The organism is Paenibacillus sp. ClWae2A, assembly GCF_032452295.1.
Taxonomy (GTDB): Bacteria; Bacillota; Bacilli; order Paenibacillales; family Paenibacillaceae; genus Paenibacillus.
Genome location: NZ_JAULSQ010000003.1, coordinates 634,386 through 749,728 on the forward strand (window position 1 = coordinate 634,386; position 115,343 = coordinate 749,728).

The following is a 115,343-nucleotide window of genomic DNA, read 5'->3' on the forward strand; positions in this document are numbered from 1 at the left end:
ATATCTCGAAGGATTCAAGACAATCCGGCAGGTTATGAGCAACTCCACCCTGCGGGCCAAGGTACGCCATGTTATGGAGGAGACCGGTGAGATGCTCATCCAGAAGCACGGATTCAACGCACAGAAGCATAATAAATATATCGATACCATACTGGAACGCTTCGCCAATCCCAACCTGACGGATCAGATCACCCGGGTTGGACGTTCCCCCCTTCGCAAGCTCTCGCCTCATGATCGGCTTGTTCGCCCAGCGATGCAGGCCAGTGAATTCGGAATTGAAATTCCTCATTTAACTTCTGCTATGGCGGCCGCAATGCTGTTCAATGACAAACGCGACGAGGAAGCCATGAAGCTGCAACACATGATTCACGAAGATGGCGTCTCCGCCTTTATCCGTGAATGCATGGGAATTCCCGACGAACATCCCGTTCATCAGGATGTAATCGCCCGTTATCAAGAACTCAGAGGGCGCAAGGAATCGACTATACTAACCTAAGTAACACTGATCAAGGTATTGGTTCGATCCTGCAAACTGAATAGAAGCACGGCCAAGAAGCCGGGAGGATCCTATGCAGCAGCATCGCTCCTTCCGGCTATTTGTCTATGCACGGCGTGGCACGGCACGGTACATTCTATCTATATTGTAGTAACGTTAACAAAACAGCGTATCTCCTCTCTCAAGGAAACACGCTGTTTAGGGAATCTTTTTAACTTACTACATCGTTTGGCTTAACCGAGTGGCTCATCCATTTTCTACTCATTCATGATGGAATTAAGGGATGCATATGCCATGGGCAGGAAACCTTCCGAAGGTTCACCAATAGGTGCTTGGATGTGGAAAATGAAACCATTGCCGTCCAGTTCTTTGACAATAAAGTATTCTGTTTTCTTATCATTCTGGGACATCATGTACAATTTTGCATCCTTCATCGGACCGTTGCTTAGTTGTTCAGCCGTTAACTGCTTCACTTCTCCGGTCTCGGACAACTCTTCCTTGGCATCCATCTTCAGCGCATCCAGATTGTAATTCGCCGGCAGCTTCTCAATCTCTACCTCATAATCCGGATCAATCTTCATTGTTAATTCATGGTCTTCCGCATCAAAAGCCATCGGTTCAAACACATAAAGTGAATAACCTTTCGCTTGTGCCAGTGTCACTGGGCGTTTTTCGGTCATTCCTTCTACCGTCACTTCAAGCTCTGATGTCTTCGGACGATCGGACGTTCCTGTACCGCCTGCATTGGAACCGTTATTGTCATCACTCGATTCAATCTTTGCAATCTCTGTAAGTACCAACTGTTTCGTTGTTGCATCAATCGTTTTCTCTACATATTTGAAACGAACAGAATCTTCGTCATCGATATCATCCAGAGACTTCTGCAGATCTTCGCTCACCTGGAATGACATCGGCTTCTCATTCACTCGAATCTCAACGGTATGCGGATCAGCCCATCCAGTCAGAATACCTTCTGCTTCTATTGCAGCACTTTCATTCGGTTGTTGCTCCGGTGTTGGTGACTGTTCTTCCGTATTATTCACCGGTGTCTGTGCAGCAGGATTACTGTTCCCACAGGCCACAAGCGAGAATCCCATAAGTAAAACCAGGAGTGATGCACTGACTTTCACTGTATTTCCTTTTCGCATATGAACACCTCCGTTAGCTTATACGCAATGATGCTTGTCCATGTTGCTTCTCATCCATTGGCTTGGCTGTATACTAGTACTTACACGGGAGACAGGCGGCTCAATCATGCAAAATGTCTGAACGATTATTGCAGTCCTCTACCTAACTGGCTTGATCCATCTGTACCAGTTTGGCATTGGCTCCGTTAAATGCTTTGGTCTGGAGGTTAAATTGCTTTCGGAATTCAGCAAGCTTCGCATATTCGCTATTCCGTACCCGAATGGCTCGTTTAATCTTAACCAGATTAGGTTCTGCACTTCCTCTCATCAGATCATACAACTGCTCATCGGCACTCAGACTCAGCTGATACGAGGCAACAAAATTTTCCAATGCACGTGCTCTTGCTTCATATTGATCCAGTACCTTCTCAGCCTGTGCCAACGTTTCTTCTTTTTCAAATGATAGTTCCTTAAGGGAGCTGCGCAGGGCCACCGTCTTCTCGTTGGTCTGTTTCATGGTCTCTTCCGCCTGTTTCAACAACGTTCTTCGTTCATGAATATGACCTGCTGCCTGATCCAGCAGTGCTTCGAGATCACTGTTTTTGTTCTTGCCTTTGTCTAAAATAGACTTGTATAACTTCATATCTTCCTGCTCGTGACTGGTCAGTTTGTTCAAATTCTGATCGATCTCCTGACCGCTGAGCACCAATTGGTTCACCTGATTTGCCGCAGGCTCCTGCGGATCACCACAACCACTCGCCAGCAGAATTAGCAAAACACTAACTGCCGCAAGCGCCACTTTTTTACTCGTTAGCACCCAAGTCCTTCCTCTCTTGCATCATCTTGTTGTTATACTACAAGCGGGTATCTCCGCTAAAATTCGCTATCCAATGTGCATCCGGATCGTATACTTCGAACTCGTAACCTCGATCTTCGAGCAGCTTCAGAATACGTGGCAAAGCCTGAACCGTCTGCTCTCGCTCATGCATCAGAATCACTTCCTTATCCCGATGTACACTTTTGCTCACGCGGGCCACAATCTTATCCGGCTGACCGGGAAGATTCCAATCCAGTGAATCTGTCGTCCAGTCCCACATTTTGAACCCGGCCGCCGCAATGTCACCTCTGAACTTTTCACCGATCTGTGGACTGCTGCCATAAGGTGCACGAATAAGATGAGGTGTAAAACCAATCAGGTCTTGCACCATCTTCTGCTCTTTCTTGAACTCTTTCACAAAGTTCGCAGAGCCTCCACTCTTATACAGCTTTTTATAGTTATGCGTTATGCTGTGGAGTCCAGGGTAACTGCCTTCTTTCAACAACCGTTTCACTGCCTCTGGATGCTGGTTCAACTGACGTCCGATCATGAAAAAGGTAGCCTTCGCCTCATGCTGCTTCAAAATATCCAGCAGTTGTTCCGTATACTCCGTTGGGCCATCATCAAACGTTATGTATGCCAATTTGCGAACCTGACCCTGGAACCGTACCGGCTCCTCCTTCGCATCCGGAGTAACTTGTATCATGCCGAGCTTGGCGGGCTGTTCAATTACAGTCATCGGAGGCGGCGCCACAACGCTTTTGATCCAATGCGTCATGCCAAGGAATAAATATGTTATACCGGTAACGAACAATACCAGAAGCATTAGAGCTATGCTAATCCTTCCATACCGGATTTTTCTTCGTTTATGTGTTTTCGTGCGACTTGTGTTGGGCGGAATAATGCCACGTTCTCCCGCTCTCTCTTGTTGGACTCTCACTGTCATGCCACTTCCTTACTTTCATTTTTTCCCGATTATTGGTATATTATCTCGTTTCATGTCTCTATATAGAAGATTAATAGAAAAATGGATCGGGAGAATGACAGAATAGTTACAAGCCCGGTTACAATCTACTTATCTCTTTGTTCTCTTTATCTTTCCTGCGGTTACCTTCTCCTGTATAATGAAGTGATTTACGCCATCAGAATCAAGAAGGAGCTACACCCATGACAAGCTTGAACCGTGCCGGCAGATCCATCTATCTGTTATTCTTTGTCGGCATTATCGCCATTTCTTTTTCTTCGATCTTTGTACGCTGGTCTACCGCAGATGTTGCGGTCATTGCCATGTACCGTCTATTTTTGACCAATCTGCTGATGCTGCCTTTTGTCTGGAAATACAGACACGAGATGATGCGTCTGAGCTTACGCCAGTGGGGCTTGCTGCTTGCATCCGGTGTGATGCTGGCCCTTCATTTCCTGCTCTGGATGGGTTCGCTGCGGCTCACCAGTGTTGCCAGTTCCACAGTTATTCTCGCGCTGGAACCTATACTGATTCTGGCAGGTTCGGTATGGCTGTTCAAAGCCAAAATTAACCGCATGATGATCATCGGCATGGGCATCGCCCTGTTTGGATCAATCGTCATTGGCGCAGGAGATTTCCAGTTGGCAGGTACTGCCCTGCAAGGTGATATCTTGTCTTTACTTGGCACAATTGCAGTCGCTGTCCATATGCTGCTGGGTCAATTTTTGCGAGCGGGACTTAGTGCATTTTCATATAACTTCTGGGTATTCTTCGTGGCTGCTTGCACGCTGGCGGTATATAATCTGATCATGGGCCATCCGTTCGGGGGTTACGCTGCATCAGAGTGGGGAATCTTCCTGCTGCTCGCCATTGTGCCAACAATCTTCGGACATTATCTCTTCAACTGGTTGCTTCAATATATGAATGCCACGACGGTATCCATGGGCGTACTTGGGGAACCCGTATTCTCTTCCTTACTGGCCTGGATGCTGCTCGGCGAATCCCTCAGTGCATTACAGATGTCTGCCGGGGTTGTCATTATATTCGGGGTATGGATCTTCATTCGATATGGCAAAACCAAACCTCAGATTGCTTCAGCAGAAGCCTCTGTTGCGGGAAAAGGGACTATTGAACCTACAACGGTATAACGTATTTTTTCGTAAATCATAGTTATAAACGACTCTACCACTCTCATAAGGCGGTGTATTTTGATGAAAAATATTGTATCCATGCGCTGGCTGCTCGCCAGAATGTATGAACCGGATGTAGTTATTGCAGATTGCCGATTCTTGCTCGGTCAGCCGGAGGCTGGAAGACAAGCTTATGAAGCTGGACATATTCCAGGAGCTGTCTATCTCGATTTGGAAAAAGACCTGTCTTCTCCAGTTTCTGCGCACGGAGGACGTCACCCGCTTCCTGATCCGGCTGTGCTCGCAAGTCGTCTCTCCAAAGCTGGCATCGGCTCCAATAGTCGTATTGTTGCTTATGACGATCAAGGCGGGATGAATGCATCTCGTCTTTGGTGGCTGCTGCGCTACATCGGTCATGAACAGGTATATATCATGGACGAAGGTTTCTCCGCTTGGAAAAACGCCAAGTTCCCAGTGACTACGGATGTGCCGGTTCAGATCCCGGCTTCCTTTGATGTGAATGTGCAGCCAGCCATGCTGGCAAGTGTTGAAGATGTTCAACAAGCCTCTGCAAATGGCAGTGCCATGCTCGTCGACTCTCGCGATGCTCGCCGCTATGCGGGTCTGGAGGAACCGATTGATGCCAAGGCCGGACATATTCCGGGTGCGGTGAATTATTTTTGGAAAGATGTGTTGGATTGGGATGGACGTTGGACAGATACTGGGGTGTTAGAAGAGCGTTTCAGTAAGCTGGACAAGGATGGTGCGATTATCGTGTACTGCGGATCAGGCGTGTCAGCTTGCCCGAACGTGATTGCACTGGAAGAAGCGGGATATACAAATGTGAAATTATATTCTGGGAGCTGGAGCGACTGGATTAGTTATGGGGAGAATGCGGTGGCTACCGGGGAAGAGGACTAATTTTTATTCAGAATACGGAGCTACTTGAATCGTCGAGCCTTGTTTGGCTTGCTGAGGAATATCGCTTTATACTTCAATATCGCCACAATTGCTCTGGCTGCACTCATACTGCAATTTAATCTTCAGCAAAAGGTACCAAGATGTTAATATCTTTTGTAGTTATGTTAGTTGCAATTTGAGGAAGAAGCGAAGAACCTGTCTGATTTCCGTGAGCTGGCTGAATTGACTTCGGCTTGTCAAGCCCATTTTCATAACGGGCTTGACAAGCCGAATATACGAATTTAAAGCTGTATATCATTAGCTAGTGTTTGAGCCATCGTAACATGTCCACTTTTTAATGTTTATCCAGAGGGACAGTTAAATTCGACTAAATCAAAGGCCATTATGCGAAATCAGGATACGCAGCTTCAAAAAGCTTGCTCATTTGTATTATAAGCGATTACTTCTCATTTCTAATGATGGCTCTTAATACTTCGCGGTTTGGGAGAAAATCAATCTACATCAGAAATAGTTTTATTCAATAACTTGGTCATTTTGAGACGTACCAGGAAAAATTAATGAGCTTTCAATGAGATTTTTAATTTTTTTTCGCTGTTCTTCAATTACTATGACCTCTTTTGAAAGTCCATTGAAAAAAGAATAATGACTTTTGACTCCCAACATTATTAAGTATGAAGCTCCTTCAGATCTGCTGTTTACATGTCCACTTGTCATTAAATCATCGATAATATTCATAACATTATCTGAAATAGGAACTGAAACGACATTTTTTCTAATTTCTTTATTTAGATCATTTTTTTGAGCTAATAAACGCTGAGCAGCCTCTTCGGTAAGTAATTTTTTTTGTATCAGAACTTCAAGCATAGTTTCATCAATCGGAACTCCCATTTGCATTTTACGTTCAAGCTTTTCTTCCGTAGCTTTTTGAATATCCATTTTTTCACACTCCCTCATATCGACATTACATTATTACACGTAATTTATAAAGTCATTAGGTCGCGTTTCTCCCCCCAAAAATCGAGTGAAATTCTTCGCAAGTTGATTCCTGTGATGTTTGTTCCTATAGCACGAAAAGAAAACATTTTATTGCTATCGGACCGTAATCCCAATTCAGCATTTCATAGTTGCACACCACACTTACCTCATGTAGGACATATGTCTCCTTTTCTACGAAAACGATTAAAAAATCTTTATAATCCACACAAAATGTTCGATATACAACAAATGAACATCCGCATATCCCATGTATGCATCCTGAAATCTACCTCAGAAATGTGGCACGGGAGAACAGAACAATACATATAACAGGTTTTTAGGAAACAGAGAAAGTTCTGTCTGGTTGAAAGGCAGGAACTAACAAAGGAGAAGAAGATATGAAGGGACGAACGAGTCACACACGAAACACACGCAGCATTTGCGTGAACTTGCTGTTATCCATGCTATTGTTGGTTAGCAGCTTGCCGCTATGGCCTAGCAAGGCAGCAAACGCTGCTGCAGAAGAGTCATATCTCTTATCCCTGAACAGACCGGTGTATAGCTCCTCATCCCTTGGTGGGAATACAGCCGATCATGCCGTGGATGGCAACAAAAATACCCGATGGGAAAGTGTGTGGCAACAGGACCCTCAGTGGATCTATGTTGATCTGGGTGCAGTTGCTTCCATCTCCAACATCTCGATCGAATGGGAAAATGCCTATGCTTCCGCCTTCGACCTTGAAGTGTCGGATGACGAAGTCAACTGGAAGCAAGTGTACTCCACAACGAAGGGTCTAGGCGGTCTGACAGAAGTGGAGGTTTCCGTCAATGCACGATATGTGCGTTTGTTCAGTCATGAACGGGCGCAGCAAGCCTATGGTATTTCTCTGTACGCGTTCGATGTGTATGGAACGGGTGGAGCAAACCCACCTCCAAAACCGACTGCCACCAACCTTGCTCTTGGTAAATCGGTTATAGCGTCGTCGGAAGAGATTGACGAACCTAGCCGCTCCGCCGAAGATAAGGCCAAGATGGAGAAGCGCGATTATGAAGCGCGCAATGTGACAGATGGTGATCCAGGTACACGCTGGTCTTCCATATACAAGGATCAGGAATGGATTGTTGTGGACCTTGGTCAACGTCAGGAAATCGGAGAAATTTCTCTGCAATGGGAAAATGCGTTTGGACGTGCTTACGACATTCAGGTATCCGACGACGCAAAGCAATGGACTACGCTGTATCGGGAGTTACACAGCAATGGAGGACGGGATGACATTCCTGTATATTCAGAAGCCAGGTATGTCAAACTCGCAGGTCTTGGCCGAGGTACAACCAACGGTTATTCACTCTATGCCTTTGATGTGTATGAGTATATTCAAGGGGATGAAAAGCCGATCTACACCATTCCGTCTATCCCGGAGATGAGTTCGGTACAAGTCGGCGCTGGCAGTTATGCCATTAATGACATCACGATGCTGCAGCCGAAAAACCCAAAAAATCGCACAGCTGACATCACCGCCCCGATTCCATCCAATGACTGGTGGCAATCGATTCTCGTTTCGGATTTAGGAGATGGAAACAGTCTGGTCACGCTCCCATTCAAAAATCGATACACCAAACAGGGGCTTCATATTTTGAATCCTGGTGCTGGATACGTTTCTGCTGATGGCAACTCGATGGATGCAGATGGTGAAGCAGACCTCATCCTGACAACAAGCGATATGAACCCAGCCAAGGTCAATACCAAGATCGCAGGATACGGGGATTACTCCGCTAACATCATCATGAGTGATGATGACACGGCAAAGGTCAATACAACCTTTGTAAAAGGCTCCCCTTTCCTGTACAACACGTTTGAGAACCCGGACACCATCCTGATTCGTTCACCGAACATTACACGTCTCTTTGATGATCAAAACCGTGAGATTGTGTTGCAGGATGGGGAATCATGGACAGGAGATCATATCGGTGTAGAAGTCACCAATCAGGACAGAGCGCCTTCGCCGCAAACTTTTACAAGAAACTATGGTCTTTATGCACCTGAAGGAACCACATTTATAAAGCTGGGCAATACACTTAAGATTAAGCTGGGATCAAGCGAAAATTATTTGTCGCTCGCTACCCTGCCATCTGCATCAGAATTAGCATACTATTACCAGCATGCCTATGCTTTTGTAATGGATACGAAGGTCGATTACGACTATAACGAGAGCACTTCACAAGTTAAAACGACCTTTAACACCGTTACACAAACGAAGCGTGCCAACTTTTCCGCCGACACATTAATGGCTTTGTTCCCGCACCAGTGGAAACTTGCAACAACTCCACTCACGGAGCTCGCTTATCCTTCTATTCGTGGAATGATGAAAGTGAGCGAAGGCAACAGCTTTACGACACAGGATCGTTTCTACGGCATTATTCCGCAATTTGTGGAGCCGGATGATCCGACATACTCACGCGCGCAATTAATCAGTTATCTGGATCAGCTTGATGCAGATACGTCAGGCAATTTAATGAGTGAAGATCCCTACTGGCAGGGGAAAAAGCTTCATCCGCTTGCGCTCGGTGTGCTCATTAGCGATCAGCTTGGTGATCACGAACGTCGGGACCACTACCTGTCCCTGTTAAGAAGCATTTTGACCGACTGGTACACCTATTCACCGGATGAACGTCTGCACTCCTATTATTTTTATTACTCGGAGCAATGGGGAACGATCTTCCCTTATGGAAGCGGGTTCGGGGTCAATACCGGGCTGACGGATCATCATTTTACGTATGGCTATTACGTCTTTGCATCTGCAGTGCTGGCAACGTATGATCCAACTTTTGTACAGGATTATGGCGATATGGTTGAACTGCTGATCCGGGATTATGCCAATCCTTCACACACAGACGATCAATTCCCATGGATGCGTAATTTTGATCCTTATTCTGGTCATTCCTGGGCGGGCGGTTATGCCGACAATCGCAGCGGAAACAATCAGGAAGCTGCAGGCGAAGCTCTGTTCAGTTGGGTCGGACAATATATGTGGGGCGAAGTAACGGGGAACAAAGCCTATCGCGATGCGGGCATCTGGGGCTTCGTCACCGAGGAAAAAGCGGCCGAGCAATATTGGTTCAACTACGATGGGGACAACTGGCTGGAAGGATACAAACACGCTACCGTAGGGCATGTATACGGCAGTGCTTACCTGTATGGCACGTACTTCTCCAACGAGGCCGAGCATATTTATGGCATTCACTGGTTGCCGCCCGCAGAGTGGATGACCTATTATGGTCGTGATCCAAAGAATACCGCGGCACTATACAACGGTCTGATCAAGGATCTTGGTGGTCAGCAGGAGCACACATGGCAGCACATCATCTGGCCCTTCCAATCCATCGGGGACCCGGAGACTGCTCTTGCAAAGTGGGATACAAAAGAGATGCAGCAAAACGAAGTCTTTAACGCCTACTGGTTCATGCATAGCATGGCATCCACAGGAACACGTACCATGAATATTTGGGCAGATTCTCCCGCAGCAACCGTATACGAAAAGGACGGTGTCTACACGGCGCAAATCTGGAATCCGTCAGACACCGCCAAAACGGTTCGTTTTTATAATGCAAGCGGAGCTTTGGGTTCAGCTACCGTCTATGCGAAAGCTCAAGTGAAAGTAAATCCATTGGAGCATACAGTAGTCAAGCAGCCAGATGCTTCACAAGGCGTCACCTATCTGGGTCGCAGCGAATGGACGATTACCGCCTCTTCCAGTTCGGAAGCAGTCGAACGCATGATTGACGGAGATTTGACTACCCGCTGGTCATCTGGACAAACGCAACAGCCTGGAGACTGGCTCCATATTGATCTGGGCAACGAGCAGATGATGGACACACTTTTTATGAACTCCGGCAACAGCGGAGGTGATTATGCCCACGGGTATGAAGTTTACGTTTCGAAGGACGATGAAAACTGGAGCAAGCCAATTGCACAGGGAACAGGCTCATCTCCAAGCCTGTCCGTCGATTTGGGTATGCAGACGGCGCGTTATATCAAAATTGTATTGACTGCTCCCGCAGACAGTTGGTGGTCCATCTCGGAGCTCAAGCTCGCCCGATTTGGAAAGTTGCCTCAGACCCCAGAGTATCCAAATCCAGCTCCGTTGTCTGATCGCTCAAACTGGATCGTGACCGCTTCCTCCACGCAAGGAACGGATGTCACAGCTCACATGCTGGATGGCAAACAAGACACATTATGGACGAATGGACGAAAGCAAACGAGCGGACAGTGGATTACGATTGATCTTGGGAAAACGAGTGCTTTTGACGCAGTAGAGCTGGACCCGGGGAACGCGAAGGATGACTATCCGCGGCAATATCGCATTTTCGTTTCCGATGACGGGCAAAATTGGGGAACATCTATTGCTGGAGGCGAAGGCGTGTCAGGACGTCTCTCCATCACCTTCCCTGAGCAGCAGGCTCGTTATGTGAAGATCGTGCAGATGGGTGAATCCGATCAATGGTGGTCGGTCTCCGAGCTATTTGTTAATCACTATGGAACAGGAAAACAACAACGTCTGCTTTCAGATGCATGGTCCGTCACAGCGTCTTCCGATGAGGAGGAAGCTGCAACGGCGATACTGGATGGCTCGAACCAAACACGCTGGACTTCCGGTCAGGCACAAACAGGCGGTGAGTGGCTTCAGCTGGATCTGGGCAATTCAGAGACAGTGAACCGGATTGTACTGGATAGTGCACACAACAGTGAGGATTATGCTCGCGGTTATGAAGTATACACCTCTCTCGATGGCATGGATTGGGGTAAAGCTGTGGCTACGGGTGAAGGAAAAAATGCCTTGCTCTTCATTGCATTCCCTGCTCATGAGGCCCGCTATATCAAAATCGTTCAGACCGGAACGGATTCTCACTGGTGGTCTGTAGCTGAAATCGCAGTTTATACTGCCGATCAGACACCATGGACACCCGGGGAACAGGATGATCTGCTGCCTACCGAACTGGATCGGACATCTTGGACAGCTACAGCTTCCACGTCTGAAGACGTTGGTGCACTACTGGATGATGATCTGAACTCACGCTGGACCTCTGCATCCGGACAACAAGCAGACCAGTGGATTCAGATCGATCTGGGAAGCATTCAGAATTTTAGCAGATTAACTATGGACTCAGGCAGCAGTACCAATGACTATGCCCGCAGTTTTACAATCGTCACTTCAACGGATGGCGAGCATTGGAATTCGGTTTCAGAAGCTGTGGGAACAGATTCTTTAATCTCTGCGACATTCACCAACCAGAAGGCACGATATGTCAAAATTGCTTTGACTACGGACAATGCTGAGTGGTGGTGGTCTATTGCTGAATTGAAGCTGTACCGATGATACGCTGAATTAAAAAACCATCAATCTTACGCAGCATTAAAAAATCATTAATCTAAGGATTTAAATATCGTTCCTGCAGCCACCTCTCTCCCTCAATTTTGCGGGACAGGGGTGGTTTTTTGGTAATCACCCGCTTCTAAATGCAATAAGCAGTTATCTCGAATTAAATACGTATTTTCAAATCACGAATACGAACGCCGGTAAAACACACTGAATATCCGCCTAAGCAACGTTAGAGACCAGCATATGCTTCTTTGCGCTGTTCCCGAGATCAAAATATTGGGAAATTGAGGATTGACAGCGCAAGTTATCCAATCTAATATAATCATAGTGGAAAACTATGAATAAAATCAGTATCAATAAACCCTAAAGGAGACTACAAAATGGCTGCCCTCCAAACGTTTAAAGCATCTGCTCATCTGCAAAACGGAGTTCAAGTGAAAGTAGCATCTCGAAACTTCGAGTTTATTATCGACGAGCCCAAAAACTTGGGTGGAACCGATACCGGCATGAATCCGGTGGAAGCTTTACTCGCCTCGCTGGGAGCATGTCAGTCGATCGTAGCTAGGGTATATGCACCTAAATTTGGGGTGAATCTCAAGGATTTCTTTGTGGATGTAGAAGGCGATATTGACCTGGATGGCTTTTTCGACAAATCAGAGGTGCGTCCGGGCTATTCCGATATTCGGTATACATTCCGTATCAAAACAGATTCTCCCCAAGAGCAGGTTGAAGCATTTGTACAATTCCTGGAGAGCAAGTGCCCTGTTGGAGATACGTTGGCACATCCGGTTAATCTCAAGTTGGACAGAATTATCATCGAAAACTAAGCAGCCTATAAATACCGTGAAACCGGACTCATATTGAATTGCTAACCGTACAACATATTTAGTTATAACAAAAGCCCGCGTTTTTCCCGGGCTTCTGGTCATAACCTAATAAACTCGGCTATAAACTTCGTTTGGTCCTTTGAGAAAATATCCTGTTCGAATTAAAGACACTCTCCATTGAAAGCAACCATAGATACACAAGAACAGCTGTTAGTCTGGCATCGGACAGCGTTAAGCATTATGGATATACAACACATTATTATAGAAGCTGGCGATCGACACTCTCCTTATTTGTTTCCAGCAAGCGCCTTTCTACGAAGTAGATATAAAGTGGTAGCTTTTTGGGATTCATGATAACAAAAAAACCGTGATGGACATCTGTCCACCACGGTTGAATAATGAAATCTATTATTATTGCTTTTTACTTAACGATACACTTGCTGTTAACGTCTTGTCGATCGTCGTCCAGTTTACATAAGCACCTAGTATTTCATTAATAACAGAAACCGGAACTACGGTTTCCCCATTCAGAAGCTTTGGTGCGTTACTATTGAACACTAGTTTATCGTTAATTGAATACACATCTGAACCAATTTGAGCACTTATATTTTTCGTACCTAATTTGATTTGCGTTGTTCGCGTCTTATTATCCCACACTACTGTACCGCCCAATAGCTCGGAAATGGATCGAATCGGTACGTAGAACTCATTGTTATGAACAACCGGTTTGATTAACGTACCCCCTACGTTCATTGCAACGTCAACATATTCAAGGAAATCGGTCTTTCGAATGAGTCCATGAACCCCTTTCGTTCGGTCCACGACCTGAGATACCTCGTAATCCGTTGCCGCCGATAGGTATGCATAAGCTACACTTCTATCCATATCAAGCTTATCGGATAAGAATTGAATCGATTCACGTACGGATTCTTTCATTGCTTCATCCAAATCAGGGTCCAGTCCTATTGGAATCCAATAATCCTCGGTTTCAGCAAAGGGTTGCGTGAATTCTCCGCTGTGTGGTAGTGATGGATCACCTTTCTTCAACACCGTTAATCGCACTGTCCCCCTCAAGGAAGCTTCCAATGCAGTTAACGCTACTTCTCCATCTCCTTGAGCAAAGTGTGGATCTCCAGTATAGAATAGCCCGCCTTTAACTTGAATCGGATAATAAATAGTTGCACCAACACCCAGCTCATTAATATCCATATTCCCTCCTGTTTCAATAGGCGGGATAGAACTCACAACTTCGCTGGTATTTGGTGCAACCCCCATAACACCTAGAAACGGGTTAATTGGGAAACGTACCTTCTTGCCAGCTTTTGTTGGTAACAAACCATACCAATTGCCGTTGATTTCTTCAATAGGCGTAAATATAGATACATTATTATATAATTCCGGTTTTGTTGCGCTAGCTCCCTCTTGTGGGCCTGTATTTTCTGGAAATTCGTTAGGAAGGGCACCTTTACCATGGCGGTTAGAAATGACACCATATGGAACTCGCGTTTGCAACGAAAGGACTTCTACTTTAAGAACATCACCCGGCTCTGCTCCCTCAACCGCTACTGGCCCAGTGATAATATGAGGTCCGTCTTTTACAAAATCATGCTTAATCTCAGAAGCTGCAATTGCCTTCGCATCATCCAACACGCCATCGGATGAGATACCAAATTTGCCGAAGTACTCTCCTGGATTTCTCCCTTGATCCTCCATCAGTCCCTCATGCGATACCGTATCAAATGTTACAGCACTTCCTGATGGTACAGTAAGAATCGGAGAGCTGTCTCGATTAGGCAGTGATCCCCAGCGAATGTTCTCAATCGCAGACGTTACATAATAATCACCTTCTACCTTATCGATGGTTGTTGGTTGCAGCGGCATACTAAAGCCCACTGAAGGTAGAGCAAATGTAAACATACCTACAATCCCTACTGAAACCCCAAATTTCCTAATGGTTCGGTTAATAAACATTCCGCTCCCCCTCTATAATATGTAATATTTCCTAACACAAATAAACACTAACATATAAATACATTTACAACAATATTTTTTTGTTAACAAACATAACATTATAGATCTATATATAACCACACATCTTATAATAACAAACAAAATGTTAATATACTTACCATAAATACGTCATGTAAAATTCAAATACAGAAGCGACTGGATTAGTTATGAGGGGAATCCGGTGGCAACGGGGGAAAATAAAGACTAAAGAGCCCACGTTTTGCGTGGGCTTCTTTGTGCTCTCATTATATTCATGTAACATTTTAGATGCTTACATTTCCGACTTCTGTAACGTTCAGATTCAGCTTATGTTTTCGGCATACTTCGTAAAAATCTTTTGAAAAAATGGGTTTGAAGATATTTATATAATCCAGCATAAAAAATTCATGCTCGCCAATTCGCTCTTCATGAAGACAGATTTGAGATACAACTTTGACGATCTTACGTGGAGGCTGTTGTACAGATGCAGCAATGACCGCTTTGCGCCCATATTCCGAACGTTCATAATCGAAAACATCCAAACGATCAGGCTGATGTGCAGTCCAATAGGTTTTTTCAACCGAACGACCGTCGTGGTAACACACCGTTGTCTGAATAAACTGTGTATTTGTTTTAGTTTCCTCCAACAGCGTTTTAAAACGATCTGATACATGTCTCGTTCCTGTGATCGTCTCAAAGTAATCTACGTTCAGGTTACGTACTGTAGACAGTAACTCAACCTCTGCCGTTGTCCCCTCTGGCAACGGATTCTCTATCGCCAAATAATTCATATCTAATTGGGGAGTGAAGATTGTTCCGCCACTAATAAACCCTCTACGTGGATATTGAGATTCCAGAAAATAATAGTTCAAAAGAATGAGGTCTCCTTTCCAAATAAAGTGCCCTTCAATCGATTATACGGGCAAATAGCCCCTCCAACTACTCCGCGGTTTTAAGCAAGTTATCCACAATAAAATCAAGCTGTTTGTCTAACGAATAAATATCATTGTAGAAAAATAAACCAAAGCTCATATCAATCAGACGTCCTTCTTTGACTGCGGGGATGTTATTCCATATTGAATTGTCTGACAGATCAACCATTCCTTCAAAGGAAGAACGGAATATATAATCACCCACATATTCAGGTAATACTTCATAAGAAACGTCCTTGCTTGTCGCATCGTTTCTTGCATTTTCAATTTCACGTTGCAAGACTTCAGGTGCTTTCATGCCTAAATACTGGTAAATAATCTGCGACCCCCGGCCATAACCCAAGCCTGTCATTACAGCCATGGAACCTTTGTTACTTTCCATTATTGTGACGGTTTTATCCAAAATACCTGCTTGTTCAAGTTTTTCCTTGCTTTGCTCAACCTTTTTGTGAAGGTTATCTAACATTTCCTGAGCTTGTCCCTCTTTACCCAGAATTTCTCCAAGCAAATTCATACGTTCTTCTACTGGCAGGTCATAAGGAATATATACTGTAGGGGCAATCATTTTAAGTCCTTCATATATTTCTTCATTGGTAACAATAATGAGATCGGGATTAAGCGCAGTTACTGCTTCCGGGTCCGGCTTAAATGCTCCTAATGAGGTGGCACCTTCCAGTTCGCTCGCAAAAGCCGCTCCTTCTTCTATAGAAGAAATCCCCACAGGATTTACGCCTAAAGCAAGCAAATCACCCATTAGATACAGGACAACCACTCGTTGTGGATTAACCGGTACTTCAATATCCCCTTTTATGGTGGTTACGGTCTTCATTTGAGATTGTGTATCTGTATTGTTAGAGCTGTTGGCCGCTACCTGGTTCGTTGGCTTCCCAAAACCTTCATTTGCCGAAGGACTTCCTGCCCCACCAGTTGAACAAGCGCTAAGCAATAGGGTTAAACAAAGTAATAATGTGATAGCCAAGGGTGTCTTTCTACTTCTGTACATCAATAATTCCTCCTCAAATATATGCTGATTATGATAATCATTATCAATATCAATATATAAGGAAGTTAGATCCTGTACAATGCCTAATCGTGCCACAGTCGATGGTACATTAGGACTTTCATGCTGCTTACGATAACGAATAGGTGCAATCCCCATATATTTTTTAAATATTTTAGCAAGATAATAACCATCCGGATAACCAACAGCCTTGGCAATTTCCTGTAAAGTAGCATCTGTAGCAAGCAGCAGTTCCTTCGCTTTGTTCATCCGGATTTGAATGACAAAATCAATCGGACTATAACCAGTCTGGCGTTTGAATAGCCTTGATAAATGACGTGGACTACTGTCCATAAGCTCTGCTAACAAGTCCATTGTAATGGGGTCAGCGTAATGTTCCTGCATATAATATTTCATTTGTGCAACCAGGTCTGGCTTTATTGTAGGCACGCGCCCATTGTGGATTTGCCATAACAACTCGTATACAAATTGATAAAATAATGACTTTACATGGAACTGTTCCAGTGCCTCTTGCTCTTCCCAAGCTGTCATCATGTACTGTACTTTACCCAACAAGGAAACAGGATGATCAGGTGCAAAGCCGTATTGAAGCTTGAAGGGATTACGGTGCTCCATCAAAGCCAGGATATCCTGACGTTCAGGCAGCGGGATGATGGCTTTGTAATAAATCATATAATATTCAAGGACCTCTTCAACAGGCAAAATGTTCAGGCAACAGCCCTTCCCACCATGCAAAACATGGAATCGCGAGACCTGATGATCTTTTCCATCCAACTGTATAACAGCATTGCCACGCACCGTGTATAAGAAACAGCTCGCAGGGAATCGGTAGGCGTGAAGTCCCTCCTTCATTTGCATAGTTATATTGCGAATATCCATTATTTTAATAGATGCCTTGTTCCATAATAAAAGATGTTCATTGAAATGTAAGATGGCTTCCCAGCTCCTTAAAATCATTGGTCATATAATCTAGTGAAATCAGTATGCAATATGTGCAATAGGATCAGCTCGGATTCGTACGTCTTTCATACCAGCCCGTTTTCTTCTATTTGCGCTTCGCCCAATTATCATAACTATAACCCTCAACTTTCACAGCAGAAGCGATTGACAGAAATGCCGCTTGAAATAACTTCAGGCGGCATTTTGCTTTCAATTTTTACGGTTGACTACTCGTGAAGTAATGCTCTAAACGGGATTTTGTTGCTGGATGAGGCATATAAATCATGATTCGCTGATCTGGTTCATTTGGAAATTGAAGGGTGACATGCTCAAATTCAATAACTCCAAAAGTGGGGTGCAAAAGCCTCTTGTAACCGTCAAGGGAGCTTGGCACTTCATGATACTGCCACATCCTTGTAAAATCAGCACTTGTCCTCTTCAGATCTTCGATTAACTTGTCGAACGAATCATCGTTCAGATAGCGTGCTCTTGACGTTCTAAACTCGGCAATCATTCTCCGTGAAACACTTTCCCAATCCTCCGATCCCTCTTTCCACACAGGATCGGTAAATTGGCGCCACATCAAATTATAATCATGCGGAGGTGATACCCTATTAATCGTAAATACAGCATCTGCCGCTTTATTCCAAGCTAGAAAATCCCACTTTTTCCCGATGACATAGGCCGGATTAGGATTCAATTCATTCAGCATGTCCTGAATGGACGAGCTGATACTCTCTTCAATAATAGTTGATTGAGGAGGCAGTGATTCTCCAGCAAGCAGAAAGAGATGTCTTCGCTCATTGGGTGTCAGATTGAGCGCCGAAGCCAAGCTTTCCAGTACACCTACCGACGGACGGATATCACGACCTTGCTCAAGGCGCGTATACCATGAGAGTCCTATGTTGGCGATCCCAGCGACTTCTTCTCGCCGCAAACCTCGTGTGCGACGACGATTGCCAGGCAAAAGGCCGAAATCAAGGGGAGAAAGAGAGGAGCGTAAATCTCTTAAGAAATTACCTAGCGCTAAACGGCGCTCACTGTCGTTCAAGTAAAACCTCCCCTTATCCTATCACTTGCAAACCCACCATCAAGCAGGTTCTCGTGACCATTTAATAGTCAAAGTATACTTAAGCCAGTTGATGAGATCAACAATTCCAGGCAAGGAGAATGAATATGACAACCATTGCAGGACAAATGTTGGCGAGCAAGGTAGTAATGATTACAGGTGCAGGGCGAGGTATTGGAGCTGAGGCAGCAAGGCTGTTTGTACAACAAGGAGCTTCGGTAATGCTCGTCGCAAGAACAGAATCTGAGTTGCGTAAAGTCAGGGATGAAATTGTGACGTCGGGCGGAGATGCAGCATATTTTACAGCCGATCTGTCAGATATAAGCAACGTTGAAGAAGCTGTTAAAGCTACAGTGGAACGATATGGCCGTCTGGATGCTGCTTTTAATAACGCAGGCGTCGGAGTTACTGTATCATCTCTGGTGGATGAAAGAGAAGAAGACTTCGATCTGATTCAGTCAGTAAATTATAAAGGCGTCTGGCTGTGCATGAAAGCCCAGATTAAAGCTATGATGGAGACTTCGGGGTCAGGCTCTATTGTTAATACCAGCAGCGTAGGTAGTCTGAAGGGGAATCCGGGATTGGGAGCGTACGGGGCATCTAAACGAGCGGTAAACAGTCTGACTCAAACGGCTGCGGTCGAGTATGGGCCAGCGGGTATCCGTGTTAATGCAATTGCTCCGGGGACAACGATGACTGATATGATTCAGCAGTGGGTTTCTATTAACCCCGACATCATTGAACAAATTAGTGCTAAGACACCTCTCAGGCGTCCGGCTGAACCTATTGAGATTGCTAACGCAGCCGCTTGGTTGCTTAGTGATTATTCCTCTTTTGTTACCGGAGTAGTTTTGCCTGTAGACGGTGGACTTAGTGTATAGAATTCGATGGTGACGGGGAGAGTGCACAAGGCTTATACGGTGTAAACCGTAAGTCAGATCTGACTAGGTATAAACGAAAAATGATACCTTGCAACATAATATACTTGTCTTACTTGATGTCAATAGAGAGTCAACTTGCATACAAAATAGGGGCCAGTCACTCACTAACGTGAGTACCTAGCCCCTTGCTTTAATATACATATGAATATACAGACCTTAATCAACACTTTAACAGATCGAAAAGAAACAGTCTATATTTTTGGGAAAATATTCTATATATTTAGGTTGCTGGCCGGCAAAATACAGTTGAAACGGAGCATAAATCGATGACTTTCAACAACCATCTTAGTCGTGATGAATTACAGGATTATGTGTACAATGTATTTGGTTCCAGTTACCTCATAACGCAGTGCGCAAGAATTCATGGCGGCGCACAAAAAGTCATTTACAAAATTGACTGCACGAATGGTTTCAGTTGTATGCTGTACGTTTGGGATATTTCCAGCAACTATTTTCAGGAAGAGATCTTGAATGACCCCACTTTCCACATTTCCTATGGCAGCGAACTTTTCTCTTTGAATACTCGTTTTCTCGCTCAACATGGAATTCGAACACCAACTTTGTATGATCTGAATAACGATAGAGACCGGCACGCTTATGATTTTGCTCTTGTTGAGTATGTGGATGGACAGAAAGCCGAAGCCTATTTTCAGCATAAAAATCACAAAGCTCGGGATGAGTTGTTTCACCGGATCGGTGATATGTTGTCTAATATGCATAACATCCAAAGAAACGTTTATGGAAACGCCAATGATAACAGAAAAAAGGCTGGGCCTTGCTACCAAGTTCAGCGGTTGGATGCCCAAACAGCCTTATCCTATGCATCCAAACACATGACAGATATAAGGGGAAATTACGAAAGTCTGCTTGAGAAACTTTACGAATTGGAAGCAGCAATTCAACCCAGAGATCTCTATAGTTTCATTCATGGAGAGCTAGGTCCGGATCATATATGGATAGATCAAGCTATGCAACCATGCCTTATTGATATTGAGGGCGCAGGATTTTTCGATCTCGAACATGAGCATAGTTTTCTGGAGTTTCGATTTGGAGACTTTTATCACTACTTAAAAAATAACGATCTTGACCCGGAGCGGATGACATTTTATCGATTTTGCCATCATTTGTCCTTGATATCAGGAGGATTGAAACTGCTTCACAGACATTTCCCCGATCAGCAATTCGCCAGGGGGCTCGCGGAGTATCATGCCAGATGTGCAGTTCAGATGCTTAGCCAAAAAGTTTAATTATCCCGCTCAATCAAACTGTGATAAGACTATAAACATGAATATGGATATAAGCATGGAAGGAGATTTGAGCATGGAATTTATTTACGAAGATGAAAAACTTGCAGTGAGCTTTATTCAAGCCATTCAAACTGGAGATATTCCATCGTTACAGCAACTGCTGGCAGAGAATCCGGGGTTGGCAAAGATAAGAATATTAGAAAGAAAGCCTGACAACGTAAATTCAGACTCTAGTATCTCTCGAACACTACTGCACGTGGTGACGGATTGGCCGGGGCACTTCCCTAATGGAGCGGATACCGTGCGAGTATTGACCAAGTTCGGTGCGGAAGTAAACGCTCCTTTTGTCGGTCCAAATATTGAGACACCTTTACATTGGGCCGCAAGCTCCAATGACGTTCAAGTGCTCGATGCCCTTCTTGATGCTGGCGCAGACATTGAAGCGCTTGGCGCGGTGATCGCCGGTGGCACGCCGCTGGACGATGCTATTGCTTTCGCACAATGGGATGCAGCACGACGCTTGGTAGAGCGCGGTGCGATCTTTGCCCTTTGGCATGCGGCCGCCCTTGGAAATATTGACGCCATACAAGAACATTTCCAAGGAGCCCAACTCCCGGAATGTTATCCTTGGGGAACAAGCACCTCCCCTTCTCCTCCCGATGCAGTAACCGTTGCCTTCTGGTGTGCTTGCCATGGAGGTCAAAGAGAAACAGCCGAGTACCTGCTTGAGCGAGGCGCCGAACTGAACTGGATAGCCAGCTGGGATGGAATGACTCCACTGGACACAGCAAAACGCAATTTTTCAGCCGAACTGATCCCGTGGCTTGAAAGTCAAGGTGCCAAATCCGCTAGCGAGATTCACAGGTAGATGAATGGCTAGCAAGGAAAAGCCCGCGATCTTTGCGGGCTTTTTTAGCATTCGCTTCATACCGAAACGTTTACTGGATTGAATCGATTTTTCGAAGGTCGGATGCGTTGGCTTCGATTAGCCATTCTCCACTAACTTGCTCATCTCGTCCAATTGGCCATCAACCGCTAGCGGTGTGTACATCCACCATTTGTCGTAGGATACCTTATGTACGTTTTTATTACGTACAGCATTCAAGCTCTTCCATACTTCCGAACGACACAGCTTGCGAAAGGCGGCTTCGGCACGCGGGTTTTGACCATTGACCATGATGAACAATCGATCTGCGTCATAATAGCGGAGGTCTTCGAATGGAAGCTTTTCCGAGAAGGCGTTATGACCATTATAGTCATTAATGAATTGCTGCACGAGCGGATGAGGCTTCATATGAAGGGAGCGGTACAGCACATGCCCCAAGTTCCGGTCGCCAGCCACCCGAAAGCCTGTATCATCGATCACTAGTGCCGCATACGTATCTTGCAATCCGATAATGGAACAGAGGTGCTCCTTTGTCTGGGCAACTTTAAGCTGATGTTGTTCCATCCACTCTCTGCTTCTCTTACGTTTGTTAACAACGGCTGATACGCTGTCTAACTGTTGGTATACGTCCTGAGATTGCCAGGGAATGCGTACCACTTCGGCGATCGTGGATAATTGTTCGTATTCCCCAGTTGTCATATGTTCATATCCTAAAATGAGATCAGGTTCCATTTGACGAATTGCCTCAAGATCGTATGGCTCCCACACAAATGGTTTCATCTCAGGCAAATACGGGCGAACGTACTCGTTGCGGAACAAATGATAATCCGGTGCTCCGATCGGCGTCATGCCAAGTGCAAGCAAATGGGAGGTGAACAGCAGACCGATAACACGCGGCTCATGTTTCTTGATATAGACGCTGGGAGACACGCCTTCTTGCTGTTTGAACCTGCGGCTGAAATAATACTCGTCCTTGAATCCAACCTGTGTAGCAATAGAGTGCATGTCCCGGCTTGATGAGCGTAGCAAACGTTTGGCATGGTCGACTCGCACGCGATGCAAATAATCCATGGGGCTTGTTCCTGTTACCTGCCTGAAAAGATGGCTATACTGTCTCGTCCCAACGCAGGCGATGGCAGCCAACTCCCCCACCTTCCAATTGTACTGGTAATTTTCCTCCATATGAGTAATAGTCCGCAGCACAGCCTCCTTGGTATTCGCTGGACGATTCGCACAAGCCTTAACTGCAAATTGAAAGATCACATCTTGCAGCAAAATTCCCCGCCTAAAGCGGCTCATCCCCATATCGGTCGTCCTTAGCTCGACAATTTGATCCAGTAGTTCCATCAGATTGGCCAAAGGCTGAATTGATACCACTCGGTTCCCAATCATTTCCAATGGATGTTCCTCTGGTTCTCCTTCCCAGTCTGCATCAAACTCCAGCTTATGCGCATGCACGATATGTCCAGGCTGAAGTCCCCACTCCAAGATCGTTCCAGGGAGAACCAGAATACTGCTGCTTGGAACAATTGTAAGGCGTTGTCCATCCACAACGGCAACACCTTCTCCCTCATCAATGACCCATAATGCATAATTGTCGGGTGTGAACATCGTATGTTTTATACCCGAATGAAACGTATATACTTCAAGCCCCATCCAACGCAAACGCACGTTATCCATGGGCAAATCGAAGGTCTGCCAATCCACCGTATGTTCACCTTTTCCCAAATGAAAACAATTCTCATCTACAACTTATTGTACGACAATTCAGATATACAGAAAAGCCCCCTAAGTACAGGGAGCTTTTACAGTTCATTATTGATTATGTTGTTTGAACAATTCCACCGCTTCATCCAGCAGAGCATCCGTGGAGAATAATGTGTAAGACCACCATTTATCATGTGGCACAATGAAGACGTTGCCGTTTTTGACCGCAGGGAGGTTTTTCCACAGGCTCGACTCCTGCATTTTCTCATAAAATTCCGTTGAACCCGGTTGGGTATCATTGACCTTAATGATCAAATAATCCGCGGTAAGCTCAGGTAATTTCTCCAGTGACTGCGGCTCCGTGTACACGACGAATCCATCGCTTTTGTCAACCTCTTCCTGGACCCATGGCATACGCTTTAATCCAAGCAGATCGTGTAATACAAACCCCATGTTTCGGGTACCTGCGACTTGGAATGAATCCTTGTAAATTTCGACAGCAGCCACCGTCTGGTCTGCTCCAACAAGGGTACTCATCTCGGCTTTGCGTTCTGCTGCTTTGGCCTCATGTTGCGTTATCCATTTTTCCGCTTCCGCTTTTTTGCCCACGATATCACCAATATATCTCAGTTGATCGTATAGATTATCTTCCCATGGATAGATCACCGTTGGAGCGATTTTCTCCAATTGTTCGATCACATCCGATTCAACAAAGGAAGATGTGATAATCAGATCTGGCTGAAGTGCTGTCACTGCTTCCATATTAGGTGGGTAGTCCCCGGCGATTTCAACTTCGCTGGCAGCATCTTTCAAATAATAATCCTGATCGATTTCATATTGAAGTCCACCTACTGGCGTAATGCCCAGAGCCAACAGTTGCGTTGTTGCACTGATAGAAAAAATGCGCTGCGGTGTCACCGGAATCTCTTTTGTTCCGGTAGGATCTGTGAAAGATTTCGTTTGTGAAGCGTTGGCGGATGCCGCCTCTTCCTGACTCGCAGTTCCTGCGTCCGTTGATGATGAAGCTGTCTGGCTTCCGGTGGACGAACCGCTATCGGCCTGTGTGCCACATCCTGCCATAATAAAGACCAACAGCAATATCATTGCCGCTGACATCATGCTATACGTACCTCTTCGTTTCATTGAATGAATCTCCTCGCTTTGCAGTATTCAGTAATGAGAATCAATATCACTTAGATAAGAATACCGGACAGCACTCTTCTTTGCACATGGAGAATTCGGCGATTTTATTTAGATCATTGAGAGGTCCTGACCGAATACACACCTGTGTGCCGACGAAGCCTGCGATCTCATCCAATAGCGCTATGCTCTACTAGTTGCGCTCACAAATAAACAGGGACCTCTCACCATGATGGTAAGTGGTCCCTGTCTAGTAACTTGATATATAGCTCATTTTCCGTTAAGTGATGGTAAGGCCGCCGCTTGCATATCCGGCTATGGTTGTAGCCACATCAATTCCGGCTGTTACTGATGCTGAGAACACCATAAGCAGGCGGTCACCTGCGGCTACCGGAATACTCAGTCCTGTGGTCAATCCGCTGGATATTGTGCCCAGTGCCAAAATGCCGGTCAGTGGAGGAGCCAAGGTTACCAATGCACCCGGTACAGCTGTAAAGGAGTTATTAGGTGTAGTGGAACGGAATAATTGTGCAGTTATGGTTACTGTAGATCCAACCAAGCTAAGTCCGGCTGTTGTGCTGAAATAAGCGGCCAGTGAAGTAATCGTTCCTGCACGCGATGCCGAGAAAGCAAAGTTAAGCAAAGTGCCTGCAGCGCCTGTGAGATCAATAATTCCTCCGTTAACACTTACTCCGGTAGCACTATTGCCAAAACCAACTAAACTGGAAGTATTCAAAAGTCCACCTAAAACTGTAGTCAACGCAGCTGGAAGTCCTGATGCATAAGGAATAATTGTTCCAGAACCTGTCGCACCCGTAGCCCCGGTTGTACCTGATACACCTGTTGCTCCTGTTACTCCTGTTACTCCGGTTGTCCCTGCTGTGCCTGTTGCTCCTGTTACTCCTGTTGTGCCTGTTGCTCCTGTTACACCCGTTGTACCTGCTGTGCCTGTTGCTCCTGTTACTCCTGTTACTCCTGTTGTACCTGCTGTGCCTGTTGCTCCTGTTACTCCTGTTGTGCCTGCTGTACCTGTCGCTCCTGTTACTCCTGTTGTGCCTGCTGTACCTGTCGCTCCTGTTACTCCTGTTGTGCCTGTCGCTCCTGTTACTCCTGTTGTACCTGCTGTGCCTGTTGCTCCTGTTACTCCTGTTGAACCTGCTGCGCCTGTCGCTCCTGTTACTCCCGTAGTCCCTGCTGTGCCTGTTGCTCCTGTTGCTCCTGTTGCTCCCGTTGTGCCTGCTGCGCCTGTTGCGCCTGTTGCTCCTGTTGCTCCTGTTGCTCCCGTTGTGCCTGCTGTACCTGTCGCTCCTGTAGCCCCGGTTGTACCTGTGACTCCCGTGATGCTTGGGATTTCACCCAGCAATTCGGAAGAAACCAAACGATGGGCTGTTACCAAAGCGCCTGTGCTGCTCTTACCCCATACGGATACTTGAACAGGATCATTAATCGTCGCTGTTGTTGTAAAAGTAAACTCGAAGGCATCCAGATTGGCAAAGTAGTTGTTGGTTATTACCTGATTGGGTGCAAGGTCGAAAGTCTCACTGACATACAAAACTCTCATTCCACCACTCATGTAATACCCTTGTATTTGTATGGTTGAGGTAGTCACATCACTGCGGTTATCCATTCTGACAGTAACTGTCTGAGTCGGCCTTACACCGCTAACAGCATTATTTTCAATCGGCCCTGTTGATAAAAAGCTCATCGCTACATCTCCTCTTTTAGGAATTTCTGATCTGCTAGATGTTATTAACTGTTTGTTCGTGCTCCACCACCCGGTGTGCATCAACCAATTGTCCAGAGGCTTGTTTGCCCCACACTGAAATCTCTACTTCCTCCACGCCTTCCACATCTGTTCCAAAAACAAACTCAAAAGCATCTAAATCTGCAAAATAATTTCTGGTCACTGCTTCATTAGGGGCAATACCGATTACTTCACTGACATACAGCGTTCTTGTTGTGCTTAGCACATAACCCTGAATGGATACTGTTACAGAATCCACATCAGCCCGACTTGCCAATCTAATCGTTACCTGTTGTGTCGGTCTAACCCCTGAAACCGGATTGTTTTCTATCGGCCCAGTTGATAAAATAGACATTTTTCCCATCCCACCTTTTATGAACCTCTGACTCTAGCAGTATTTGGCATAAGCTCACTCGATAGTAATATTCAAACACTCAATCAACGGTGTGGACAAAACACAGGGGGCAATCCCCCATTATCGATAAACAACAAGCTCCTACGCTTTTTAGCTATACAAAAACAGGGATATGTACAACAAAGAAAAGAAACTATGCAAGCTCAAAGTTTGTCGGCAAGTAAGCGAGTATTTTGTTATATAACCCGGATCGATTCCAGAAAAAAACGAAATGACCGTTTCTCTGGTAGATTCCAGGGAAACGGTCACAGCTTAAGACGTCTTTTTCTCGTATCTAATTATTGGCCGGGTAAAGCTATGCTTGAAAGTGTAGTTATATAGAATACGAGATCGTATTTTACCATCAAGCCCAATGTGAACACATAGAATAATGATCCTCTAGTAATAAAATAGAAAAAGATTGTATTATCTTAAAATTGTGATATGATATCGTCAAGTTAATAAACATTTAAAAGAAAATATGAAAAATAATTACATTTAAATGTGGCCAAACCTCTTTCTTCGGCAAATTTCAGTGTTCTAACCCATTTTATTGAAAGCGATTACAAAAAGAAACCTGACAGATTATAGCTTTTGTAATCGTACACACAGATGCAGGCTTACTTCGGGTTATAGCCACTCCCTTGCCGCCGTGACCACGTACACGGTGCACAGGTCGTCTGGCTTAAACCATATATAACAGCATGAAGATTTAACCCAACAGCCAATCTAACAACTATTTCAAAAAGGGGGTGACATGAGGGACAACTCTTCATTTTTTCGGCATTTCAACATCTCTGCTATTCTGAATTTCAGTTCACCAACTAATCCAATCTCATGGAGGCGAAACGTATGATTCGTAAACCGCTAGTTTTGTTGTTGTCTTGTCTGCTAATCTTTGTCACCCTGCCCGTTGAATCGAGCCATGCAGCCAATGCAGCCGTTGCCAAACTTCCTGGAAATTCCAATCCCCTCATCGATCATAAACTTGGGGCCGATCCTTATGTGCTCGTCCATAACAATCGGGTCTATGTCTACATGACAGGTGATGCATATCTGTACAACAGCGACGGCTCTGTCAGAGAGAACCAGTACAGCACGATCGGGAAAATTAACGTCATCTCTTCAGCTGACATGGTGAACTGGACAGACCATGGTTCCATCCCGGTAGCAGGTGCGAATAATGCCAATAATGGACAAGGGATTGCCAAATGGGCTACCCAGTCCTGGGCTCCTGCCATGGCTAAGAAAACCATTGCTGGCAAAGAAAAGTTTTTCCTGTATTTTGCCAACTCCGGTGGAGGTATTGGCGTGCTCACGGCGGATTCCCCCATTGGACCGTGGTCCGACCCGCTCGGACGTGCCCTCCTGACACACGGAACGCCGGGTATGTCCGGCGTAACTTGGCTCTTTGATCCGGCTGTACTTGTCGATGATGATGGTTCTGCTTACTTGTATGCTGGAGGCGGCATTCCGAACGATACCAACGCTGCTTCCATTGCCAATCCCAAAACAGCTCGGGTCATTCGTCTCGGTGCCGACATGACCAGTGTAGTGGGCAGTGCTGTGACTATAGATTCTCCTTATATGTTTGAAGATTCCGGCATTCACAAGTATAACGGCAAATATTATTACTCCTACTGTATCAACTTCGCGGGAACACATCCCACTGCATATCCAAAAGGTGAGATTGGATACATGGTCAGTGACAGCCCGATGGGGCCTTTCACGTATAAAGGACACTTCCTGAAAAATCCCGGCACGTTCTTCGGCGTAGGCGGCAATAACCACCATGCCGTGTTCCAGTTCAACAACGAATGGTATGTGGCGTACCATGCACAAACGGTAAGCAAAGCATTCCTCGGTGATGGTAAAGGGTACCGTTCCACACATATCAACAAACTGACACATAATGCAGATGGAACAATCCAGGAGGTTCAAGGGAATATGACAGGTGTACCTCAGATTACTAACCTCAACCCGTATGTCCGGGTTGAAGCCGAAACCATTGGCTGGCAAGCAGGAATTAACACTGAACCAAGTCAAGCGAGCGGTGGACCTGTAGCCAATCAGAATGTCACTAATATTCATAACGGGGATTGGATCGCGGTCGGCAATGTTGATTTTGGCTCGGCTGGAGCCTCCAAATTCAAGGCTAATGTCGCTTCTACCGGAAATGGCAACATCGAGGTTCGACTGGACAGTCCGACAGGCCCACTAGTTGGAACACTTAATGTAAGTTCAACTGGCGGTTCGCAAACTTGGCGCGAGATGGAGACCAATGTTACCAACGCTACAGGGGTACATCGTTTGTATCTGGTGTTTACAGGCTTGGGCAATGGAAATCTGTTCAAACTGGACTACTGGCAATTCACATCCGGTTCGGGCGGCAACCCCAATCCTAATCCGTCCGTTACTCGAATCGAAACAGAAAACATGACGCTTGGCGGCCAATACGCTGGCGTGATCAGTTCCCCTTTTAATGGAGTAGCTCTTTACGCGAACAATGATTATGCGGCCTATAATCAATATTATGCTTTCCCGACCCATCATTTTTCTGTCCGCGGTGCTTCCAACAACAATAATACTGCACGCGTCGATCTTGTCATCGGGGGTGTAACTGCAGGTTCTTTCTACTTCACGGGAACGGAGCCGACCGTACAGACCCTCTCGAACATCACACATGCTACAGGCAATCAGGAAGTTAAACTGGTCGTAACAACGGATAATGGCACATGGGATGCCTATATTGATTACCTTGAACATTCGCAATGATTCTAGAGACATGATCGATTGGGGGATAGAATATGTGGAAAAAAATGAGTACTCTTCTACTCGCTCTTCCTTTGCTTATAGCATCACTCCCTCTGACAAGTCCATCTGCTTCCGCAGCAACGTTCAGCAATCCCGTAATTTACGCGGATGTTCCTGACAGTGACGTCATTCGGGTGGGCAATGCCTTTTATATGACAAGCACAACGATGCATATGAATCCGGGAGTACCCGTCATGAAGTCTTATGATCTGGTCAACTGGAGCATCGTAAACTATGTATATGATACGCTTGGAAACGGGGATATACAGAATCTGAACAATGGACAAAACGAGTATGGACGCGGTTCCTGGGCGAGCAGCTTGCGGTACAACAACGGTATATATTACGTGGCCTTTGGCTCGCTTTCCACGGGCAAAACGTATATTTACCAAACCAGCAATATTGAAACAGGGCCATGGACACCTTACACATTGAACAGCTATTACCATGACCCCTCCCTTTTGTTTGACGGGAATCGGACCTTTCTTGTTCACGGCAGTGATAACATCAGTATCGTTGAGTTGACACCTGATGCCAAGGCCGTCAAGTCCGGCGGGCTCAATCAGGTCCTGATTCCAAACGCGAGCAGTGTAGCTGGCTCCAACATGATTGTAAAGGCAGAAGGAGCACACATTCAGAAGATCAATGGCATGTACTATGTATTCCTGATTGCCTGGCCTTCGGGTGACGGCCGCATTCAGCTTGCCTATCGTGCAAACACATTGACAGGTCCATACACAGGTAAAGTTGTACTAAGAGACTCGGGAATCGCCCAAGGAGGCATCGTGGATACCGCATCCGGCGCTTGGTACGGCTTGCTGTTTCGTGATAGCGGGGCCATTGGGCGCATCCCCTACCTCGTTCCGGTGACGTGGTCGGATAACTGGCCTGTGTTTGGGGTGAACGGCAAGGTTCCCCTTAACATGAATATGCCCGTTGAAGGTCAGCCTGCTGCCAAAATCTACGGGTCCGATGAGTTCAACGCAACCACATCAGGCACACCCTCAGTAACGCAACTGTTAGTGAACGGCGGCTTTGAGGACAGTAACATTCAGCCGTGGACCAGCAACAATACGGCAACCATCAACTCAACGAATGCCGAAGCTGTTAGCGGTACAAAAAGCATGCTCGTCAGCGGCAGACAGCAGACAGCAGGCGGAGCCAAACAGATGGTTACAGGCAAGCTGGTACCAGGAGGAACATACTCTTTTTCGGCTAAGATCAAATACACTACTGGTCCTGCAACCAAAACGTTCAATCTTAGCATCCAGAACGGTGCAAGTTATACCGGAATTACCATTATGGGCAGTGCGACGTTAACCCGCGGACAGTGGGGCACCATTCAAGGTACGTATACCGTTCCATCGAATGCAGACCTGTCCCAAAGCTTTATTTTTGTGGAAACACCGTATAACTCGAATCCGGACCCGACCAATGATTTGATGGCATTTTATGTGGATGACGTCTCCCTGACGAGCAATTCATCTTCCGGTACATCCAGTCTCGCTACTTTCTGGCAGTGGAATCATAACCCTGATGCTGCCAACTGGTCCCTGCTCCAGCGGCCCGGTTTCATGCGGTTAACTGCAGGCAAAATCAGCAAAAACCTGTTAGAAGCCCGCAACACGCTGACACAACGAACCTTTGGTCCAAAAAGCACGGGGATGACCGCTTTGGATACAGCAGGCATGAAGGATGGTGATTATGCTGGACTCGCTGCTTTTCAGGCCAGATATGGTTTTGTCGGCGTTAAAATGACGGGCAGCACCAAATCTATTATTATGGCTAATGCCAGTTCCGGCACCATGACCGAAGTAGCAACTGTGCCATTAAACCAGAACAGAATCTATCTCCGCGTCATCTGTGATTTTACGAACCAGACCGACAAAGCCTACTTTGCTTATAGTCTGGATGGCAGCAACTGGACAACCATTGGCAATACACTTCAAATGTCTTACACACTGCCACACTTTATGGGATACCGGTTTGCACTATTCAATTATGCAACGAAGTCTACTGGAGGATATGCAGATTTCGATTATTTCCGCGTAGACTAAATGTTGTTTTATTCGCTTATTAATCAGGACCTGGAACTTCACCATGTGTGGAGCCAGGTCCTTTTCAGTACATTACTTATGAAGATCTTCGCCTTTTATCCTCAAAAATCCCGAATCTTGACAAGGATGAAACATACCTCATGTAAACTTCATGTTCCATATATCACCTCTATAGTAAGATATAGATCAATGTAAGTATTATTAAATTCTAATCGATAAGGAGGGTTTTATTTGAAAAATATAATTGTCTTCGGTGCAAGCAAGGGATTAGGTGATGCATTCGTTCGAGGCGTGCCACAATCCGGTGATAAAGTTTGGGTGGTCTCCCGCAGCAAGCCGGAAAGTCTGTCCGTGGAGGATGGCGTGAAGCGAATATGGATTCAGGCTGATCTTTCCGAGCTTCAGGCCGCGGAGCAAGTTGCCAGCCAACTTCAAGGCGAGAAGTTGGATGTGCTTATTTATAACGTGGGGATCTGGGAAAAGGAGGGATTTGAAGAGCACTATACGTTTGATCGAGATGAACCCGCAGATATCAGTCAACTGATCCATGTGAATGTGACTTCTACAATTGTATGTATACAAGCTTTACTGCCTCAGCTCCGCCAGTCTGAAGCAGGCAAGATCATCCTGATCGGTTCAACAGCCGGTTTGAGCAATGCAGGCAGCAGCCAGGTTTCTTTTGTCGCCTCCAAATTTGCCATACGGGGTATTACGGAAGCTCTAAGAGAGCATACGAGAAATGACCGCATCGCGGTGACATGCATCAACCCGGGAGAACTGGCGGCAGAAATTCCTTATGAAGACGGGATGGAACGTGCACTGGCCGAGTATGATGGGACCCGCATTCCCCTGCAGGATATGGTCGCCATCGTTCGATGTATCATCAGCTTGTCCAAAGCGGCCTGCGTGAAAGAGATCAACATACCCGCCTTAACGGATATGAACACCTAGATAGAAATGGTATCTGCCCGCCTCAATCGGTCCGTTCACCGGAGTTCGCTCTGTATACACATGCTGGACAGAAGCCCGTTTACATTAATATATGCGACAAGTGCGCAATACCTATGGAATTCAGACGTTCATGCTCAGGGATATTTTCATATAACAAATGGGATTTTCCGGCCTTGGCCAGGTGATCACGCATAGCTGCAATCCGTCCTTTGTTAACATCGATAAAACGAAAATCGATTTGGAGCAAGTTCTCCATCCCGGTCAGTCCAGCAAACGAATCCGCCTTGAGTGCCGTATTAATCTCTTTCAGTTCAATAGACTCCAAAGTGCCAGCTGTCCATAGATGTTTGGTATCCCGCAACGATTTCATATAGTCCAGTTCGAGCTGTCTGAGAGAGGTCATATGGGAAAAGTCGCATAACTGCTCCAGCTTGGGCAAGGACAGATGCAGATATTCCAGCCCGCGCATCTGTTCGAGTCCCTGAATACTCGTCAGCTTGCGGACAGAGCTTAGCTTCAACATTGAGAGGGTCGACTGTGTCAATACATCCAGTCCCCCTTTTAACTCACAGTGATCCAGGGACAGATACTGAAGCATGGGCAGTTCCGCCAACACATCAACACTTTCAACCGTGCAGTTCAGAATGAGCGTATGCAGTTGGTGGCATGCTGCAATGGAAGCCAATCCGTTGAATTTGCCACGTAATTCAAGAAAGGTCAATCGTTTGTAGTGTTTAATAAAATCGAGCACGGTCGCCTTTGCAGGTGAATTCAATCTTAGAAACTGCATCTGCTCCATCGCACCCAGAATCGTCAAATCCTGTGCCTGCGAAAGATCAAGCTGCAAGGCGGACACATGCTTCAACTGTGCCAGTCGCCCCAAAAATCCGGATGTATATACCCCTTTGGGGTCCATATGCGATATATGCAGGATCAGATCCGGCCGGGCAAAGAACACTTTGGCATCAAGCTCGGCAAGGTCCTCGTATGTATCCGCGCCAAAGCGAAAATGAACCGTTGCTTTGCGCCGCAACAGATGCACCGCCTGGTGCATCTTTTCGGCATTCCATGGAACCCCCTGTATTGAAGCATGCCATAACTCACTCACAGATAATCCCCCTTTTCCAAACCATAGTTCCAATTCATTCCATTATAAACAACATTACCTGAATGAACCACTACTGAACCCTGTTTTTTCGTACCTATCCTCTTTTCATCCATCCCCTTCATTCTTCTCATTTTATCGTGCCTTTGCTTCCCGTTGCTTTCAGGATTATTCGACAGAAATCTACAGAAAACTATAGAATGTGCCGACATATAACTTAGGCGTTTCGAGCTTTTTATTACTCATCTGGGGGAGATGGAATATGTCGAATATGTTGAACAAGTGGGGGAAAACGGGAGCACGGACATCCAGTATGGCAAATACGTTGTCCATTGTGCTGCTCGTCATTATCGTAGTTGTCTTTGCTGTGCTGGGAACATTTATGTTTGCAAGCACACGAAACATACTGGTGAAACAGCAGGAATCCATGCTCCAGACCAAGACACAAGCCATTGTTAGTGAATTTGATGCACTATTTAAGGAAAAAGGTGCGCTGGTCAAGCAAATGTCCACCAACACATTATTTCAGCAATACATAGAAACAACAGCATCTGCTGCGGATGCGGCAAGTTCAACCTACGCTGCGGAAACACAGGCGACACTGGCCGCTATCGTTAAGGCTGAACCTTCGTTCGCCGATGCTTGGGTTGCGGGTCTGGATGGAAAAGGGTTTTGGATTCAAAATGATGGTGTCGTATCTGCACCGGACTTTGATATCCAGTCGCGGCCATACTACAAGCCGGTTACCGCCGCAGACGGACTTTATTTCTCCGATCCGTACATTGATATTGCAGCAGGCGATGTACTCATGGGTATCTTTTATCCGATCAAAGACGACAACAACAACACGATCGGCTTTGCCGCAGCGGATATTGCATTCAAGGATATTCCGGCGATTATGGAGAGTTATTCCCTTGGAAGCACGGGCTATTCCATGTTGCTGTCCAAGAGCGGGGAAATTCTGTACCATCCGGATCAAGAGAAGGTATTGAAGGAGAACATCCTGGACAGTACGGGGGACATGGGGGACATCGGCAAGAAAATGCTTGCCGGTGAAAACGGCGTACAGCTTATGAACGATAATGGGGAACGTCGTTATATCGGCTACGCTACCAGCAAGGATACGGGATGGTCCGTTGGTCTGACCATATCCGAAGAAGAAGTTCTCGCGGAATTAAAAACGTTCACGTGGATTACGCTTGGCGGTTTTGCTGCAGCCACCCTTCTGCTTGTGATTATCTGTTACATTACCCTTCGCCGTCTGTTACGCTCCATACCACAGCTGCTGGCCAAGATTAAACAGATTGAACAAGGTGACCTGACTGTCAAACTGGATATCAAATCTAATAATGAAATTGGACAGATCGCCACAGGTTTGAATTCCATGGTGCAGAAAATTCAGGGCATGCTGCAAATGGTCGGCAGCTCGGCGCAAATCCTGAACCAGTCGTCGAATGATCTGCAAGCCATCTCCTCACGAACGGCTGTGACCATGAATGACACATCAACAGCCATCAACGAGATTGCCAATGCAACGAATTATCAGTCCATCGAAACGGAAAATATTTTACGCAAAACAGGCTCGTTATCCAGCCAAATCGATGAAATTGCTACCGATGCTCAGGCTATGGGAACGGTCGTGCAGACATCTGCTGATCAAAGCAGCCAAGGACTTGCGGTCGTGGAACAGTTATCGAAATGGTCCGAGGAAAACCATCAGTCCACCCAAGCAGTGTCCTCTATTATCCAGGAGATTGACCTGAGTCGGAATGAAATATCCAGTTTTGTGGATACGGTCAAACAGATTGCCTCTCAGACGAACCTGCTCGCCCTGAATGCCTCCATTGAGGCTGCACGTGCTGGCGAACATGGAAGAGGATTTGCCGTCGTTGCCGAAGAGGTCCGCAAACTTGCAGAACAGACGGCTCAGGCAACAGAGGAAATCAACAAAAAGGTAAATGTTATTGAAGAGAAAACAACCCTATCGGTTGAACATACCATGCGCGGTATGAAGATTGCGGAAGAAAATGCCAAATCTGTAGAAGATACCAAACATGTATTCTTTAGTATTAACCAAGACCTGAAAGATCTGCAGCAACGTATGATGCAGATTACCAGCAATACCGCCAATGTACACAAACACAAAGATGAGATATTCCAGGCACTGGAGATTATCTCTTCCACCACAGAGGAGAACTCGGCATCGACGGAAGAAGTAAGTGCCAGCACACAGGAGCAGCTGGATAGTATCGAAGAGGTAGCGGATCTGTCAAAACAGTTGAACCAGCTATCTGGCAAACTGCAAGACGAACTAAGCCAGTTTAAAGTAAAGTCATAATCCGCAAGCTTTCCCCTACTCTTCTCTTTTAGTCGCTGTCCATTTATTATTAATGAATATGTGTACGAAGAGGATTGGAGGCTGAATCATCATCATGAACTTTGCCAAACGAATGGATCATTTCAACGAAGGAATTTTCACCCGGTTGCTGGAGATCAAGCGCCGCAGACTGGAGAACGGGCAGCCCGTTATTGATCTAAGTGTGGGTACGCCGAATATCCCACCTGCGCAGCATATTATAACTGCATTATGCGAGGCCGCAGCTGATCCGGCTAATTATATATATGCTGTAAATGATCAGAGTGAGTTGCTGCAAGCTACGAGCGATTGGTACAAGCAGCGCTATCAGGTTGATCTGGACCCGGCAACACAAATCTGTTCCTTGCTCGGTTCACAGGAAGGGCTGGCACATATATCCCTCTCTATTGTAGATGAAGGTGATCTGGTGCTGGTCCCTGACCCCTGCTATCCCGTCTTCGCGGATGGACCGCTACTGGCAGGTGCAGAACTGTATTATATGCCACAAAAAGAAGAAAACGGGTATGTTATTCAGCTTCAGGATATACCGGAAGATATCGCTCAGCGAGCAAAATTCATGCTGGTCTCCTATCCTAACAATCCGACAACCGCGATGGCACCGGATCAGTTCTATCTCGACCTGATTGCCTTTGCCAAGAAGTATGATATTATCGTGCTCCACGATAATGCGTACAGCGAACTCGTATTTGACGGAAAGTCATGTGGAAGCTTCCTCGCGTTTCCTGGCGCCATGGACGTCGGTGTGGAATTTAATTCCCTGTCAAAAACGTATGGTCTGGCCGGAGCTCGAATCGGTTTCTGTGTGGGCAATACAACCATGGTCTCCATGCTGAAAAAGCTAAAATCCAATATGGATTACGGCATGTTCCTACCGATCCAAAAAGCAGCAATTGCCGCCATTACCGGAGATCAATCCGAGGTTGAACGGGTCAGAGCTATTTATGAACAGCGCAGAGACATCCTCTGTGAGGGCTTCAGCAATCTCGGTTGGCCTATTGCCAAACCGGAAGCAACCATGTTTGTCTGGAGCCGCATTCCCGCTCACTACGACAGTTCGGAGCAATTTGCCATGGATCTGGTCACACATGCGGGTGTCATTGCAACCCCAGGCAGTGCCTTTGGTCCTTCAGGCGAAGGTTACGTTCGATTCGCGCTTGTTCAGGATATTGAAATATTGCAGCAAGCCGTACAATCCGTCGATGACAGCGGGATTCTGAAATCCAGCTAACGGGAGCATCATATAATGTGCTCAAGCAAAAATCCCCTCAAGGTCCACAGGCAGTAAGAGTTTCACGTTTGATAACGTGATCTCTACTTCTTGTAGACGTGAGGGGATTTTGTCATTTGGTGTGGGACCAGACATTCACTGGGTGATGCTACTTCTGTTGTGCCTACCAGGGTCCAAGAAACCATTATCTACGAAGAGCGGTTAAACGGGATTTTAAGCTGGCGGCTGAATGGTGCCAAGTGACAGCAAAAAGCCTGCTCGGGGAGCAGGCTTCCGGTTTCAACAATTTATACAGACTTGCGCCAGTTAGAACGATACATCAGATACAGGAAGTACGGCGTTCCAATGATCGCAATAAGTATGCCTGATGGAATCTCTGTTGGTGCCATGACGGTTCTGCCGATTGTGTCGGCGAGCACCAGCATGACTGCACCTGCTAATGCGGATAGGAACATCGAACGTCTTAACTTATTCCCCGTCAGTAGCCGTACCATATGTGGTGCAATCAGGCCGATAAAACCAACGGTTCCTACACAAGCAACTGCACCTGCTGCAAGTAATACACCAACTGTCATGGCTAATAAACGTGTACGACGTACTCCGAGACCAAGCCCAGATGCACTATTGTCGTCGAATACCAGCAGTTCGAATCTGCGTGCCAGCCACCAAGCCACCGGTACCAGAATAACTAAAAATAATCCGATAACCCTCACCTGTTCCCAGGTACGAGCATAGGTGCTTCCTGTCAGCCAGATATATCCGCTGCTACCGTATACCGCACCACGGACAATCAGAATCTGAATACCGGCTCCAGCAATGGCAGACATCGCGATCCCTAGCAACACAACCGCCGAAGGGTTCAGTCCTTTCTTCCAAGAGAGGGAGAACACAACCACTGCGGCAATGCCAGCACCGACGATAGCCGCGATCGGCAGCAAGTATGCCGGGAGACCCGGCCATAAGATGATGACCATCATCGCTCCAAGCCCTGCACCAGAAGACACCCCGACAATTGAAGCATCCGCCAGCGGGTTACGTACCGCCATCTGAATGAGCACACCACTGATTGCCAGTGCAGCTCCTGCACCTGCGGCAACAAGGGTACGCGGAATCCGAAGCTGAATCAGCGCGGAGAACAGTCCATCCGACTGGAATAGGCTCGGCAACCAATCGGCCAGTGGAATCCGCATACCGCCAAACATTGTACTGAGCAAGATAAGCACGACCGTTATGACTGAGAATAATACAGCCATCGGGCCAAATGCAAAGCGACGCGCAGCTCCTCCGGTGCTCATTGAAGTAGACATGCCTGATCCGTTCGCAGCCTTCATGCGTGTAAGAACAAGCCAGATGAGCCACGGTGCACCAATGATCGCCATAACGGCACCCGTTGGCAGCTCCATGCTGGAGTTATGCACCATCTTGGCGAGGACATCTGCTCCAACCAAGAGTGCTGCGCCCCATATGAACACACCGGGTAAAAGTAATCGGTTGGAACGTACGCCACTCAATCGAACCAGATGAGGTGCAACCAGTCCCACGAAGCCGATCGGTCCGATTACACTGACAATCACGGCGGCCAGTAATACAGCAAGTATTAACCCTCCTGCACGAGCCAATGCAACCTTTTGTCCCAAGGAAGAAGCCGTTGATTCATCCAACTCCAGCATATCCCACTGTCTAGACAGGACTAACGCGAGAAGGGTAATACCAACCACCCAAGGCCAAGCATAGGACACACCACTCCAGTCATTCTGGACAAGTGTTCCGGAACCCCAAAGAAATAACCCTTGCGTCTCCATGGAGAAAAAAATATGTAATGCGCTTGTAAATGAACCAAGCACCATCGATACAATCATACCGGACAACGCAAGTCGAACCGGGCTTGATGTTCGTCCGCCGCCCATGAAATAAGCCGCAAATGCTGCCAGCAGACCACCAAGAGCTGCGAAGAGAAAAGGCGACTGACTTAATAGACCTGGAAACGCGATAGCTCCCAGCACCACCACAAAGTATGCTCCTGCATTAATGCCCAGCGTATCTGAAGCAGCCAGTGGATTACGAGTAATCGTCTGAAGTAAAGCACCCGCAACAGCCAGTGCGCCACCTGCAAGAATACCAATCACTGTACGCGGCATGCGCAAATCCCAGACCATATTGTGCTCTAATGTATCCTGTCTGCCTGTAAGTGCGTCCCAAACGACATGTAAAGGAATGGACGCCTCTCCATAACACAGACTTACAAAAAAAAGCACGATGAGAGCGGTTAGACCGCCCCCATATATGCTTATTGTGCGCCAATTCATCGTTGGCTTAGCTCCTTGAACCGAACTCATTTGGTAATCGCCTCTACTACGCCATCAACCAATACTTTGGAGGAGATCGGTCCACCAAATGTCCATGTTGTGCTATCCAGTTGATATGTGCGTTTTTCCTTCACAAAGTTCAGTCCGTTCCAAACCGAGTTATCTTTCATTGCTGTGCCAAAGACGTCATCGTTTGGCTGTGTAATATAAATGAAGTTACTGTCCTGCACATCGGTTAAGGATTCAATGCCTACTGTAGAGAAGCCATAGTTCTCAACTTTGTCCGGCTGCCAGTCGTTAACCAGTCCGATTTTCTCCAATGTACCAATCACGACCGAGTTATCGGTGAACATACGCAGGCTGACTGCATTTTGATATGTGAACGCTTGTGTCAGTGCAAAGTTGAAGTTTTCTTTACCCGCAGCAGCCAGTTTTTCTTTGGCTTCTACATAATGCTGATCGAGATCACTAAGAACTTCTTTTGCTTTGTCCTCTTTGCCAAGAGCTGTTGCAATCGAGTTGAAAATTTCTGTCATTTTATCATAGTTATAACCGTCTCCATCGTACGGATCGAATTCGATTGTTGGTGCAATTGCATTCAGCTGATCATAGACCGCCGTATTATTATCTGCATTAGCAATGATGAGATCTGGCTTCAATGCAGCAATAGCTTCCAGATTCGGTTCACTGCGTGTTCCGATATCCGTTACACTGTCATCCAATGCTGCTTCGGATGTTACCCACACTTTATAGTTAGCGTTATCTGCATTACCTACTGGTTGAACACCCAAGGCAACGACATCTTCCGTATATGTCCATTCAAGCGTAACGACACGTTCTGCTGGCTTGTCCAGCTTAAGCTCTCCACGTTTATGCTTCACGGTAACAGGACCTGCTGTCTCTTCAGCCGGAGCACTACCCGAGTCAGTACCTTGACTTGGTTCTGTTGTAGTCGTGGTTTTACCACAACCCGCCAAAACCAGCACAAAGGCCAGCATGATCAACAATCCGTTTAACCCTTTTTTCATATCTGTATCTCCCCTGTTTGTATGTATTTATATGATAACAATTATCATTATCACTATTGGATTATGCCGTAGGAATTGATTTTTGTCAATGCAAAGTACCTTATTCCCATTCTTTTATGAAATAAAAAAGGAAAGGATCGCTCAACGGCAATCCTTCCCTACGATTGTTTAACTGTTTTCATTAACTCAACTGCATCGTAGTGATGCATGTATTATCATTTTCATATGTGGACAATTGTTTTTCTGCAACCTTTCCATCTCGAACAATACGAATCAGATAGGTTCTGTCTCTAGGCACCCAAAAATCCATAAATCCGTTCGCACCAGATTTGATCACTTCATCTTTCATAAAAGTGTTGCCCTGAGAATCGTGAATGGTAACGCTGAATTCCTTATTGTTCATTTCCCCCTGACAACCGGTCAGGCTATGCATTGCACACGGATGGGTCTGGTCCACATAGGGTGCAATCGAAAGGAAAAATTCATTTTCAGGCAAATCATAGGTAGTGGTATGTTTATCTTGATCTGTAACGATTAACTGTTTGGCATTAATGGAGGCAGATTCCGGTGTCTCTTTTTTTGTGCTGATATCTTCCACCATTTTTTTGATGTTGGGCGCATTGGCTGTACCTGCCTCTTCCTTGCCCGTGTTACTTGCAAATAGGTAGGTTCCGATCACAATTACAATTGCAATACTTGCAATGATCATCATTTGTTTTTTCATCTGGAGCCCCTCTCCTCGTCCCTTTTCATTAAGTATAATGGAGAACAAACCATCATGGACTTATACAGCAAGAAATTCACCAGATATTCACATATAAGGTCGGCTAAATTCGGGATAAGCATATATGAAATATCTGATCGATAAGTCTTACTGCTCATTACGTGAGTGACAATTAATGTCCCATAATCCGGGCTGCCATTTCCTCTGCTTGAAGCACCGCAGACAACGGGTCAGAGAGGAAATATCTATTCCAGTCAAGACTAATAACACGGCAGTGATCTGTCTCGATGGATTTTTCCCATGGTTTACCTAAGGCTTGATCATCAAACCCATATCTTGGACCGTTATCTAACACCAAGAGGTAGTCCTCCAAGTACCCACCTACCGCACTCCGCGCAATATCCAGGTATTCCAGACCCGGTTCCAACAGTTCCTGGCGAACCTTGCCTGCTGGCTTCAAGTTCAGTAACCCGTAGGCTGCTTTACCTCCACGAGTTCCCGTATTTCCCACAAGGGTAATATGTTCTCCCCAATTCGGATCAATGACGGTAAATGTCTTCTCTGCGGAGACCTTGCCCGTGATGGTTTGTTGCAAAGTATGTACTCTCCGCCCGTATTCCTTAATCCATGTTTCGGCTTCTGTATGGCGATTCAAAATACGTCCCATCTCACGGATTTCCTCCGCGACAGATGCGTAACCATTCCCTCCATAGACCACCGTAGGTGCAATCCGGGCATAGGAAGCATAAGCAGCAGGATTCCAGGTGATAATCAGATCCGGTTCCAGTTCAAGCACTTTTTCAAGTGAGATAAAATTATGATTGCCGATATCCTGTACTTGGTCATAGATATAGGGCTCCAGCATTTGGTTGCTCTCAATGAGTGAGTGTGGCGCTCCAAGAGGGGTTACCCCCAATGCCAGCACTTCTCCCAAATTCCAGTCCACAACAACACGGCTAGGCTTGTTCGGTATCATAATCTCGCCCATGCTTGTGGCCAATATCCGAGTTCTGGCTCTTGGTATCGCGGGCTCCGAGGACTTCCTCACTTGGACTCCTTTCAAATTTACACTATCCTGTGCTGGCCGGATCTGATCAACTTCAAGTATGGGTACCGCTCGTTCGCTCCATTCCGGATAATGACTTTTCAGAAGAGTGTTTGGTTGGAATGTATTCGGGGCTATATCTTGAATAATGCTCTCTCGACGTTTTCTGTAAAACTCGGGAGAAACACCATAATGTTTCTTGAAATAACGACTTAGCGTATAGCCGTTCTCATAGCCTACTCTCTCCGCGATTTCCTGTAAGGTCCCTTTGGTGCTCACCAATAGTTTCATCGCCTGTTCCATCCGAATCTGAGATAGCACACGACTGGGACTCGTATTTAATTGAAGCTGAAACAATTGGTTCAGATACCTTGGACTGCATTCCAACATATCAGCTACCTGTTCCATCTTGAGTGGTTCCGCGTAGTGACGTTTCAGATAATGCACCGCCTGATCTACTCGATCCAGCTTGGTTCGGTTCTTCCTCTGCTCCAGCATTTGTTTCAACATCTCGGCAAGCCACTGGTAGAACAACGCCTTGGTTTGAATTCGGCCTGCTGACTGTAGTTCATTCCACTGTCTGTATATCAACTGCATGATTTCAATGAATGGCAATGGATACGCTGGTTCAAAACCAAAACTGACTTGCAAAGACTCTACCCCATTATATGTTTGGGATCTTTCAGTATTTAGCTTCTCTGACTCTGGTGACGAATACGACAACACATGTATTTCCATCGACTTCTTAGCTAGACAATCCAGGCGCGTTCCTTTGGAGGCGTGCAGAATATATGTCCCTTTAATCTGATGCATCGCCTGCCCAAGCCAGATCTTCCCCTTGCCATTCGTAATTAATAAAAAAGCATTCGAGGGAAGTATCCACGTATTAGGATCTTCACTGATGTTAACGGTTATGATTCGAATATCCAGTAATCGGATTGTTATATGCTCCCATAATGCCCCGTATTCTTCTATGTTCATCGTCATGGACCTTTCTTTGTTTCTTCGTTACCACATCCAAAGCTTTGCCCCATCATATATGATAATCATTCTCAGTTCAACCAGTCGATTAAGTTCTGAAATGGTTATGCTTCCGCTTCCGAATCGGTTATTGTGCAATCGTCGAATTGCCTCTAGAGTTATATTAAATGAAAATCATTATCAATTAGAAAGAGGGTTCGTCATGTTGTTTAAGAAAGCTTGGTATCGTATGGCCTTGCCTGTTTTGGTGATTATGGCCATATTCATTAGTGGTTGTACCCAAAAAGAGACGGTGGAACCCGTCACGACAGAAACAGAAAGCACCGCACCACAGACAAGAACAATCTCCACAATGATGGGAGACGTTACAGTCCCCCTCAACCCGGAGCGGGTAGTTGTTGATTGGAATATAGGACATGTTCTGGCTGTAGGGGTAACACCTGTTGGTGTACCGAGCAGCCTGCTGGATTATGGAATGTTCCTGCGTGACAAGCTTGAGGATAGCGCAGATTTGGGTAACCATAGTGAGGTTTCGCTTGAGAAAATGGTAGAGCTGGAACCGGATCTGATTATCACATGGGACCAGGAGAAATTTCAGACCTATTCCAAAATCGCTCCGACTGTTGTATTCGTACCCGATCAGTATGATTCCATGGAAGCCGAGGTGACCGCCATGGGCGAGATTCTGAATCGCGAAGCAGAAGCCATTGCGTGGAACGAATCGTTTAAACAACGGATCACAGCTGCTCAGGCCAAAATTAAAGGTGTAATTCCAGACGGTGCCACCTTCACCGTTGCCGATTTTAACTTTTTGAAAAACCCAGCCATTATCGGCAACAGCGCCAATCGTGGTGGAAGAGCAGCCTATGAACTGCTTGGACTAACTCCGGCACCCAAGGTAAAGTCAGATCTTCTGGACCAAGGCAAAGAAAACCTCGAAGCGAGCGCGGAGGTTTTCGGCGAGTACGTGGGTGATTACCTGCTGATGATGGTTACAGAAGGTACGAAGGATCACTCCCTTTTGCCTAACGTCTGGGACAATCTGCCCGCGGTGCAGAACAAGCATATCTTCAAACTGGATATCCATAAATATTTCACCGCTGATCCCTATACCTCCATTCTGCAAGCCGAAGAGATCGCAGATCGACTCGCAAGTGGACAGACTGAGCTGAATTAGCGCAAGTTTCAAATCTAATGGAATAATAGAAGCCAGCACTAACGAATCTGAGGCGTCTTATTCAACGATTTGAGGCGCTTACAGAAATCTAAGGAACCTGAGACACTCTATACCCGATTAAAAAGCCGTTTTCAGTGTTTTTACTAGGAGGTTTCGTAGATAACGTGTCTGGTGTTCCTTAGAATTTGAAAAGAGGTTCTGAAGGCCAAATAAGATGTCCTGAGTTCTTTAGAAAATCATCTATCCATTCGCCAAGATTGGTAGTCTGGGATTCAAGACTTTTTATCCAGCTCAAAAAAAGATTACACAAACAGCGCCACCAGAATGATTCAGGTGGCGCTGTTTTATTTGGTTTGAATACGTCGCTGTCGTCAATGAGCATAAGCCGAAATACTATAAATATCTAGTTACAAAATGAGTGTTCATATCTCAATATCTTGCTACTACTGACAAAAGTCTTACGAGAATCCTTGCTCACCTGCAAAACGGGGATGGACATCAGCACAAGACAACTCCTCATCAGAAAATCGAATCCAGACATAATCATCATATAACACACCATGTGTTTGTTTTACGATCTCCGAAGCTACATAATCATTCAGACCCAATGATTGCAAAACTTTATCGGCATGGTGTCTGGTGCGAGGGAAGCATCTGGATTCAAAGTAATCCAGTACATCTCCAACGGTTACCTTGGACTTGCTTGGAAAAGGGAGAAAAACAGGAGATACACTTTTATCTTTCCATACATCAACCGTTTGATTACTATAATCCAATTTCACTTTTGCTATTACCTGGTCATGCTCCAAGACCTCAAACTCAAGAGGAGAAGATATAAATTTGTTTATTTTTTTCATCTGCTACCTCCCATAGTGATCTTTCATATTTCTTTGTTATGATTATATCACTTCTTCAACTTGTATTTCATTTCCTTACTTCATCATTCAATTTAAAAAAGCCCGACGCAAGTTCGAGTAAATCTCGAACTTGTTCGGGCTTCTTCAAATTCCCCTTCCTCTATCCGTACGAACCTATCTACGTATTGGAGAGGGCTTTGTTTTTTTCATAGAACCGAGCGTTGTGAGAGGATACACCCGCCATGTCGGAAGCAGCAGGTTCCAGATACGTCTTGGCACTGTTAACTGCGAGCACCGCATCGTTAAAAGCACCAGCGATCAGCCTGACTTTGCTTCCATAAGTAATGAAATCACCTGCTCCGAATATGCCTGGAATGTTGGTACGCATGCGCTGATCAACGGACACGCCGTAATCTTCACGCGCCAGCCCCCACTGCACGAGGTTGCCAAAATCACGATCATACCCATGGCTTACGACAACTTCATCCACTTCAACATGTGTGATCTCACCGGTTTCTACATGAGCCAGCTCGACACGGTCGATTTGGTCACCTGTACCGTATAAACGTGAAATGCTATATGGCGTCATGACGTTTGCTTGAGCTTTCATCTGGGCAACCGGCGACTCATGTCCGGTAAATTCATGACGTCTGTGTGCCACCGTAACTTTACTTGCTATTTTGCCCATTTCATTCGCCCAGTCAACTGCGGAATCGCCGCCACCCGAGATCAGAACACGCTTCCCGGCAAATCGAGATAGATCAGTTACCGTATAGTGCAGATTCGTCAGTTCATACCGATTGGCACCCTCGACATCCAGCTTTTGCACCTGCGTCATGCCTCTGCCCGCACATAACAGGATAGTACGTGTGTAATGACGCTCGCCTGTTTTGGACATGAGTACAAATACACCATCCTCACGTCGTTCAAGCTCGGCGATTTCCTGCCCAAACACAATCGTTGGATCAAACGTTCTCGCCTGTCTCTCCAGTGATTCAATCAGCTTCTCGCAGCGGATCGGATCAATCCCGCCCACATCCCAGATCAGCTTCTCCGGGTAGGTACGCATGAATCCGCCCAGTTCCTGCTTGGCTTCGATGATCTTGGTACGCATGGCTCTCATACCACTATAAAATGAGGCATACATGCCAGCTGGCCCACCACCAACGATGGTAATATCGTAGATATCCAATTGTGTCTCCGTTGTCATTTAAGGCACCAACTTTTCAACAACATAGTCCATTAATTTTACAGAGCCAATCGGACCCACACCTGATACGAATTGGCTTGTCTTCAACGGGAAGACATGATCATTCTTCACAGCCTCCAGATTTGACCACACTTGGCTTGCTTTCAGATCTTCCATAGATTTCTTTGTGTCATAACCTACGAGGGTTCTGTCTTCCAGGAAGATATAATCCGGATTCATCTCAGGCAAAAATTCCAGTGAGAACTGGCTAAACCAATCTGTAGAGTCTTTGATCGCTTCAGGGCTATTCAGACCCAGGATATCATAGAAGAAAACACTGCTGCTTCCTCCTTTGGGACCCATGAAACGGTAACGATTGTGCTCAACCCGAAGAACCAATACAGTCTTGTCTCCGAGAGCTGCGGCAATTTTCTCTTTTGCTTGTGAGGCTTTCTCATCGAATTCAGCCAATACTTTGGCAGATTCTTCGGTCTTATCAAATATGGCAGCCAGCTTTGGCATAGCACGTTTCATTTCACTGTTGGCATCCAGTGCCACCGTAGGAGCGATTTTGGACAATTCATCATATACGCCCTGTTCCATACCTTCGCCAGCTGCAAGGATCATATCCGGTGACAACGCCAGCAACTGCTCATAGTTATATTGATATTGCTCAACTTCAATGATCTGGACCCCGTGTTCTTTCAAATAATCAGGGCGGTATTCCGCTTCCACTTCTGGAGTTAACAAAACGATTTGGGGTGTGACACCCATCTCTATCAGATACTCGGCATAGATTGAATCAAACACAACCAGATTTTGAGGATGGGTCGGAATCGTTACTTCTCCAAACTGGTCCTGCACCACCTTAGTCCCACTCTCATTAGCTGCTTCTTCTGTTGTATTCGCTGCTCCTTCAGTTGGAGTACCTGCTGTACCAGCTGTAGCGTTCTCTTCAGTAGTTCCACCGGAACATGCCGCCAGCATCATACTGATCACCAACAGCATGATGGCCAACCCTTTAAAACTTCGTAACATGATATACTTCGCCCCTTATGTATATTGATAATGATAATTATTATCAAATAGTATCAAATAAGAAGTGTCTCTTCCATAGCATATCGTGCGTATTCAGTTGGATTATTGTGCTCTAGTGCTCTGCTTTTCCATTTACATATTTCACAATTTCGTTCAGGATCAATGATTGCCCTATAATCCCGCGACCTTCTACCCACAGACGGGTATCTATATCGAACACCTGATGGCTCTGGACTGCCTTTAATTCTTTCCACACACTGCTGCCCAATAGATTCCTCATGTTATCTTCCACATTAAAATGCAACATGACGCGCCTCTCCACAAACAGGTAATCCGGATTAGCCTGCATCAGCATGTCAAGGGAACAAGGATTGAACCACGCTTTACCATCGATCAGTGCGTCTGGAAGAGACAATCCAAGCTGTCCAAACAGCAATCGGGATGCTCCGCCAGACTGGCCCCCCAAATATCGATACCCGAATGGTTCCACTCGCAATACCATGAAGGTTGCACCAGATTCAATCACACTTTGCAACTGCTGGCGTGCAGTCTCCACTTCGTTTGTCATCCGGAGTTGAAGCTGTCTCCCCTCTTCTTGCTTGTGAAACCATATTGAACATTGGTGTAGCACACTTCCCATTTCCATATTCATTCCCCCGATCCATGGCGCAATTGTACGTAACTGGTGCCTGTATTCGTCAGACCACACATTTCCAATCAGGAGCTCAGGCTGCATGTGCCGAATCGCCTCGACATCCATTCCATAGGGTGACGCCTCCAGCATCTGTATCTGATGCGTTTGAAACAGTTCATATTGATGCTCGGGCAACAGCAAAGGGGTTACCATCACCCCCTCTGGGATGATTCCCAAATGAATTAAGACTTCAGCAAAAAGCGGGGAAAGGCACACTATCCTGCGATTTGGCAGCGTCTGTGCATACTCTCTTGGGGATACGCCTGTCAGTTGCTTGAAACGACGACTGAAATAATGTGCATCTTCAAATCCGAGTTTTTTGGCAATAACCTGTGAAGTGGCTGACGTTAGCACCAGCTCTTCCTGTGCGCGATAGATCCGGTAATAGGCCAGAAAATCGAGGGGCGGCTTTCCATAATATTCACTAAACTTGCGGGAATAATGCCACGGGCTCATACCTGAAATCTGGGCTAACTGCTTGCGTGTGATCACCTGATCATGATGCTGCTGCATGTAATGAACGGATCGACGCAGGCTCTCTTCTGTCGTATGCATCTTGTCCGGCTGAGCTTGGTACAGATGGTCCAACAACTCATGAATCAGATGTTGTCTGCGAACCCATACTGCATGTGGATTCTGAGACACTTCTCCGCTTACCTGCTGGCTCAGGCTGCCTAAGCTTCCATCCGTCAGTTGTACCTTCTGGTATCCAGTACCGTGAGGAACATGCCAATAATGCTTCACGATCTCTCGTTGGTTCTTAAGCATTGTGTACGTGTGGAACTGAATATGCCACCCTGCCAGATCCTGAAGCCCTCCCTCCATTACTTCAATCACCACATTTTCTTCTACCGCGATAAGCTGTCCATAAGAAACTTCGACTTGATGCCCATTTAGTTTCCAAATGGCTTTTCCATCCATAAGGAGGATAAAGGAGGGACTCGAAAAATAATGCACTTTGCCCGCAGTCATCCATGCCGGGGTTAAAGGTTCGGTTGATGCCCACTGCGCCACCCATGCTGCATTGTTCGTCATAAGATTAATCCTTTCCATACGCTATGTAAGATTGTACTTTCTTTCATTCGAATTTCTATCATTGTACCATTTTGCATTCCTTTCATAAGATGGGGACTATCGAAAGCCAAAAAAGAAGCAAGCGTATCACACATGTGAAGTGTGGTCGGCTTGCTTCTTCTCTGTTTTGTTCCTCAGCAGGAAACAGAATATCTGCGAAAAGGGGGATTATTTCGCGGCAGTGGTGTTCACTCGCAATTGTTCATTCAATTTCAACACATTTTCAAATTTTGAAATGCGGCTGCCATTCTTTATGACTGGGTACATAGGTATCATAGACATGCTCACCTCCTTTCCTAATCATCCGTTGACCTGATCATCCGTTGAATTGTGCCAGACCGATTACTCGATTTTTATTACACCAACGTTTTTATTTTCAGATAAGCCAGAAGGGTATCCAGTTCAGCCGTGTAGACATGCTCTGTTCTTCCGTTCCGCACCTGAACATCCGTCCGTTTGGCGAACTTGCTGTAAAGCCTGTTAATATAACGGTTCTCTGCAACGGCATGAAACTGTAGCGTTTGAATATCGCAGTTCTCCTCGCAAATCCATAACACCACATCCCGAAGCCCTGCAAAAAACACTCTGCTGCTGCGATATTTTTCAGCCAATATAGCAGAATCAATGAATGCCGTGTTCCTGTCTTTCGTATAACGATACTGAATGAACGCGCTCAACTGCCCCTGCTCATCGTCGAATAAAAGCAAATGTGCTTGCTGTACCGTACTAATCAGATGGAGCAATGCATCATGCAGCATATATTGCTCATCGAACTCATCACTGTTTGTCAGATAAAACCGCGCAAAACGAGCATAATCCTCGTCTTTTAACGTATCGTGAGCCTTGAGTTGCAGCATCAAGACGACTCCACCTTTCCATGTTGCTCCTTCATCCTTGAGTCTCGCTCAAAAGAAGCGAGGTATGAACGAAGCTGCGCAAGCTTCACAACGTAAGCATTCAGCTCACCTTCTTCACGGATTGTACTTGTAACTTGCTGCGCAATTTTGGAGAATAACCTGCGGTTGGCTTCTTCACTAAGAGCCCAGAACCGAATTTCCTGCACTGGTTCCTCATACGCATATTCATCCAAGTGTTGCACCAGGAACTGAAGACCCTCGATAAAAATCCTGCTTCGGCGGTGCTCATGTACAATGAAAGCCACCTGAAGCTGAATCACATGCCGATCCTCATAATCATGCTCTCCCGTGCCATGAATATATCCAAACGCACCTGCCACCTCATCCTCATCATCAAAACATAACATCGCCCCCCCATCCATAAGCAGTGGACTGGATATATAGCTGAGTGTCGTCGGAAAAGAATAGGGCAGATTTAATTCATTATAATGAGCCAGCAGAAAGTCCATATATCTATGCTGGTACATATAGGTTGAACATTTAGCAAAATAGTGACTCATAAGTATGTCCCTTTCTATTACCGGGCCTTTATCCCTACAGGTGATGTGGTCTATTGTACTCACGTTAGTTTAAGTTTTGTTTAAGTCCGGGAAATTTCGCCAAAAATCTTCTTTCTGCAAACTGGGGATCCATCTATAATAAAAAATATACGATCTTACCTTGGCCGGAGGTCATCCTAGATGAAGCTTATCCCATCGGCACGCAGTCTCATCTGCAAACGGACTATTCTCCGGAGTAGCCTGTTCCTGCTTGTGATTGCTACCGGAATTCTGATGATATATATATCAAAAACAGCCCAATTAACAGCAACTACAGCCCATGAGTTCATCTCCGCAGAACACGGACTCCTGGATATGTCTGATCGTTCTGACTCCATCTTGCCCAATGTCACTTTGGATGGAGAATGGGAGTTTTACTGGCATCAACTGCTGGAGCCGAATGATTTTTACGCTTCTGCTCCACCTGTGCCTGCCTTCGAACAAGTACCCGAGCCCTGGACATCGTACAAACAGGACAACGATTCATTTCTGCCCAATGAAGGCTATGCAACCTACAGACTGCGCGTCCTCCTTCCGGATGAACGATCAAGCAGCCCACCACTTGCCCTTTATTCCAAAAGCATCGCCTCGGCTTACCGAATCTGGATTAATGGTCAACTTCAAAGTGGCAATGGTACTGTTGGCACGGATCGTTTCTCCGAGAGTCCCAAGAGTTATCCCCAAGTCATCTATTTCGAATCGCGTCCTGGTTTGAACGAAATTATCATTCAAGTATCCAACTTCTCCCAGAGAAATGCAGGCATCTGGCAGAGCATGGAGCTAGGAACAGCAGAGAATATCTCCTGGCTACGGATTCTTCATATCGCCGCGCAGTCAGGTATTGTCGGGATTTTTGGTGTGATGGCGTTATATTACGGACTGGTCTATCTTAATCGCAGAAAAGAATTTTCCGCCCTGCTGTACAGCCTGCTCTGTCTGTCCGTGGGTGTGCGTACCGTTGTGCTTGGTGAGTCGACAGCGCTATACCTGCTACCTGATCTCCCATGGGAATGGGCGGTCAAAGCCGAATACATATCCGTCGCCCTAACGGCATTATTGCTAATTCTGTTTATTAACAGGGAATATCCCAAGGAATCTGTTTTCTGGGTGTCTAAAGTCGGCGCACTTGTTCTGTCGATCTTTATCCTGTTATTCCTGCTCACACCGGCTCGTGTGTACACCTATGTTCTGACACCTTTTACATGGGGAGTTCTGTTTCCTTCACTGATCTATACACTCTATATGTATGTCCGATCTGCGTTCAAACGGAGAAAGGGTGCTGTCACAAGTATGATCGGTTTTCTGTTTTTCATGGCCTTTGCGCTGAATGATATGCTCTTCTACACGGTCCATTTGCCCACAGAGGACATGCTCTCCATAGGGTTGCTTATTTTTCTGTTAACCCAGGCGTATAATCTGTCTTCCCGCTTCTCGCGAGCATTACGGCAAAAGGAACAGCTGTCCCTCCAGCTTCAACGAACGAACCAGCGGCTGGAACGAACCGTGGAGGAGCGAACCCGCTCATTGCGGCAAAGCAATGAAGAGCTTCAGGAAGCCAACCAGAAGATGGCTGAATTCGAGCTGTTCCGTGTCCGGCTCCTGTCTAACATCTCTCATGAGCTGAGCACACCAATCACATCCATTAAGGGCTTCGCCAAAGCATTGCGAGATGGTATCATTACGACCGAAGCACCCAAGTATGTGAACCGGATCTACACTCGTACCCTGCTACTCGAACGAATGATTCACGATCTGATTGAACTTACGAAGCTGGAAACCAACCAGGTGCAGTTTCAAATGCAGTACGTTGATTTGCTCTCATTCATGCAGGAGTTGTTCCAGAAATATGAAGCAGACGTAGAGACGCAAGGTATCCATTACGGTCTGAATCTGCCTGTGGAATCAAACTTCGGGAACAAGGACTCCGAGGGTTGGATCGTGCAACTGGACCCTATTCGAATCGAACAGGTGCTGTCCAATCTGATCTCGAACGCACTGCGATTCACACCTCAGTACGGAACGATCTATGTGCGTCTTCATCTTGAGGAAACTCCCTTAACGGAAACAGGGTGGACCGCCTGCATCTGTGTTGAGGATACGGGCATGGGCATTCCGCTGGAGTGGCAGGAACGAATCTTTGAACGTTTTGAACAAGCTACTCAGCAGCTTGGAGTTGATCACAGTGGCTCAGGGCTGGGACTCGCCATCTGCAAAGAAATTATGTATTATCACAATGGAGAGATTGGGGTAACCAGTGAGCCAGGTTCAGGCAGTCAGTTCTGTTTTCGGTTACCCGCCTGGAGAGGAAGATTGCCGGAAGATGACATACATTAAGGAGCGCCGCCGCATTCTAGTTGTGGAGGATGATATCGATATCGCAGATCTGGTCACGATTTATTTACATAATCAGAACTACATAACTCATGTAGCGTATAATCTTGAGGAAGCTACGAAGCTGCTGGAACAGCGACGCCCTGATCTCATTTTGTGTGATATCATGCTGCCTGACGGAACAGGCACCGACTGGATACGAGCGCTTCGGAAGAGCGCTGATCTGCCTGTCATTTTCCTCAGCAGCCGGCAGGAAACCGAGGATATCGTTCAGGGACTGGAACTTGGGGATGATTATATAACCAAACCGTTCGATCCGGATATTATGGTCGCCAGGGTCAAAAAAAGACTACGACCTGCACCCTCCACATCCGAAAACATGGTTGCCACTGGCGAGAACGTATGGCGTGACGGCTGGCTCGATCTGCATTTTGACCGCTTTGAAGTCCGGGTCAACGGCAAAGAGATCAGTTTGCCTGCTAAAGAGCTGCAACTCCTGTTCCTCATGGCAAGTCGCCCAGGGCATGTTTTCAGTACAGACTACCTATTTGAACGCATATGGGGGCTGGACAACTGGAGTGATGTTCGCACGGTCATGGTGCATCTTCATCACCTGAGACGCAAAATTGAGAATACCTCTAGTACCCATCGCTACATTATCACCGTTCGCGGGATCGGCTATAAATTCCAGGCACGGTGAGATAGAGCATAGCAACCATTTATATTTCATTTAATAGACCTGCACGATCTTTAAACGAGAACAGAGGGCTATCCCATAAGTCATGACATGACTTTATGGGATAGCCCTCTTCACGTTTGCCAGTTTCACATGGCAAATAATCCAATGCCATGCCTATCACGAAGATTATGCTTATGCTTATACACTTTTGCGGTTGGCCGTTCTTCCCGCCATCCAGTATGCAAGTGCCCCTGACGCCACAAAAGCAATACATACACCAATACAAGTATGCAGCATATTGAAGGTTCCCTCTTCTATGTAGAACGGAATGTCAAACAGGCTGCCGGAACCGCCTATGACCAATGTCTTTACAGATAGAAGACCGAAATACAAACCTCCAACCGCACCACCCAGCATGGCTGCATAAAAAGACGCCTTCCTTCTCATATTGACTGCAAACATCGCAGGCTCTGTCACTCCGAATAATGCCGTTCCGCTTGCCCAGAATGCCAGTTTCCGGAACTCCGGTTGCTCGCTTCGCAGACCTGCAGCGAGTGCGGCACCCGCCTGCGCAACAAAGGCAACAAGCATGGCCGGAAGTACAATGGTGAAGCCATTCGTCATAATCTCATTTATCAGGATTGGGAACAGCCAGTAATGTAGCCCCATGATCATAAGTAGCGACATGCTCGCTCCCAGCAGCATGATCAAAACAACGGGAGCATCATTCAGCAGCGATTCAATAACGCCAGACAGGTGCTCGTCAACCCATGTACCTACTGGACCAAGCACCAACAGCATCATTGGCGCAATGACCATCAACGTTAACGCCGGAGCAAGAATCCCTTTCAGTGCGCCGGGGCTGATTCGCTCAACCCGCTTTTGCAGCCAAGATGCTGCGCTTATGGCTACAATCATCCACAGGGCTGCTGAAAAAAAGGGCGCCTGTGACACAAGGGGTACACCCATAAAATGGATGTCTTCTCCACTGGAAAACACAGTGGTCATTTGAGGGTACAACATCAGTCCGCCGATAGCGGCGGCCACATACAGATTGCTTTTTAAGCGATAAGCAGTGCTGATGGCGACCAGAATGGGCAGCAGATAAAATGCACTGTTACCGATGGAACTCCAGATCATCCAGGTTTGACTGCTGACCAACGAAGCATCTTCCGAGCTGAGTGAGTTAATAAATGTAATCAAGCCGAGTATGATTTTGAGTATTGCGGCCCCAACAAGGACTGGCATCAAAGGCCTAAACACATCGGAAATAAAATACAGGACCGAAAATGTCTTTTTACCTCTAATCGTTGTTTCCTGCAGCGAATTTCGGTTCGGTTGCTCCACACCCATACCAAGTAACGTATTGTAAATATAGGCTTCTTCATCTCTAAACTTCATGCAATACTCGCCATTGGTTATGCTAATATCAGTGTCCAGATCCGGCGTCGTTGGAACGGACAGATCCATGCGTGTATAGTCATGCAATGTCAGTGTTGTTTTACCCATGTCATGCTGCACATGACAAATATTCTCCTTTCCCCCTGCGAGCTTTAATCGTTGTTCGATGAACCTGTCTTTCATATGTACCTTCTCCTTATACTGCGGTAAACCCGAGTTTTGTGATGTGCCCTTATCTATATAGCCACTTCCACGAAAAAACTTCAATAGGATAAAAAAACGAATTCTCCTTATATTTCTTGATTTTTGCGCAAGGTATAATGACCTAGTACAAGGAAAAAGCAAAGAGCCTACTGCTGATGTAGGCTCTCATTCATCTTATTTTTGTGGCTCCTTCGCCCCGTACCCCAATGTACCTATCTTACGACAGCGCAAGCATGGCGTTCATGTCTTCCTCTGCCGTAGTAATCAGCTTTAGGCCAAACATGTCAACAAGTACGTCTAGCACACCAGCCGAGATAAACTCTGGCGGTTTGGGTCCAATGCGAATGTCCTGAATGCCCAGGCTGAACAGGCCAAGCAGGATGGCGACCGCTTTTTGCTCAAACCAGGACAGGACAATGCTGACAGGCAATTCATTCACGGTACAACCAAAAGCATCCGCTAAAGCCATCGCAATTTTCACCGTAGAACCGGAGTTGTTGCATTGCCCCAGATCGATATACCGTGGAATGCCCGTATCTCCAACCATACCGTAATCCACATCATTGAAGCGGAATTTGCCGCAGGAGGTGGTCAAAATGACCGTATCGTTCGGCAGAGATGTCGCCAGTTCACGATAATAGTTGCCACCTTTGCCCGGTGCATCACAGCCTGCAATGACGAAGAAACGACGGATGTGACCGTCTTTTACCGCCTGAATAATTTCAGGCGCAAGTCCAATCACCGTCTCATGGTGATATCCGGTCGTTAACACCTGCTCCGACTGTACATCCGCCGCTGGCAATGACAGCGCACGTTCAATCAGGGGTGAGAAGTCATCTTCTGTGATCTTGGCAACGCCCTCCAGACCCGCCACTTCGTAAGAGAAAAAGCGGTCTGCATAGGTTCCTTTGATCGGCATCACACAGTTGGTTGTTGCAAGAATGGCACCTGGAAATTGCTCGAATAGTCTGCGCTGATCGTACCAGGCTTTGCCGATGTTACCCTTCAGATGGGTGTATTTCTTCAGTGCTGGATAACCATGCGCTGGCAACATTTCCGAGTGGGTATAGATGTTAATGCCCTTGCCTTCCGTTTGGCGCAACAGCTCCTCCAGTGCATACAGATTATGTCCTGTCACCACGATGCACTGCCCCTCGATCTGGTTCTGGCTAACCGTAATCGGTTGGGGTACACCAAAGCGGTCCGTGTGCGCACGATCCAGCACGTCCATAATGCGGATTGCTGCATTACCTACCTTCATCGCCATCTCCAGATGTTCTTGTACATTAAAATTCGAGTTCGTTAATGTCATATATAATGCCTCATGTGTGATCCGATCGACCTCAGGATCAGAATATCCCAACTGGCGTGCATGTGTTGCATAAGCAGCAATGCCTTTTAACGCAAAGATCATCGTATCCTGCAAGCTTGCGATTGTTTCGTTTTTGCCGCATACCCCTACCACGGTACACCCGCCACTCGGCGTCTGTTCGCATTGATAACAAAACATATGGGTTCCCCTCCAAACTTAGATTAAACGCAGTTCGTTATGGAATAGCGTACCAGACCCTGATATGAGCTAGTGTGATGGTGCACACAGTTTCTGACCAACATCTAAATATAGTTCTCCAGACCATCATCCAAACTGGAAATAATAACATACAAAAAAAGGCATATCTCGGTTCATTATGAAAAATACTGTGTACAGCTAAAAACGTATAAATCCATAATCTTAAAAAAATACGGAAATGAAACGATTCTAGATTTTGCTCGTAAGGGTAATACACAGAGAAATCTAATATTCAAGGAGCTGGTCAATTGCAACATTACAGACACAGTGCGGAGGAAACCCTTCAGGATGTACAGAGTTCCTCCAAGGGACTCACGACCTCCGAAGCTGCCAAGAGACTTGAAACGGAAGGATATAACGAGTTAAAAGGGAAAGATGCAACACCAGTCTGGAAACTGTTCCTCGAAAATTTTAAAGATCCGATGGTCATTGTGCTGCTGATTGCAGCCGCGGTACAGGTTGTCCTTGGACACCTGATTGAATCGTTGATCATATTCCTGGTTATTTTGCTCAATGCGGTAATCAGCGTAGTTCAGACCAAAAAAGCCGAGAGTTCGCTCGACGCGCTAAAACAAATGTCTGCTCCTGAAGCCAAGGTTATTCGTGACGGGCAGAAAAAGACCATTCCAGCAAGGGAACTTGTTCCCGGTGATATTGTTATGTTGGATGCAGGTGATTATGTCCCGGCAGACGGGCGTATCCTGGAATCAGGAAGTTTAAAAATCAACGAAGGCATGCTGACCGGAGAATCGGAAGCTGCGGAGAAACACGCCGATACCATCCCGGATGAAGCTCCAATCGGAGATCGTCGGAATATGGCCTTCAGTGGCTCACTGGTCGTATATGGACGGGGCATGCTTGTCATTACAGGTACGGCTCTCAAAACAGAAATCGGCAAAATTGCCGAATTGATTGAAAATGCCGAAGCCAAGAACACACCATTACAGCGCAAGTTGGAATCATTCAGCAAAAAACTGGGGGTTTTCATCCTGGGGTTGTCGATTCTCATCTTTGGCATTGAAGCCGGTCGTGTATGGTTGACCGAAGGTACGGAGAATATCGGGCCGTCCATCGTAAATGCACTGATGTTTGCTGTAGCTGTTGCGGTTGCTGCCATTCCTGAAGCGTTATCCTCCATTGTGACTATCGTATTGTCACTCGGAACAAATAAGATGGCCAAACAACATGCGATCATTCGCAGACTGCCTGCCGTTGAGGCGCTCGGCTCTGCCAGTATCATCTGTACGGATAAAACGGGAACACTAACTCAGAATAAGATGACTGTCGTTGATTATTACATTCCCCATGGCACCAAGGACGAATTCCCCGATGATCCCGATCAGTGGTCCGAAGAGGAACGACGTCTGTTACATATTGCAGTGCTCTGCAATGATTCGAATATTAACCAGGAAGGCAAGGAACTGGGTGATCCAACCGAAGTGGCCCTCATTGCCTTCAGCAACCGGGTGAACAAGGATTACAATGAAATCCGTGACCAGTTCCCACGTGAAGCTGAGCTTCCTTTTGACTCGGATCGAAAGCTGATGAGTACGGTGCATACCTTCGAGGGACAGACGGCTTTGCTGACCAAAGGTGGACCGGATGTGCTGTTCAGTCGCTGTAGTCATGTGTTTATCAACGGTGAGGTTCAGCCCCTCACACCCGAGATTCGTACACAATTTGAAGAAAAAAATGAGGCCTTCTCCAAACGTGCCTTCCGTGTGCTGGCCTATGCGTACAAAAAATTCGATGATAAAAACCAGGTCACCATTGATGACGAGCATGATCTGACACTTGTTGGCCTGACAGCGATGATTGATCCACCGCGTGAAGCGGTGTACGGCTCTATTGAAGAATCCAAAAAAGCGGGTATTCGCACCATCATGATTACTGGAGATCACAAAACGACGGCTCAGGCCATCGGTGTGGATATCGGCCTTGCCGAACCGGATGATCTCGCCATTACCGGTGCCGAACTGGACAAAATGTCTGATGAAGAGCTGGATCAACAACTCGAACACATCTCGGTATACGCCAGAGTATCACCTGAGAACAAAATCCGGATTGTTCGTGCATGGCAGCGTAAAGGCAAAGTGGCAGCCATGACCGGAGATGGAGTTAATGACGCACCTGCGCTAAAACAAGCCGACATCGGCGTAGCGATGGGTAGCGGAACAGATGTCGCCAAGGATGCGGCTGCCATGATTCTGACGGATGATAATTTTGTCTCCATCGTGAATGCGGTCAGTGTTGGAAGGATGGTATTTGATAATATCAAAAAAGCCATCGCATACCTGTTCGCCGGTAACCTCGGTGCCATTATCGCCATTTTGTTTGCCTTGATCGTCGGCTGGGTTAATCCGTTTACGGCCCTTCAGTTGCTGTTCATCAATCTGGTGAACGACTCCCTTCCTGCCATTGCCTTGGGTACCGAAAAACCCGAGCCGGATGTCATGCGGCGCAAACCACGTGATATTAACGAAGGCATCTTCGCAGGTGGAACCCTGCAGGCTGTGATTACGCGTGGTGTCCTGATTGGTGCGGCTGTTATTGTGTCCCAATATATTGGACTTGGTATTTCGGAGGAAATCAGTGTCGCGATGGCCTTCACAACCTTGATTCTGGCACGCAGTCTGCAAACATTTGCAGCACGTTCCAACACACAGACCATCTTCCAGGTGGGCTTTACGACCAATAAATTCGTGCTTGGCTCCATACTCGTATGTCTCTGTCTCTATGCAATCACACTGATTCCAGGTGTTCGCAGCGTCTTTGCCATCCCGGATACATTCGGCTGGAATGAGTTCCTGATTGCAGGCGGACTTGCTCTTGCTGCCGTCATTCTGATGGATGTCATCAAGTGGATTCGCAATCGCGGCAAACAAGTTACTGCGGCGTAAGATCTGTAGATATAACATGCACAAACAGGCGCCCGTTATCGGAGCGCCTGTTTGTGTATCTAATTACCCCTGTTTAATGCCAAAAGCGATCCATCGTCCATCGACGTCCTCAATCACAAATTCTTTGTTATTATAGTCTGTGTGATTGAGGTCACGTACGATTTTCACATCGGCGTTGATCAATTCCTGTTGAAGCTTCTCCTGGTTCTTGGTAATAAAATATGCATCATATCCATAGCCATATAATTCTCTGTTGGGTATAACTTTCTGTCCATTGCTTTGGGTTAAAATAATCTCAGTAAGATCACGATACAGGCAGATATGAGGTTCCGCGGCATCAAGATATTCGACCACCCGAAAACCCATCTTTGCTTCATAAAACTGCGCGGTTCGCTTCATATCCAGAGTCGGAAATACGCTGTGTGACATTAATAATAAGTGATTCATACTGTAAACTCCTTCATTTTCAAACTTAACTACTGATCCTTCTACTTATGTATGTTCAATGATCATTTTAGTTAAATACAGGAATTTCGTCTATTGTTTATTATTTAAACCTTTCTATGCTCACCACATCCGAACGAATTCGTATGACATTATTGCCATATAATAAAATGAAGTGTAAAATGATATATTGCTTTTCATCACATTTTCATCAAAGCTCAATCCGAATTCACATTCATAGATAAGACAGGAATGGTACCATGAAAGATAAAATTGTCATGCCACTCTGGACGTGCTGTTTGTTCATCGTTGTGATGAACACCACCATGTTCAATGTTTCTTTGCCAGTCATTATTCATGATCTTCAAATCACCTCAGATCTGGGGTCTTGGGTCATCTCAAGTTATTCGATTGGTTACGCCCTGTCGACGGTGATTTACAGTCGATTGTCAGACCGTATCCAGGTACGCAAACTGTTAACAGTCGGGCTTCTGATCCTGGGGTTATCTTCATTGCTGGGGTTGTTCGCACATAACTTCGCGATCCTGTTACTTACACGCATTCTGCAATCTGCGGGTGCCGGGGTGATGGCTGGTCTGGGTCTCGTCATTGCGAGTCGTTACATCCCGGTGGAACGACGCGGAGCTGCCATCGCGCTGATCTCATCAGGTAGCGCCATGGCTTTTGGACTTGGCCCCATTGTTGGCGGACTCATTAGCGAGTACTGGGGCTGGAACGGACTTTTTGCCATAACCGTGCTTGTCCTGCTCGCCCTGCCCGTATTGCTCTATTTTCTCCCCCGTGAAACCGCCAAAACAGATCAGCCGTTCGATGTTATTGGTGCCATATTAACGGTCATTAACGCCACTACACTTCTGGTCGCGATCACCCAGCAGTCCTGGTTGTGGTTTGCCATTGGCGTTATTTCACTTGTTGCACACCTCCTGTATATTCGGAAAGCGAGTCTTCCGTTTGTGAATCCACAAGTCTTCCGAACGCCAGGATACACCCGGTTAATCCTTATCGGTTTCTGCGTGCTGGTCGTGAATCTGGGCAATCTGTTTTTGATGCCGCTTGTGCTAGCTGATCTATATGGGCGCTCTTCTCTCGCCATAGGTTTGCTGATTGCTCCTGGGGCAATCGTTGCAGCATTTTGCACCCGTTTCGTTGGACGCTGGATCGACCGTTATGGCAATATGCGATTTATGATCATCGGACACACCCTACTCGCAGCGGTACTTGCTTTATTCATGCTCGGACTGGATCAATCCGCCCTGATCATTACCAGTGGTTATCTCTTTTTCTCACCGGCACTGTCAGCCTCCATGGCTTCACTGAATAATGAAGCATCACGTGTGCTGCCCAAAGCGCAAATAGGTTCCGGTATGGGCATGTTACAATTGATTCAGTTCTTCGGTGGTTCGGTGTCTGTAGCCGTGTGTGGGCTGCTGCTACACAGCATTCCGGGAGTCTCGGTCGAGGAAGCTTATCATGTGGTGTATGCTTGTCTGTTGCTCGTCTGTGTTGTTTCACTCGGGCTGACCATCTGGCATAGCAGAGCTTCACGCTCAAGCATTAAACCTGTTACATTGGACAATTGATAATTAATGTTTAAAGTTCAGAACCAAAAAGGCCCGCACCAAGCGCGAGCCTTTTTTTAAAAGTGGATCACTCAATGAACTTGAACTTACCGGTTACTTTCCTTATTCCATCCTACAGCAGCATGCCAACTATTTCCCGTCCAGTGCGAACTTCCAGGCCTCCATGATGTTAATTGGGGCTTTACTGCTGCTCTCGCCGTCACCTTCCTGCGTCCAAAGTGGTGGATAATACGCGAATACTTGTCCCGTCTGTAGCTGAGACATATCTTCCTGCCAGCCTTTCCAGCGAAAGGTCTGATAGAACTGCTCCAGATCCCCATTTGCGAGCCAATTCATGAAACCTGAATATGTCAGTTCTGTCGACTCCCACTCGAGTGTATCCGGGGCAAAATAATAGACCTGTCCCGTGCGGCCATACTTGCCTGTATCCATTCCGAAGAAACCGCCTGCCGCATCATATGCAACGACCATCATACCTTCCAGTACATCTACCCAAGGTTGCTCACTCACACCATTCCAACTAGTGAGACTCCCAGATGTACTGTCACCACCCGCACCAAGCAGCGTAATCCAGCCATGATCCAGTACAATACCTTCTGTCTCATAAGCAACAGCCCCCAAATAGGATTTGGTGCTTATTTGCAGACGATAGAGGGTATCCTCACCAGCCTCTTGTTTTGCTGGAACATACACATATGTATTTTGCCCGCTATCCAGGAGTTCCTTGAGTTCTTCCCATGCGTGATTCTCCCGATCTACTAATTCAGCTATCGTTAATGTATTCATGAGCAGTCTCCTCGCTGATTTTATAAGAGCATATCATGGCTTATTAACCCGTTCAAATCTGCTATAATCTATCTTCAAAGCTAAATTCAAGGGGGAAACGATTTGGTTCGCGTAGTTATACTTATAATTCCGATTCTGATGGTGCTCGTATCCAGTTGTCAGAATCATACATCTTCCATGAAGGAACCCGTTTCGGTTCAAAAGTCTGATCCCCAGGTCATCCATTACGTATCACCCCAAGGAAACGACTCGAATAAAGGAACCATTCAATCTCCGTGGAAAACGTTGCAGCACGCAGCTGACCACGCTTCGCCGGGAAGCACGATTTATGTGCGTGAAGGTGTCTATCATCAGAAAGTCAAAATCACCAGGAGCGGTAATTCTTCCGCTAATCCAACCCTATTTTCAAGTTATCCTCACGAGCAGGTTATCATTGATGGTAAAGGTTTATCTGTCCGGGGCATTGAAGGGTTGATTGAAATTGAAAATGCCAGTTATATCACGATTCAGAATCTCGAAATTCGTAACTTCACGACCACACTTGGGGGCCAAGTCCCAGCCGGGATCTATGTCCACGGAGCAGGTGAGCATATTCAGCTGTTAGGCAACACCATACACGCGATCGCTAGTTACGCAACTCCTGAAGGTCCCGATTTGCGGGGCAGGGATGCCCACGGTATTGCCATCTATGGCACAGAGCACCCTCAAGCATTACGCGATATCATCATCAAGGATAATGTATTATATGATCTTACACTTGGTTCAAGCGAATCACTCGCAGTCAACGGTAATGTCGATACGTTTGCCATCCAGGACAATATCATCCATGATTCCGACAATATTGGTATTGATCTGATCGGGTACGAGGGTACATCTGAGGATGATACATACGATCAGGCTCGGAACGGCATTGTACGAGGCAACGAAGTATACGATATTACGTCCAATAACAATCCCTCCTATGGAACAGACCTGCCCAATGATACCAACTCGGCCGGTGGCATCTATGTAGATGGCGGGAAAGATCATATCATCGACCAGAACCGGGTATATCGGAGCGATATCGGAATTGAGATTGCCTCAGAGCATGCCGGACGTTCAACCAGCAACATTACCTTGCGGGATAACCTAATTTATTCCAACAGATTGACGGGTATTGCCATGGGAGGTTATGACGAGGAACGAGGAGCTACCGAGGATAGCAAGATTATGTACAATACACTTGTGGGAAATGATACCCTGAATGCAGGCAATGGACAGTTATTTATGCAGTCACGGACAAAGAACAATACGTTCATGCGTAACATTCTCGTATCGGGCAGCTCGGAAGTACTGATATACAACGAATACACTAGCAATACCGGCAATGTGTTTGACCATAATGTCTATTTCTCACCAGGTGAGCAGGAAGACGCCCTGTGGGTTTGGAAAAATAAAGCCTACTCCGGCATCACCGCCTACATCAAGGGATCTGGCAATGATGCACACTCCATATATGTGAACCCGGCATTTATGGATGAACCGAGCGAAGATTTTCGTCTTCAGGCGAATTCTCCCGCGAAGTCGTATGGCTACCTTGCTCCGCGATAAATTAACCCTGAGTCTGCCATCTCAACTTAGTCAATCTGTTTCACGCAAATAAAAGGAGCCTGTGCATGTGGGATCATCTCCCTCATAATGTACAGGCTCCTTTTTGCTTTCTTTTGATGCAATGCAATCCAACCCTTAACTTTTTACCATCTGAGCTGCATGTGTCACCCGGTTTCGTCCTCCGGTTTTGGAGGCATACAAGGCGTTGTCCGCTTTTTGGAACAAGGACTGTTCCGTATCTTCCCCTACTACAGTAGCCGCACCGATACTAACCGTAATGTTATATTCACCCCAGTCGGCTGAAGCAACCTGTGAACGATATCGTTCTGCGATGCTGCTCGCCTGCTCCTCTTCACAATCTGGAAGAATGATAACAAATTCCTCCCCGCCGTAACGTGCAACCACATCCGTACTTCGCGATACCGATTGCAGCAGCCCTGCCAGATTACCGAGCACCAGATCTCCGATCGGATGTCCGTACGTATCATTAATGCTTTTGAAATGATCAATGTCCACCACCAGAAGAGAGAAATTACGTTGTTTCTGCTGGAACAATATCAAGCTTTCAAGCATTTTTTCCTGGAAAAACCTGCGGTTCTTCAACCCTGTCAACAAGTCGGTGGAGGCCAGTGTCTCCAACTGATCATTCACTTTGATTAACGCCTGCTCTTTAATTTTATATTCCTCGTGTAATCGTTCAAGCTCCTTGTTCGCTTCTTGCGTCGCTTGATACAGCTCCTGTAGTTTCGTTTTGGTATGCAGAATGTCCTTCTCATGCTCGATTCGCTTACGCATGACAACAACGACACAATCCACCACGCTTTCCCCGTTACGAGTCTGGCGAACACCATTAAGCAGAACAGGAACAGCCTGCTGATCACGGGTACGGAACGTGAAGTACATCTCGTCCACATGTCCATATAACTGGATATAGGGATAGAAATACGTATGGAAAAACACCTTGTTGCTCACCGACATGGTCGATTCAATATGTTGCCCTATCAGCTCATCACGTTCATAGCCAAGCATCGTAAGCATAGTTTGATTAATCGACTGTACGACGCCCGAATCAGAGATAGAGAAGTATCCACAGGGAGCCAGATCTAATTGTATATCCATGGAATAACTGCCTTTCTTCCGCGTTTTATGCGCTCGTTAAATAATCCTTAATCATTCGGATGGTTTCTTCCGGTTGACTTAGATGCGGATAATGTCCCTTGGCCGTCATCTGTTGCAACCTGCTATTCTTCAGATGAGCGTGTAAATAATCCCCTACTTCTACCGGGGCAATGCTGTCATCGGAGCACTGAAGAATCAATGTTGGCACAGTTGCCTGCTCCAGATCAATACGACAGTCCGATAAAAACGTCACCTCGGCAAATTGTCTCGCAATATGCGGATCTCTGGAGCAGAAGCTTTTTTCCAACTCTTCCGTCAGCTCTTTCCGTTCCGGATTGTTCATCACAATGGGTGCCAGATAACTCGCCCACCCAATAAAATTCATCTGCATCATCTCAAGTAGTTCATCGATATCATTCCGATCAAAACCTCCATAATAATTCGGCAGATCATTCACGTAACGTGGAGAGGGTCCCAACATAACGATTTGTTTGAAATATTTGGGGTTCTGAATCGATGCCAGCATACCAATCATACTGCTGACGGAATGCCCGACAAATATGGTGTCCTTTAGCTCAAGCGCTTCCATAATTTCCAGCACATCCTGAGCGTATCCTTGAAGATTGCTATATTTGACAGCATCATAATAGTTAATTTGAGATTCGCCAGATCCAACATAATCAAACAATACCACACGGTAGTTCTCCATAAAACCTGGAACAATGTAACGCCACATATCCTGATCACATCCAAAACCATGAGCAAATACAATCGTTTGGCTACCCGAGCCAAGTACCTTAACATTATTTCTTACAAGTACATCAACCGTCATTGCATATCACCTCTCTGAGGTAGTATTCACTTGAATCATTTTATCTGATTATTATATCGGAAAATGTTGGGATATGGATTAAAAATTATTAATACCTTCTCTCATCCATAAAAAATCATGCCTCCATGCTCTAAATGCGCGCTTTACAATCTGACTACCGTCAGTTAAAATCAATTCAACATGTCGCGCGACAGATATTAACATTACGGAGGAAAACCATGAGTACTTCAACACATAGCTCTACACCTCAGCAACTCTGGGGAAGATCATTCCTATTTATCATGTTAGCCAACGCATTATTGTTTATGGCATTTGAAATGTTGCTTCCGACCTTGCCCTTGTTTGTCTCAAGTCTTGGTGGCGAAGCCTCCCAGATTGGGCTTGTTACCGGCGTATTTATGTTTTCCGCCATCTTGATTCGACCCTTCACATCTGTCTTAGCAGCTCGAATAGATAAAAAATATCTGTTGATTATCGGCATCACTATCTGTGCATTAATGACAGGCGCATACTACCTATCGTCAGGTATTTGGATGATTCTTGTATTTCGAATGATCCACGGATTCGGATTTGGTTTGGCAACGACATATTTTGCAACGATTGCCACTGAAAACATACCAAGAGATCGCCGGGGAGAGGGTATGGGGTATTTCGGCGTAGGGGAGACGGTCGCCATATCCATCGGTCCACTGATTGGAACAAGCCTGTTGTTTAGGTATGACTACCAGAGCCTGTTTATGGGAGGTATGTGCATTTTGCTGTTAGCTCTCCTGATGACAGTGTTTGTATCCAGAAAGCCGAAAACAGAAGGCAGTAGCGAGTCCATGCAAACCCATGTCCCTTCGGTGAAACTGATTGAAAAGAAGGTACTCTTCCCTTCCCTTCTCATTATGCTCGTTGGCATTGCAGCGGGTTCAATCATGTCCTTTGTGGCTTTATTCGCCACCGAAAGAGGGTTCGAGAATATAGCCTGGTTTTTCTTCATCGTCGCCATCGCCAGCTTCGCCGTCCGACTGTTCTCGGGGAAAATGTTTGATCGATGGGGACCAGGCTCCGTGTTGTTACCTTCTGCCGTGTTTGCAATCGCGGGGCTACTGGTTCTGATTATCGCCCAGAGTGATGTGCAATTCCTGATCGCCGGTGCGTTATACGGCTTTGGTTTTGGTGCCATATTCCCGGCGATTCAGACCTGGTGTGTGAATCTTGTAGAAGAACATGAGCATGAAAATGCGATGGCTTCCTTCTTTAATTTTTTTGACCTCGGAATTGGTGGGGGTTCGTTGATTCTAGGCGTGGTGGCTTCTGCATTTTCCTATACGGTGATGTATGCTATCTCTATAGGCATTTTTGTGGTATATATCTTGTTATATTTGGTATACTCCCAAAAACAACAGAGGTATTCAGCTCGCCAACTGGAGGTAGACATTGAGTAAAAAACGAATCAAGGAAATTGCCATTCAACATTTTAATCGTCTGGGTTACGAGGGGACCAAGATGGCGCAGATTGCCGAAGAGGCAGGCATTCGCAAGCAATCCCTAGCTTATCACTATTCATCTAAAAAAGCATTATTGTTGGAGTTATATGAGGAAGTTGTGCAGGAGGAACAACAGTTTGTACGCCAATTTTTCAGCGAGTCTGTTACCCAAACTCTGGATCAGCAGCTATATGCCTTTTTGCACGAACACAAAAATCGTTTCCTGACGAATCCAAACGTCGCTTTTATGTATATCCTGTCCTTTATCACACCACTGGAGGTGCATGATTTTGTACTGGCCCAGTATCGAACGTACCTCGGGACACTGAAGGAAGAGCTGGCAGCCGTATTTACCAGACATCCTGATATACGCCTGAGTCCGGAAGAAGCCACCGTAGCTTTTGTCACCGTGATGGATGGATTGGATGTACAGCTCGTGTATGAGACACGGCAATCCTATGAACAAGCTTTGGCGATCACCTGGAATGTCTTCTGGTCAGGCATCCAGCGTTAACGGATCAATTACGATCAGACTACACAAATAAGAGGGGCGTCCCACCAGTCATGTTGATGACTTTTGGGACTTCCCCTCTATTTCTCTATTTTACGGTTAGGATCACACGTTGATAATGCTTCAACTGATGCTCTCCATCATCCTGTACTTCGGCAACGATATGAATGGTATCGCCCGATTTGGCATCGTCAGGAACGGTGAATGTCACCGCTTCGGTGTCACTGCCCTGCAATTTTATCGTATCCACCTGCTCATCCTTGGCAAGTTCGCGATGCAATCCAAGCTGCAGATCACCCGCCATTTCAGGCTGAACTTTGTTCGGTTCTACTTTGGAATCCTTATAGGTGTCCGCTTCGAAATATCTCCACCACGTATACGTCAGTTGATCTCCATCCGGGTCTGTGCCTTCCGCGTGAAGAGTAACTTCCTCCCCTGGACTAACACTTAGATCCAACCCTTCCTTAATCATTAAAGACGGATTATGGTTGGCACCTTCGTAAGTGTCTGCAACTGCCCAGTCCGCACGTGCTGCAAAATCATTCTGCACATCGTCAAACCATCTCATCAGAGAGTATTCGGCTTCATATCGTTTGGTGTACGGATCGTAATCAAGTACATTGTTTCTATACAGCTTGTCGTTTACAACGCCAAAGCGTCCACCCCAACCGCCGTAGGAAGGGTCTTCCATACTGCGAAGTCCATTATCAATCAGATAAAAGAAGGATGGAGAATCGCCCTCAGATATAAAATCGTACTTGTCATATTGGGGATTGTTCTTGAGATATTCAGCACTTCCCCGCTGTTCTTCAGCCAGTTCGCCTTCGATCATTTTGCCGTCACCCATCGATGCATACATGTCCATCAGCTTGCCATGTCCGTTCAGAATATTCTTGACCATCCAGTCGCCATGAAGCTTGCTGTTCACTTCTTCGGCATGCATCTTCCATGCATAGGCAAAATGCCAGAAGTTCGATTGGTCGTTAAGAATGCGGATATCCGGCCAATTCTTCGCAATGTATTCGTTGTAACTGTCATCCTGATCCAGAATGATATACAGGACCAGTTTGTCACTGACTTTTTTGCGAATTGTCTCCCACTCAGCCGTGTCTTTATACTGTTCCTCAATCGATTTTAGCGCTCTGGCCGTAGTATTGGTGCCACCCCATGTCTGAACAATCAGGTCTCGGGAGTCATCATCGAGGAAAAGAGTTTCGAGGAATTCGGAACCTTCGGTTTCCTTCTCCATCTCCCCTTTATCGGAAATATTACCGATCTTGGTCATCGCTCGAAGCTGTTCCGGCTCCGGATAACCTTCCGCATGTTTGGACAAGTTCGGGTAGATCTCGCCATAGGCATCGATCATGTCGTACACCCACTGTGTGCCTGTCCAGCGGAATGGTTGGATCCCTGCTTCCTTGTCTCCAGCATAATGATACACCGAGCTGGTTAGTACAATTCCGGCAAGGTCCATCTCATTCGAATATAAGAGGAAACGAATGACGGAGTTCATATCATCCACTTCACCGTCGGTTGTAATCACTGTTCTGCCTTTGGCAGCTTGGTTGTTTGCAGGTTCCTGGGTTTCATTCTCTGTCTGCTCTGTCTCCTGATTCGGTGTGTCACTCGCGGTTTGTGGTGCTTTGGATGCGCACCCACTAATCACCAGAATAATACTCAGACAACCTGCGGCAAAACCGTTTAACCATTTTCTCTTGTTCATAGTGCTCCCCTTTCTTGTGTACAGCGTGATGTTGGTGTTGGGATGGATCAGTTCCTGCTTTCCTGTTCCTTAGTCCTTAATATGGGCCTTAGAAATGCAAAAAAACCCGAACATCAATACGAATGGAACAAAGTCCACGCATAATGATGTTCAGGTTTTGCCTGCCCGAAGCAGTAACAATCCTTATTTGAGTGAAATTATATCATGTTCAAGAAATTATGTAAACGCATTCAAATGTTTTTTTAATTCACCTTTGATATAGTATAATGCTTATAGCCAAGAATCAAATGGATCGGCGTAGTACTAGAAAAATGTTACCAGGAGGAATCAGACACTATGCAACAACTGAATACGGCCTTGACCCGTTTTGTGGAACAGCAAGATTTATATAATGAAGCTTATGGACTTTTCAAAAATCATGATCTGCGTCCCAGCCAACATCATCAGAAGCCGAAAGTAGACGCACGAATACCTCTTTCTCCAGAACTTCAGTACTTGTACAGTCACTATAAAATGGTGGATGCTCAAGCTGAAGGTACACTCAAAATGAAAAATGCCGCCGTTGAGATTGGTGATGCCGCGCTGATCTTCTTTGTCGCACCTGAACATCTGCTTCGTCAGCAACTGGGGTTTCGCTGGATCGGCATGAATGAACCTTATGAGGAATCCTCCACCTGGCCAAAAAACCACGTCGTCATCGCAAACTTTAATGATGATCCGTTAATTGTAGATGTGGAAGCACCGAACTCTCCCGTATATGCCGCTTTTACAGGTGGAGAACCAAAGCGTGTTGCTGATTCGCTGTCAGACTTTTTCAGTGCACTAGCCATCCTGATTGAAGCGGCGCGCACCTATGCCGGGGAAGTGAAAGATGAAGAGACCTATGAGACCAAGCCCGAGTATCTGGAGCATGTGGAACCTTTATTGCAAGATCTGTTGGGAGAAGAGTATACTGCTCATCTTTTCGAATATCTGTCATTTTGTTAAAACGGTGAATTGAAGGAATTGGAGGAGCGCCCCTATGATCTATGTGGCTTTGCTGCGAGGCATTAATGTAGGCGGAAACAATAAAATTAATATGAAGCAGCTGAAAGAAACGTTTGAACAAGCAGGTATGCTGGATGTCGTTACATACATCAACTCTGGCAATATTATTTTTGCCGATCATCAGGAACGTGCCGATGCAAATAGGGAGATATCCCATGTGTTAGAACAGGCTATCACCGCTGATTTTGGTTTACAGATCAGGGTGATGGTGCGAGATATGGATGAAATCCAAAGTGTTATTAAAGCACTCCCGGAAGAATGGGTTAATGATGATACAGCCAAAAGCGATGTGATGTTCCTCTGGGATGAGATCAATGAACCCTCCGTGCTGGACCAACTGCCCATCAAACCGGAAATCGGCACACTGATCTATGTTCCCGGAGCCATTTTGTATTCAGTCAGCAGAGAGGATGCATCCAAAAGTGGCATGAACAAGCTTGTGGGTTCCAAAGTCTATGCTTATATGACTGTAAGAAATGTGAATACCACACGTAAGATCTACGCCCTGATGCAAGCAGCAGCAGAGAAATAATACAGACAGGTGGAGATGATGCCACGCAGCTTGTGGCAATTGGAGGTAGTCTAATGAGCAGAGCATGGACATTAAACGTCAGCGTCCGATCCGTAGAGCGGGAACCGTTCTGGTATGCACCCCAGACTCCCTGGCAGATACAGGGACAAGGTTTTCGAGTGAAATTCCATACCAATAGGGCAATCGACTTGCTTGCTCAAGATCGATTGCTTGTTACCGTTGGTGAGGAAGGTACCGCGAACTGGGCTGCTTTTATCGGAACAGTCGTGGAATGCGAACCAGATTCTCTCCTGCTCTATACAAGTCCTCAGTACGAGGCACAGTTAATGGATATCCGGAGGTTGGAACGCGAATTTTCTCCCTTGGCTTCCATTCTCGGAGCGCAACATGTAATCGAAACTCTGGGCTATTTCCCTCCCTTCCATTATGACGAAATTACGGATGTGCAGCTGGAAACAGTCCAAAATATACAATCCCTCTCTCTTGTGCTAACGCATAATGCTGATCAGGAATGGGAACAGCAGGTGCAATTCCATTTTGAACATATTCAGCAAGAGATGTTCTCCCCTGTGGAGGCATCTAACGTTTGTTTACAGCTAAGTTTCACTTATGCAGCCGATCAGATTCGTGTTAACTTGGATTCCGTATCCGGCTTCGCTGCTACATTCCTATGCAGCACAATTCATATTCAATTCCATTAACCCGGTTATGTAAAAAATCCCTTCATGGGATAACATGGAAGAACATCTTTACAGATGTTCTTCCATGCCTATTACCATAAAGGGACAGCTCAACTTCTTCAGCTACACAATTTGCATCTGGTTTAGTCAATCTGAATGCGTCTGCGAGATTGATCATCACCAGGACGTTTCGGAATCTCGAGCTTCAGCACACCTTCTTCCAATTTGGCCTTAATGTGCTCCTCATCAATATGATCAACATAGAATCGCCGGATAAACTCGCCGGAACGTCGTTCCTGCCGTATGATTCGATTGGAGTCATCCTTCTGCTCCACTATATCATTGCGTTTGGCACGAATAATCAATTCATTACCTTGAACCTGAATGTCTATGTCCTCTTTGGCAATGCCCGGAAGCTCGGCTTCTACCCAGTATTTGTCTTCTTCCTCACGAATGTCGGTCCGGAATGGCTGGGAGCCAGTTCCAAAAGGGGAGAGGAATGAGTTCTCAACCATGTCATTGAAGGATTTCAACATGTGTCCGAACGGGTCTTCATTTCGTTTACGAAACGGAATCAGATCAAACATGAAAATCAGCTCCTTTTGTGTGGTTGGTTTATTGGTGTTGCTTACATTGATTATTATAATACCCCTGCAAATATGGATCAAAGTCCGTAAAAGACGAAAAAAAACCGATTTTCTTTCATCATGGTTCACTATTTTAAAATAGATCCTTTTTTCTTTTATTTTGACCTTATTTGATCTTCTGACTTTGTCTGACTATAACGAATGAATGGGGTCCGTTACAGTATTGGATTCATTCTTCCTCATTCCCATCATCATAATTGCCAGCAAGACAACCAGAACAGCTACGAGCATAAATGGAACATGTTTGTCCACCTGATAAAGTGTCGTTGTAAGTAAAGGTGTAATGACGGCGGATATCCCCTGAATCGCTGCTACCAATCCCGCTGCACCACCCTGCTGTTCTTTGCTAACTGCCAGCGAAGCACCTGCCATGAACCCGGGCATCATCAGACCTGAACCCATACCAAACAGGAAGAATGAGAAATAATATACGGGCAACACATGGAAAACCAAAAACAGAATCATGCTTGCAATCAGAAAAAGGGACCCGAGCAAAATCATCGGACGTGGTTGCCATTTCAACCACTTCATCTGAATGACCTGCATGATCAACATCGCTGCTCCAGAGAACATGAGTCCAAACGAAACCATTCGGGCCGTAGCCGCTGGGGATAGAGCCAGTTGATCCTGAAAATAAAATCCCCCGACAACCTGCAATGTCATGATGCCCATCATCGTAACCAAGCCTGCAGCAAGGTACATTCGTAAACCCCGTTGGAACGGATTGACTTTAGGTGGTTTTGCCTGAATGACCGGTTTAGCTGCCGGGATTAACAACAGGGCGATAATAAATGCAGCTATCGCTATAAAAATGCCAAAATAAAGCGGCCACAGCAGACCGATGAGGGTAAAAGCTCCCGCAATCGCAGGTCCAAATACAAGGCCAAGTCCATTGGCAGCGCTGATAATTGCCATCCCGCTTCCTCGCTCTTCTCCTTCTGTCACATCACCCATATAGGCCTGGGCAGAAGAAAGTACGGCAGGAATAAACATACCGATCAGACTGCGCGTCACAATCAGAAGCGTTAGCAACACGCCCCCTCCGATCCATGCAGTTAATCCCCCATACAATACCAAGGCAAATAATGCACAGCTAACAGACATGCCTATGAATCCAATCAATATGATGGGTTTTCTACCCTTCAGATCACTGAATCTGCCCCATACCGGAGCCATGACAGCCATCATAATGGAACCAAGCGAGATAATAAGACCGGAATGACTTTCTTTCATGCCCAACTCGCGAATAAGCGGTGGCATGATGGGGGCAATCAGCATCAGACCCAGCATGGCTGCAAATACGCTAAAAAAAATACTTCCTCTGATTCTGTTCATATTTGTACACTCCTCTATATTTCAGTACAGTACCCACTGTACCTGGAGTATACAAGGCGGAATGAACCCCCACTGCCTCTATACGGAACAATTCACGGCAAGACGGATTATTAATTTTATTTTTAAAAAAATGAACCCTTAAAACTTTACACCAGACCACTACGATTGCAGTACCATCTTTCGATCGCTGTTCATCTTGTTTAATAAATCTTTTTCATCTCTGAGGGCTTCACGCCGAATTTGCGATAAAATTGCTGCGAAAAGGCACTGACATTGCTGTAACCGACCGCAATCGCGGCCTCGGTGACGTTGTTATCTTGATTGCGCAGCAACTTCATGGCGTTGTCGAGACGAACCTGACGCAAATATTCGAAGACCGTGCTTCCGAAAAGTGCCTTGAATCCTTTTTTTAATTTAAAATCGTTAAGACCCACTTGTCTGGACAACGCTAGCAAAGATGGAGGATCTACCATACAGGCCTCCATAATCTCCCGTGCCGTATGTAACTTCCGGATGTCCTCTCTGGAGAATCCCGCGGGGATTGGCGCCAGATCAAACAGTTGGATCATAAATCGATTCAATATTTCCAAGGCTGTCGCTTCCATCATTAAGGATGATCGGTAGCTGTTGTTTAATTCCACAATCAGACTGTCAATCATCGTTCGTATCCGGTTATCCAATTGAAATACAATTGGCTTGAACACTTTTCGCCCTAACACCTGATTAAACGCAATCGACTTGAAACTGCCCAGTTGCGCCGCGGCATAATTGAATAGAGAAACCGGAATCCCCAGCGAAAAGGACGTATACAGCTCTCTTGCCGGAGGATGAAACCACGCTTCGAAATTATGCATAAAAATAAGGGCCCCTTGCCCTATCGATAATGAATAATCCTGACCCGATATATCCACCTGTCGTTCTCCTGACAAGGCAAATTGCAATTCCACAATGGGTGTCTCGGACGCAAAATACGTTGGATAAGGTTGATGATATTCAACCTGGGAATATAAAATCTCAATGCCACTGTATGTTGTCACTCTTTTGATATTGCCACTGCCCGCCTTGGGAGAGAGCAGATACGTATGTTCATCTTGCTGACTGTAAGGTTCCTGGGTCAGGTAATGCTGATATACTACGCCTAATGCATCATCCGTGCGCATGGGTATTCACCTCGCCTATATCTTGATCAGACTTGTCAGTAAAAAAGCCCAAATTAATTGATAATGATTCTCAATTATAATTCTAGCGTATTTTCGCCCGTTCGACCAGTCCTATATATATGAAGGCTCACGTCTGCTTTTTTCTTCATGTGGCAACATCATTTTATACACTAACTTACATATCCATTTGGAAAAATATCTCTTATCTAACCTTTTACACAAATCACAGACTTCTCTTACCTCTCCTTAACATAAGCTCCCTATACTAAAACAATTGTACAACTCATTACACACGAAACGATAAAGGGGATCTGGAACATTGAAAAAGAGAAATCAATGGCTTGCCGTTCTGTCGATGACTGCCATTCTTACCGCAGGAGCAACCAGCTACACATCAATGATTCATGCCGCTGGCGCAACTAAATCCGCCAGTGATCATGTTGTACTGCGTACAGCCATCCAAAATATGCAGGGTACGGTCACATGGAACGGAAGCAGTCGCAGTGTTGATATCCAGATCGCAGATACCAAAGTACAACTTCCTATAGGGACGTCATCAGCCACCATCACCGGTGTGAAAACTCCTTTGGACAGTAAAAGCTACATCACCAAAGGTACAACGTATGTACCTTCCCAAACGCTAAAATTAATTACGGATCAACTGATCCTGAAACAAAATAAAACCGGTTTTGAACAGACCGCATCGTTTCAGATGCCTGGTGGCAAAGCAGAAATATCAGCATCTACGCCAGATGGGCAGCGCCTGCTCATAACCGAAGCGGACAATGGCAGCATTTCCGTACTGGACATTGCTGACTTGAAAAACATCAACGTATTGACGACGGTCAGCTTCCATGATCTCTCCGCCAAAGCTGAAGTCACAAGCGTAACCGTGTCCAAAGATGGCAAATACGGTCTTGCTGTTATTCGTACAGGGGATACGGACAGTGAAGCAAACAAAGGGTTGCTTGCCATTGTGGATCTGACAACCTACAAAACCGTCAAAACGTATGAACTCGGTATTGGTCCTGACTCGATTGCACTATCACCTGACGGTCTGCATGCGGTGATCGCTATAGAGGATGAAGAGCTGAATACAGCTGCCGATGAAATTGACTATGCCAACACCAAACGCCCGGGTAGCATTATGGTTGTATCTTTTGCTGGCGGGAACGTATTGGAGGGCGAGATCACCAACTTGCCGGTATCTCTCGAAAATGTAGAAGGCGCCATCTATCCGCATGATCCACAACCAGAGTATGTTGCCATTAGTCCAGATAGCAAAACAGCAGCCATCACGTTACAGGAAAACAATGTCGTTGCCATTGTAGATCTGGAGACTAAAAAAATCAGATCGATCTTTGCGCTTGGTACTACTTCACATCAAGCGGATCTGAAAGATGATGGTATTGTTCAGTTTAAAGAGACGTTGACCGCTCGTTATGAACCGGATGGAATTGCTTTCTCGGCAGATGGCAAATACCTGCTGACAGCTAACGAAGGGGATTTGGGCAAGAATGAATTTGAGGATGGTGTAAAAGCAGGCGGACGTAATATCGCTGTCTGGGATCTGCAAGGCCAGCGGATGTACGATAGCCAGAACCTCATTGACGAGGCAACTGCCATGGTCGGCTTGTACCCGGACGATCGCAGTCCCAACAAGGGAAGTGAAGTGGAGAATCTGACCGTTGCTACTGTAGACGGCAAAACGTATGCCGCTGTAGCTTCCGAACGGGCAGATGCCATTTTGTTCTTTGATCTTGATGATCCGGTCAATCCGGACTACCTGGGTCTGATTCCTACAGCCGGAGAATCACCAGAGGGAATTCATCGTGTTAACGGACGCAGCCTGTTTGTGAGTGCAGATGAAAGCACCGGAACACTTAGTTTTTTTGCCAAGAAATAGATTGAGTGCCCTTGGTATGCAAAGGCTGAACTGAACGGTGTCACGTTGTATTGAGTAGGAGGGGGCGAAGAAGCCCCTGTCCTCTCCTACTATTGTACGCACTATTCCACGTACCCACATACAATGCTGCAAAGGTTATCGACGCTTCATATTTTCCACTTCCCGCCTGTTCCGCTCTACTTCCTCTTGTAACACTTGTACTTCCATCCTTAATGCGGATACTTCCTCTTTGACACCAGACCTCTTCATCCCAAGATAGAAAACCAGATATAATACAAGACCAATCATAATAAAGAAAATTAATAGCGTTATAATCCCAGCAATACCAAAATTACTAGCTCCATTCATAATGTACGTTTTCCCCTTTCTCATGTCTTATTAATTTATATTTACAACAATACCATAATTAAGTAAAACGAACAGTATAAAAAGCCAAGAGAGCTTGCTCCCTTGGCTTTCATTATATCTATATATACCTTCCTATCCGGTGATCCTTATTCCCAGAAGAAACGACCTGCGAACACTTTTTCCGTCAACAGTTTATACGTTTCTTCAGGCAATTCTTTTTTCATCTTTGCCATAACGGCGTCTTTGCCTTGATTATATTGTGTGGACATGCCAATCTCTGCCGTTGTATTACTTGCATCCAGACGCATGATTGGGGCTTGGGCATCTTTCGTCCAAGGTGTCCATGCCACCAGATCAGGTGATCCACCCGTACCTGGATTGCCTGTGTACAGGAACTGCTTCAGATATGCAGCCATCGCGGCGGACAACTGATCACGTCCTGGTTTGTTTGTATCGCTAAAGTACCCCTCAGGGAAGTAGGCAGCAATTCCATCTGCGTGTCCTGTATAGAAGTCCATATCCGCACCATGTGGTGCACCCAGTAACGTGAGCAAACGCTCAGAGATGACCCCAGGTTGTGTGCCCCATGCAAAACGATACGCATATACCGGCGGTTGACCTGCTTCACTTGTCAATTGTTCCGCTACACGCTCTGCATTAAAGCCCGCATAAGCTTCGCTACCGTATTTCAACGCAGCAGCATATTGCTCCGCCTTGGTTTTATCAGTAAACAGAGTTCCATCCGTAATCGATGGAGAGAAGTTTGGATCACCAAAGGCAAATCCGGAGAATTCCGTTTCCAGGCTGCCGAGCAATACAGGAACTTTCGTGTAGTTACCACTTTGGATGGCGTCAAATCCTTCTTTTGGAATCACGGTGCCATCACGGAACAGATGCGGAAATGGTTCCATCCGGATTGCGGTTGCACCAAACGCTGTGACCAGCTTGTCCGCAGGCAGTGCACGCAGGTAGCTCTCCAGCTGTGCCTGAGATTGCTTGCCAATCCATGCTTTTGCTTCTTCTGCATTAGCCGCTTTCCCCTCTTGCACGAGTAGCTTCACAAGTACATCCTCGGATTTTTGCTCGCCTTCTTCCGGTGATGCAGTCGTTAATCCTCCGCTGAAAGCAACTGCTTTTTGATACAATCCTTTGCTAAGTGGTGAGATCAGAGTTGCCAGCACATCACGTGCACCAGCAGATTGTCCGGCTAATGTAACATTGCCTGTATCTCCGCCAAAACCTTCGATATTATCCTGTACCCACTCTAATGCACGGAATGCATCGAGCAGACCGTAGTTACCGGAGTCATCCAGGGCATTGCCTGTTTTCAGCGCTGCATTCTCGAAGAATCCAAGGGCTCCCAAACGGTAATTCACTGAAATGATAATGCTGTTGGTGCTCCGTGCAAGCTGTTCACCCTGAAAATCTCTACCTGATCCGGTCATATTCCCGCCGCCGTGCAGGAACACCATAACCGGAAGCTTTGAACTGGTTGTGTCGGGACGCCAGATATTGAGATACAATGAATCCTCGCTGCCTACAGTATTTTTACCGGAGATCTGCAAGCTGTTCGCTGCAAATTCCTTAGCCGATCTCGTTCCTGTCCATGATTCCGGTTCTTGCGGGGCTTTCCAGCGCAGTTCCCCTACTGGAGGTGCCGCGTATGGAACACCGAGCCAACCGAGCGTGCCATATTGCTCATAGGTTTTGCCATCAATTGTGCCATACTTGGTCTGTTGCACCGTTTGAGGTTTGAACGCCCCAGTTTCTTTATGTTTTAACCAGTTCTGCTCCAAAGTTCCACTGCCATTCTTGAGCTGTATCTGCAAAGCCTGTGCGGTTGCCTCTGCCATTAGGCGATTGGTAAGTTGACTCGCTCCCTTCCCTTGAAGCGCCTTGATTCCTTTACCAGCCGCATAGGTGGCAGCCGCTCCCTGCTCATAATCCGAACCCGCTTCATATCCAAGCACCTTCAGCAGCATTTCGGCATAACCTTCCGCTGTAAGTGGTGCATGAGGTTCAAACTTATCCGTTCCTGTTACGATCTCAGACATATACGGATGCTGCTTCAAGTAACCAACGACCGGTTGCAATACTTTGCCTGCCTGAGCCGCATCGTCATACGTTTCCGATCCCTGATAAGCGAGTGCTTCTTTCTCCAATCCGGACAAACGCAAGTAAAGTACTGCAGCCTGAATGCGTGTAGCCTTTTTGTTCAGATAAGCTGTATTAACACCTTGACCGCTGCCACGAATAAGCTCGGATTGGATCAGCTTGTCCATCGCTGCTGAAGAAGAGGATGCTGTATTGCCTGCTGCATAAGCTGGTAGAGCGGATACACATAACCCCAAAATTGTTGCTACGGCAATCGAACGTTTAATGGTTTTCATGTCATAAATCTCCTCGCTGTCGAATAGTGTGTGATGGGATAAGTTCATTGGAATGTCTATTTGAGATGCGTATCTAAGAATCAGTATTCCAATGTCTGGATGAGTCTATATCTCTTTTTATGAAAAATTAAATCTGCTGCGCTCCTTTCTGCTCGAGATATCTGCTACGGCGCTTGCGGTCATGCCATCAGGCATTTTTCTTATATAAAAAAACCTGAACCGAAGGCAAACAGACATCGCTTTAGCGTGGTCTACTGCCCTCAATTCAGGTTTTGCCTGCAATCAGTAACAACCCTGAGGAATGAGGCTCATTCCATATGAAAATGTAAACGCAATCAATCGTTTGATGAACAAAGAACCAACGAATGAACTGACACAGGTATTGCCCTAAAACACGGTTACAATCCTGTTGTTATCGTGATGTTAGCACAGAATGAAAGCGTTCGCAATATCTTTTTTTCAAATCGTCAATATATGATCTCTGAAAAGGTAACATTAAAAACAAGCTCTGCAAGTTCCATATCATATCGAATCGCAACCTACATTGCTTCGGGTATCTGCCTAGCTAGAAGTCCATAAATATTGAGCATGGCGGTCGCTGCGCCCAGCGGTTGTAAGCTTTAATCATACAGAACCGCCGTCATAACAAAGCAGACCATAGGTGATTTTACCTATGGTCTGCTCTGATATGACGTGATTCGCGTCTTCTAGAATGAAATGTTCTTTATTCCTGTAGCTTGCTCACTTGCTCAATCAGGCTATCCAGCCCCTTGTCGACCAGATACGGTCCATAATTCCAATAGTTGCGAGAAACATTAATGATCCGATGATTTTTGATCGCAGGAATACTCTGATACACCGGTTCATTGAATAGTTCCATCATCTGCTCCATCTCTTCATCGTCCATCTGGGTGAAGAAGTAGTCTGCAGGTTTATCCGCCAGCTTCTCCAATGAGAGCACGGTTCCACCATCTGCATAGGCTTTGTACTGTTCAGGCATATCAAATCCGAAATCCTGGTATATCAGCTTGCCCAATGTGCCACCTTCTCCCCCAAGTAATACCTCCTTATTGTAGATGATAAAGGACATGGCTGTGGTTCCCGGTTCAATATTGATGTTCAGTTCATCCCGAATCCCCTTCAATTTATCTTCAAAAGTAGCAATCCATCGCTCCGCTTCCTCTTTCCGATCCATAATCTCACCCATCGTTCTCAGGGTGTTGATGACATCCGGGTCACCGCCCCAGGCTACCGTAATCGTAGGCGCAATTTTCTCATAGGTACCGATCACTTCCGTGCTTGTATAATCCGGTACGATGATCAGATCTGGCTCCAGATCCGAGACCACTTCTACGTTCCCCGTTCCTGATCCGATATCCGGCACGTTAGCCATCTCTTCCGGGTATAGATCCAGTGTTTCCTTGTTGGCACCCGCCGGCTTCATTCCGAGTGGCAGCAAATACCCACCATATGTGATCACAACCGGTTTGGCAGATTGGGCTGGAATCTCAACCGTTCTCCCCGATGCGTCGGTATACATTTTGGTTGCAGGCAGTGAAGCATCTTCATTTGCTGTTGACTGTGGATCAGTTCCTCCCCCGCAAGCTGCTAATAGCAGGGATAAACTAAATAATAAACTGACCGCCAAAGTAGGCTTAAAACGAACATTCAAGTCATTCACGCTCCAAGTGTTGTATTGATAATGATTATCGTTATTATCAATATAGCGTTGTGTGAGCTCTCCAGCAATGAACGATTCCGACTTCTTATTGGTACGATTTGAACCTTTAAGCAGATGACTGTGCATTTTATATTGAGCGGGAGTTTCTCCCATCATTCGTTTGAAGATTCGGCTAAAGTAGTACAAATCTTTATATCCAACACTCTCAGCCACATCACGAATCTGAGTCTCTGTCTCTGTTAGCAAAACTTTGGCTCTGTTCATCCGGGTTTGGATGACGTAATCCATCGGACTGCACCGGAACTTGCGCTTGAATACCCGTGCCAGATAATGACTGCTGTAATGAAATTGGGATGCCATCTCCTCCATGGATACGGGATGTGCGTAGTGTTCTTGAATGTACGCTTCAATCTGCTCGGCCAATTCCGGAGGTTCAACTACCTGATCACTCGCCTGCTTCCATTGGCGAAACTGTTCGTATACAAACTGATACAACAGTCCTGTAACCTGCAACCTGTCCAATTCTTCGCCGCTTGCCCAGCATTCATGCATTCTCTCCATTATGGGAATTATCGACAGCGGATATGTTGCTGCAAAATGATACTGCTGCGGGGAAATTTCATACTCCTGTTGTACGTTTTCCGCTTTATATAAAATTAGATAATATTCCAAGGGGAGATCCAGACAATGGATATGAATAGTTGTGCCTTTGACACCATGCAGAACCTGCGTCTGGGTGGACCTGAGCTTTTCTTTGCCCAAATGAACAATGGCTTCTCCTCTGACCATCAGCAAAAAAGCATGGGCTGGCAGAACATACGGCCTAATCGTCTGTCCCGGCTTCAAGACCAGATGACGAATATCCATGAGCTTCACCTGATTTTTATTCCACCACTGAATGGCTTCTGACCATTCCTTCATTACAAACCACCTCAAAGCCGATCATTAGACAAGGGTCATTCCCTGGTCCGATTTTCTCCTTAACATACAGAGTGGTCCTCATTTTGTCCAGTTCACCTGACTTCTAGCACCCTTCACTAATCGTAAATTTTACATATAGTTAACCCATTTCATACGTTAGTTTAGCAATTGTTGTATACACTTGGTTTGGGATACCAAACTATACATATATTCTAGGAGGATGCATTCATGTTAAACCGGTTTAATGTCCGTGCAGCGAAAATGATGCTCGCGGTGACAACAATTGTTACAGCTACACTCGGAGGAAGCAGTGCAGCGTGGGCTGTGGAAGATACCACCTCAACGACATCTGCATCACCGATTAAAAATGTGATTATTCTGATTCCTGACGGTATGGCTAACGATGCTACCGCTCTGGCTCGTTGGTATAAGGGCTCGTCCCTGACGCTGGACTCCATGGCAAGTGGTATGGTTCGCACACACTCTGCAGATGCGCCGATTGCGGACTCGGCCCCTGCCGGAACCGCTTTTGCAACAGGTTATAAATCTCATACCGGATTTGTTGGTGTACTGCCGGACAAGGCTACAATGCCTGGACAGAAGGCGATTGCGCTTGGAGACGAAAGAAAACCTGTTGCTTCCGTACTGGAAGCTTCCAAACTAGCGGGTAAAGCAACTGGCATTGTCGCTACATCCGAGATTATGCACGCCACACCAGCGGACTTCTCCTCTCACTATCCGGACCGTAAAAACTATGATGCACTCAGCAAACAGCAAGTCTATAATGGCATGGATGTTGTGTTGGGTGGTGGTAGAAAATATCTTGAGCCAGCCGGACGTAAAGACGGTGAGAATCTAATTTCGTCCATCAAGGCACTGGGTTACGATTACGTCACTACACCAGCCGCTATGAAAGCATCCGATTCGAACAAGATATGGGGTATGTTCGCGCCAGCGGGCATGGCTTATAATATGGACCGCGATCCTGCGAAGCAACCAAGCCTTGCCGAGATGACATCCAAAGCCATTGAAGTTCTGTCCAAAGACAAAGACGGTTTCTTCCTGATGGTTGAAGGCAGCAAAGTCGACTGGGCAGCTCACGCTAATGATCCGATTGGTATTATCAGTGACGTGCTGGCTTTTGATGATGCCGTGAAAGTAGCCATGGATTTTGCCAAAGCGGATGGAGAAACTGCCGTTGTGGCTGTAACTGACCATCAGAACGGTGGACTCACGATCGGTAATGCCTCCACAACTGGCACATATGATAAAGAGCCGTTGTCCACATTTATCGGACCTTTGAAAAAGGCCAAGCTGACAGGCGAGGGCGTTGAAGCGAAGCTGAATGCCAAGCGTACAAACATCAAAGCAGTGATGAAACAATACTATGGCATTACGGACCTGACTTCCGAGGAGATTGCCACCATTAAAGCGGCCGAGCCGGGCAGTCTTAACTATGCAATCGGTCCAATGATCAGCAAGCGTGCTGGAATCGGCTGGACAACCGGTGGTCATACAGGTGGAGATGTCGTCCTGTACACATATGCTCCCAACAATGACCGTCCATTCGGTGTAATCGACAACACGGATGTAGCAAAGTATATGGCACGTGTACTGGATCTGGATCTCGACAGCGTGAGCAAACAATTGTTTGTACCTGCCAAACAGGCATTTACAGCCAAAGGCGCGACGTACAAACTGGACCTGACGGACGCCAAAAATCCGAAGATCCTCGTAACAAAAGGTAACACCAAACTGGAACTGCAAATCTACAAAAATATTGCACTGGTGAACGGCAAAAAGACAACTTTGGAAGGTGTCATTGTTTATAACGGTGTAGAGGCATTTGTACCACAGACGGCCGTTGATCTGATTCAATAATTCGTTAGAGCTACGGAACCACAAGGAGATTACACCATCTGGCTGCCGAATATTTCGGCAGCTATTTTATTGTTTACTAATAAGGGGTAGGTTCCTGCTAACGCCTAGCGTATAATGAACGTAACAAAAATACATATCATGCAAGAAAAAGGAGAGATTCACCCATGTTGATCAAATTAAACTGGATCACGCTGAGGGTCAGTAATTTGGAAGCTTCCCTCGGGTTCTATCACGACATGCTCGGACTTCCCATTCAGCGCAGATTCGAAAGCCGCGGACGGCAGATTGCCATGCTCGGCATGGAGAATGAATCCAAGCTGGAACTGATTGAGGGCAGTGAATCCATTCTTAAACCAGAGGCCGGCGTGTCGATTGGCTATGAGGTGAACTCGCTGGATGAAGCCATGGAACGACTGGCAGAGCTGAATATTCCGATTGTACGTGGCCCGATCCAACCGAATCCGCATCTGCGATTTATTTACATTACAGATCCAGACGGCTTCGAGGTACAACTCGTAGAGCATGTCTAATTAGGCGACCGCGCACAAATGTGCGTATCACGATAACCAGTTGTGTGTGCATGTGTGCAGTCTAACCTGTATGCACAACCCCGCATAGGGCAGCGGAAAGCACATTATTATGTCTGTTTACAACTTCATGCGGCGCATCAGCGGCACACCTACACGATTCAACAACCGATCAAGCAGCAGCCAATACCAGCGTCTGCCCCACGGAAGATGATGCTCATACACTGCGGAATACTCAAAATTCGCCACAGCACCCCGATTGCGTTTGAACTGCGCAGCCCCGGCGCTCTCATGCAACAGATAGCCGTTCTCGCGAGCCTGTCCAATCAGACAAGCGGATAACATGCGGTATAGTCCGATGGACTGGGGCACCGCTGTATCGTAACCGAACAGTGGCGTTGTCATGATTCCATTTCGGTAGAAATAACCCATGACCGCGTCCAAGCGCCCCTCCTTTCGCAGTCCATACAGCCTGAGTGTTCCTGATGCCATCGCAGCAGCAATGAATCGTTCTGTGAACTGGGGATTGTGATAGGAGTATTTTTCAAGGTATAACAGCTTGTACAACTCCACGATTCGCGGAATGTCTGCATCCGTCATATCTGCTGCGGAGACGAATTCATATTTGTGCTTGGCCAACAATTCGTAATCCCGCTTCAGCAGCCAACGCGATTTCGAGTTGCCAAAATTCGGATCATACGCTTGGTACAGGTAGATCTGTCGACTCGGAATCAGTCGACACCCCGCTTCCCTCAGCTTCGCCGTCAGATCGGGATGAAGTCCCGGACACAAGGATCGAAACACAATGACATGCTCAGGATATCGCTCTTGTACCGCTGTAAGCAAACATTCTGCCTGTTCACCAGACATGGCTGGATACAGATTGGTGGACAACAGCCAGTTGTTCACATGCACAACTTTGTTAATCTGCGATTGCTTCATTCCCCAACCTATTAGACTGAGCAGCACAGAAAGGCCTTTTTCCAACACAGGCCTCTGCAACATGGTTAATTCCTGCTTGGCGTAACTCACATAATGCGTATATGGCGAACAAACGTAAGCATTATCATACTCTGTATCATTCACCGTCAGTGGAATAACGAGATCATCAATCCGGGCGAGCAGCAAGGTCGTTTCCACGTTGGACATACAGCTTTGGGTCCCGTCCAGCATCATAGGTTCCAGATAAGCTCTGGCATATCTGCCGTCCTCCGTATCGGGCCAGTCCATGTCTTTGAACGAATGCTGGTCATACAGATGCACGCGTTCAGCGCGATTATCATTCCTATGTTCATATGTACGGTCATCGCATTCCAATCTATCTTTCATTCCTTTATTCTTCAAACTTCTACTCCCCCATGAGGTAACATCTTCTTTTAACTACCATTTACAATTTCAGTTCTACTCACTTCATACTCTACACAACACTGTATAGGAAAAAAATGTCGGCATCAAGCTGGATTGCATATGAAAAAAAAGCCCGTCCAGCACGATGAAATACGTACAGACGAACTTTCAACGATATAATATTAAAGTTTATTCTCAACGGAAGAAACCTGCTGATCCGAGACTAACTCATTCAGGTTCACAATCAGTTGCTCCAGTTCCCCAAAACTCTCCACCATCTTCTGTGTCAGGTTATGTTGTTCTTCCATGCTCGCCAGAATCTCTTCTGTTGCTGCACTGGATTGCTCCGTTACACTCGAAATCTCGGAAATCTCATTCACTACTCGGGTGGAAGATTCCTTCATTGTCGCCGAACTCATCTCAATATCTGTCGCTTGATTCAACACATGCTGAGAGTTGCTATTGATCGTACGGAACACCTCATCTGCCGTTTGCACACTGTCTCTTCCTTGTTGTAACGATAAACGAATACGTTCGAATCGATCTGTCAGTGCCTGCGTTTGTCCTTTTAATCGAGACAAAATGGTTGAAATATCATTCGCAGATTGACCCGAGCTCTCGGCCAGCTTGCGTACTTCCTCTGATACAACGGCAAACCCGCGTCCATGCTCGCCTGCACGAGCCGCTTCAATGGCTGCATTAAGCGCAAGCAGGTTGGTCTGAGTTGCGATATCCGCTATGCTGTTCAGCATAAGCGTCATGGATTCACTTTCCTCATTGAACTTTCGCATGTCATTTGCAGTTGTATTGATCGTTTCATATAAATCTTGCATCTGAATATTCAATTGATCCATATGTTCGCTTCCTGTTTGCGTGCTCGTTGCCATACTTGCAGACAACTCTTTCATCTGCTGGGAATACAACGCAACGTCCTTAATCTGCTGATCCGATACAGCTAAGGATTCCGAAATGTCGGCCACACTGGTCGCCTGGAACTCCACGCCTTTGGCAACTTCACTGAATCCCAGAGTCACTTCATGGGTAATGGAACCTGTTGAATCCACCTTTTGCTTCAATTGATCCGTATAACGGGATAGTCCGCCAACAGACTCCTTGACCCGTTCAAGCATCGTTTCCACGCGGGTCCGAGATGCTTCAACCTCGCTCCATCTTTTTTCACTTTCATGAAAGAGCTTTTGGTTCAGATAGGACACCATGAACAAGATTCCGCCCGTAACGGCGAACATCCCTACATTGATTGCATTAGTCACAAACTGATCCTGAGTTGTTGTAGGAATAATCACAAGTTGAAGAATATTGTTTGCTAGCATAACCGAAAATCCGATGATAAACCATTTTTTGTTTGGATAAATAAGCAAGATCGAAGAGATGAGAATGGCAAGCAGCGGTTCAACACTTCCCCATCCGGCGAATACTCCACACAACGAGATCAGCACGGTGTTCACCCAAGGAATGAGATGAATGTGCTTCTTTTTGGCGTTTGCATAAGCGAGCCAGATTCCATACAAGACCACAACACCATTGGAAATAAATAATTTGGGCTGAACTAAAGCTACAGAAAATCCTACAATTAATACGAACCATATAATGATGCTGATGATCTTGTTCCGTTTCCATATAATTTCGTCAATACGATTCATGCATAACCCGTCCTTTAGATAAAATAACTTACGATTGTAGGGCATACTCGCACTCACATCGGCCTCTTAAAGGTTTGCTTCCGTGCATATTTCAACGCAACGCTCAGGCCACCGCCATAGTACAATGTTACTTCACAAACATGAAAGCAGCGCTACATTATGTATATCGGTATTCCGGATACAAAATTAAATATTTACTTTCAATTAATATACTCCCATATCAAATAAAACAAAAAAAGCCCGTCTTATACGCTGTTACGTACAAGAAAGGCTTCTTGGTTACGCTAAAATCATCAATACAATCTCTTATTTACCGAATACAAGTGTCGTATTGGAGGAGCCTGCATACTTTGTGACGAACTCACGCGCGTAGCTGGCACTCTCTACCTGATAACTGTAATTGGAGCTTGGTCTCCAGTTGGTTTTAGGAGAAGTCGGACTATTAAGCGCTGGTGTACTTCCTGTATCCGTAAACTCACCTTTTCCTTTGTCATCCAGGATGCCACCCTTTTCAGCACCAGCACCAAAGTAGTTGTTTTCGGAATAAATCCGTGCTTTTTCACCAATGGTGATGGCCTGATTAAAGTTGTTTGCATAGTTGTTTTTGAGATGGAAGTAACCATATCTTAAAAGTCCAGGACCACGTACATATAAATTTTCGAAGTAATTGTTGGACATTGTCACATGAGGTACTCCATTGTAACTGCTGTTACCATCATTCGGATGACCGAGGATGACGCCATACTTATGGTTTGCAAATTTGGAATTGCTAATTGTAATATAATCGGCGCGATCACCAATATACAGAAGTTTGTCCAGATCACTACCGCCAGAGTTGTAGCTGTGACCAGCAAACGTCACATGATCGATCCAGTAATTGGAGCCTGAAGTGATATACATCTGGATATCATCATTGGCATTAATATTGGAAGCGTGTTCAAAAGTCAGATTCTGAAAAATCACATTGCTTGAACTGCTTGTGGATCTGAAATGAATATTCGTTAATGTATGTTTGCCAAAGGAACCTACGAGTGTCTTGTTCGCTCCGAATTCAACCTTTTGCAACGTGGAGGAAGAAATATTCTGTTCAACGACGACAATCTTGGCTGTAGAGCCCGCCATATGTGTTCTCAGGTCATTGAGATTACTAACGTAAACCACCTGACCGTTCTTGCCACCTGTCGTAGCTGACTTGGATACACCACTTTCATTCTTGGCACTGCCTGCAAAACCAGTCAACCCATTCGTACCTGTGTTCGGATAACTGGCCGCACCATATGTAGACGGGGCCGTGGAGATAGTTAGCAACAATAGAGTTACAGCGAGTAAAAGCATCGAAAATTTCTTCAAAATTTCACCATCCTTTATAATATTATCCTCAAAGACACCTCGATTATATCGTGTAACTTTGGTTGTGACAATACAATAATTGCAAAATGACAACAATTATCACTTTTATGCAACAGCAGATCAGATATAGTGAAAAAACAAAAAAAATGAGATCAAGCCACGGCTATTGCCATGACTCCATCCCACCAGTCGATCCAATTTTATTTAATTTTGATTTTCAGTTCATCATTTTTGGCTTCCTGTATATCATTATAGACCTTACCAGTTTTCCCACGAATTTTTAATACCATCGACTCCGGATTGTCCAACAGATTGCTGCTGAAAGAATACATCATTCCGTCTTCCGTTCCGCTCCCAAATAATCCGGATAAGTTGGTCTGCTTCCCGTCTTTAGAGGTAGTTACAATCTCGATAGGCTGAACGACCTCACTGATCGACAACTTCGTCTTGTAATCGATCTCTTGCTCCGGCTCATAGACAAGTCTGACCCGAGTTACAAGTGGAGATACCTCAACTTCGGACAACATGACCTCATAATCTCCAACGGTAAAAGTCCGATTAACGTTGATGAATTCCGTTTTGGGGATAGAGAATTTGGGATCCAGCGCAAAAGAAAGATTCATTTTTGGGGAATATTTATATTTCCGTTCCTTTTCCCCTTTTTCTAAATTTTCCACCACATCTGGAACAACGGAAGAAAGCTGGAACTGAAGATTCACTTGCTCAGGCAGCGGTTTATTTCGATTTCGCTCGATTGTTTTCCGGCCATAAATGGTATGCTTATCCTTTGAAAAATGCATACCTCCTGCACTGCCATTGTCAAGCAAGTACCCTGTCGAAGCGTCCGTCATCTTCATATTAACAGTCGAATACATCTCTTGCGAAGCATCCGTTCTGGCGGTATACAATACAGTTATCCTGTTCTCATCTGCCATTACCGCATTCACGGTAAACTGATATATGCCCGATGTAACCGTCCGATCCACAAGTTGCACATAACGATGATTGAGCGTTGAAGTAATCGTAGCACGGTCTATATCCGAAGTTAGCAGGCCACGGAAGGGCTCAAGTACCCCCCAATGGGTTACAGGCTCATTATATGTTGCTGGTTGTTGCCCATAGCTCCCCAGTGGGCCTATAAGAAACCAACCTGCAGCCAGAACCGTGACCAGCACTGCCGTGATCCATTTGACACGAAAGGTCCTACCTGATCGTTTTGTTCTGGCCTTTGCGAGACCACGTTGAATTGCAGCAGTCGTGTCCGCCGGATTCCAGTGCTGCTTCTCTCTTTTCACCTGATATGCATCTGCAAGAAGTGCTTTCTCCTCCGGGTTAGTGGTCATGCCAATCCCTCCTATTCTTCATCAACTTGCGCAACTGCTGGAGTCCCTTGTGCTGCCAGGTCTTGATCGTCCCTTCCGGTTTGCCGAGGATCGAGGCAATATCCGTCAGTGTCATGTCGTTATAATATTTCAGCAATAATACATGGCGATATTTCGGTTTCACCTTTTGCAAAAGAGATTCCATCACGATTCGATTATCATCAACGCTAATCATCCAAGATGCCGGAATGCTGTCCTCCAGATTCTCCTTGGCCAGAGGTGTCGCCCGCTTGCGGCGCCTCTGTTCATCGATGCAGACATAGATCAGAATCCGAATGATCCACGACTTGAACGCCTTCTCATTATTCAGCGTACGACGTTTGATCCAAGCCCGGCACGTCATCTCCTGCACAGCTTCCAGCGCATCTTGCCGGTTACGCAGGTAACTGTAGGCAATAGAAATGAGCTTATCTTGATGCTCCATAATGGATTGCACAAATGTCGTCTCGTCTTCGGTCTGTACATAGATCCTCTGGTTCATCTCTGCTTTTGTTTCCACCCCGCAGCCCTCCTTCTCTCTCTCTTTCTGTGGTATAAGACGGGTGAGTGAAGCAAACGGTTTTTAATATTTGTTCATCAAAAAAAGCTCCGCCATCATTATGAGGGAGCTTGATTACATAGGTCTTCGTCTGCCCATATACTGAATTACGCACAAGCATGACAATCCAAGATCAACTAACTTACAAATTGCCAGTGACTTCGATCCCGTCGGCCAATTGCAGATGGTTTCTCACCCAAGCTGTGAACTGATTCAAAAAATTCCGTAATTCAGGCTCTGCAACCACCTGTTGATCCAACTCTGATAAAATCTCTACCCATCCATCCTTCGTAATGGGATTGGCCCAGCAGGGATCAAGTGCCTTCATCTCTTCTCCAGTTCGCGGGTCAGTTAATGGAAATGCGCGATCCAATGCAGGACGAATATAGTCAAAGTCTTCATTATATATGAACAACATGTCTTCCATCTCTACTTCAACCGATTCTTCTATGTATAAAGGGGATAAAACAAAACCCACATTCCGCTGTGGACCTTGATACTGATACATGAGCGCAGGAATTGTTCTCTTTGATTTTTTAGCCATATATGCTCCTCCTGTTTCAGGCAAATCTCTTACCGATCAGAGTTCAAACCAGATTAAACCACCATCAACCCGCCTAGTTTCTCGCTCCATCTGATGCATCCAACTCCGCGCCTCTTCACCCCAGATATGAAACAAACAGTAGATATATAACTCCCCATCCACAATCTCTTCTAACCCGGAAGCCTCTTCTATCCACACTTCAAGGGCTCTAGGCCAGGAAGAATCTTTACATTTCAGTACAAAACCGTTGGCGTGGTGTTCCAGGCTGTACATATCAGTAAACGTTAATGAACTTGCCAGACGCTTCACAACTTCAGGTAAACTCGCAGACTCCGTTATTCTAATCCCATATTCCCAGCCCATATGTACAACCTCCTTCAGACTTCGTTCGCTCCAGATTGTTGCTTTTGTTCATGTATTTGATGGATCGAACGATCCAACCACAACTCATACCAGTCCAGAAAATGTAGTCGATTCGTATTACCCCAATACTGATCAGGATATATTCCATTTCGGTTAGCCCGGTCATCAACCCAGATTTCTCCGTAGGAAGCTCCTTTAACGATCAGATTCATGGAAATGCCACAACCAAAATCACTGATACGCAGCATGCCTGCTGACCACTTCGGATCAAAATATTCATGTTCCAGCGCTTCCCATTCCTCTTCTTCCTTGCTGTCTTCGAACCAGTCATAGTTCCAGTTCCATGCTTCCGTGAATTGAAAAGGGTCCGAGATCGCATTCAGCTCATCATCATAACCAAGCACAGCGTATACGCCATCATCCGGGTTTTCGAGACCATAATTAGGCCCTGCACCACCCGCTCCCATATGAAGAAGCCATACCTTATAGTCCTCCGGCAACTCAATTCGCCATTTCTGTTCAAATTGCGCAATATCCTTCTGCGTCCACACAGACGCCATTTCATATTCATGGTTTTCTGCGCCAAACAGGTCCAGATCCGGGTCCAAACTTCGGAGCGTAATCAACTTTTCACGCATCCGTTCCAGTTGCACATTGTACATGGCTTCCCTATCTCCCTTCGTTACTCTATTACGTTTGTTCCACGGCGTACCCGCGTTGCTGTAACTCATCCAGTGCGGCTGCCACATCTCGCTCAGGACACAACTGCTTAATCAAGCTGGCGGCGGTCACGGATTTTTCTTCATATACTTCAGCTACGGCTTCCAACGGCAGATCCGGCAAATCATAGTACTCTTTGGCCCAATCAGCGTAATCTTCCGAATTCTTATTCATGTACCCCAGCAAAAATTCTGCGCCACCTCTGGCGTCCGCTTTGTCTTCCTCGGCCATCGCCATCTGAATCCAGTTACCAACCTTCCATGACAAGTCATTCCCTTCCTGCCATAGGCAAAAGGTCACATCCTCCAGATCCAATGTTTCCTCCTGATCTCGCAGAACAGCCATCAACGTCTCCGGCACTTCATCGTACATGCCCGGATAGACTTCTCCATCCTCACGAGCATGCGGGCTCAAGGGTGACTCATGATCAAATCCTTTGATCAACGTGCCCGAATCCGTAAACAATACATGCAGATGATCACCTGCGCCGTTATTGATGCTTCCCCATGCCACACCTGGCTGAAGTTTATCTTCATAATGATGAACGCGTAGCCATTCTTCCTCCGAAAAAATGATATCCAAAGCAGCGAGAATTCTCATTCGTTTACGCAGGGCATCTGCATTCATCATCGTTATCTCGTTCCAATCCTGCATATGAATCCCTCCTGTTCGTATATATACACTAAATTCGGATTAATTCATCCAGCGTGTTATTTCCCTGAATACTTGGTGTCATGACAATGGTGATCCGACTGGCTTCTCTGGAGATGATACACGCATAGTTTCCGGGCTTTAACTGAAACAGAACCCCTTCACACGTCTCATCCGGCTCCAGTTCACCGCCAGTGACATCATCCGCCGCTCCCAGATAGACGTGCCCAGACGGAACTTGCAGATGATACACCTTTTCCCGTTCCGCTGCGTGATCTGGATCTGAATCCTCCTCTACATCCTCCAGGCTCCATTCCACCTCATACACTCCATCCGCACCCAGATTCAGGAACAGACAATGACCTGCATTCACCTCAGCCAGCTCATCCACTGGAATGGACCACCAGTCCGAAGTATCCTGGGCACGATGTTTTAACGCTGCCAGATCATACAGGCACAATGTTGCCGTATCTGTAACCATTTGAAATGTTCCTCTCATATTCACCCGTCCCTTCTGTCTGATCCAGGTCTGACCTCAGAAATATATTCCATCATTATATCAAGCCTGATACATGTGTAAAAGGAACCCATGGACCATCTCTGCTTTCATAACTCTTCATTTCTCGCTCCAAATGGTCGATATAAGCATAACTGACTTTTTTGAACTTGATGGAGGAAGCCAAGCCATGCCAATGAATAATAGAAAAGAACCTTTTCGCTATACATTAAAGGAACCAATCAACTTTGAGATCTATATTCTTAGCATCAACGGGATCAATGCACCACCGAAACCCATTCAGGCTGAGTTATGTGATATCAGTCGGTCCGGCTGTCAGCTATCATTTCCGCTATCCCTTCCTGTCGAAAATAACGATATTCGGATTGGAATGAATATGCTGCTCTTTGAAGACCCTCTATATATGGAAGGCACTCTCCGCTGGGGTCACGAAAAAAATACCTCATGGCACTATGGGGTTCAACTGGAAATGCAGGATGGGAACCAGGACCGTCTCTCCCGAGAGATGCGTATGCTTGCAGGCCAAGGCAAAATTATCGTGAAATAGCCATATAGCCTGATAACAAAGAACAACAAAAAAACAGCCCAATCAAATTGGACTGTCGCAAGATGAAACTCTTTATGCCGCTTTACTAATTGTCGCTGGTTGTTCCATTTTGGACCAGTTCACGGTTTTTTCGAGAACGAGTGAGACCAAAACCCCAATGACGAGACCATTGCTTATGATCGGAATGAGGTACATGGGCAAGGTTTGAAAGGCCTCAGCAGGAATATTCATGACTGCAACTCCCGTGAGGACCGGCAGCGCTACACGATAGATGGTTTTAGAATTAAACGTTGTACCTTCAAGCGTTCTTAGTGCCGTGCCGAACATCTGAAGATAAGCCACAAACAGAACAGCACTGCCAACGCTTGGTGGTATTTGTGCAAAAAATGCTGTCACAGAAGGTGTAAGACCCATCATACATAACAACCCCGCTCCAATAATAAAGGCAGCACGGCGCAGAATGCGAGTACTCTCCAGGAATCCGATCGATGATGCAAATAAACCAAAGGGCAGCACACCTACACAGGCTGACAACATCGTGAACAGACCCGTTAGCGTATAGGAATGCCGATACTGACGGCTTGTTGTTTCTGCCCGGTATAGTTTCTCAACTGTGCTTAATGTGGTGATCGAATTCGTCATATTCACCAGTCCCACGAAAAATGCAGTAATGACAATACCCGGTTCCCATCTGGGTGCTCCCCACGGAAACAGTTCGAGACCTGCCGGGGCCAGATTTGGCTGTCCGCTATGCTGTCCAGGAAACAATAGACTATAAGCGATCCAGCCTGCCACAATCCCAATCAGGATCGCGTAGTTCCCCAGTTTCCCCTTACCCTTCAATTGAATCCATGCCACCAGAAACTGGAATGACAACGGACAATGCGGCAACAGGCAGATCGAAGCGGCCAAACTCCGTATATCCAATCATGCCTTTGAAAAAATTCATGGTTAATTGAATCGTCATTAGAAACAGCATGGCACTCTTTACCATAGGTGTGAACAGTTTTTGCAGCACTTGCGCTGCTCCCAGCCAACCCAGAATCACCATCGTTAGTCCCGCTAACAGAAAACCTGCAGCTAGTCCACCGCCAATACGTTCCAGACTCATACCGGCCGATGAAGCAGATACCGTCAAACTTAGCGTCAATCCCCACCATAATCCTGACGGACCATCCATAATCGCATATCGATGACCGAATACGGCTTGAAGAATACACACTGCTCCGGTAAGTATGAATGCGTGCTGCATGGAGGCAGCGATGGCATCAGGAGAAAGATGAAAATTATGTCCAATGGATAGCGGAACAACAACGGTATTGGTAAACAGGAAGAAAAACCATTGTATACCTGCCAAAATCAGTGAAGATACGTCCTTCATATTCTTTTGTAAAAAATGCTCTTGATGTCTGTTCATTCGTTCGGAATATCCTTTCACTGTTCTATATCATAAATGTATAAGTCGCCTCAGACTTGGGTTAATAGTCGTTCCATCTCGGCATACCGATGCCGGCTCGCATGTGCAAGCGGTGTAATTCCGTCCCGATCCGCGATCTTTGGATCTGCACCATATTGCAAAAGCAAGGCAACAATCTGCTGGTGACGCGGCCCACCATCTCCCAAAATAACCGCTTCCAGCAAGGCTGTCCACCCCAGGTTGTTGATATGGTTCACATCCACATCACTGCGTGTCAGCAGAAGCTCCACGATGTCCACATGGCCCCGATCAGCTGCTGGAATAAGGGCTGTACCGCCGAAACGATTTGTTAACCTCGTATCTGCACCTGCTGTAATCGCCAATTCGACCATGTCATACATCCCCTCAGCACTCGCGTATAACAGCAGGTTGTCCAATCGTGCATCCTGAAGATTAATGTCCGCTCCGGCGTCCACTAGCATCCTTGCCGTGTCTATCTTGTTACCGTGAACCGCAGCCATCAGAGGTGTTCGCCCCAATGCATCCTGTTCATTCAACCGGCTACCCTGTGTGATAAATCGAATGACCTCATCGGTATGGCCCGCTTGAGCAGTATCATGTATTGTTCTAACCACGTTTTTTCATCCCCCAATTCAAGGTCTTTCCGTGCAGTAATATTCATGTGGAAACCAAGCCCTGTTAGTCAGGTATGCAAATCTAATGTATGGTAACATAAGAACGTAGTATATTAAAAATACATGTTTTGTTGGCTTTCCATACTAATTACATATAGATTGCAGGCGAAGGAGAACAAACACTTGGATATCAAACAATGTCGCTATTTCATTGCCATTGCTGAGGAGAAACAGATTACAGCAGCAGCCCGAAGACTTCACATGGCTCAGCCACCCTTAAGTCAGCAGCTTAAGTTAATGGAAGAAGAGCTTGGCGTGATGTTGTTTGAACGCAAAGGGCGTATGATGGAACTAACGCAGGCGGGTCGCAGCTTCTATGATTATGCGGTTACCTTGACCAAATATATGGAGGAAGCTGTAATGGAGATGCAAAGCTTTCGTCACGGCATACGGGGCAAACTCGCCATCGGTATCAATACCATATCGGATCGCCTGATCCCCCAAGCACTACAACAGTTTCGCACCACCCATCCACAAGTCACCTATAAAATTCAACAAAATGAATCTGCGCAATTATGCCGATTGCTGGAAGATGGCAAAGTTGAACTTGCCTGTGTACGCATGCCTGTCCAGACCGAACGTTATGAGGTGCTGCACCTGCCACAGGAGCCCCTTTTCTATATTTCTTCAACACCGCTGGATAGCCCAACGGAGATGACCCCAGGAACGGAGATGGAGACTTATTTCAAGCAGCTTACAGGTATCCCTCTACTGCTTCCAAGTACAGAAGGACTTGGTATGTTCGAGCTAATTTTGGACAAATTCCGTGAGCATCAGGTCACACCCTCCATCATGGGCGAGTGCTCAGACATTAATATGTTGCTGGAGCTGGTCCGACTCGGCTTCGCCAGTTCCATCGTGCCTCACACGGTACTGCAGCTATACCAAGAGCACCCTTTCCACGTATATCGCATTCAGGATCAACATTCCACGGTTGGCTCGGCGCTGGTCTGGCTGCAGAACCGTTATCTCTCCAAGCCTGCACAACACTTTGTGCAATTGGTACAGGGTATGCTTCCTGTGGTGTAAAAGGCTATAACCAAAAAAAACAGCAGCTTTACCGGATTACATCCATTCCGGTAAAGCTGCTGTTTCATTCTTATAGTTAAGCTTTAGCTGTAAACAACAAGTCTTTTTCCTTGATCGTCGTGCGACCAGCAGACACAATGGACTCATACTGATGCATGTTTGTAATAATGACTGGTGTAATCGTTGTATAACCGGCTTTTTCGATCTGTTCCCGGTCAAACTCCATCAGTACATCACCTACGGCAACCTTCGCACCCGCTTGAACTTTAGGAGAGAAGAATTGACCTTTCAGCTTCACGGTATCAATCCCGATATGAATCAGCATCTCTGCGCCTGTATCACTTACCAGACCAATGGCATGTCCACTCTTCGATAACGAGAACACGGTTCCGTTGATCGGAGATACGACGCGACCTTCAGATGGTTGAATCGCGAATCCTTTACCCATAATCTCTTCAGAGAACGCAGGGTCTGGCACTTCGCTCAGCGGTTTAACTTCACCTGTGATCGGGCTGAATACTTGCTCATCTTGTGCTTTTGCTTCTTCAGTTACAGCTGCAGAAGTTGTTGCTGCTGGTGTTGCAGGCTCAGCTACTGGTGCTGCTACTGGCTCTGCTACAGTTTCTTCTTGGAAGCCCAAGATATACGTAATGATTGCTGCTGCTACGATGGCAATCAAACCACCAACCAAAGCATAAATCAATGTGCTAATTGCTGGACTGACAAATGCCGCAATACTCGGCAGACCCGCAAGTCCTGTAATAACATACGATTTAACATTGAAGATCCCCATGAACGCACCTGCGATAGCTCCACCGATAAGAGCTGCGATAAATGGTTTTTTGAACTTCATGTTGATACCATACATCGCTGGTTCCGTAATTCCCATAATAGCCGTAAGACCTGTGGAATAGGCAAGGGATTTGGTTTTGCTATTTCTCGATCTGAGACCTACACCAAATGCTGCACCACCTTGTGCCAAGTTAGCTGCAAACATCAGTGGAATGATAAAGTCGTAACCCAGTGTTGTCATTGAACCAACAACGATTGGCAGCAACGCATAGTGCATACCTGTAATGATCAGCAGTGACATCGTACCACCAATCAGAATACTTGCGAAGATGGACATATTGTCGAACAACCATGAAATACCACCAGACAAACCATTACCAAGAACCGTACCCAGTGGTCCAACAGTCATCAACGTCAGTGGAACCATAATTAACAGGGTAACTGTTGGAACAATGAGTAACTTAAGTGAAGCATGTACAACACGATCAACGGCTTTCTCTACATATGAAGCAATCCAAACTGCCAGAACAATCGGAATAACTGTAGAAGAATACGTTGCCGCTATGACTGTAATCCCCATAAATGATGAGTTATGACCATCGGCCAGTAATGCTGTAATGGTCGGGTGCATAATCCCTGCTGCAAGCGCTGCGGCAATATACATATTGCTACCCAGTTTACGTGCAGCACTGATTGCCAGAATGATCGGCAGGAAGTAGAACGCACCGTCACCAATCGCAGACAAGATGATATAAGTTGAGCTTGTATCGGACAACCATCCCACTGCGACAAGGATGGCCACGATCCCTTTGATCATACCAGCACCCGTAATCGCAGGCAGAATTGGTGTAAACATACCTGAGATGAAGTCGAACAACGCACTTATTGGATTTCTCTTTTTCTTTTCTCCAGTTGAAGCACCTGATGATGCATTATCTGCGGTTGGTGATTTGGACATGTTGCCAACGAGTGCATTATACACGATAGGCACATCGTTACCGATGATAACCTGGAACTGTCCACCGTTCTCCATCACGCCCATAACGCCTGGTGTATTTTTTAGCGTCGCTTTGTCCGCTTTTTGGTTGTCATTCAGGTTAAATCTGAGTCTTGTCATACAGTGTGTGACTTGATCGATATTATCTTCGCCACCAACAAGCTTCAAAATATCCTTGGACAATTGTTGTTTATCCATTGTGTTTTGCTCCTTTTATGTGTAATGAAGGTTAAAAAAAAACCTAAACACTGAATAATGACAAAGCAGAAAAGCTTATCATTATTCAACGTTTAGGTTTTGCCTTTTTAGCAGTAACAATCCCAACTTTATTCAATTGTTTGTTCATTTCTGACAATTCGTTCAATATGAATGGTCAGATACAGTATTTCTTCCTTAGACAATACCCGATTATAGATCTTACGCGTATAGTCACTGATCCTTACTGCACATGCATGTGCTTCCGGATACTGCTTGCTCACCAAGTCATGAAGCGGATTATCCACTTCTTTATCTTCAATCGCCGTTCCTTGCAACACACGTTGGGCAAAGAACTTCAGATGAGTTAAAAATCGATAATAACTCAATGAATCTTCATCAAGTTCAATCACAAAGCTACGTCTTACGATGTTAAGTATGTCCTTAACGATGTTCGTAATACTGATCGTTTCCCTCATCTCACCGTTCATCTGGGCATTAACCAGATGCATTGCAATGAATGCGCATTCGTCTTCGGGAAGCAGGACACCTAATGTTTCCTCAATAATCTGTAGCGCCTTGAGTCCAATGGCATATTCCTTCCGGTACATGCGCTTGATCTCCCAGAACAATGCGTTACGGATCTGCAATCCTTGACGATGTCGATCAATGGCAAAATGAATATGATCCGTCAGTGAAATGTAGATGCTCTCATGCAGCTTCTCACCTAACACCGTCTCGGCATAACGGATAATCTCATCCGAGCACTCGACATATTCAACCGGGATATCAGACAGAAGTGTTTTAAGTTTCTGTGATACTTCCTTACTTTCAAGCGAGAATATTTTTTCGACGAGACTCTCGTCAATCGATTCACCAGTATGCTTTTTGAAGGCAATTCCACGTCCCATAACGACCAGTTCGTTTCCTCCCGGATCAATTACGGTAACTACGTTGTTGTTCAGCACCTTCTCAATTTTCATTTCTTCACATCACCTTGCACCGTCAAAGTAGTAAAAGGCAAAACCAAAGCAGGTCACGAAATATGCCCCGCTTCTGGTTTTGCCTGATTGAACAGTAACAATCCAGTATTCATTAGCCTTAGGCCCATCTTACCATATAATTATCCATATGACAATGTTTTTGTGAAAGCGGTTAATGTGCGTTAATGTGACAGATGAAGGTGCTTGTACAACTATGCTTGCAGAACTAGTGTTTACTCGTTGTTGTTCTTAAGACTTGCGCCATTTGTACTAATAACTTCCTTGTACCAATGGAATGATTTTTTCTTGTAACGATCCAATGTTCCTGAACCGTCATTGTTGCGGTCTACATAGATGAAACCATAACGTTTCTTCATCTCTGCTGTTGAAGCACTTACCAGGTCAATACAGCCCCATGACGTATAACCCATCACTTCTACGCCATCCTCAAGAGCTTCGCCCACCTGTACCAGATGGTCATTCAAGTATTGAATACGGTAATCATCGTTCACCGTTTTATTGCCATTTTCGTCGGTAATCAGCTCATCGACTGCACCCAGACCATTTTCGACAATAAACAATGGTTTTTGATAACGGTCCCAGTATTTGTTCAGGGTTACGCGCAGTCCTTGCGGATCAATCTGCCAGCCCCACTCACTCGCTTTCAGATAAGGGTTTTGCACACCTGCGAACAGGTTTCCTTTTCCTTCGATACGTTTCTCGGGATCACCTGTCTCACAGATACTTACATAATAACTGAATGAGATAAAGTCTACGGTATGCTTCAGAATTTCAGCATCGCCGTCTTCAAACTTGATATTGATATTATTCGCTTTGAAATAACGATTAATGTATTTCGGATAATAACCACGTGCATGGATATCAGCAAAGATATCATTGCGCTGTTCCGCATGCATCGCTGCGACCACATCATCCGGGTTCGGAGTCAACGGATACGTAGGCATGCTCAGTACCATACAGCCGATTTTGGCTTCAGGCATAATTTCATGACCCAGTTTCACAGCTAACGCACTGGCTACCAATTCATGATGGATCGCTTGGTACAGATCCTGTTTGGACAGTTCTGCTTTTGGCGTATAGATGCCGCCGCTCATGAATGGCTCCTCCAGGATGGAGTTAATCTCATTGAATGTCAGCCAATATTTTACTTTGCCTTTGAAACGGTTAAACAGCACTGTTACATAACGCTCGTAGAACTCGATCATTTTACGGTTAACCCAGCCATCATACGTTTTGGACAAATGCAGCGGTGTCTCATAGTGAGAGATCGTTACGAGTGGTTCAATGCCATATTTGTGGCACTCATCGAACAGGTCATCGTAGAATTGCAGACCTTTCTCGTTTGGCTCCAATTCATCGCCTTTAGGGAAGATACGGGACCAAGCGATGGATGTACGGAATACTTTGAAGCCCATTTCAGCAAACAATTTAACATCCTCTTTGTAACGGTTGTAGAAATCGATACCGATCAGTTTCAGGTTATCTTCTGTAGGTGCTTCCGTTCTTGGCGTTGTAATCCCGTGTGGCATTACATCTTGAACAGACAGGCCTTTGCCATCTGTATTATAAGCTCCTTCAAGTTGGTTGGCTGCTACAGCGCCGCCCCATAGGAAGTCTTTCGGAAATGGTGTAGTCATATCAATCATTCCTCTCTAATTAACGGTATTTTCATTCTTTGTTTAAAAGCATTACTCTATCCTTTGCCGACAGCAAAAAGCGGACAATCTCCAACTAAAAGGGCAGTCAGGAACATTAGGTTCCTTGAATACCAACTTTCGTGTTAGGTTTTGCCCGCTTCTAATGCGGTAACAATCCTGGAAATGAGAGAACTACAGTTGCTCACCATTGCTGGAGATTACGTTTTTGTACCAGTCGAATGAATCCTTTTTGGAACGTTTGAGTGTACCGTTACCTTCATCATCCAGATCCACGTAGATGAAACCATAACGTTTGGACATTTCAGAAGTGGACATGCTCACAAGGTCAATCGGGCCCCATGCTGTGAATCCAATCAGATCCACACCGTCTTTGATCGCTTCTTTCATTTGTTCAATGTGTTTTTTCAGGTAATCCACACGATAGGAGTCATGGATCGAACCGTCTTCTTCAACACGGTCATATGCACCCAGACCATTTTCTACGATGAACAATGGTTTCTGGTAACGATCCCAGAAGTTGTTCAGGGTTACACGCAGACCGATCGGATCGATCTCCCAGCCCCAGTCGGATGCTTCCAGATAAGGGTTTTTCACGCCGCCAGTCAGGTTACCCGATGTTTCTTCCTTGTCTGCGGATGCAGATTTGGTTACGGACATGTAGTAGCTGAAGGAGATGAAATCAACGGTATTGTTCAGCAAGATCTCATCATCGCCTGCTTCTTTTTGGATCACGATGTCATTCTCTTCAAAATAACGAGCCATGTAGTTCGGGTACTTACCACGAGCATGCATGTCCGTGAAGAAGAGGTTGATCTGATTCTCGTGTTGAGCCAGACGAACATCTACCGGATTACATGTTGCTGCATAGGTTTCCATACGAGCAAGCATACAACCCACTTGGGAACCTGGGATAATTTCGTGTGCAAGCTTCGTTACCAATGCACTTGCTACAAATTGATGATGCAGCGCTTGATATGTTGTTTGCAGCTTGTTGTCCACTTTATCGATCAGAATGCCGCCGCCAGTGTACGGGCTGAACAGCATGACGTTAATTTCATTAAACGTCAGCCAGTATTTCACTTTATTTTTATAACGGTTGAACACCGTTTCTGCATATCGAACATAGTGCTGGATTACTTCACGGCCAGCCCAACCGTTATATTTTTGCGTCAAGCCAAGCGGTGTCTCATAGTGAGACAATGTAACGAGCGGCTCGATGCCATATTTCAACAATTCGTCGAATACTTCATCATAGAATTTCAAACCAGCTTCATTTGGCTCTTGATCATAACCGTTCGGGAAAATACGTGCCCAGTGAATGGACAAACGGAATACTTTAAAGCCCATTTCAGCAAACAATGCAATATCTTCTCTAAAGTGATGGTAGAAATCGATACCAAAACGTTTCGGGAAACGTTCTTCGATTTTGCCGGAGAGGATCTCTTCAATTCGGGAAGAGGAAATTTCCATGGCATGTCCGCCTGTACGCTTCTCTTTGGGAACATGAGCGATCATGTCCGCTGTAGAGAGGCCTTTGCCGTCCTTATCGAATGCACCCTCCAATTGATTGGCAGCTGTAGCGCCGCCCCATAGGAAGTTTTCGGGGAATCCTTTTTTTGCCGTGGTCATGAACAACAACCTCTTTTCGAAATTTATTTTGGTTTTTCCAGGTGAGACATTGTGTAATTTAGAGCAGAAAACAAGAAAAACCTAAACTCAAGGTAAAATAGCACCAAAAAAAGGGGCCTTCATTTCACCATCAGTTTAGGTTTTGCCTGTCTTCACAGTTACAATCCATCAAAAGATGTTATTGCATATTCTGTTGTATTTGCTCTTGTAATGTAAGCGTAACATATCTATTTTGCAAAATCAACTTCACTGGATCATAGGATCGTTCGCACATACACTCCATAAGAAAAATTAACGCGGCATACGCATAATGGCTGCCCTTAATGCCTGCGCTCCTTCCTCCGTTTCCAGGTAAGCGGCGGGACTTTGGTCCCCTAAAGCCGGGATATCTTTCGCCATCCATTCAAAAGCGCATTCCCCCATTTTAAATAGATACCTTTCATACTCATGTAATTTCACTCCCCATATCGCCATTTGTAACCCTGTGGTCCTATTTCACACAATTCATCCTTAAGCCGCTTGAATCCGTTTCTGTAACAGGTAGACTTAATTTCAAATGTTTTTCGGGGGAAAGAACAGTCAAGGAGGATTCAATAATGACTCATGAAGATAACACATCCGGTTGGGATGCGATTGACAAAGCCGTCGGAGAACTATATGGAGAACAGGAGCCGAAGCATTATGGCACATCCATTCCTTATATGCTCGGAGGTCCCGATCCACTCGATGGCATTAGCGTTTATGCGGTGAACACACCTATGCCTCACTGGCACTTTGTCACATATGGTTTCTCTGAATTATATGAAAAAGAGATGCAGGATGCATCCAAGAGCGGGTATGGTTTTGAACTCACATTTCGTCTTACACGCAGTGAAGAGGAGACTGATCCGCCAGCCTGGGCGCTGAATCTGCTACAGAATGTAGGACGTTACGTGTTCACTAGCGGAAATATCTTTCAGCCAGGAGATTACATGGACGCCAATGGCCCCATCTGTCTGGAGTCCGATACTTTGCTAACCGCTCTCTCGTTTATTGAAGACTCGGATCTACCCGCGATCTCCACGCCTAATGGTTCAGTGCAATTTATTCAGATGGTTGGCATTACAGGTCGGGAACTGGAAATGATTCAAAGCTGGAATGCTCGTGGCTTCCTGTCTGCCTCCGCCATGTTCATGCCCAAATATGTGACGGATCTGATGAGAAATTCGTACGCAGATATTCCTTCGGTTATACAAGCGGTTGAGCATGGGATGGAACAAGACGGGTCCAGCACAGCGTTTTTATTCATACAACAACTGGCTTGGGAGTCTCCTCGCAAAAGATTGCTGCAAAAATCGGTTCCGGCCAAACTCCAGCTTGGAGCCAAACAAGCCGTATTAGTTGGCACCATCCTTCGTAGCCGAATTTTGAAAGGCGCCTCTCTATCCTTGATCGGACCTGATACTAGTATTCTGTTCGAAGCAGGAGAACATCCAGCCGTATTGGAGTCGGACAGACAAGTTACCCTGACGGTGAACAAACAAATTGTTGAGGAGCTGGCAGAGAACCTGCGCCCGGTTGAAGGAACATTCGAGATAACTTCATTGGATCATATTCTCGTTCAGATTGTTAGAACAGAAATCAAGGATCAGGAAGGACACGTCATTCAAACGATTGGATGAGAACTGTGCAGCAAGGAGGAAACAAGATGCCTGCCATTACATTTGCCACACGACACGAAGAGTCCCCGACCTGCTCGCATGCAGCAGGAACGGCTCCGTTTGATTATTTACCGAAATCCAGTCTGGATAGGCTTCGTAAAATCAATCATTTCCTGATTCATGCATTCCAGAACAGCATCTCGGTTATCCAAGAGAATTTAACGGGCACTTATCTTTTTCTACTCGCAGATACCAACGGTGTGCTCCTCTCCATGAATTACAGTTCAGATCTTAAAGCTGTAGTAGAACATTCCCCCATTCGTCCGGGCATGTTCTTCACTGCACAGAGCTGTGGAGTTAACGCCATATCTGTAACGATGAACAGCAACGAGCCTGTAGTGCTGCTGCCCGAGCAGCATGAAAGTCCTTATTTTCAAAGCTGGCATTGTTACGCCGCACCTCTGTTCATGGGATCGCAACATGTAGGTTATCTGGATGTGTCCACCATTAATGCAGATATGCAAGGTGAACTGATTGCCATTGCCAAGCTAATTCCAGCTTACATGCAGAACTGTTATCAGAGTCAACAGACTGCTGAACTGTGCGACAAACCAACGGTAGAGTTCACCGAGCGTCAGTTAACCATTCTGGAGATGATAGCCGGAGGCCTCACGGTAAAAGCCATTGCTTTGAAATTAAAGATCAAGGAATACACCGTGAATCATCACAAAAAAGTGATTTTTAACAAATTAGGTGTGCAATCCAGCACAGAAGCTGTTTCAATTGCCAGCCGAATGTCTTATGTATAGAAGACCCCTATAGATTCCTATAGGTAGTATATGAGAACGTTTGTGCTACAATTTAGGAAGTAGGCAACATGTAGAGAGAAAAACAAACACACACATTTCAGGAGGGTAATATGACAATTCCAAAAAAAGCTTCTTTATTCGCCATGCTCATTATGATTATGCTGGTTGCCGCCGCTTGCGGTGACAAAGCAGATAACACAGCCGCAACAGAAGAGTCTACCCCGACAGAAACAACAACTGGAACTGATTCTGATACAGCCAATACAGAAGAAACAGAGAACACAGAACCAGCAAGCGAAGAGTCCAAAGAAACTGATAATTCCCAAGACGTTGAGCTGGGGACTACGGAAAAAGGTTCTTACACCAATGACTATTTCGGCGTATCTCTGAAATTCCCGGAAGCATGGGAGTTCCAGGATGCTGCAGGCATGAATGAGCTGACAAGTGCTTCATCCGAAGCGATTGCTGGTGATGATGAAACGAAGAAAAAACAAATTGAACTGTCTCAGACCAAAACATTGAATCTGCTTATGGCTTCAAAGTACCCATTGGACGGCGGTCAAGTTGGCCCTTCCGCTATGGCCATTGCTGAGAAAGTAAGCTTGTTGCAAGGCATTCGTACAGGTAAAGACTACCTCGAAGCAACCAAAAAATTCATGGTGGATAGCCAGTTCCCTTACGATTATAAGGAAATGACAACGGAAACCATCGGTGGTAAAGAGATGGATCTGATGCAAATCACGATGGATGCAGGTGACGGTTCAACAATAACTCAAGATTACTATAGTACAATTATTGAAGGATATGCTTTCAACTTCATCTTCACTTACATGGATGATAAGACCAAAGCCGAGATTGATACCATCAAGAAATCGGTTCAATTCAAATAATCGTTTTCGATTACTGCCATTATATGAAGAACATATAACTCAACCCCGATAACGATCTGTGGAGATCATCGTCGGGGTTCTTTTGTCGTTGAAAAAGACTATATATTGACACTAGCCAGATATGGCAACCCAATGTCCATCCGTCACTTCTACCCACTTGGAATGTTCGAGATTATAACGGTCCTCTACTTCAACATTTTCTCTTGTTGTTTCTTTCATAACATGTCTCTTTTTCTTCGCTTCTACCGCAGGATCAGGCACAGGAATAGCAGATAGCAAAGCCTTGGTGTAGGCATGTTGCGGGTTGGAATAAAGTTCTTCACTCTCGGCCAGCTCTACAATTTTCCCGTTATACATGACAGCCACTCGGTCACTGATATGTTTGACCATGGACAAGTCATGCGCGATGAAAAGATACGTCAATCCGAGTCGCTGCTGCAACTCTTCAAGCAATTGTACGATCTGAGCCTGTATCGACACATCCAGTGCAGATAACGGCTCATCACATACGATGAATTCAGGTTCCACAGCCAGGGCTCGTGCAATACCGATCCGTTGTCTCTGTCCACCCGAGAATTCATGTGGATAACGCTGCGCATGGGTGGGATCAAGACCTACCATCTCCAGTAATTCCTCCACCCGCTTCTCCCGCTGAGCGGCATTACCTGCAAGCTGATGGATATCAAGCGCTTCTCCAATGATATCCATAATCCTCATTTTGGGATTCAGAGATGCATAGGGGTCTTGGAAGATGATCTGCATATGTCTGCGCATCGTTTTCATCTCCGAGGCTGACAGACGATTAAGCGGAACTCCCTTAAACAGGACATCTCCACCTGTTGGCTCATGCAACCGCAGAATCGCACGCCCCGTGGTTGATTTTCCGCTGCCGGATTCCCCTACAACGCCGAGTGTCTCTCCTTGACGAATATGAAAACTGATATCATTAACAGCCTTTAAGGTGTTACCTTTGCCCAGATTAAAATGTTGTCTGAGTGATTTCACCTCAAGCAACGGCTGATCATCCTCCAGATCTCTCGGGACCATTGATACCGGTTTCGGCTTTTTCTTCTGATCCAGACGTGGTAATGCATTCAGAAGTCTAATCGTATACGGGTGTTTGGGATTAGCAAAAATCTCTGTTGTTGTCCCGGTTTCCACAATCTGTCCTTCTTTCATAACAACAACCCGATCACACATGCCTGCTACCACACCCAAATCATGTGTGATCAGGATAATTGATGTGCCCAGTTGGTCCTGCATATCTTTCATCAAATTAAGAATCTGTGCCTGAATCGTAACGTCCAGTGCGGTTGTCGGCTCATCGGCAATGAGCAATTCAGGACGACAAGCAAGTGCAATACCAATCATGACCCGCTGACGCATGCCTCCGGAGAATTCGTGTGGATATTGGTTGTAGCGTATTTCACTACGAGTTATCCCCACCCGCTCCATCATGGCAATCGCCTGTTTCTTGGCTTCCCTTTTGGACACCTTCTGGTGTTTGATCAGACTTTCGGAGATCTGTTTACCCACTTTAATAGTCGGATTAAGAGAACTCATCGGGTCCTGAAAGATCATACCAATATCACGCCCACGAATGCTCTCCATCTCTTTCTGCGTTTTATTCGCCAGATCGACCCCTTTGAACAGAATCTCTCCCTTTTTCATCTGTGAAGGCGGCGATGCAAGCAATCTCATAATAGAACGTGCAGTTACACTTTTTCCGCTGCCCGATTCTCCTACAATGCCCAGTGTCTCGCCTTTGCGCACTTCAAAACTCACTTCTCGCACTGCCTGAAACTCACTCTCTCCTGAGTGAAAAGAGACAGATAGATCATTAACTTTCAGTAAAGGTTCCATGTCATCACCAGCTCTCATCCGTTTTTCACATTCACTCATCTCATATGTATACCATTTAATTCCTTGACAATTGTTTAGACCCTAAATAATATATACTATATCAATCGGAATAATGCAATTTAAACCTGAATGAAAGGAGGCACGCTTGGTTTGAATCTTGCAGAAAGCAGCAGACTCTCGCGGTTGGTGCACAATTTAAGCTTTATCTATGGCAAAATGCTGCTTCATACTTCCTACCGATATGTTCTGTTCATTCTTGGATTACCGATCAATCTGGTCGTGTTTCTAATATGGCGTTCGAATCGAAAAAATGACGGCTGGGTAGCTGCCAGGCAGACGGCTGAGCAAGAACTGCTCGCTTCTTCCTATCGGAACAAGCTGAAGTTGGAAGTCGAAGAACAGCTGCGTCGCAAACATCTTTTTTTCCAGCAGCAGGTCAGTGAGGGAGAATTCAAGCGTCAGACCGAGGAATGGTTGGAAGAAACGGTTCAGAAAGAGTTGAAGGAGCGGACTTCTCGCATACTTCAGGAACAGGGAAGTCAACGTCTTACGATGGCCGATACATTCCACACCCTTATCGACAAACCGTGGTTTTTCACGATATCGATTATTCCTGGCTGTCTGATGTATGGCATCCTCTTTTTGTATGGAAATCCTTATCTAAAGTACATATTTGAAAGAATACTGATGACGGTATTTGTCATTCTGGGCGTAGCCACACTCGTATTTACGATTTTGTATCTGTCTCCGTTCAACCCGGCAGCTAACATTCTCGGAGAGACAGCAACGCAGGAACAGATTGCAGCATTCAATCAGGTGTATGGCTTGGATCAGCCTTATCTTACACAGCTCTGGAACAATATTAAGGGAGTTGCTCTCTTCGACCTTGGCAAATCTTTTGCAGGAAATGAAGACGTCACAGCAACGATTGCAAGAAAGTTTCCAATTACATTGACGCTGGCAGTCATCTCCCTGCTGCTAGCACTCGTCATTGCATTACCCATCGGTATTATCTCAGCGATTAAGCCTAATTCATGGTTCGATTATACGTTTATGTTCATCGCTCTGATTGGATTATCGATCCCAAATTTCTGGCAAGGACTTATTTTCATTCTGAACTTTTCGATCAAATTGCAGTGGCTTCCCGCCACCTTCAACCCGCAGAACTGGCTGTCGATCATTATGCCAACCATTGTGCTGGGCACGGGACTTACGGCTGCGGTGGCACGGATGACCCGGTCTTCTACACTGGAAGTCATTCATGAGGATTATGTCATGACCGCCCGCGCCAAGGGGTTAAGCGAACGTCAGGTCATGCTGAAACACGCTGTACGTAATGCATTGATTCCAATTGTAACGGTGGTTGGACTTCAATTCGGAGCCATGCTTGGCGGGGCAGCAGTGACGGAGAAAGTGTTTAATATCAGCGGTCTCGGCAGCTACATTGTGGATAAGCAATTTATCCCCGATATTCCGAGTATCATGGGCGGAGTAATCTACACGGCCATTACGATCTCCATTATCAATGTAGCGGTTGATCTGCTCTACGCTTTTATTGATCCAAGAGTGCGCTCCAAGATGAAACAATATTAAAGGTGTGTTGAACTACCTCTTAAAGCAGGTGTATTATGACAAACTCGTCCTTAACACAAGAAATGCGTTTCCGGCTTAAGTCTTCTCGAGAATACAGTCAGGCGAGCTTCGCCTGGATCACGTCCCTTCTCTTGACTGCCTTGTTGCTGTTCAACAGTTATGACTGGAGCGGACAGACATTCAAACCATTTCTGCTAACGATACTTGGGATCTATGTATTCTTCACACTGGTCCAAAGTGTCATCACCCTTCGGATTCGAAAAGACTTGATCCGTACGGGTACGATCTCTACTTTGACCCGCAGGTTAGCCTGGGTTCAGCTACTTGCCATCATTTCAGGCAATATATTTATCGTAACGGCAGCCTTTCATCTGATTCGAAAATCTAGGAATGTGGAGTATACCTTTGCGGTGTATATGCTATTAACCCAGCTGTTCGTCATCGGTGTATCCGCATTAAATGTTTTCAAACCCTATGTGGCTGACAACTTTCTTCCGGCTATGGCGGTACTGATATTTATTCTGGTCATCGACCTGGTCGTACTGCTTATCGTGTCCCGATATAACGCGACCTCTATCCTCCCTCGCTGGATGATCGGTGTCAGTGTAATACTGATTCTGACCTCGATCACTGGTAATGTATTTGCACTATTGCTCGGCATTTCCATCATTGGACGCATTCGCAGACAGGGGAAACAAAAATCAAACTTCTGGAACGATCTGTGGGAGCGCCTTGCTCCGAATATGACTGCCATGTCCGGTTTGTTTTTTATCATTTTTCTGTTCTCGATATCGATCTGCAGCTTTTTTACCTTTGACTACAGCATGGCTGTGGAAAATAACTACTCGGCTCTGCTTCAACCGCCTTCCCTTGCGTATCCCTTGGGAACGGATGACTTCGGACGATGTTTATTTTCCCGGATTGTATTTGGTGCCCGGATCTCCTTAATCGTAGGTTGCATGTCGACCATCATTCCTGTATTGATCGGTGGAGTCCTCGGAGCATTCTCCGGCTTCTACGGAAGGCATACGGATAACATCATCATGCGGCTGCTCGATATTCTCTATGCCATTCCGGGAATTCTGCTCGCCATTGCCATTATTGCGGCGTTTGGAGCCAATACGGTCAATCTCATTCTGGCGCTGAGTCTGGGTTCGATTCCAACTTACGCCCGTACCATGAGAGCCAGTGTGCTCTATGTATCTACTTTTGAATTTGTGGAAGCTGCACGTGCACTGGGGTACAACAATCGTACGATTATTTTCAAACACATTATTCCCAACTCCCTTGCGCCCATGATTATCAAATCCACACTCACGATTGGTGGAGCCGTTATTGCTACCAGCAGTTTGAGTTATCTGGGACTCGGCGTGGAGCCGCATATTCCGGAATGGGGTAACATTCTGAAGCTCGGCAGTACATACCTGGAAACCCACTCTTATCTGGCGATTTATCCAGGCTTGGCTATTATTCTGCTGGTTCTTTCGTTTAACTTTCTCGGTGACGGCCTGCGTGATGCGCTTGATCCCAAGCTGGAGAAGGCCTAAACGAGTTGTTGAAATGAATGATATAGAAAAAAGAAATCACACATCACACATTCAATATATGGAGGGTAATCCCATGAAAAAACGTATACTGATCTCATTGCTATTAATTCTCGTCATTGTGATTTCCGGCTGCAGCGTAAAAACGAAAACCGAATCCCAGGCGGAGACCGCACCAGCGGACGCAACAGAAACTGCACAAAAACCGGCAGACATTGAACTGCTCGCCATGAGTTCTTCCGAAAATGATGTAAACATTGTGCGCGACCAGCTGACCAAAAACGGCTTCAATGTGAAGTTGAACCTGCAGCCGGATTACGGTAGCTTCAAATCCCAGCAAGATGCAGGTAATTATGACATTGCCTTGTCCAGCTGGACAACGGTAACGGGAAATCCCGATTATGCGGTACGTTCTCTTTTCAAAACAGGTGGAGATTACAGCATCCTTGCAGATGCGGAACTTGATAAACTCATCGATCAGGCAGCTACTCAAACTCCAGATGAGTACAAAGACACGTACAAACAATTAGAAGATCGCTTGGTAACGGATCAGGCGTATATCGCTCCTCTGTACATTTCCCTGAAAAGTCAGGCTGTGAACAAAGACATTCTGAATGTCGACACCGTTCGTCTCTCCAAATCCCGCGCCATGGCTTGGGAACCGATTGAGTTCAAGGACAGCTCCAAAAATGCCAAAGATCCGTTGATTCTGACGCAAAGTGCATCCGTACTGACTTCCCTTGATCCAATCAAAGGAAACGACGGTTCCATTAACCAGTTGAACACGAATATGTATGTACGTCTCGTTAACCTGACAGATGACGATCAGCTGACAGCAGAAGGATCACTGTCCCATAATTTCAGTATTGCTGAAGGTAATTCAGACTACTACTTCATTCTTAGAGACGATATCAACTTTGCGAAGATTGATAACAAAAAAGCTGTAGATACTGGAGAACGTGTCGGTGCAGATGATGTGATCTTCTCCCTGGATCGTGCTAAAAATAAAGATTCCGTTCCGGATCACCGGACGTACAGTTTGCATGAACACATCAAAGAAGCTGAGGTTGTAACGGATCTGAGTGCATTGCAATCCATTAAACAATCCAGCGGCAACGGCACAATCCTCGAAGCATTGGAACAAGGATTGGACAGCAAAATTACAGAACTCGTGACGGACAAAACCAAAGCAGATAATAGCGCAGGTAAATATCAGGTCGTTAAACTGACAACAACTGAACCTTTCCCGCAAGTACTGAACTATTTGGCTCACCAATCTGCGGGTATCGTGTCCAAAAAACAGGTGGAGAGCATCAACACATATGATGTAGCTTCCTTTGACGTCAACAAAGATATTCCTTACGGTGATCAGAACACGGTGACTGAAGGCGCAGCATACAATAACACCCTTTACACTAGCGGACCTTATATTTTGTCTTATAAAAATGACTATGAAGGTGTATTCTTAAAAAATCCGGCTTACCGTAAAGGCACGGAATATGAGCCGAAAATTGCTCAGGTTAACGTCCGGTTCATCGCGGATGCAGACAGCGCCCTCTCTGCTCTTCGCAGCAGTGAAATTCACTTATACTACGGTGTACCTGAAACCAAGTATGACATCATCGAAAATGACAGCAAACTGAAACTGCAAAGTCTTCCAAGTAACGCTGTCTCCTATCTGTTGTTTAATACGGCCAATCGTGAAGTCGCCAAGAGCAGTGACCTGAGAAAAGCCGTGCTGTACTCCATTAATCAGGATGAGATTTTGAGTTTCTACAAGAACAACAAACTCAAAGCATATTCCACAGTAAGCCCGCTCGTTCAGACCGGGAATGAATTGAAAGCTGATCCTGCAAAAGTAAAAGAATTCTTGAGTAACTATAACGCCTCCAAGTAAACGTACAACAACAAAAGGCTGTCACCGGATCATCTACAGATCCTGGTGACAGCCTTTTTTATTCTTCCAGCACACGGCAATCTGCCAGAACATCGGGGTAGTTTCGCATGCTGTCCGCATCAGTAATTTTGCGAATAACTCTGCACGGTACGCCTGCTGCAAAAGAATGCGGTGGAATATCACGAGTCACCACGCTACCTGCTCCGATCACACAGCCGTCTCCAATCGTTACGCCCCCGCATACTGTAACGTTTGCCGAGATCCATACATCGTTACCAATCGTGACCGGTTTGGCATAACATAGCGACTTCACATCACCATTCTGGTCCATCATCTGTCTCCGCTCGCTGGCAATCATGGGATGAATGGGGGTAACAATCGTAACGTTGGGTCCAAAACTGGTATAGTCCCCGATCGTCACTTGCGCGTCGTCTTGTATCGTCAGATTGTAATTACCGAAGAAGTGATCGCCTATCCGGGTATGCATACCATAATGAAAAAAGATGGGGCCTTGCATGAATCCACCTTCACCGACCTGCCCCAGTAGCTGTTGCAATATCTGATTCCTTTCCTCCGTCTGTTCTTCAAAGGTCTGACTGTAACGCTGACTGAGATTATGGGCCCGCCTTTTGATGATCTTTAATTCGGGATCACTTGGACTAAACAACACGCCCTTCATAATTCTCTCTTCTTCACGCATCATGAATCCTCCTCTACAAGAGTTAGCATATAAAATAAAAGCCACAGACATGACCTTTGGGTTATAAGGCTTCTGATAGAATGCCTGACTTCAACGCCTGAAGCACCATTCCTCGTAACCCAGCATCAAAATCATGTTGGAACGAGTCCTGATGTACAATCTCGGGCAACGACGGCATGGGGTGATCCTTCCCGTACTGTTTCCACGCCAAATCCAGCTCTTCTCTCTCCACCCGTTCCTGATAAATGACAATCTGGTGCGGGGCAACGACGGCATTAATCGTTTGAAGGATGTGACATACGTTCACTACAAAATCATCTTTGCTCATGTCACGGTGCCAATCAGGCGAATAAGGAAGATACTTGATCTCACCAAACATCCCGTTTTTCCCGCGGATCATCTGTC

General features: G+C 45.9%; 92 protein-coding genes (2 of these 92 cut by a window edge). 35 read left to right on the forward strand and 57 right to left on the reverse strand.

Translation table 11 applies throughout. From position 1 onward, the window contains the following. Nucleotides 1–496, forward strand: partial view of a mannitol-1-phosphate 5-dehydrogenase gene (locus QVE09_RS14110; RefSeq protein ID WP_315937253.1) — the 3' end only. The gene continues 677 nt to the left of window position 1, outside the view; only the last 496 of its 1,173 coding nucleotides appear in the window; its start codon lies beyond the left edge, outside the window; the stop codon is at nucleotides 494–496. Nucleotides 497–753: 257 nt separating this feature from the next. On the opposite strand, the gene QVE09_RS14115 is transcribed toward QVE09_RS14110, so the two are convergent. From QVE09_RS14115 to QVE09_RS14125, 3 genes are all read right to left on the reverse strand, one after another. Then, nucleotides 754–1,644 carry a hypothetical protein gene (locus QVE09_RS14115; RefSeq protein WP_315937254.1) on the reverse strand — a complete coding sequence of 297 codons (891 nt, stop codon included), beginning with the start codon at nucleotides 1,642–1,644 and terminating at the stop codon, nucleotides 754–756. 142 nt (nucleotides 1,645–1,786) lie between these two features. Beyond that, entirely contained in the window at nucleotides 1,787–2,440 is a 654-nt protein-coding gene (locus QVE09_RS14120) for a YkyA family protein (RefSeq protein ID WP_315937255.1), read from the reverse strand. Nucleotides 2,441–2,477: 37 nt separating this feature from the next. Then, nucleotides 2,478–3,380 (reverse strand): polysaccharide deacetylase family protein, encoded by a 903-nt coding sequence (locus QVE09_RS14125; protein WP_315937256.1) that lies wholly within the window; start codon nucleotides 3,378–3,380, stop codon nucleotides 2,478–2,480. Nucleotides 3,381–3,607: 227 nt separating this feature from the next. On the opposite strand from QVE09_RS14125, the gene QVE09_RS14130 reads away from it, so the two are divergent. Further along, the gene (locus QVE09_RS14130) at nucleotides 3,608–4,552 is read left to right on the forward strand and encodes a DMT family transporter (protein ID WP_315937257.1); all 945 of its coding nucleotides are present in this window, start codon (nucleotides 3,608–3,610) and stop codon (nucleotides 4,550–4,552) included. A gap of 63 nt (nucleotides 4,553–4,615) precedes the next feature. Beyond that, nucleotides 4,616–5,455 carry a sulfurtransferase gene (locus QVE09_RS14135; protein WP_315937258.1) on the forward strand — a complete coding sequence of 280 codons (840 nt, stop codon included), beginning with the start codon at nucleotides 4,616–4,618 and terminating at the stop codon, nucleotides 5,453–5,455. Between the two features lie 513 nt (nucleotides 5,456–5,968). On the opposite strand, the gene QVE09_RS14140 is transcribed toward QVE09_RS14135, so the two are convergent. Continuing rightward, nucleotides 5,969–6,391, reverse strand: coding sequence for a hypothetical protein (locus QVE09_RS14140; protein ID WP_315937259.1), 423 nt, complete (start codon nucleotides 6,389–6,391; stop codon nucleotides 5,969–5,971). Nucleotides 6,392–6,828: 437 nt separating this feature from the next. Here QVE09_RS14140 and QVE09_RS14145 point away from each other — a divergent pair, with 437 nt between their 5' ends. Together QVE09_RS14145 and QVE09_RS14150 are read left to right on the forward strand one after the other, a co-directional pair. Continuing rightward, nucleotides 6,829–11,805 carry a discoidin domain-containing protein gene (locus QVE09_RS14145; protein ID WP_315937260.1) on the forward strand — a complete coding sequence of 1,659 codons (4,977 nt, stop codon included), beginning with the start codon at nucleotides 6,829–6,831 and terminating at the stop codon, nucleotides 11,803–11,805. Nucleotides 11,806–12,188: 383 nt separating this feature from the next. After that, on the forward strand, nucleotides 12,189–12,635 hold the full coding sequence (locus QVE09_RS14150) for an OsmC family protein (RefSeq protein WP_091028202.1): 447 nt from the start codon (nucleotides 12,189–12,191) through the stop codon (nucleotides 12,633–12,635). Nucleotides 12,636–13,046: 411 nt separating this feature from the next. On the opposite strand, the gene QVE09_RS14155 is transcribed toward QVE09_RS14150, so the two are convergent. From QVE09_RS14155 to QVE09_RS14170, 4 genes are all read right to left on the reverse strand, one after another. Then, nucleotides 13,047–14,606: an acetamidase/formamidase family protein gene (locus QVE09_RS14155; protein WP_315937261.1), complete on the reverse strand. Its 1,560-nt coding sequence runs from the start codon at nucleotides 14,604–14,606 to the stop codon at nucleotides 13,047–13,049. Between the two features lie 302 nt (nucleotides 14,607–14,908). After that, nucleotides 14,909–15,496 carry an imm11 family protein gene (locus tag QVE09_RS14160; RefSeq protein WP_315937262.1) on the reverse strand — a complete coding sequence of 196 codons (588 nt, stop codon included), beginning with the start codon at nucleotides 15,494–15,496 and terminating at the stop codon, nucleotides 14,909–14,911. Nucleotides 15,497–15,563: 67 nt separating this feature from the next. Then, complete coding sequence (locus tag QVE09_RS14165) at nucleotides 15,564–17,456, reverse strand: helix-turn-helix domain-containing protein (RefSeq protein ID WP_315937263.1); 1,893 nt, start codon at nucleotides 17,454–17,456, stop codon at nucleotides 15,564–15,566. Between the two features lie 277 nt (nucleotides 17,457–17,733). Continuing rightward, nucleotides 17,734–18,567, reverse strand: a complete 834-nt coding sequence (locus QVE09_RS14170) for a helix-turn-helix transcriptional regulator (protein WP_315937264.1) — start codon at nucleotides 18,565–18,567, stop codon at nucleotides 17,734–17,736. Nucleotides 18,568–18,692: 125 nt separating this feature from the next. On the opposite strand from QVE09_RS14170, the gene QVE09_RS14175 reads away from it, so the two are divergent. The 3 genes from QVE09_RS14175 to QVE09_RS14185 all read left to right on the forward strand — a co-directional run bounded on the left by QVE09_RS14175 (nucleotide 18,693) and on the right by QVE09_RS14185 (nucleotide 21,641). Further along, nucleotides 18,693–19,466 (forward strand): SDR family NAD(P)-dependent oxidoreductase, encoded by a 774-nt coding sequence (locus QVE09_RS14175; RefSeq protein ID WP_315937265.1) that lies wholly within the window; start codon nucleotides 18,693–18,695, stop codon nucleotides 19,464–19,466. 326 nt (nucleotides 19,467–19,792) lie between these two features. After that, nucleotides 19,793–20,773 carry a phosphotransferase gene (locus tag QVE09_RS14180; RefSeq protein WP_315937266.1) on the forward strand — a complete coding sequence of 327 codons (981 nt, stop codon included), beginning with the start codon at nucleotides 19,793–19,795 and terminating at the stop codon, nucleotides 20,771–20,773. A 73-nt stretch (nucleotides 20,774–20,846) separates the two neighbouring features. Continuing rightward, nucleotides 20,847–21,641: an ankyrin repeat domain-containing protein gene (locus QVE09_RS14185; protein WP_315937267.1), complete on the forward strand. Its 795-nt coding sequence runs from the start codon at nucleotides 20,847–20,849 to the stop codon at nucleotides 21,639–21,641. Between the two features lie 117 nt (nucleotides 21,642–21,758). Here the strand turns inward: QVE09_RS14185 and QVE09_RS14190 are convergent, their stop codons facing one another. The 4 genes from QVE09_RS14190 to QVE09_RS14205 form a co-directional block, all read right to left on the reverse strand. After that, nucleotides 21,759–23,366 (reverse strand): helix-turn-helix domain-containing protein, encoded by a 1,608-nt coding sequence (locus tag QVE09_RS14190; RefSeq protein ID WP_315937268.1) that lies wholly within the window; start codon nucleotides 23,364–23,366, stop codon nucleotides 21,759–21,761. A gap of 108 nt (nucleotides 23,367–23,474) precedes the next feature. Beyond that, the gene (locus tag QVE09_RS14195; protein ID WP_315937269.1) at nucleotides 23,475–24,509 is read right to left on the reverse strand and encodes an ABC transporter substrate-binding protein; all 1,035 of its coding nucleotides are present in this window, start codon (nucleotides 24,507–24,509) and stop codon (nucleotides 23,475–23,477) included. A 277-nt stretch (nucleotides 24,510–24,786) separates the two neighbouring features. Then, a complete protein-coding gene (locus QVE09_RS14200; RefSeq protein WP_315937270.1) occupies nucleotides 24,787–26,211 on the reverse strand; it encodes an exosporium glycoprotein BclB-related protein in 1,425 nt (474 codons plus the stop codon). A gap of 34 nt (nucleotides 26,212–26,245) precedes the next feature. Continuing rightward, nucleotides 26,246–26,605: a hypothetical protein gene (locus QVE09_RS14205; protein ID WP_315937271.1), complete on the reverse strand. Its 360-nt coding sequence runs from the start codon at nucleotides 26,603–26,605 to the stop codon at nucleotides 26,246–26,248. A gap of 891 nt (nucleotides 26,606–27,496) precedes the next feature. On the opposite strand from QVE09_RS14205, the gene QVE09_RS14210 reads away from it, so the two are divergent. The 3 genes from QVE09_RS14210 (at nucleotide 27,497) to QVE09_RS14220 (ending at nucleotide 32,466) form a co-directional block, all read left to right on the forward strand. Further along, nucleotides 27,497–29,419, forward strand: coding sequence for a carbohydrate-binding protein (locus QVE09_RS14210; protein WP_315937272.1), 1,923 nt, complete (start codon nucleotides 27,497–27,499; stop codon nucleotides 29,417–29,419). Nucleotides 29,420–29,451: 32 nt separating this feature from the next. Beyond that, nucleotides 29,452–31,515: a beta-xylosidase family glycoside hydrolase gene (locus tag QVE09_RS14215; protein ID WP_315937273.1), complete on the forward strand. Its 2,064-nt coding sequence runs from the start codon at nucleotides 29,452–29,454 to the stop codon at nucleotides 31,513–31,515. A 231-nt stretch (nucleotides 31,516–31,746) separates the two neighbouring features. Then, on the forward strand, nucleotides 31,747–32,466 hold the full coding sequence (locus QVE09_RS14220; RefSeq protein WP_315937274.1) for an SDR family oxidoreductase: 720 nt from the start codon (nucleotides 31,747–31,749) through the stop codon (nucleotides 32,464–32,466). 79 nt (nucleotides 32,467–32,545) lie between these two features. Here QVE09_RS14220 and QVE09_RS14225 read toward each other — a convergent pair whose 3' ends face one another. Further along, nucleotides 32,546–33,574: a leucine-rich repeat domain-containing protein gene (locus tag QVE09_RS14225; protein ID WP_315937275.1), complete on the reverse strand. Its 1,029-nt coding sequence runs from the start codon at nucleotides 33,572–33,574 to the stop codon at nucleotides 32,546–32,548. A 259-nt stretch (nucleotides 33,575–33,833) separates the two neighbouring features. Between QVE09_RS14225 and QVE09_RS14230 the strand changes: the two genes are divergently transcribed. Continuing rightward, a complete protein-coding gene (locus QVE09_RS14230) occupies nucleotides 33,834–35,909 on the forward strand; it encodes a methyl-accepting chemotaxis protein (protein WP_315937276.1) in 2,076 nt (691 codons plus the stop codon). Between the two features lie 94 nt (nucleotides 35,910–36,003). Then, nucleotides 36,004–37,176 (forward strand): aminotransferase class I/II-fold pyridoxal phosphate-dependent enzyme, encoded by a 1,173-nt coding sequence (locus tag QVE09_RS14235; RefSeq protein ID WP_315937277.1) that lies wholly within the window; start codon nucleotides 36,004–36,006, stop codon nucleotides 37,174–37,176. Between the two features lie 287 nt (nucleotides 37,177–37,463). Here QVE09_RS14235 and QVE09_RS14240 read toward each other — a convergent pair whose 3' ends face one another. The 4 genes from QVE09_RS14240 to QVE09_RS14255 all read right to left on the reverse strand — a co-directional run bounded on the left by QVE09_RS14240 (nucleotide 37,464) and on the right by QVE09_RS14255 (nucleotide 43,260). Beyond that, nucleotides 37,464–39,512: an iron ABC transporter permease gene (locus QVE09_RS14240; RefSeq protein WP_315937278.1), complete on the reverse strand. Its 2,049-nt coding sequence runs from the start codon at nucleotides 39,510–39,512 to the stop codon at nucleotides 37,464–37,466. Next, a complete protein-coding gene (locus QVE09_RS14245) occupies nucleotides 39,509–40,510 on the reverse strand; it encodes an ABC transporter substrate-binding protein (protein ID WP_315937279.1) in 1,002 nt (333 codons plus the stop codon). The genes QVE09_RS14240 and QVE09_RS14245 overlap by 4 nt, the downstream gene beginning before the upstream one ends. Before the next feature lie 181 nt (nucleotides 40,511–40,691). Beyond that, a complete protein-coding gene (locus QVE09_RS14250; protein WP_315937280.1) occupies nucleotides 40,692–41,234 on the reverse strand; it encodes a CueP family metal-binding protein in 543 nt (180 codons plus the stop codon). Nucleotides 41,235–41,406: 172 nt separating this feature from the next. Beyond that, nucleotides 41,407–43,260: a helix-turn-helix domain-containing protein gene (locus QVE09_RS14255; RefSeq protein ID WP_315937281.1), complete on the reverse strand. Its 1,854-nt coding sequence runs from the start codon at nucleotides 43,258–43,260 to the stop codon at nucleotides 41,407–41,409. A 202-nt stretch (nucleotides 43,261–43,462) separates the two neighbouring features. On the opposite strand from QVE09_RS14255, the gene QVE09_RS14260 reads away from it, so the two are divergent. Continuing rightward, nucleotides 43,463–44,437 (forward strand): ABC transporter substrate-binding protein, encoded by a 975-nt coding sequence (locus tag QVE09_RS14260; protein ID WP_315937282.1) that lies wholly within the window; start codon nucleotides 43,463–43,465, stop codon nucleotides 44,435–44,437. A 458-nt stretch (nucleotides 44,438–44,895) separates the two neighbouring features. Here the strand turns inward: QVE09_RS14260 and QVE09_RS14265 are convergent, their stop codons facing one another. From QVE09_RS14265 to QVE09_RS14290, 6 genes are all read right to left on the reverse strand, one after another. Next, nucleotides 44,896–45,294, reverse strand: a complete 399-nt coding sequence (locus QVE09_RS14265) for a hypothetical protein (RefSeq protein WP_315937283.1) — start codon at nucleotides 45,292–45,294, stop codon at nucleotides 44,896–44,898. A 178-nt stretch (nucleotides 45,295–45,472) separates the two neighbouring features. After that, nucleotides 45,473–46,504, reverse strand: coding sequence for an NAD(P)/FAD-dependent oxidoreductase (locus tag QVE09_RS14270; RefSeq protein WP_315937284.1), 1,032 nt, complete (start codon nucleotides 46,502–46,504; stop codon nucleotides 45,473–45,475). Then, on the reverse strand, nucleotides 46,505–47,521 hold the full coding sequence (locus tag QVE09_RS14275) for an ABC transporter substrate-binding protein (RefSeq protein WP_315937285.1): 1,017 nt from the start codon (nucleotides 47,519–47,521) through the stop codon (nucleotides 46,505–46,507). It abuts the gene before it with no gap. Between the two features lie 112 nt (nucleotides 47,522–47,633). Further along, nucleotides 47,634–49,250: a helix-turn-helix domain-containing protein gene (locus QVE09_RS14280; protein ID WP_315937286.1), complete on the reverse strand. Its 1,617-nt coding sequence runs from the start codon at nucleotides 49,248–49,250 to the stop codon at nucleotides 47,634–47,636. Nucleotides 49,251–49,645: 395 nt separating this feature from the next. Next, nucleotides 49,646–50,149 carry a hypothetical protein gene (locus QVE09_RS14285; RefSeq protein WP_315937287.1) on the reverse strand — a complete coding sequence of 168 codons (504 nt, stop codon included), beginning with the start codon at nucleotides 50,147–50,149 and terminating at the stop codon, nucleotides 49,646–49,648. Beyond that, nucleotides 50,146–50,706, reverse strand: a complete 561-nt coding sequence (locus tag QVE09_RS14290; protein WP_315937288.1) for a hypothetical protein — start codon at nucleotides 50,704–50,706, stop codon at nucleotides 50,146–50,148. Before QVE09_RS14290 ends, QVE09_RS14285 begins: the two co-directional genes overlap by 4 nt. Before the next feature lie 180 nt (nucleotides 50,707–50,886). On the opposite strand from QVE09_RS14290, the gene QVE09_RS14295 reads away from it, so the two are divergent. After that, entirely contained in the window at nucleotides 50,887–53,079 is a 2,193-nt protein-coding gene (locus QVE09_RS14295; RefSeq protein WP_315937289.1) for an ATP-binding protein, read from the forward strand. Further along, a complete protein-coding gene (locus QVE09_RS14300) occupies nucleotides 53,066–53,776 on the forward strand; it encodes a response regulator transcription factor (protein ID WP_315937290.1) in 711 nt (236 codons plus the stop codon). The genes QVE09_RS14295 and QVE09_RS14300 overlap by 14 nt, the downstream gene beginning before the upstream one ends. A gap of 177 nt (nucleotides 53,777–53,953) precedes the next feature. Here the strand turns inward: QVE09_RS14300 and QVE09_RS14305 are convergent, their stop codons facing one another. Both QVE09_RS14305 and hcp read right to left on the reverse strand, forming a co-directional pair. Beyond that, nucleotides 53,954–55,339, reverse strand: a complete 1,386-nt coding sequence (locus tag QVE09_RS14305) for a PTS sugar transporter subunit IIC (protein ID WP_315937291.1) — start codon at nucleotides 55,337–55,339, stop codon at nucleotides 53,954–53,956. A 238-nt stretch (nucleotides 55,340–55,577) separates the two neighbouring features. After that, nucleotides 55,578–56,870, reverse strand: coding sequence for a hydroxylamine reductase (hcp, locus tag QVE09_RS14310; protein WP_315937292.1), 1,293 nt, complete (start codon nucleotides 56,868–56,870; stop codon nucleotides 55,578–55,580). 308 nt (nucleotides 56,871–57,178) lie between these two features. On the opposite strand from hcp, the gene QVE09_RS14315 reads away from it, so the two are divergent. Further along, on the forward strand, nucleotides 57,179–59,830 hold the full coding sequence (locus QVE09_RS14315) for a cation-translocating P-type ATPase (protein WP_315937293.1): 2,652 nt from the start codon (nucleotides 57,179–57,181) through the stop codon (nucleotides 59,828–59,830). 63 nt (nucleotides 59,831–59,893) lie between these two features. Here the strand turns inward: QVE09_RS14315 and QVE09_RS14320 are convergent, their stop codons facing one another. After that, nucleotides 59,894–60,277, reverse strand: a complete 384-nt coding sequence (locus QVE09_RS14320) for a VOC family protein (protein WP_315937294.1) — start codon at nucleotides 60,275–60,277, stop codon at nucleotides 59,894–59,896. 257 nt (nucleotides 60,278–60,534) lie between these two features. On the opposite strand from QVE09_RS14320, the gene QVE09_RS14325 reads away from it, so the two are divergent. Further along, nucleotides 60,535–61,875 (forward strand): MFS transporter, encoded by a 1,341-nt coding sequence (locus QVE09_RS14325; RefSeq protein WP_315937295.1) that lies wholly within the window; start codon nucleotides 60,535–60,537, stop codon nucleotides 61,873–61,875. Nucleotides 61,876–62,004: 129 nt separating this feature from the next. Here QVE09_RS14325 and QVE09_RS14330 read toward each other — a convergent pair whose 3' ends face one another. Then, nucleotides 62,005–62,661 carry a DUF2625 domain-containing protein gene (locus QVE09_RS14330; protein ID WP_315937296.1) on the reverse strand — a complete coding sequence of 219 codons (657 nt, stop codon included), beginning with the start codon at nucleotides 62,659–62,661 and terminating at the stop codon, nucleotides 62,005–62,007. Between the two features lie 102 nt (nucleotides 62,662–62,763). Between QVE09_RS14330 and QVE09_RS14335 the strand changes: the two genes are divergently transcribed. Next, entirely contained in the window at nucleotides 62,764–64,251 is a 1,488-nt protein-coding gene (locus QVE09_RS14335) for a right-handed parallel beta-helix repeat-containing protein (RefSeq protein ID WP_397387038.1), read from the forward strand. Between the two features lie 135 nt (nucleotides 64,252–64,386). On the opposite strand, the gene QVE09_RS14340 is transcribed toward QVE09_RS14335, so the two are convergent. Both QVE09_RS14340 and QVE09_RS14345 read right to left on the reverse strand, forming a co-directional pair. After that, nucleotides 64,387–65,370 (reverse strand): sensor domain-containing diguanylate cyclase, encoded by a 984-nt coding sequence (locus tag QVE09_RS14340; RefSeq protein ID WP_315937297.1) that lies wholly within the window; start codon nucleotides 65,368–65,370, stop codon nucleotides 64,387–64,389. Nucleotides 65,371–65,395: 25 nt separating this feature from the next. Next, nucleotides 65,396–66,202, reverse strand: coding sequence for an alpha/beta fold hydrolase (locus QVE09_RS14345; RefSeq protein WP_315937298.1), 807 nt, complete (start codon nucleotides 66,200–66,202; stop codon nucleotides 65,396–65,398). 218 nt (nucleotides 66,203–66,420) lie between these two features. Here QVE09_RS14345 and QVE09_RS14350 point away from each other — a divergent pair, with 218 nt between their 5' ends. Both QVE09_RS14350 and QVE09_RS14355 read left to right on the forward strand, forming a co-directional pair. Continuing rightward, entirely contained in the window at nucleotides 66,421–67,635 is a 1,215-nt protein-coding gene (locus QVE09_RS14350; RefSeq protein ID WP_315937299.1) for an MFS transporter, read from the forward strand. Further along, nucleotides 67,628–68,191 (forward strand): TetR/AcrR family transcriptional regulator, encoded by a 564-nt coding sequence (locus QVE09_RS14355; protein ID WP_315937300.1) that lies wholly within the window; start codon nucleotides 67,628–67,630, stop codon nucleotides 68,189–68,191. Before QVE09_RS14350 ends, QVE09_RS14355 begins: the two co-directional genes overlap by 8 nt. A gap of 85 nt (nucleotides 68,192–68,276) precedes the next feature. On the opposite strand, the gene QVE09_RS14360 is transcribed toward QVE09_RS14355, so the two are convergent. Next, a complete protein-coding gene (locus tag QVE09_RS14360) occupies nucleotides 68,277–69,911 on the reverse strand; it encodes a DUF1593 domain-containing protein (protein WP_315937301.1) in 1,635 nt (544 codons plus the stop codon). A 336-nt stretch (nucleotides 69,912–70,247) separates the two neighbouring features. Here QVE09_RS14360 and QVE09_RS14365 point away from each other — a divergent pair, with 336 nt between their 5' ends. From QVE09_RS14365 to QVE09_RS14375, 3 genes are read left to right on the forward strand one after another with little or no spacing between them, the layout of a single operon-like run. Then, the gene (locus QVE09_RS14365) at nucleotides 70,248–70,898 is read left to right on the forward strand and encodes a hypothetical protein (protein ID WP_315937302.1); all 651 of its coding nucleotides are present in this window, start codon (nucleotides 70,248–70,250) and stop codon (nucleotides 70,896–70,898) included. Between the two features lie 34 nt (nucleotides 70,899–70,932). Continuing rightward, on the forward strand, nucleotides 70,933–71,490 hold the full coding sequence (locus QVE09_RS14370) for a DUF1697 domain-containing protein (RefSeq protein WP_315937303.1): 558 nt from the start codon (nucleotides 70,933–70,935) through the stop codon (nucleotides 71,488–71,490). A 53-nt stretch (nucleotides 71,491–71,543) separates the two neighbouring features. Continuing rightward, nucleotides 71,544–72,191, forward strand: a complete 648-nt coding sequence (locus QVE09_RS14375) for an Imm50 family immunity protein (RefSeq protein WP_315937304.1) — start codon at nucleotides 71,544–71,546, stop codon at nucleotides 72,189–72,191. A gap of 122 nt (nucleotides 72,192–72,313) precedes the next feature. Here the strand turns inward: QVE09_RS14375 and QVE09_RS14380 are convergent, their stop codons facing one another. From QVE09_RS14380 to QVE09_RS14390, 3 genes are all read right to left on the reverse strand, one after another. Continuing rightward, nucleotides 72,314–72,757, reverse strand: a complete 444-nt coding sequence (locus QVE09_RS14380) for an Hsp20/alpha crystallin family protein (RefSeq protein WP_315937305.1) — start codon at nucleotides 72,755–72,757, stop codon at nucleotides 72,314–72,316. 192 nt (nucleotides 72,758–72,949) lie between these two features. Continuing rightward, complete coding sequence (locus QVE09_RS14385) at nucleotides 72,950–74,152, reverse strand: MFS transporter (protein ID WP_315937306.1); 1,203 nt, start codon at nucleotides 74,150–74,152, stop codon at nucleotides 72,950–72,952. Nucleotides 74,153–74,352: 200 nt separating this feature from the next. Then, nucleotides 74,353–75,312, reverse strand: a complete 960-nt coding sequence (locus tag QVE09_RS14390) for a helix-turn-helix transcriptional regulator (protein WP_315937307.1) — start codon at nucleotides 75,310–75,312, stop codon at nucleotides 74,353–74,355. 319 nt (nucleotides 75,313–75,631) lie between these two features. Between QVE09_RS14390 and QVE09_RS14395 the strand changes: the two genes are divergently transcribed. Continuing rightward, nucleotides 75,632–77,218, forward strand: a complete 1,587-nt coding sequence (locus QVE09_RS14395) for a choice-of-anchor I domain-containing protein (RefSeq protein WP_315937308.1) — start codon at nucleotides 75,632–75,634, stop codon at nucleotides 77,216–77,218. A gap of 135 nt (nucleotides 77,219–77,353) precedes the next feature. Here the strand turns inward: QVE09_RS14395 and QVE09_RS14400 are convergent, their stop codons facing one another. The 3 genes from QVE09_RS14400 to QVE09_RS14410 form a co-directional block, all read right to left on the reverse strand. Next, nucleotides 77,354–77,566, reverse strand: a complete 213-nt coding sequence (locus tag QVE09_RS14400) for an ATP synthase subunit B family protein (protein WP_315937309.1) — start codon at nucleotides 77,564–77,566, stop codon at nucleotides 77,354–77,356. Between the two features lie 146 nt (nucleotides 77,567–77,712). Next, the gene (locus QVE09_RS14405; RefSeq protein WP_315937310.1) at nucleotides 77,713–79,956 is read right to left on the reverse strand and encodes a carboxylesterase/lipase family protein; all 2,244 of its coding nucleotides are present in this window, start codon (nucleotides 79,954–79,956) and stop codon (nucleotides 77,713–77,715) included. A gap of 724 nt (nucleotides 79,957–80,680) precedes the next feature. Continuing rightward, complete coding sequence (locus QVE09_RS14410) at nucleotides 80,681–82,558, reverse strand: AraC family transcriptional regulator (protein WP_315937311.1); 1,878 nt, start codon at nucleotides 82,556–82,558, stop codon at nucleotides 80,681–80,683. A 228-nt stretch (nucleotides 82,559–82,786) separates the two neighbouring features. Between QVE09_RS14410 and QVE09_RS14415 the strand changes: the two genes are divergently transcribed. Beyond that, entirely contained in the window at nucleotides 82,787–84,439 is a 1,653-nt protein-coding gene (locus tag QVE09_RS14415; RefSeq protein ID WP_315937312.1) for an alkaline phosphatase, read from the forward strand. Between the two features lie 164 nt (nucleotides 84,440–84,603). After that, complete coding sequence (locus QVE09_RS14420; RefSeq protein WP_315937313.1) at nucleotides 84,604–84,969, forward strand: VOC family protein; 366 nt, start codon at nucleotides 84,604–84,606, stop codon at nucleotides 84,967–84,969. A gap of 117 nt (nucleotides 84,970–85,086) precedes the next feature. Here QVE09_RS14420 and QVE09_RS14425 read toward each other — a convergent pair whose 3' ends face one another. From QVE09_RS14425 to QVE09_RS14470, 10 genes are all read right to left on the reverse strand, one after another. Beyond that, nucleotides 85,087–86,310 (reverse strand): GNAT family N-acetyltransferase, encoded by a 1,224-nt coding sequence (locus QVE09_RS14425; protein WP_315937314.1) that lies wholly within the window; start codon nucleotides 86,308–86,310, stop codon nucleotides 85,087–85,089. Nucleotides 86,311–86,495: 185 nt separating this feature from the next. Continuing rightward, entirely contained in the window at nucleotides 86,496–87,974 is a 1,479-nt protein-coding gene (locus tag QVE09_RS14430) for a methyl-accepting chemotaxis protein (RefSeq protein WP_315937315.1), read from the reverse strand. Nucleotides 87,975–88,280: 306 nt separating this feature from the next. After that, nucleotides 88,281–89,324, reverse strand: a complete 1,044-nt coding sequence (locus tag QVE09_RS14435) for a pectate lyase family protein (protein ID WP_397387039.1) — start codon at nucleotides 89,322–89,324, stop codon at nucleotides 88,281–88,283. A gap of 200 nt (nucleotides 89,325–89,524) precedes the next feature. Continuing rightward, nucleotides 89,525–90,667 (reverse strand): DUF4179 domain-containing protein, encoded by a 1,143-nt coding sequence (locus QVE09_RS14440; protein WP_315937316.1) that lies wholly within the window; start codon nucleotides 90,665–90,667, stop codon nucleotides 89,525–89,527. After that, nucleotides 90,657–91,205 carry a sigma-70 family RNA polymerase sigma factor gene (locus tag QVE09_RS14445; RefSeq protein ID WP_315937317.1) on the reverse strand — a complete coding sequence of 183 codons (549 nt, stop codon included), beginning with the start codon at nucleotides 91,203–91,205 and terminating at the stop codon, nucleotides 90,657–90,659. The genes QVE09_RS14440 and QVE09_RS14445 overlap by 11 nt, the downstream gene beginning before the upstream one ends. A gap of 181 nt (nucleotides 91,206–91,386) precedes the next feature. Further along, nucleotides 91,387–91,788 (reverse strand): hypothetical protein, encoded by a 402-nt coding sequence (locus tag QVE09_RS14450; protein WP_315937318.1) that lies wholly within the window; start codon nucleotides 91,786–91,788, stop codon nucleotides 91,387–91,389. A 36-nt stretch (nucleotides 91,789–91,824) separates the two neighbouring features. Further along, a complete protein-coding gene (locus tag QVE09_RS14455; RefSeq protein ID WP_315937319.1) occupies nucleotides 91,825–92,151 on the reverse strand; it encodes a hypothetical protein in 327 nt (108 codons plus the stop codon). A 14-nt stretch (nucleotides 92,152–92,165) separates the two neighbouring features. Further along, nucleotides 92,166–92,882 carry an SMI1/KNR4 family protein gene (locus tag QVE09_RS14460; RefSeq protein ID WP_315937320.1) on the reverse strand — a complete coding sequence of 239 codons (717 nt, stop codon included), beginning with the start codon at nucleotides 92,880–92,882 and terminating at the stop codon, nucleotides 92,166–92,168. Next, nucleotides 92,842–93,525 carry a hypothetical protein gene (locus QVE09_RS14465; protein WP_315937321.1) on the reverse strand — a complete coding sequence of 228 codons (684 nt, stop codon included), beginning with the start codon at nucleotides 93,523–93,525 and terminating at the stop codon, nucleotides 92,842–92,844. The genes QVE09_RS14460 and QVE09_RS14465 overlap by 41 nt, the downstream gene beginning before the upstream one ends. A gap of 28 nt (nucleotides 93,526–93,553) precedes the next feature. Continuing rightward, nucleotides 93,554–94,021 carry a DUF6386 family protein gene (locus QVE09_RS14470; RefSeq protein ID WP_315937322.1) on the reverse strand — a complete coding sequence of 156 codons (468 nt, stop codon included), beginning with the start codon at nucleotides 94,019–94,021 and terminating at the stop codon, nucleotides 93,554–93,556. A 187-nt stretch (nucleotides 94,022–94,208) separates the two neighbouring features. Here QVE09_RS14470 and QVE09_RS14475 point away from each other — a divergent pair, with 187 nt between their 5' ends. After that, entirely contained in the window at nucleotides 94,209–94,586 is a 378-nt protein-coding gene (locus tag QVE09_RS14475) for a PilZ domain-containing protein (RefSeq protein WP_315937323.1), read from the forward strand. A 72-nt stretch (nucleotides 94,587–94,658) separates the two neighbouring features. Here QVE09_RS14475 and QVE09_RS14480 read toward each other — a convergent pair whose 3' ends face one another. From QVE09_RS14480 to QVE09_RS14490, 3 genes are read right to left on the reverse strand one after another with little or no spacing between them, the layout of a single operon-like run. Beyond that, nucleotides 94,659–95,429 carry a purine/pyrimidine permease gene (locus tag QVE09_RS14480; protein WP_315937324.1) on the reverse strand — a complete coding sequence of 257 codons (771 nt, stop codon included), beginning with the start codon at nucleotides 95,427–95,429 and terminating at the stop codon, nucleotides 94,659–94,661. Next, the gene (locus QVE09_RS14485) at nucleotides 95,419–96,003 is read right to left on the reverse strand and encodes a purine/pyrimidine permease (RefSeq protein WP_315937325.1); all 585 of its coding nucleotides are present in this window, start codon (nucleotides 96,001–96,003) and stop codon (nucleotides 95,419–95,421) included. The genes QVE09_RS14480 and QVE09_RS14485 overlap by 11 nt, the downstream gene beginning before the upstream one ends. Nucleotides 96,004–96,053: 50 nt before the next feature. Beyond that, nucleotides 96,054–96,638, reverse strand: coding sequence for an ankyrin repeat domain-containing protein (locus QVE09_RS14490; protein WP_315937326.1), 585 nt, complete (start codon nucleotides 96,636–96,638; stop codon nucleotides 96,054–96,056). 183 nt (nucleotides 96,639–96,821) lie between these two features. Here QVE09_RS14490 and QVE09_RS14495 point away from each other — a divergent pair, with 183 nt between their 5' ends. Beyond that, entirely contained in the window at nucleotides 96,822–97,727 is a 906-nt protein-coding gene (locus tag QVE09_RS14495; RefSeq protein WP_315937327.1) for a LysR family transcriptional regulator, read from the forward strand. 76 nt (nucleotides 97,728–97,803) lie between these two features. Here QVE09_RS14495 and QVE09_RS14500 read toward each other — a convergent pair whose 3' ends face one another. The 5 genes from QVE09_RS14500 to QVE09_RS31540 all read right to left on the reverse strand — a co-directional run bounded on the left by QVE09_RS14500 (nucleotide 97,804) and on the right by QVE09_RS31540 (nucleotide 104,476). Then, a complete protein-coding gene (locus QVE09_RS14500) occupies nucleotides 97,804–99,714 on the reverse strand; it encodes a beta-glucoside-specific PTS transporter subunit IIABC (protein ID WP_315937328.1) in 1,911 nt (636 codons plus the stop codon). 128 nt (nucleotides 99,715–99,842) lie between these two features. Then, nucleotides 99,843–100,694, reverse strand: a complete 852-nt coding sequence (gene licT / locus QVE09_RS14505; protein WP_036617363.1) for a BglG family transcription antiterminator LicT — start codon at nucleotides 100,692–100,694, stop codon at nucleotides 99,843–99,845. A gap of 233 nt (nucleotides 100,695–100,927) precedes the next feature. Then, entirely contained in the window at nucleotides 100,928–102,352 is a 1,425-nt protein-coding gene (locus tag QVE09_RS14510; RefSeq protein WP_091028057.1) for a glycoside hydrolase family 1 protein, read from the reverse strand. Between the two features lie 192 nt (nucleotides 102,353–102,544). Continuing rightward, nucleotides 102,545–104,002, reverse strand: a complete 1,458-nt coding sequence (locus tag QVE09_RS14515; RefSeq protein WP_074096040.1) for a glycoside hydrolase family 1 protein — start codon at nucleotides 104,000–104,002, stop codon at nucleotides 102,545–102,547. A 291-nt stretch (nucleotides 104,003–104,293) separates the two neighbouring features. After that, nucleotides 104,294–104,476: an antitoxin Xre/MbcA/ParS toxin-binding domain-containing protein gene (locus QVE09_RS31540; protein WP_397387040.1), complete on the reverse strand. Its 183-nt coding sequence runs from the start codon at nucleotides 104,474–104,476 to the stop codon at nucleotides 104,294–104,296. A gap of 122 nt (nucleotides 104,477–104,598) precedes the next feature. Here QVE09_RS31540 and QVE09_RS14520 point away from each other — a divergent pair, with 122 nt between their 5' ends. From QVE09_RS14520 to QVE09_RS14530, 3 genes are all read left to right on the forward strand, one after another. After that, a complete protein-coding gene (locus QVE09_RS14520) occupies nucleotides 104,599–105,663 on the forward strand; it encodes a suppressor of fused domain protein (RefSeq protein ID WP_315937329.1) in 1,065 nt (354 codons plus the stop codon). A gap of 26 nt (nucleotides 105,664–105,689) precedes the next feature. Next, complete coding sequence (locus QVE09_RS14525; RefSeq protein WP_315937330.1) at nucleotides 105,690–106,451, forward strand: LuxR C-terminal-related transcriptional regulator; 762 nt, start codon at nucleotides 105,690–105,692, stop codon at nucleotides 106,449–106,451. A 110-nt stretch (nucleotides 106,452–106,561) separates the two neighbouring features. After that, nucleotides 106,562–107,341 carry a hypothetical protein gene (locus tag QVE09_RS14530; protein ID WP_315937331.1) on the forward strand — a complete coding sequence of 260 codons (780 nt, stop codon included), beginning with the start codon at nucleotides 106,562–106,564 and terminating at the stop codon, nucleotides 107,339–107,341. A 111-nt stretch (nucleotides 107,342–107,452) separates the two neighbouring features. Here QVE09_RS14530 and QVE09_RS14535 read toward each other — a convergent pair whose 3' ends face one another. Continuing rightward, a complete protein-coding gene (locus tag QVE09_RS14535; RefSeq protein WP_315937332.1) occupies nucleotides 107,453–109,204 on the reverse strand; it encodes an ABC transporter ATP-binding protein in 1,752 nt (583 codons plus the stop codon). A 150-nt stretch (nucleotides 109,205–109,354) separates the two neighbouring features. Between QVE09_RS14535 and QVE09_RS14540 the strand changes: the two genes are divergently transcribed. From QVE09_RS14540 to QVE09_RS14550, 3 genes are all read left to right on the forward strand, one after another. Continuing rightward, entirely contained in the window at nucleotides 109,355–110,797 is a 1,443-nt protein-coding gene (locus QVE09_RS14540) for an ABC transporter permease (protein ID WP_315937333.1), read from the forward strand. Between the two features lie 35 nt (nucleotides 110,798–110,832). After that, nucleotides 110,833–112,344: an ABC transporter permease gene (locus tag QVE09_RS14545; protein ID WP_315937334.1), complete on the forward strand. Its 1,512-nt coding sequence runs from the start codon at nucleotides 110,833–110,835 to the stop codon at nucleotides 112,342–112,344. A gap of 73 nt (nucleotides 112,345–112,417) precedes the next feature. After that, the gene (locus QVE09_RS14550) at nucleotides 112,418–114,238 is read left to right on the forward strand and encodes an ABC transporter substrate-binding protein (RefSeq protein ID WP_315937335.1); all 1,821 of its coding nucleotides are present in this window, start codon (nucleotides 112,418–112,420) and stop codon (nucleotides 114,236–114,238) included. Nucleotides 114,239–114,296: 58 nt separating this feature from the next. Here the strand turns inward: QVE09_RS14550 and QVE09_RS14555 are convergent, their stop codons facing one another. Further along, the gene (locus QVE09_RS14555) at nucleotides 114,297–114,941 is read right to left on the reverse strand and encodes a sugar O-acetyltransferase (protein ID WP_315937336.1); all 645 of its coding nucleotides are present in this window, start codon (nucleotides 114,939–114,941) and stop codon (nucleotides 114,297–114,299) included. 58 nt (nucleotides 114,942–114,999) lie between these two features. Beyond that, a protein-coding gene (locus tag QVE09_RS14560) for an ROK family protein (protein ID WP_315937337.1) crosses the window boundary here: on the reverse strand, nucleotides 115,000–115,343 show its 3' portion. 664 nt of this gene lie beyond the right edge of the window; only the last 344 of its 1,008 coding nucleotides appear in the window; its start codon lies off the right edge, out of view; its stop codon occupies nucleotides 115,000–115,002.

Coding starts and splice junctions, on each gene's coding strand:
- QVE09_RS14345 (WP_315937298.1), bottom strand. CDS start 66,202: ATGACGGTTGATGTACTTGTAAGAAATAATGTTAAGGTACTTGGCTCG.
- QVE09_RS14215 (WP_315937273.1), top strand. CDS start 29,452: ATGTGGAAAAAAATGAGTACTCTTCTACTCGCTCTTCCTTTGCTTATA.
- QVE09_RS14545 (WP_315937334.1), top strand. CDS start 110,833: ATGACAAACTCGTCCTTAACACAAGAAATGCGTTTCCGGCTTAAGTCT.
- QVE09_RS14385 (WP_315937306.1), bottom strand. CDS start 74,152: ATGAACAGAATCAGAGGAAGTATTTTTTTTAGCGTATTTGCAGCCATG.
- QVE09_RS14350 (WP_315937299.1), top strand. CDS start 66,421: ATGAGTACTTCAACACATAGCTCTACACCTCAGCAACTCTGGGGAAGA.
- QVE09_RS14380 (WP_315937305.1), bottom strand. CDS start 72,757: ATGTTTGATCTGATTCCGTTTCGTAAACGAAATGAAGACCCGTTCGGA.
- QVE09_RS14130 (WP_315937257.1), top strand. CDS start 3,608: ATGACAAGCTTGAACCGTGCCGGCAGATCCATCTATCTGTTATTCTTT.
- QVE09_RS14450 (WP_315937318.1), bottom strand. CDS start 91,788: ATGGCTAAAAAATCAAAGAGAACAATTCCTGCGCTCATGTATCAGTAT.
- QVE09_RS14195 (WP_315937269.1), bottom strand. CDS start 24,509: ATGAAACGAAGAGGTACGTATAGCATGATGTCAGCGGCAATGATATTG.
- QVE09_RS14525 (WP_315937330.1), top strand. CDS start 105,690: ATGCCTGCCATTACATTTGCCACACGACACGAAGAGTCCCCGACCTGC.
- QVE09_RS14210 (WP_315937272.1), top strand. CDS start 27,497: ATGATTCGTAAACCGCTAGTTTTGTTGTTGTCTTGTCTGCTAATCTTT.
- QVE09_RS14530 (WP_315937331.1), top strand. CDS start 106,562: ATGACAATTCCAAAAAAAGCTTCTTTATTCGCCATGCTCATTATGATT.
- QVE09_RS14515 (WP_074096040.1), bottom strand. CDS start 104,002: ATGACCACGGCAAAAAAAGGATTCCCCGAAAACTTCCTATGGGGCGGC.
- QVE09_RS14415 (WP_315937312.1), top strand. CDS start 82,787: ATGTTAAACCGGTTTAATGTCCGTGCAGCGAAAATGATGCTCGCGGTG.
- QVE09_RS14115 (WP_315937254.1), bottom strand. CDS start 1,644: ATGCGAAAAGGAAATACAGTGAAAGTCAGTGCATCACTCCTGGTTTTA.
- QVE09_RS14320 (WP_315937294.1), bottom strand. CDS start 60,277: ATGAATCACTTATTATTAATGTCACACAGCGTATTTCCGACTCTGGAT.
- QVE09_RS14365 (WP_315937302.1), top strand. CDS start 70,248: ATGCAACAACTGAATACGGCCTTGACCCGTTTTGTGGAACAGCAAGAT.
- QVE09_RS14360 (WP_315937301.1), bottom strand. CDS start 69,911: ATGAACAAGAGAAAATGGTTAAACGGTTTTGCCGCAGGTTGTCTGAGT.
- QVE09_RS14200 (WP_315937270.1), bottom strand. CDS start 26,211: ATGAGCTTTTTATCAACAGGGCCGATTGAAAATAATGCTGTTAGCGGT.
- QVE09_RS14510 (WP_091028057.1), bottom strand. CDS start 102,352: ATGACTACACCATTTCCGAAAGACTTCCTATGGGGCGGCGCTGTAGCA.
- QVE09_RS14250 (WP_315937280.1), bottom strand. CDS start 41,234: ATGAAAAAACAAATGATGATCATTGCAAGTATTGCAATTGTAATTGTG.
- QVE09_RS14370 (WP_315937303.1), top strand. CDS start 70,933: ATGATCTATGTGGCTTTGCTGCGAGGCATTAATGTAGGCGGAAACAAT.
- QVE09_RS14550 (WP_315937335.1), top strand. CDS start 112,418: ATGAAAAAACGTATACTGATCTCATTGCTATTAATTCTCGTCATTGTG.
- QVE09_RS14500 (WP_315937328.1), bottom strand. CDS start 99,714: ATGGATAAACAACAATTGTCCAAGGATATTTTGAAGCTTGTTGGTGGC.
- QVE09_RS14240 (WP_315937278.1), bottom strand. CDS start 39,512: ATGAGTTCGGTTCAAGGAGCTAAGCCAACGATGAATTGGCGCACAATA.
- QVE09_RS14135 (WP_315937258.1), top strand. CDS start 4,616: ATGAAAAATATTGTATCCATGCGCTGGCTGCTCGCCAGAATGTATGAA.
- QVE09_RS14555 (WP_315937336.1), bottom strand. CDS start 114,941: ATGATGCGTGAAGAAGAGAGAATTATGAAGGGCGTGTTGTTTAGTCCA.
- QVE09_RS14290 (WP_315937288.1), bottom strand. CDS start 50,706: ATGAGTCACTATTTTGCTAAATGTTCAACCTATATGTACCAGCATAGA.
- QVE09_RS14470 (WP_315937322.1), bottom strand. CDS start 94,021: ATGAGAGGAACATTTCAAATGGTTACAGATACGGCAACATTGTGCCTG.
- QVE09_RS14460 (WP_315937320.1), bottom strand. CDS start 92,882: ATGAGTTACAGCAACGCGGGTACGCCGTGGAACAAACGTAATAGAGTA.
- QVE09_RS14205 (WP_315937271.1), bottom strand. CDS start 26,605: ATGTCTATTTTATCAACTGGGCCGATAGAAAACAATCCGGTTTCAGGG.
- QVE09_RS14150 (WP_091028202.1), top strand. CDS start 12,189: ATGGCTGCCCTCCAAACGTTTAAAGCATCTGCTCATCTGCAAAACGGA.
- QVE09_RS14180 (WP_315937266.1), top strand. CDS start 19,793: ATGACTTTCAACAACCATCTTAGTCGTGATGAATTACAGGATTATGTG.
- QVE09_RS14275 (WP_315937285.1), bottom strand. CDS start 47,521: ATGTTACGAAGTTTTAAAGGGTTGGCCATCATGCTGTTGGTGATCAGT.
- QVE09_RS14265 (WP_315937283.1), bottom strand. CDS start 45,294: ATGAAAAAAATAAACAAATTTATATCTTCTCCTCTTGAGTTTGAGGTC.
- QVE09_RS14485 (WP_315937325.1), bottom strand. CDS start 96,003: ATGAACAGACATCAAGAGCATTTTTTACAAAAGAATATGAAGGACGTA.
- QVE09_RS14330 (WP_315937296.1), bottom strand. CDS start 62,661: ATGAATACATTAACGATAGCTGAATTAGTAGATCGGGAGAATCACGCA.
- QVE09_RS14235 (WP_315937277.1), top strand. CDS start 36,004: ATGAACTTTGCCAAACGAATGGATCATTTCAACGAAGGAATTTTCACC.
- QVE09_RS14140 (WP_315937259.1), bottom strand. CDS start 6,391: ATGGATATTCAAAAAGCTACGGAAGAAAAGCTTGAACGTAAAATGCAA.
- QVE09_RS14270 (WP_315937284.1), bottom strand. CDS start 46,504: ATGACAACGGAGACACAATTGGATATCTACGATATTACCATCGTTGGT.
- QVE09_RS14475 (WP_315937323.1), top strand. CDS start 94,209: ATGCCAATGAATAATAGAAAAGAACCTTTTCGCTATACATTAAAGGAA.
- QVE09_RS14260 (WP_315937282.1), top strand. CDS start 43,463: ATGTTGTTTAAGAAAGCTTGGTATCGTATGGCCTTGCCTGTTTTGGTG.
- QVE09_RS14255 (WP_315937281.1), bottom strand. CDS start 43,260: ATGAACATAGAAGAATACGGGGCATTATGGGAGCATATAACAATCCGA.
- QVE09_RS14440 (WP_315937316.1), bottom strand. CDS start 90,667: ATGACCACTAACCCGGAGGAGAAAGCACTTCTTGCAGATGCATATCAG.
- QVE09_RS14410 (WP_315937311.1), bottom strand. CDS start 82,558: ATGAAGGAATGGTCAGAAGCCATTCAGTGGTGGAATAAAAATCAGGTG.
- QVE09_RS14390 (WP_315937307.1), bottom strand. CDS start 75,312: ATGCGCACGGATGATGCATTAGGCGTAGTATATCAGCATTACCTGACC.
- QVE09_RS14405 (WP_315937310.1), bottom strand. CDS start 79,956: ATGAAAACCATTAAACGTTCGATTGCCGTAGCAACAATTTTGGGGTTA.
- QVE09_RS14165 (WP_315937263.1), bottom strand. CDS start 17,456: ATGGATATTCGCAATATAACTATGCAAATGAAGGAGGGACTTCACGCC.
- QVE09_RS14145 (WP_315937260.1), top strand. CDS start 6,829: ATGAAGGGACGAACGAGTCACACACGAAACACACGCAGCATTTGCGTG.
- QVE09_RS14295 (WP_315937289.1), top strand. CDS start 50,887: ATGAAGCTTATCCCATCGGCACGCAGTCTCATCTGCAAACGGACTATT.
- hcp (WP_315937292.1), bottom strand. CDS start 56,870: ATGTTTTGTTATCAATGCGAACAGACGCCGAGTGGCGGGTGTACCGTG.
- licT (WP_036617363.1), bottom strand. CDS start 100,694: ATGAAAATTGAGAAGGTGCTGAACAACAACGTAGTTACCGTAATTGAT.
- QVE09_RS14430 (WP_315937315.1), bottom strand. CDS start 87,974: ATGAATCGTATTGACGAAATTATATGGAAACGGAACAAGATCATCAGC.
- QVE09_RS14465 (WP_315937321.1), bottom strand. CDS start 93,525: ATGCAGGATTGGAACGAGATAACGATGATGAATGCAGATGCCCTGCGT.
- QVE09_RS14185 (WP_315937267.1), top strand. CDS start 20,847: ATGGAATTTATTTACGAAGATGAAAAACTTGCAGTGAGCTTTATTCAA.
- QVE09_RS14455 (WP_315937319.1), bottom strand. CDS start 92,151: ATGGGCTGGGAATATGGGATTAGAATAACGGAGTCTGCGAGTTTACCT.
- QVE09_RS14175 (WP_315937265.1), top strand. CDS start 18,693: ATGACAACCATTGCAGGACAAATGTTGGCGAGCAAGGTAGTAATGATT.
- QVE09_RS14520 (WP_315937329.1), top strand. CDS start 104,599: ATGACTCATGAAGATAACACATCCGGTTGGGATGCGATTGACAAAGCC.
- QVE09_RS31540 (WP_397387040.1), bottom strand. CDS start 104,476: ATGGCGATATGGGGAGTGAAATTACATGAGTATGAAAGGTATCTATTT.
- QVE09_RS14280 (WP_315937286.1), bottom strand. CDS start 49,250: ATGACGAACAATGCAGCATGGGTGGCGCAGTGGGCATCAACCGAACCT.
- QVE09_RS14340 (WP_315937297.1), bottom strand. CDS start 65,370: ATGGATATACAATTAGATCTGGCTCCCTGTGGATACTTCTCTATCTCT.
- QVE09_RS14245 (WP_315937279.1), bottom strand. CDS start 40,510: ATGAAAAAAGGGTTAAACGGATTGTTGATCATGCTGGCCTTTGTGCTG.
- QVE09_RS14300 (WP_315937290.1), top strand. CDS start 53,066: ATGACATACATTAAGGAGCGCCGCCGCATTCTAGTTGTGGAGGATGAT.
- QVE09_RS14305 (WP_315937291.1), bottom strand. CDS start 55,339: ATGAAAGACAGGTTCATCGAACAACGATTAAAGCTCGCAGGGGGAAAG.
- QVE09_RS14400 (WP_315937309.1), bottom strand. CDS start 77,566: ATGAATGGAGCTAGTAATTTTGGTATTGCTGGGATTATAACGCTATTA.
- QVE09_RS14325 (WP_315937295.1), top strand. CDS start 60,535: ATGAAAGATAAAATTGTCATGCCACTCTGGACGTGCTGTTTGTTCATC.
- QVE09_RS14375 (WP_315937304.1), top strand. CDS start 71,544: ATGAGCAGAGCATGGACATTAAACGTCAGCGTCCGATCCGTAGAGCGG.
- QVE09_RS14535 (WP_315937332.1), bottom strand. CDS start 109,204: ATGGAACCTTTACTGAAAGTTAATGATCTATCTGTCTCTTTTCACTCA.
- QVE09_RS14230 (WP_315937276.1), top strand. CDS start 33,834: ATGTCGAATATGTTGAACAAGTGGGGGAAAACGGGAGCACGGACATCC.
- QVE09_RS14155 (WP_315937261.1), bottom strand. CDS start 14,606: ATGTTTATTAACCGAACCATTAGGAAATTTGGGGTTTCAGTAGGGATT.
- QVE09_RS14420 (WP_315937313.1), top strand. CDS start 84,604: ATGTTGATCAAATTAAACTGGATCACGCTGAGGGTCAGTAATTTGGAA.